The sequence below is a fragment of the Actinomadura decatromicini genome (assembly GCF_008121305.1).
Classification (GTDB): Bacteria; Actinomycetota; Actinomycetes; order Streptosporangiales; family Streptosporangiaceae; genus Spirillospora; species Spirillospora syzygii.
Genome location: NZ_VSRQ01000004.1, coordinates 507,809 through 623,151 on the forward strand (window position 1 = coordinate 507,809; position 115,343 = coordinate 623,151).

Here is a 115,343-nt window from a genome sequence, read left to right on the forward strand (position 1 = left end):
AGCCCGGCGCCGGCGGCCGCGCCGACCACCAGGCTCGCGCCGGAGAACCCGAGCATCCGCCGCCGGGACAGCCCCGGACGCGCCTCTGTCATGTCGCCACCACCGTCATGTCGCCACCGCCGTCATGTCGCCACCGTCCTTCGGTCCGTGCGTCGCGCGGTCGCGCGCCGCTCCGCGACGTGCCACTCAGCGCCCTACTTGGCGACGGCCGCGGCGAGCTTGGAGAGCGGCTCGCCCAGCGCGTTCACCGCGTCGGCGAGCTCCTTGCGGTCCTCCTTGCCCACCGTGTCGTAGGAGACGTAGCCGTCGCCCTTCTCGTGCTTCTTCAGCAGCGCCTCGACCTTGCCGAAGCCTCCGTCGAGGTCCGCCGCGAGCTGCCCGTCCCGCTCCTGGACGACGGGCTTGAGCAGGTCGTAGATCTTCTTCGCGCCGTCCACGTTGGCCTTGAAGTCGACGAGGTCGGTGTGGCTGAACGCCTCCTCCTCGCCGGTGACCTTGCCGGTCGCGACCTCGTCCAGGAGCTCCTTCGCGCCGCCCGCCATGTCGTTCACCGGGTCGAGGGTGAGGCCGGGCAGCCGCGACTTCAGCGTCTCCAGGTCGGCGAGGAGCCGGTCGCCGTACTCGCCCTTGCCCTTGACCGAGCCGTCCTTCCAGAGGGCCTTCTCCAGCAGGTGCCAGCCGGACCAGTCCTTCTTCTCCTCCGGCTTCAGGTCGGCCTCGCGGGCGTCGACCTTCGGGTCGATGTCGCCGAACTTCTCCGCGACGGGCTCGATCGTCTCCCAGCCGACCCGCGACGGCGCGTACAGCTCCTTCGCCTTCGCGACGTCGTTCGCCTTGACCGCGTCGACGAACGCCTTCGTCTTCGTGATCGTCTCGTCCAGCCGGACGATCACGAACGCCTTGTAGTCGGCGGCGGCCTTGGCGAGGCGCTGGTCGCCGCCCTCCCCCGCGGTGCCGGTGACGGTCACGTCCTTGGACGGCCCCTTGCCGGTCTGGCCCGCGCTGCACAGCAGCTTGAACGTCCCGGCGGGGAGATTCACCACGAAGTCGACGCTGGTGCCCGGGCCGATGTTCTCCCGCTCGGCGAGGATCTTGCCGTCCGGCTTCAGGACCTCGAACTCGTTGACCTTCGAGCCCTTGTTGGTGACCTTGAACGTGGTCTTGCCGGCGGTCAGCTCGGTCTTGCCGACCTCGCAGGAGTCGTCGGTCGCGGTGACGGGGATCGCGCCCGCGGCTCCCGCGTCGTCGTCCCCTCCGCACGCCGAGAGCAGGGACATCGACACGGCGGCGACGCCGGCGACGGCGAGCGCGGACACAGGACGCATGGGGGACTCCAGAAGCGTACAAATTGGTTAGGCTCACCTAAATTAGCTAAGCCTCACCTGAACGCGTCAAGTGGCCCCCACGTGAGTGGGCGGTCGAGCGGACCGACCAGGGACCGGCCAGGGGTCAGCGCGGCCTGTCCTGGAGGCCCATCGTGAGGTTGCGGGCGACCATCGGCGGCCCGCCGGGCTGCGGCTCGCCGTACGGCGGCATCTGCTGCGGATGCGGCTGCTGCTGGGCGGCCTGCTGGTGCTGCGCGGGCGCCCGCTCGACCCAGACCGCCGTCCCGTAGGCGCAGACCTCGATGCCGCCGCCCACGGCGGCGGTGTCGAAGCGCATGCCGACCACCGTGTTCGCGCCCCGGCGGCTCGCCTCCTCGCCGAGCCGGTCGACCGCCTCGCGGCGGGCGGCGGCGAGGCCCGCCACCGGCCGCTCCCCCGTCACCCGGAACGTCGCGCTGCTCCCGCCGTGCCCCGGCTGCGGCGCGGCACCCTGCTCGGCCTGCACGGCCGAGCCGAGGACCTCACCGAGCACGCTCTTGATCTCGTACCCCGCCACGCCGTCAGTCGTCACGATCAGCATGGTCACCACGGTAGATGACGGCCCGGACGGAACGCGACGCATCGGCGCGGAGCGGACATCGTCCCGACGGGACGCCCGGCCCGTGAGACGCCCGGCCCGTGAGACGCCCGGCCCGTGAGACGCCCGGCCCGTGAGACACGACCGTCCTCCCGAGGGTGCGTCCGGGAGGACGGTCGTGCCGGACGTCGTCCGCGCCGCTCTCGTCAGTCCAGGTATTCGCGCAGCATCTGCGCGCGGGACGGGTGGCGCAGCTTCGCGAGCGTCTTCGACTCGATCTGGCGGATCCGCTCCCTCGTCACGCCGAACTCCCGGCCCACCTCCTCCAGGGTGCGCGGATGCCCGTCGGTCAGGCCGAAGCGCAACTGGATGATGCGCTGCTCCCGCTCCGACAGCGTGCCGAGGATGTCCTCCAGTTGGTCCTGGAGAAGGATGAACGCCGCCGCCTCGATCGGGACGACGGCGTCGGCGTCCTCGATGAAGTCGCCGAGGTCGGAGTCCTCCTCGCCGATCGGCGACTGGAGCGAGACCGGCTCCTGCGCGATCCGCTGGATCTCCACGACCCGGACGGGCGACAGGCCCATCTCCAGGCCGATCTCGTCGGGGCTCGGCTCCCTGCCGAGGTCCTGGTGCATCTGCCGCTGCACGCGGACGAGCTTGTTGATCGTCTCGACCATGTGCACCGGGATCCGGATCGTGCGCGCCTGGTCGGCGATCGCCCGGGTGATCGCCTGCCGGATCCACCAGGTGGCGTAGGTGGAGAACTTGAACCCCTTCGTGTAGTCGAATTTCTCGACCGCGCGGATCAGTCCGAGATTTCCCTCCTGAATGAGGTCGAGGAAGAGCATTCCCCGGCCCACGTAGCGTTTCGCGATCGAGACCACCAGCCGGAGATTGGCCTCGATCAGGCGTTGCTTCGCCCGCGTGCCCTCGCGGGAGAGCTGTTCGAGGTCGAGCAGTTCGCCACGGGCGAGGACGGCGGTCTGCGCCATCTTCTCCTCGGCGAACAGTCCCGCCTCGATCGATTTGGCGAGTTCTACTTCATCTTCTGCCGTTAGAAGCGGTACGCGACCGATCTCTCTCAGGTAGATCCGAACCAGGTCGCTCGTCGGCGCCCGCTTGCCGAGGTCTCCCTCGTCCGCTCGCGCGACGTCCTCGGTCTCCTGCTGAGACTCGAGGACGTCCACCCCCTGCTCTGCGAGCATCCGGACGACCCGCTCCAGCGAGTCGTCCGGCAAGTCCGAGCGATCGAGCGCGGCAGCGACGTCCTCGACGGTCACGCCGCCGCGTTCTCTGCCGCGTGCGACGAGGTCCGCCACCTGATCAACCGATGGCGCCTCGCTTGGCAGCACCGAAGGGCCCACGAGGACAGTCTGCGTCAAATGGGGTCTAGATCACAGGACCCATTTTGCGGTCTCTTGACTTACTGTGACCCAAGCCCTCGCTCCCGCAACACCCGTCTCTGCTGCTCAAGCGCGACAAGATCGCCGAAGAGGCGGTTGTACTCCTCGGGGGCCTCGACCGGATTCAGCCGCCCGAGTTTAGATTTCGCGTCGGCGATCATGCGAGTGAGCTGGCGTTCCTGTATTCGGGCGAGCAGTTCTACGGCATAGCGGTCGTCCGAATCCTGGGCGGCTCGGGCCGGTTCCACGCCGAGTTTCGTGATCAGGTCCCTCACCTGGTCGTTCGGCGCCCGCTCCAGCAGGTGCGACACCCACTCCTGGACCGCGCCCGCCGCCGTCACCCCGCCCGCCGCCGCGATCACGGCGCGCACCGCGGCGTGCGGCGGCGCGATGAACGCGTCGGCCGGCACGTCGTCGAAGGCCGGGCCGAGCAGCGCGGGCCGCTGGACGGCGAGTTTCAGCAGCTCGCGCTCCCGCTGGACCTCCGGGTCGTGCGGGTCGAAGGCGGGCCGCGGCGACGCGTCCGGGGCGCCGCGCCCGTTCTCCGCGCGCGCGTCGCCGAGGTCGCGGCCGCCGCCGGGACGGCCGTTTCCGGCCCGCCCGTTTCCCGGCCTTTCGCCCCCCTGCCCCGGACGGCCCTGCCGCCGGTTCGCGAGCTCCCGGACGCGCCGCAGCACGAACTGCTCGTCCATGATCCCGAGCCAGCGGTCGAGGTTGACCGCGTACATGTGGCGGCGCGAGCGGTCCTTGATCGCGGCGACGACGGGGGCCGCGGCGTCGAGCGCGCCGAGCCGCCCCTCGACCGTGTCGAGGTCGTGCTGCTCGATCGCGCTGCGCACGGCGAACTCGAACAGCGGCAGCCGGGACGCGACGAGGTCGCGCACGGCCGCGTCGCCGTGCCGGACGCGCAGGTCGCACGGGTCGAGCCCGTCCGGCTGGACGGCCACGAACGTCTGCGAGACGAACTTCTGCTCGTCGTCGAACGCGCGCAGCGCGGCCTTGCGCCCGGCCGAGTCGCCGTCGAAGGTGAAGATCACCTCGCCGCGGAACTCGTCCTGGTCCATCAGGAGGCGGCGCAGCACCTTGATGTGGTCGTCGCCGAAGGCCGTCCCGCAGGTGGCGACGGCGGTCGGGACGCCCGCGAGGTGGCAGGCCATCACGTCGGTGTAGCCCTCGACCACGACGGCCTGGCGGCGGCGCGCGATCTCCTTCTTCGCGAGGTCGGCGCCGTACAGCACCGAGCCCTTGTGGAAGAGCGGCGACTCGGGGGTGTTCAGGTACTTGGGGCCGTCGTCGTCCTCGTAGAGGCGGCGCGCGCCGAACCCGATGACGTCGCCGGACAGGTCGCGGATCGGCCACATCAGCCGCCCGCGGAACCGGTCCATCGGGCCGCGCCTGCCCTCCTTGGCGAGGCCGCCGGAGACGATGTCGCGGTCGGCGAAGCCGCGCCCGCGCAGGTGCCGGACGAGGCCCTCCCACTCGCGGGGCGCGAAGCCCACGCCGAAACGCTCGGCGTCGGCGGCCTCGAAGCCGCGCGCGGACAGGAACTCGCGGCCGATCGCGCCGTCCGGCGAGCGCAGCCTCTCGGCGTAGTACTCGGCGGCGGCCTTGTGCGCCTCGATCAGCCGGGCGCGCTGCCCGCCGTCCTGCCGGGGGCCGCGGCCGGGCCCGCCGTCCTCGTAGCGGAGCTGGACGCCCGCCTGCGCCGCGAGCCGCTCCACCGCCTCGGCGAACGTCAGGTGCTCGATCTCCTGGACGAACTTGATGACGTCGCCGCCCGCCTCGCAGCCGAAGCAGAAGTACAGCCCGCGCGCGGGGGTCACGTTGAACGAGGGGGACTTCTCGTCGTGGAACGGGCAGAGGCCCTTGAGATTGCCGCCGCCCGCGCTGCGGAGCTGCAGGTACTCGCCGATCACGGCGTCGATGGACGCGCGCTCGCGGACGAGCGCGATGTCCTCGTTGCGAATCCTGCCTGCCACGACGTAGGAGTCTACGGCGGGCCCACGACATCCGCCGCCGCGCACCGGAACCCGCGCACCGCCCGCCCCGCCCCGCCGCGCATGGTCCATGTTCCGCCGGGTCCCCGAGGGCGGGGCTTAGGGCCAGCAGTCTGGATCATCCTGACATGACCGGAATTCCGGTTTTCATGGCCGGACTCGGCCGGATTGACGGCGGTCCGGGCCGGATCGACTATGGACAAACGGCCCGTCGCGCGATGTGATGACGAGCCGAGATTTTGCTCACACGCAGGCGGAGCCGATGACGGATGTAGTGCTCGACGGCGTCGACAAGGTGTACCCGGGAGGTTTCGAAGCCGTCCGGAACGTACGCCTGCGGATCAACGACGGCGAGTTGTTCGTCCTCCTCGGGCCGTCCGGGTGCGGCAAATCCACCATTCTGCGGATGATCGCCGGGCTGGAGGAGATCACCGGCGGCGACATCTGGCTCAACGGCTCCGTCGCGAACGACCTGTCGCCCCGGGATCGGAACGTGGCAATGGTGTTCCAGGAGGGCGCGCTCTACCCGCACCGCACGGTCAAAGGGAACATGATGTTCCCCCTGGAGGTGTCCGGGGACGACCGCGCCGAGGCGCACGCGAAGGTCCTCGAACTGGCCCGCGCGCTCGGCATCAACACGATGATCGACCGGCTGCCGCGCACGCTGTCCGGCGGCCAGCGGCAGCGCGCCGCGATCGGCCGGGCGCTGATCCGCGAGCCGTCGGTGTTCCTCATGGACGAGCCGCTGTCCAGCCTCGACGCGGGCCTGCGCACCGAGCTGCGGGTCGAGATCGCCGGGCTGGTGCGCTCCAGCGGCACCACCACCGTCTACGTCACGCACGACCAGGTCGAGGCCATGACCATGGCCGACCGGATGGCGGTGCTGCGCGACGGCGTCCTGGAGGACGTCGGCACCCCCGAGCAGATCTACGCCGACCCGGCGACGGTGTTCGTCGCCGCGTTCCTCAGCTCCCCGCCGATCAACCTGCTGCAGGCCACGCTGTGGGCGGTCGAGGGCGAGGGGCTGCTGCTCGACTTCGGGCCGCAGCGGCTGACCGTCCCCTGGGAGGACCCGCGCGCCTCCTCGCTGATCAGCCACCACGGCCAGTCGGTCATCGTGGGCATCCGCCCGGACACGCTCGTGCCCATCGCGCCGGGGACGCCCGCCGCCCCGGGAACGGTCCTGTCGGGGCAGGTTCGCGCGCTGGAGTTCCACGGGCACGAGTGGCTCGCCTACGCCGAGGCGGGCATCCCAACCGTGGACGCGGCCGAGATCGGGCGCCCGCGCCGGCCCGCGCCCGCGGCGCCGGAGCGCCCGGGGCTGCGCGACCGGGTGCGCGAGCTGCTCGGCCGCCCGGCCCAAGGCGTGGAGGCGGTCGAGGAGGAGCACGCCGGCCACCACCGGCGGTCCGACCTCGTGTTCCGCATCGCCCCCGGCAACCGGCCGAACCGCGGCGACCACGTCGCGCTGACCGTCGACCTCGACCGCGTGCTGTTCTTCGGCGCGAACGGGCGGCGCGTCAACCCCGTCCTGCGGTAGCGGCCCCGGTCGTGGTGAGGTCGCCCTCGTCGCGCTGCGCCGCGCAGGCCCCGGTGAGCGCGTCGCCGTAGATGCCGATCTTCCACTTGATCCGCGACTGCTGCTCGCGCAGCAGGGCGATCTGCTCCTCGACGCGGCGGTCGTGCGCCTGCAGCAGTTCGAGCCGCTCCGCCACCGTGCCGGGGACCCGGGCCAGCTCGGAGTACCTGAGCATCTCGGCGATCGGCATGCCCGTCCCGCGCAGGCAGCGGAGCATTTCCAGCCAGGACAGGTCGTCGTCGCTGAACACCCGGCGGCCGGACGCGTTCCGCGCGATGCCCGAGAGCAGGCCGATCTTCTCGTAGTAACGCAGCGTGTCGATGCTGAAACCGCTCTTCTCGGCGGTCTCGGCCGGAGAGTAGGAACCCACGCCCTCCAGACTCCCACCTGGAGTGCACTCCAGGTCAAACGTGGGCACGTCCTCTACTTGACCTGGAGCGCGCTCCAGGACGCACAGTGAGGTTCGGCACGGCCGCGAAACGAAGAGCCATGAGACGAAAGGCGTGCGCCAATGCGCGTTGGACTTCAGATTCCCAGTTTCACCTTTCCCGGCGGGCCCGAGCAGATCGCGCCGGTCTTCGGGCGGATGGCCCGCGAGGCGGACCAGGCGGGACTGCACTCGCTCTGGGTGATGGACCACTTCTTCCAGATCCAGGGGGTGGGCGCGTCCGAGGAGCCGATGCTGGAGGGCTACTCGGCGCTCGCCTACGCCGCCGCGCTCACCGAGCGGATCACGCTCGGGACGATGGTCACCGGCGTCACCTACCGCCACCCCGGCATCCTGGTCAAGACCGTGACCACGCTGGACGTCCTGTCCGGCGGGCGCGCCTGGCTCGGCATCGGCGCGGCGTGGAACGAGGAGGAGTCGCGGGGGCTCGGCGTCCGGTTCCCGCCGACCGCGGAGCGGTTCGAGCGGCTCGAGGAGACGCTGCGGCTCGCCCGCCAGATGTGGGACGGCGACGAGTCCGCGTTCGAGGGCGCCCACTACGCGCTGGAGCGCCCGCTGAACTCGCCGCCGCCGGTGCGCCGCCCGCACCCGCCGATCCTGGTCGGCGGCGGCGGGGAGAAGAAGACGCTGCGGTTCGTCGCCAAGTACGCCGACGCCTGCAACCTCTTCGACTCCGACGAGCTCCCGCGCAAGCTGGACGTCCTGCGCGGGCACTGCGAGCGCGAGGGACGCGACTACGCCGAGATCGAGAAGACGTCGCTGTCCCTCATCACCGGCCCGGTCTCCCTGGACGAGGTCGTCGACACCATCGGACGGCTCGCCGACGCGGGCATCGACCAGGCGATCTTCTCGCAGGGCACCGGGCAGGACCTCGCGGGCGTCCTCGGCGAGGCGCTGGCGCGGACGGAGAAGATCGTCCCGGCCGGGCGCTGAGCCCGAGGGGCCACGCGCGGCCGAGGGGCTACGCGAGCCCGAGGGGCTACGCGGCGGCGGGAGTGAACACCCACTTCTTGTACGACCAGTAGCGGAACGCCGCGCCGAACGCGACGCCCGCGAGCAGCCCGCCGTTGTAGGCGACACCGCCGTGCAGGCCGAGGGTGTAGTACGTGAAGCCGGTGCAGAGCACCGAGATGAGCAGCCCGACGCCGTTCAGCGCGAAGAAGATCGCGACCTCCCGGCCGGAGCCGTCGCTGTCCCGGTGGCGGAACACCCAGTAGCGGTTGAGCAGGTAGGACGCGAACGTGGACACCACGGTCGGCACGGCGACGCTGGTGACCGGGCTGCCGCCGAGCCAGGCGCGCATCAGGTTGGCGCCGAAGATCATGATCAGGGTGCCGACGACCCCCACGAAACCGAAACTGAGCAGTTCGCCGAGGAAGGTGCGGTACGCCGGGGCGGTCGCGGCCGTTTCGGCCGGTCTCGACCGCTGTATGGTGCTCACTCGCCCAGACCTTACCTGAGTAGGACATTTACCAATGTCACAACCCGGCCAAAAAGGGTAAGACGCTTTACCGTTCCGGGGCGGCGGCGTCCGCGGCGGCCGTCGCGGGGGCGCTCGCCGAGGCCGCCGTCCCGGCCGCGGGGGCCAGCAGGACGATCAGCCCGACCAGCCCGACCGGCACCGCCAGCGCCCACGTGAGCCCGACGCCCTGCGCGACGAACCCGATGACCGGCGGCCCGCCGAGCAGTCCCAGGTAGCCGACCCCGGTGACGCGGGAGATCCCGGTCGCCGCGGGCACGCCGGGAACGTTCCCCGCCGCGCTGAACGTCACCGGCGCGACCACCGCGACGCCGAGGCCGAACACCGTGAACCCGCACACGGCCGCGGCCGGGTGCCCGGCGGCGAGCCCGAGGCCGAGGCCGAGCGCGGCGAGCAGCGACCCGGCGCGCAGCACCGGGACGGGCCCGAACCGCGCGACGACCCGGTCCCCGGCGAGCCGTCCGAGGGTCATCGCGACCGCGCAGCCGGCGAAGCCGAGCCCGGCGGCCCCCGGCCCGGTGCCGAGGTCCTCGCGCAGGTAGACGGCGCTCCAGTCGGCCATCGCGCCCTCGCCGACGAACGAGCACAGGCCGATGACGCCGAGCATGAGCAGCGGCCACCGGGACGCCCGCACCGCGGCGGCCGTCCCGGACGGGCGGTCGTCCGGCACGGGGACGGCGTCCAGGGTGTCGTGGGACGGGTCGAGCAGGTCGCGGCAGCCGACCGCGATCAGCACCGCCAGCACGGCGGCCGCCCCGGCGAGGTGCATCGGGACGGGCGCCCCCGCCTGCGCCATCCCGGAGCCGACCAGCGCGGCGACGAGCGTCCCGATGCTGAACGCGCCGTGCAGGCCGGACATCAGCGGGCGCCCGTAGCCGCGCTCGACGGCCACGCCCTGGGCGTTCATCGCCACGTCCATCAGGCCGAGGGACGCGCCCATCAGCAGCAGCGCGACGATCAGCGCGGGAAGGTCCCAGGCCAGGCCGAGCGGGACCAGCGACGCCGCCCCGGCGAGCCCGCCGCCGATCGTGGTCGCGCGGCTGCCCCAGCGGGCGACGATCCGCCCGGCGAACCGGACGGCGATCACGACGCCGACCGGCGCGCCGAGCAGCGCGACGCCCATCATGCCCGCGCTCAGCCCGAGGTGCTCCTTGATCTGCGGGATGCGGGCGACCCAGGCGGTGCCGAACGTCCCGTGCGCCGCGAACGCCAGCGTGACGGCGACCCGGGCGCGGCGGAACGTCGCGATCTCCGTAACCACCCACCCGACTGTACGTGGCTTACCAGGGTGAGATCATCCCGGTCTGCCGGAGATTCAGCCGAGTTCGGCGAGCGGGACGGCGGGGTCGGCGAGCCGGTCCGCGTCCACCTGCGCGCCGGAGCGGATGAGCGCCTGGATGTCGCCCGTGACGTCCCACACGTTGACGTTCATCCCGCCCACGACCCGGCCGCCGGACAGCCAGAACGCGATGAACTCCCGGCCGGGGACGTCCCCCCGGTACACGACCCGGTCGTACTCCCCCGGCGACGCGACGCCCGACATCTCCATGCCGAGGTCGTACTGGTCGCTGAAGAAGTACGGGACGCGGTCGTACACCACGTCCTGGCCGAGCATGGCGCGGGCGGCGGCGGGACCGCCGTTCAGCGCGTTCGCCCAGTGCTCCACCCGGATCCGGCGGCCGAGCAGCGGGTTGAAGGCGTTGGCGACGTCCCCGGCCGCGTAGATGTCCGGGTCGGACGTGCGCAGCGACTGGTCGACGAGGACACCGTCCGACACGTCGAGCCCGGCCTCCTCGGCGAGCCGGGTGTTCGGCCGGACGCCGATCCCGACGACGACGACGTCCGCCGGCACCTCGGCGCCGCCGGAGGTGACCACCGCCGACACCTGCCCGGCGCCCCAGAAACCCGCGACGCCCTGGTCGAGCCGCAGGTCGACGCCGTGCTCGCGGTGCAGGTCGGCGAAGACGCCGCCGAGCTCCGGGCCGAGCGCGGCGTGCAGCGGGGCGGGCTCCGGCTCGATGACCGTCACCTCGTTGCCGTGGGAGCGGGCGGCGGCGGCCGTCTCCAGGCCGATCCAGCCCGCCCCGGCGACGACGACGCGCCGCCCGCCGGGCGCGAACGCCTGCTTCAACTCCGCCGAGTCGGCCATGGTGCGCAGATAGTGGATGCCCTGGAGCTTGGCTCCCGGGACGTCCAGCCGTCTCGGGGACGCGCCCGTCGCCAGCAGCAGCTTGGTGTAGCGGATCGGCTCCTCGGTCGACAGCCGGATCTCGTGCGCCTCCCGGTTCACGGCCTCGACGGTGACGCCGAGCCGCAGCTCCACGTCGTGCTTGTCGTACCAGTCGGCCTCGTGGACGTGCGCCTTGTCGCGGGGCTCCTTGTCCAGCAGGAAGCCCTTGGACAGCGGCGGCCGCTCGTACGGCCGCTCGATCTCCTCCCCGATCAACAGCAACCGGCCGGTGAAGCCCTCCTGGCGGAGCGTCTCCGCCGCCTTGGCCCCGGCCAGGCTGGCGCCGGCGATCACGAACGTCTCCTCGGGCATGACGACCTCCTGTAGTTGACCTGTTGCTATCCCTACAGCGGCCTCCGTAACGAGACAAGGGTCAGCGTCGGGAGCGTCCCGGCGTGTTCGGCGTCCCGGCGGGTTCGGCGTCGGCCGGATCGGTGCGGCCGTCAGGCCCGGTCGTCAGGCGGTGCCGTCAGGCGGTGCCGTCAGGCGGTGCCGCCGAGCAGGCGGTGCCGCGCCATCGCCGACAGGTCGGTCAGCGAGGCGATCTGGTCGACGACGGCGCGCAGCCGCCCGGCGTCGTCGGACGCCTCCTCGAACGCGGCGCGGAAGCCGGGTTCGAGGGTCCCCGGCGCGCCCGCGAGCGTCAGCTCGGCCAGCTCGGTGATCAGCGTCCGCTGGCGGGCCCTGACCTCCTCGTGGCTGATCCACACGTAGTGCGCGGTGATGCCCTTGAGCAGGGCGTTCTCCAACCGCTGTACGCGCGGGACGATCAGCTCCGCCGCGTACCTGGTGAGCGGGCGGTCGCCGTAGGCGGCGCGGGTGGCGGTCTCGGCGGCCATGCAGAACCGCCCGATCAGCGTGCTGGTGAGGTTCTTCAGCGCGGCGAGGCTGCGCGGCGTCCCCTCGTAGCGGTCCGGCCAGTACGGCTCGGCGAGCAGCGCGGCGAACCGCTCCTCCAGCTCGGCGAGGTCGGCGTCCGGGCAGTACAGCTTGGCCGCCGTGGTCGCGACGAGCCGCCGCTCGGCCGGGTCGGCGAGCCGGGCGAAGTCGATGTGCCCGGCGACGAGCGCGTCCTCCAGGTCGTGGACGGAGTAGGCGACGTCGTCGCTCCAGTCCATGACCTGGGCCTCGAAGCACGTCCGGCCGGGTTCGACGCCCTCCCGGACCCAGGCCGCCACCGGCATGTCGTCGTCGTAGATGCCGAACTTGCCGTTCACCGCCTCGGCCAGCGGCCACGGGTACTTCATCGCGGCGTCCAGCGCGGCGCGGGTCAGGTTCAGGCCGACGCTGCGGCCGTACAGGGGCGGGCCGTCCGGCGCGAACGACTTCGGCTCAAGCCGGGTCAGGACGCGGAGGCTCTGCGCGTTCCCCTCGAACCCGCCGCAGGGACGGGCGACGACGTCCAGCGCCGCCTCCCCGTTGTGCCCGAACGGCGGGTGCCCGATGTCGTGGGACAGGCACGCCGCCTCCACGAGGTCGGGGTCGCACCCGAGCGACTTGCCCAGCTCGCGGCCCACCTGGGCGCATTCGAGCGAGTGGGTGAGCCGGGTGCGCAGGCTTTGCACGGTGTCGGGGGCGGTGTCCGCGCCCGGCGAGGCGACCTGGGTCTTCGCGGCGAGCCTGCGGAGCGCCGCGCTGTGCAGGACGCGGGCCCGGTCGCGCTCGAAGGCCGTCCGGTCGCGCCGCTTGGCGGGCTCGCGGGCCCATCGCTCCCGGTCGCGGCGCGCGTAGCCGCCGGTGCTCGGCTCGGTGGAGGTGCTCGTCATGGCCCTTTCCAGGGTAAGCGGGCGCGTCCCGGGACCGGCGGCATCGCGATCAGGGGCCGGACGGCGTCGCGGTCGCGGACGGGTCGATGTGGATGCGCTTGATCGTCTCACTCGGCGTCTTCACGCTCTTGCCCAGCAGCACGTACGACAGGTAGCCGCCGGTCTCGCGGACGATGTAGTGGAACTGGGTGTCGCGGGTCTGCACGCTCGGCCCGCTGCGGGTCGGGGACGCCGCCGCCTTGATCCCGCTGTCCTCGGCCATCTTCTTGGACCGCAGCCCGTGCCACGGGTCCGTGACGATCACCGCGGACGACCAGTGCCGCCGGTCGAACTCCTTGCCGACGGCCTTCATGCTCTCCAGCGTGTCGCGCCCGACGGGCACCGCGACGACCTTGGCGGCGGGCACCCCGCCCTTCGCGATCAGCCAGTCGCGGCCGGAGCCCGCCTCGGTGAAGTTGTCGCCGGGCGCCTTGCCGCCCACGGTGACGATCGCGGGCGCGACGCCCCGCCGGTAGAGGTCGAGCGCGTGCTGGAGCCGCCATTTCAGCGTCGGGGACGGCACCCCGTTGTACTGGGCGGCGCCGAGCACGACGATCGCGTCGGAGCGGGGACGCTCGTCCTGCCTGGCCTGGTACCAGATCCGCAGCCCCACGGTGAGCGGGGTGAGGACGGCGATGGCGAGCAGCCCGGCGAAGACGGTCACCGGGATCGTGATCCACGGCGACCGCCTGCGCCGCCGCCCGCGGCGGCGCAGGCGGCGGCGCGGCTCGTCGTCGTGCTCGGCTGGGTCTGGCCCGTCGGCGTCGGCGGGCTCGGCTTCGGGCAGGCTCTCCGGCAATTCCACTTCCAACGTCATCGCATCGGACACACTAATTAGATGGTCCGGCACGCGCGTCGGGTTCGGTGATTCAGCGTGTCAGCTGCCTTTTCCGGATATGGTCACCTGCTGTCCCCGTCTCCGGCGCCGCCTCCCGTCCCCGATCCGGACGCGGCCTCCGCCGCCTCGATCGCCGCGCGCCCGGCCTCCAGCCGCGCGACGGGGATGCGGAACGGCGAGCAGGACACGTAGTCCAGCCCGGCCTCGTGGCAGAAGTGCACCGAGTCGGGGTCGCCGCCGTGCTCGCCGCAGATGCCGAGGTGCAGGTCGGGGCGGGCGCGCCGGCCCTCCTCGACGGCGATGCGGATCAGCCGTCCGACGCCCTCCCGGTCGAGCGTCTCGAACGGCGACACCCCGAAGATGCCGAGCTCCAGGTACTGGGAGAAGAACGCGGCCTCGACGTCGTCGCGGGAGAAGCCCCAGGTCGTCTGGGTGAGGTCGTTGGTGCCGAAGGAGAAGAACTCGGCGGCCTCGGCGATCTGCCCGGCGGTCAGCGCGGCCCTCGGCAGCTCGATCATCGTGCCGATCAGCGCGGGGACGTCGACGCCGGACGCCTCCGCGACCTCGGCGAGGATGCCGCGGGCCTCGTCCCGGACGGCCTCCAGCTCCTGCACCGCGCCGACCAGCGGGATCATGATCTCCGGGCGCGGGTCGCCGCCCGCCCGGCGGCGCGCCGCCGCGGCCTCGGCGATGGCCCGGACCTGCATGCCGAAGAGCCCGGGGATGACCAGCCCGAGCCGGACGCCGCGCAGGCCGAGCATGGGGTTCTGCTCGTGCAGGCGGGTGACCGCTTCGAGCAGCTTGCGGTCCTTGGCGTCCGCGGCGTCCCCGGCGAGCGCGACCTTGACCGACAGCTCGGTGATGTCGGGGAGGAACTCGTGCAGGGGCGGGTCGATCAGCCGGATGGTGACCGGGAGGCCGTCCATCGCCTCGAAGATGCCCTCGAAGTCCTGCTTCTGGAGGGGTTCGAGGGCGTCCAGCGCGGCCTTCCGGCCCTCGTCGTCCTCGGCGAGGATGAGCTGCTCGACGAGCTGCCGCCGGTCGCCGAGGAACATGTGCTCGGTGCGGCACAGCCCGATCCCGGCGGCGCCGAACCGGCGGGCGCGGGCGGCGTCCTCGGGGGTGTCGCAGTTCGCGCGGACGTGCAGCCTGGCCCGCGCGTCGGCGTGCTCCATCACGCGGTGGACGGCGCTGACGAGGTCGTCGCCGTCCCCCTCGGACCGCTCGCCCTCGAAGTACCGGACGACGGGCGAGTCCTCGACGGGCACCTCGCCCAGGTAGACGTCGCCGGACGACCCGTCGATGGAGATCACGTCGCCCTCCCGGACGGTGACCCCGCCGGGCGCGGTGAAGTACCCGTCCTTGACGTCGACGTCGAGCTCCTCGGCGCCGCACACGCAGGTCTTGCCCATGCCCCGGGCGACGACGGCGGCGTGCGAGGTCTTCCCGCCCCGGGAGGTCAGCACGCCCTTCGCGGCCACCATCCCGGCGAGGTCGTCGGGGTTGGTCTCGCGGCGGACGAGGATCACGTCCTCCCCCCGCTCGGCCAGCTCGACGGCGCGGGGCGAGGTGAACACGGCCTTGCCGACGGCCGCGCCCGGCGACGCGTTCATGCCCTTGGTGAGCTTCGTCACCCCGTCGACCTTGCTCGCGAAGCGCGGGAACATGAGCTGGGCGAGCTGGTCGCCGGTGACGCGGCGGGCGGCCTCGTCCATGTCGATGAGGCCCTGGTCGAAGAGCTGGCAGGCGATGCGGAAGGCCGCCGCCGCCGTCCGCTTGCCGACCCGGGTCTGGAGCATCCACAGCTTGCCGCGCTCGATCGTGAACTCGATGTCGCACATGTCGCGGTAGTGGTTCTCCAGCGTCTCCATGATCTCGAGGAGCCGGTCGTAGGACGCCTTGTCGATCCGCTCCAACTCGGTCAGGGGGACGGTGTTGCGGATGCCCGCGACCACGTCCTCGCCCTGCGCGTTCTGCAGGTAGTCGCCGTAGATGCCCTGCTGGCCGGACGCCGGGTCGCGGGTGAAGGCGACGCCCGTCCCGGAGTCGAGGCCCATGTTGCCGAAGACCATCGAGCAGATGTTCACGGCGGTGCCGAGGTCGACCGGGATGCGCTCCTGCCGCCGGTACAGGATCGCGCGGGGGGCGTTCCAGGAGTTGAACACCGCCTCGACGGCGAGGTCCATCTGCTCGCGCGGGTCGGTGGGGAACGACCGCCCGGCCTGCTCCTTGACGATCGCCTTGAACCGTCCGACGAGCTCCTTGAAGTCGTCGGCGGTGAGGTCGCCGTCGCTGTCGGTGCCCCGGGCGCGCTTGACGTCCTCGATCGCGTCCTCGAACAGGTCGCCGTCGACGTCCAGGACGGTCTTGCCGAACATCTGGATCAGGCGGCGGTAGGAGTCCCACGCGAAGCGCTCGTCCCCCGCCTGCGCGGCGAGGCCGTGCACGGACTCGTCGTTCAGCCCCACGTTGAGGACGGTCTCCATCATCCCCGGCATGCTGAACTTGGCCCCGGACCGGACGCTGACCAGGAGCGGGTCGTCGCTCTGGCCGAGCCTCTTGCCCATCGCCGACTCCAGCGCGGCGAGGTGGGTGTTCACCTCGTCGGCGAGCCCGGCGGGCAGGGTCCCGTGGGCGAGGTAGTGTCGGCACGCCTCCGCGGTGATCGTGAACCCGGGGGGGACGGGCAGCCCGAGGTTGGTCATCTCGGCCAGGTTGGCGCCTTTGCCGCCCAGCAGGTCCTTGAGGTCCTTGTTTCCCTCAGTGAAGTCGTACACGAACTTCGGCACGGAGAGCTCCTTCCGCCCTGTTTGCGGGGACTGTACCCGCGAAGTCGCGCATTGTTCGGCGCCCGGTCGCCGGGACGGCGTTTTACCAGGTCAGACCGGGCATAGTGGTCTATTCCAATTCGGACCAACAGGGATCAACCCGGACACGGAGGCGTACCCACTCGGCGCGAGCGGGAATGATGGATCACGGAGGTGAGGCTGTGAGGCCGAAGGTCGCCGGCGGCCGGGCGGGAGACCCGTTCGCCCCGATCGCCGATTTCGGATTCCTGTCGGACTGCGAGACGACCGCGCTGGTCGCGCCGAGCGGCAACATCGAGTGGATGTGCCTGCCGAAGATGGACTCGCCCAGCGTCTTCGGGTCGATCCTGGACCGCGACGCCGGGTACTTCCGGGTCGGCCCGGCGGGCGTGGAGGTGCCCGCCGCGCAGCGGTACGTCCCCGGCACCATGGTCATGGAGACCACCTGGTGGGTGCACGGCGGCTGGCTCGTGGTGACCGACGCCCTGCTGATGGGCCCGTGGCACCACGAAACGGAACGTTCCCATACGCACCGCAGGGCCCCGACCGACTACGACGCCGACCACGTCCTGCTGCGGATGGTGGAATGCGTGAACGGCCAGGTCCAGGTCAGGCTCGACTGCATGCCGGTGTTCGACTACGGGCGGATCCCGGCCCGCTGGGAGCATGCCGGGGCGGGCTACCACGAGGCCGTGGCGCGCGGCGACGGCCTCGGGCTGCGCCTCACCACCGACATGAACGTCGGGTTCGAGGGGTCGCTCGCCACGGCCCGGACGCTGCTGAAGCAGGGCGAGTCCCGGTTCGTGGCGCTGTCGTGGAGCGAGCACGCGGCGCCGTCGTCCTGGGAGGACGCGCGCGAACGGCTGACCTGGACCGTCCACCACTGGCAGCACTGGCTCGACCGTGGCCGGTTCCCCGACCACCCATGGCGCAGCCACCTGCAGCGCAGCGCGCTGACGCTGAAGGGGCTGACGTTCGGGCCGTCCGGTGCGGTGGCCGCGGCGGCGACGACGTCCCTGCCCGAGTCGCCCGGCGGCGACCGCAACTGGGACTACCGCTACACCTGGATCCGCGACTCGACCATGGCGCTCTGGGCCTTCTACACCCTCGGCTACGACTGGGAGGCCAACGACTTCTTCTACTTCATCACCGACGTCGCCGAGGCCGCCGAGGGGCGGCTCCAGATCATGTACGGGCTGGACGGCCGCGAAGAGCTCCCCGAGTCGACGCTCGACCACCTCGCCGGGTACGACGACGCCCGTCCGGTCCGGATCGGCAACGAGGCGTACAAGCAGGCCCAGCACGACGTGTGGGGCGCGATCATCGGCTCGATCTACCTGTTCGTGCGCAAGCGCGACCGGCTGGACGACCGGCTCTGGAAGATCATCATCAAGCAGGTGGAGGACGCGCTCGCCAACTGGCGCGCCCCCGACCGCGGCATGTGGGAGGTGCGCGGGGAGCCGCGGCACTTCACCTCGTCCAAGGTGTTCTGCTGGGTGGCGGCCGAGCGCGGCGCCCGGCTCGCCCGCATCCGCGGCGACCGCGACCGGGCCCGCCGCTGGCAGGCCGCCGCCGACGAGATCCACGCCGACGTGCTCGCGCACGCGCTGGACGAGCGCGGCGTCTTCACCGCCCACTACGGCGCCTCGGCGCTGGACGCGTCCGCGCTGCTGATCCCGCTGCTCGGCTTCCTCCCGGCGGACGACAAGCGGGTGCGGGAGACCGTCCTCGCCATCGCCGACGAACTGTCGGAGGACGACCTCGTCCTGCGCTACCGCGCCGCCGAGACCGACGACGGCTTCGACTCCGACGAGGGCACCTTCACGATCTGCTCGTTCTGGCTGGTCAGCGCACTGGTCATGATCGGCGAGCTGGAGCGGGCGCGGGCGCTGTGCGAGAAGCTGCTGTCCTACGCGAGCCCCCTCCAGCTCTACGCCGAGGAGATCGACCCGCACACCGGACGGCACCTCGGCAACTTCCCGCAGGCGTTCACCCACCTGGCCCTGATCAACGCGGTCATGCAGGTGATCAGGGCCGAGAACGACGAGCCCCACTCCCCGCTGGCCTGACGGCGGCCGGCGGTCCGGATGATCACAACCTGACAACTGCTGTCAGAACACCCGTTCCGACCGGTTCGTCCCGGCTACCGTTCCGGCCGTGATCACACCACCCGCCGCGGGCGACGACGGACCGGACGCACACGGATGGCCGCCGCCCAACCCGCCCGCGGCCACGCCGGGCCCTCACCGCCCTCCGGCGGCCCCCGCCCTCGGGAGGCCGCCGGACGGGTCGCACCACCGCGCCGGGGCCGTTCACCGGGCGCCGCGCCAGACGACGGGACGGCCCGCGCCGCGGAGGTGATGTGGTTCACTCTAAAGTACAGGAGTATCCACCTATGATTTCTAATCGATCACGAGTTGGCGACGGGCCATCGGAAACGGATCTTCCGCCGGGTGCGCTGGCTAGCTTTCTGCCGTGACGACGCCACCGCCCATTGACGACGACGCCGACGAGCCCGTGCCCGGTCCGGCCTGGGCCATGCCCGGCGAGCCGCCGGTGGAGTCCGCCCTCCCGCCAGGCGGCCCGGCGCTTCCGGGCGCGGCGCCCCACGGCCCCGGGCCGCTGCCCGGCGGTCCGCCGCTTCCGGGGGCCGGGCCCCGGCGGCGGACGAACCCGTTCGCGATCGTGGCGCTGTTCTGCGGGCTGTTCGGGCTCGTGCTGTTCGCGATCGGGTTCGCCGTCGCCGCGTTCGTCCAGACCGGGCGCCGCGGCGAGCGGGGCAGGGGGCTCGCCGTGGTGGGCCTCGTCGCGGCCGCCGCCTGGGTCGCGGTCATCGCGGTCGTGGTCGTCGCGACGTCGCTGCTCACCGCGGACCGCGACGAGGCCGGGCACGTCACGGGCAAGGACAGGCTCCTGCCCGGGATGCTCCGCGTCGGCGACTGCTTCACCGGGCTGGAGGGCGTCTCCAGCAGGTCCCCCATCACGGCCCTGCCCTGCTCGCGGCCGCACGAGGGCGAGGCCGTCGCCGAGCTGCGGCTCCCCCGCGACCCGTGGCCCGGCGACGGGGAGGTCCTGGAGCGGGCGAGCGACGCGTGCGACTACAAGACCGCCCGGTTGAGGAAGAGCCGGTACGCCGAGCACCTGGAGGCGTATGCCATCCCGCCGAACAAGCCGGGCTGGGACGCCGGGGACCGCCGGACGCTCTGCATCCTGCGCTACATCGGCCCGGTGAAGCTCACCGTGCCGCTCGCCGAGACCATCGATCCGCACAAGAGGCTCTGGCGGGAGCTGCGCCGCGGCGACTGCCTCGCCGCCTGGTCGGAGGGTTCCATCGTCCAGAGCGTCCTGCCCTGCGACGAGGCGCACTGGTCGCAGGTGTACGCCGTCTACAAGCTGCCCTCCGGCCCGTACGCCGGGGAGAAGGCGCTCCAGCGGAAGGTCAAGGCGGGCTGCACCGCGCGCTGGTGGGACGGCTTCGACGTCCGCGAGCATCCGCAGCTGGTGCGCTTCGCGTACCCGGTCGCGAACGAGTGGGAGGCCGGGGTCCGCACCGCGGTCTGCCTCGGAGAGGCCGACAAGAAGCCCCTGAAGAAGTCGCTCCTGCGGCACTGACCGGTGGCCCCCGGCACCCGCCGGGGGCCACCGGCCGAGGTCAGACGACCGCGCCGGAGTCGTTCGCCGAGCGCCGCGCCGGACGCCGCGACGGCCCGCCCTTGCGCTGCGGCGGCGGCGCCTTCGCGTACCGCTCCAGGGCGACCGCGATCGGCGTCGCGGTGAACACGCTGGAGTACGTCCCGACGACGATGCCGATCAGCAGGGCGATCGCGAAGTCGCGCAGCGAGTCCCCGCCGAGGACGGCGAGCGCCGCGAGGATGAACAGCGCGCCCATCCCGGTGTTGATCGTCCGCGGGACGGTCTGCAGCACGCCCCGGTTCGCGATCGCCGCGAACCGTCCCTTCGGCTCGGCGCCCCACAGCTCCCGGACGCGGTCGAACACGACGACCGAGTCGTTCACCGAGTACCCGATGATCGTGAGGAGCGCGGCGAGGAAGACGCCGTCGATCGGTTTCCCGAGCCAGGCGAACACGCCGGTGACGATCGCGATGTCGTGGAACATGGCGAGGACCGAGCCGGTCGCGAACGTCCAGCGGAACCTGATCGTCAGGTAGGCGAGCTGGACGAGCAGCGCGACGCCTAGCGCGATGAGCGCTTTCTTGCGCAGCTCATCGCCGAGGCTCGGCCCGATCAGCTCGTCGCGCTGCTTGGCCGCCCCGCCGCCCTCCTTCGCCAGCGCGTCCTGGATGCGCTTCTCCTGCTCGTTGGTCAGGTCGGACGTCCGGACGGAGATGTCGTCCTTCCCGGACGTCTGGACGACGGCGCGCGGGAACCCGGCGTCGGACACGGCGGCGCGGGCGGCGTCGATGTCCACGTGGCGGCTGGTGGAGTACTCCACGAGCCGTCCGCCGGTGAACTCGACGCCGAAGTTCAGCCCGCGGCTGAAGATCCCGGTCACGGCGATGACGACGGCGAGCCCGGAGATCCCGAGCCAGAGGCGGCCGCGCTTCATCAGGTCGGGGCCGCTCTCCTCCAGCCACCGCCGGATCCGCCCCGCCCCGGCGAGGCCGCCCGCCCGGCCCCTGGTCAGCTTGGGGAAGCGCGCGGCGGCGGCGTCGGTGAGCACGCGGCTGAGCAGCATCGCGGACACGAGGGACGCCAGCACGCCGATCGTCAGCGTGACGCCGAACCCCTTCACCGGCCCGGACGCGAGGAAGAACAGCAGGCCGCCCGCCAGCAGCGTGGTGACGGCGCTGTCGGCGATCGCCGACCACGCCTTGTCGAACCCGACGGCGAGCGCCGCGCGCGCCCCGCGTCCCGGGGCCGCCGCCCGTTCCTCTCTCGCGCGTTCGAAGGCGAGGACGTTCGCGTCGATGGCCATGCCGATCGCGAGGACGAACCCGGCGAGTCCCGGCAGGGTGAGCGTCGCGCCGACGGCGACGAGCGCGGCGTAGGAGATCAGCGCGTACCCGGCGAGCGCGACGGTGGCGAGCAGGCCGACGATCCGGTAGACGGCCACGATGAACAGGCCGGTCAGGATGATGCCGATGACGGCGGCGCGGGCGCTGGCGTCGATCGCCTCGTCGCCGAGCGTCGGGCCGATCACCCGCTGCTCGATGACCTTCACCGGGACGGGCAGCGAGCCGCCCTCGATCAGCGCCGCGAGGTCCTTCGCCTCGTCCGCGCCGAAGCTCCCGGTGATCTGGGTGGAGCCGCCGGTGATCCCGACGCCGCACGGCACGCTCCCGGTGACCTGCGGGGACGAGATGACCTTGCCGTCCAGGACGATCGCGATGCGCCGCTCGTCACCGGCCGCGCACGCCGCCTTGGCCGTGAGCCTCTCCCAGGTCTTGCCGCCGCCGCCCTTGAAGTCGACGTTGACGGCCCAGCCGCCGATGTTCTGCGGGTCGTAGACGGCGCTCGCCGAGCCGACGCCCGCCCCGGTCAGCGCGGCGGGGCCGATGAGGATCTGCTGCCCGGACTCGTCCGGGATGAGCCGCTGCCCCTGCGCGGGCTTGCCCGTGTTGGGCAGCACGGGATGCGCGGTGAGCTGCGCGATCCTGCCGAGCGTCGCGGCGGCCTGGGCCGGGTCCTGGACGTCGGGCAGCTCGACGATCAGCCGCCGGTCGCCGGACCGGGTGATCGACGACTCGGCGACGCCGAGCGCGTCGACCCGCCGCTGGAGCACCTCCCGGGCGCGGTCGGTGGACTTGCGGTCGGCCTTCACGGTCGGCGAGTCCTGGGTTTCGAGGACGATCTGCGTCCCGCCGCGGAGGTCGAGGCCAAGGCGGGCGGGTTTGGACCAAGCGAAGTAGAACGATGTGGCGAGCACGGCGAACGCCAGTACCGCCCGCACCACGTTGGCGCGAGTCAAGGGAACCTCCACACGGGACTTCGGCGGCGCACCCCTGAACGGTGCGGCGCCGCTGACTAGGTCTCAGATCCGTGGGAGGGAGGGGGGTGCGCGGCCGCGCGGGGCGCCCGCCGGGCGGACGTCCGGCGAGCTGGGGACCGCGTCGGCCCGGGACACGCGCCCGGACGGCGGCCGGACGTCGACGCCCACCGCGGGCAGCGCCGCGTGGACGGAATGCGCGGCGAAGACGAGCTGCCCGGCCTGCGCCGCCTGGACGAGCCGCGCCGCTGGGACGGGCTGCGTCCCATGGACGAGCCGCCCCGCGTGCGCGGACGCGCGGTGGGAGGGCCGGTGCTTGGTAGAGGTCCGCGTCCGGGCCGGGGCCTGCTGCGCCGTCCCGGCCCGGACGGCGCTGACGAGCCCGGTGGAGGCGTTCCCGCCGTGGGTCGCGGCCCCGGCGGGACCGGCCACGACGCCGACGAGGCCCAGCGCCAGGATCAGCAGCCGGGCGAGGGCCGAGGCAGGACGACGCGGCTCGCGCATCCCCGCCCTCCCAGGTCCCTCGTCGTGCGGTGGCGCCGTCACCGGACGGCGGCGGACGGCTCCGTTTCCGGCCGGTCCGCTCCAGCCAACCTAGCCCAGGTTCCGCCCCGGCGGAGGCCGCCGCGCCCGCGCGCGAGCAGCGCCCCGTGCCGGCATCGGACGCGCGGACGGGCCGTCCCCGAGCGGGGACGGCCCGTCACGGCACGTCGGCGGGTCAGCAGCCGAGGAGCTGCGCGGCGAGGAACGCCTCGACCTGGGCGATCGAGATGCGCTCCTGCGTCATCGAGTCGCGCTCCCGGACGGTGACCGCGTCGTCCTCCAGCGTGTCGAAGTCGACGGTGACGCAGAACGGGGTGCCGATCTCGTCCTGGCGGCGGTAGCGGCGGCCGATCGCGCCCGCGTCGTCGAAGTCGACGTTCCAGCTCTTGCGGAGCTGCGCGGCGAGGTCGCGGGCCTTCGGCGACAGGTCGGCGTTGCGCGACAGCGGCAGCACCGCGACCTTGACCGGGGCGAGCCGCCGGTCGAGCCGCATGACGATGCGCTTCTCCATCTTGCCCTTGGCGTTCGGCGCCTCGTCCTCGGCGTAGGCGTCCATCATGAACGTGAGCGTGCAGCGGTCGACGCCCGCCGCGGGCTCGATCACGTACGGGACGAACCGCTCCCCCGCCTCCTGGTCGAAGAACGACAGGTCGGCGCCGGACGCCTTGGAGTGCGTCGACAGGTCGTAGTCGGTGCGGTTGGCGATGCCCTCCAGCTCGCCCCACTCGCCGCCGACGAAGTCGAACCTGTACTCCACGTCGACGGTGCGCTTGGAGTAGTGCGACAGCTTCTCGGCCGGGTGCTCGTAGAGCCGCAGGTTCTCCTTGCGGATGCCGAGGTCGACGTACCACTGCATGCGCTCGTCGATCCAGTACTGGTGCCATTCCTCGTCGGTGCCGGGCTTGACGAAGAACTCCATCTCCATCTGCTCGAACTCGCGGGTCCGGAAGATGAAGTTGCCGGGCGTGATCTCGTTGCGGAACGACTTGCCGATCTGGCCGATGCCGAACGGCACCTTGCGCCGCGCGGACTGCTCGACGTTCTTGTAGTTGATGAAGATGCCCTGCGCCGTCTCGGGACGCAGGTAGGCGAGGCCGGACTCGTCCTCGACGGGGCCGAGGTAGGTCTTCAGCAGCCCGTTGAACATCTTCGGCTCGGTGAACGAGCCCTTGACGCCGCAGTTCGGGCAGGAGATGTCGGCGAGGCCGTTCGCGGGCGGGCGGCCGTGCTTCTCCTCGTACGCCTCCTCCAGGTGGTCGGCCCGGAAGCGCTTGTGGCAGGACTGGCACTCGGTGAGCGGGTCGACGAACGCCTGGACGTGGCCGCTGGCCTCCCAGACCTCGCGCGCCAGGATGACGCACGAGTCGAGGCCGACGACGTCGTCGCGGCCCTGCACCATGGACTTCCACCACTGGCGCTTGACGTTGTTCTTCAGCTCGACGCCGAGCGGCCCGTAGTCCCAGGAGGCGCGGAGCCCGCCGTAGATCTCGCTCGACGGGTAGACCAGGCCCCGCCGCTTGGCGAGGTTGACGATCGTGTCCAGCACATCGGAACGGCGTGCCATGAGTATTCTCCATCCGGCTGGCGGTCGGCGGGACATTGAGTGCGCCCCGGTCCCGCGGCGGCGGCGGGCGGCGGCGAGTGCGATCCCAGTGATCCCCCGGCGCGGTCTTCCACCTGCGGCCGCGGGCATCCCCAGCTTAGAGCACGCGCGAGTCTGGTGGCCCCGCTAGTGGACGCGGCCGTCGACCATGTCGCTGTCGATGTTCAGGCTCACCCCGCCGTGCCTCTCCCGGTGGCCGCCCCGGTACTGCTTGACGCGGCGGTGCGGGCGCCACAGATCGCCCGGCATGAACGGGTCGCCGTACACGCTGGGGTTGCCGTCCCAGTTCGCGAACCAGACGGCGGCCGGGCGGCGGATCCCGGTCGCGCGGCTCACGTCCCGGATCGCCGACTTGACGCTGCCGTACAGGCACGGCACGTAGCCCTCGGCCCGCAGCCGCCGGACCCAGTTGTCCACGAAGCGGAGGACGGCCGCCCGGCAGGCGGGCCGCCCGTGCTTGTACGCCTCCATGTCGTAGTAGATCGGCGCGCCCTCGGGGATGCCGAGGTCCCGCGCCCTGCGGGCGGCGTCCACGGCGGCACTCCGCCCCTCGACGGCGGCGTTCCTCGCGGTGAAGCGCTGCGGACGGGTGCCGCACGGCGCCTGGAGCCCGACGTAGGTGGGGGTCACGCGGTAGCCCATCGAGCGGACCGCGCTCAGCCACGAGCTCGTGAGGTTGGGCTGCGCGCAACCGCGCGCCGCTCCGCCGATGTAGATGTTGGTGACCTTGAACGCCCGCCGCCACGCCTTCATGGCCGGGAGGGACGGGGCCGAGCACGTGTCGAAGCCCTTGCCCTTCGTCCAGGGGCGGTCGAGCGTCGGTGCGCTTCCGGCTCCGGGCGTGCGCTCGCGGCGGACGTCGGGCGGCGGCGCCGGGGACGGACCGGCGGGACGGTCGCTCCCCGTCACCCGGGTGCCGCGCAGGAGCCGCTGGAGCGCGGCGGGGTCCGTCCCGTACACGCCGGTGATCGTGACCCCGGCCTCGGGCAGGGCGAGCCGCGCCTCGTGGTCGACCGACCGCGCGAGCGTCAGCGTGGCGAGCTGGCGGGCGTGGACGACCGTGCCGGTCAGGCGGCCGTCCCCGGCGGCGCGGTCGGCGGGCTGGATGTGCACGGCCTCGGTCCGGCCGACGATCCGCGCCGGGCAGTCCGGCTGCGGCCCCGGCAGGCCGAGGTAGAGGGCGTGCCGGTCGTAGCGGACGCACCGGGCCGGGTCGCGGTCGAGGTCATGGACCTGCCAGCCGGCCGGAACGGGCACGCGCAGCCCCCGGTACCGGACGACACGCGGCGCGGCGGCCGTCCGCCCGGACGCGGAGCGGGCGTCGCTCAGCGCGGCGGCCCGGTCGGGCGCGGTCCGCGCGGCGGGCGCGCCGAGGACGGCGAGGACGAGAGGGACGGCCGCGGCCCCGCTGAGCAGCACGGCCCCGGACAGGAGGCCCCCGGACGGAACGGCATGGCGCATCACATCTCCCCCCGACGAGACGCGGGCCCCTCGGCGGGCGGCTTCCCCGGCGGGCCTCGGCATGATCGTGATGCGGCAGAGATGACCTTGGTCCGGGGCCGCGAAACCGGCCGGGGCGCTTCTTGCCCCGCCGTTTCCCCTAACCGGCGGAGGAGATGACCTCGTAGGCGCCCGGCTCGTCCACGGCCATGACCGCGAGCGGCATGAACCGCATCCGGACCTGGTGGTCGCCGAGGGCGCGGCGGTAGTGGCCCGCGCCGTCCCACTCGGTGACGAGGGCCCACAGGCCGGGGTCGTCGACGGTCCGGGCGAGCCGTCCGGCGCGGAAGCCGGGCGCGGCGGACAGCGCGGTCAGCACCGCGGTCATCCGCTCGGCGAAGCCGTCCGCGTCCTCGCCTGGCACCCGGTACCGGGTTATCGCGATCATCTGTCCATCCTGGCAGTACGTTTGGGCGTGTGGAGACGGGAGACGGGCGGCGGGGCGAGCGGGCCACCGGGCTGCGGGCGGCGGTCGAGCGGGTGAGCGCGACTCCGGTGGTGTTCCTGCACCGGTTGCCGCGATGGGTGCTGCTCGTCGCCGTGTTCGTCCTGCTGGTGGTGGGGATGGCCGGAACCGGCTGGGTGGCCGCGGCCGGGGTGCTGGTCCTCGCGGCGGCGCTGGCCTGGTTCGCCTACCTGAACTGGCCCGCGCTGGACGGCTCCGGGCGGGCGCTGCGGGCCGTCGCGCTGGTCGTCCTCGTGGGGTTCGCGCTGGGCCGCGGCCTCGGACGATTTTGACAATCATTTTCATTCTCGGACATAATCGGCGCGTGCCTCGCATTTCCGTCCAAAGCCGTGCCCGCGCGTCCCGCGCCGGAGCGGCGGCCCTGGCCCTCGCCGGGCTCGCCGCCGGGACGGCGGCGTGCGCCGACGCGGGCGCGGGCGTCCCGCCCGGCACGACCGTCGTGGTCGCCTCGTTCTACCCGGTCGCGTGGCTGGCGGAGCGGGTCGGCGGCGGCGACGTCGCCGTCCGGACGCTCACCGAGCCCGGCGCCGAGCCGCACGACCTGGAGCTGACCGCGCGCCAGGTCGCGAGCGTCGAGGACGCCGACCAGACCGTCTACGTGAAGGGCGTCCAGCCCGCCGTGGACGACGCCGTGAAGGGCCACGCGAAGGGCCGGTCGCTGGACGCCGCGAGCCTGGTGGAGACCCTTCCGCCGCCCGGCGAGACCGACGACGCGGAGGCGCACGACGGCGTCCGCCACGCGGAGTCGCCCTACGACCCGCACATCTGGCTCGACCCGAGCCGGATGGCGACCGTCGCGACCGCCCTCGGCGAGCGGCTCGCCGCCGCCGATCCCGCGCACGCGGCCGGGTACCGCCGGCGCGCCGGGGACACCGCCGCCGCGCTCGGCGCGCTCGACCGCGCGTTCCGGGACGGCCTGCGCACCTGCGCCCGCCGCGACGTCGTCACCGCGCACGCCGCGTTCGGCTACCTCGCCGACCGCTACGGGCTCCGCCAGCTCCCGGTCGCCGGGGTCGACCCGTCGAGCGAGCCGTCGCCCCGCCGGATGGCGGCGCTCACCCGCCGGGTCGCCGCCTCCGGCGCCACGACGATCTTCACCGAGACGCTGGTCAGCCCCAAGGTCGCGCGGTCGCTGGCGCGCGAGGCCGGGGTGCGGACGGCCGTCCTCGACCCGGCGGAGGGCGTCGCGGACGGCGCGGCCGCCGACTACCTCACGATCATGCAGGGCAATCTGCGGGCGCTGCGTCCCGCGCTGGAGTGCACATGAGCGACACCTCCCCCAGTCAGCCCCCCTTCGCGGTGACCGGCGGGCGCGTCCGGCGGGACGGCCGCGACGTGCTGTCCGGCGTCGACCTGCGGGTCGAGTCCGGCGACGTGCTCACCGTCGTCGGACCGAACGGGGCGGGCAAGTCGACGCTGGTCAAGGCGCTGCTCGGGCTCGTCCCGCTGGCGGCCGGCCGGGTCGAGGTCTACGGCGTGCCGCCCGCGCGGTTCCGCGGCTGGCGGCGGATCGGGTACGTCCCGCAGCGGCTGCCGATGGGCGGCGGGGTGCCCGCGACCGTCCGGGAGGTCGTGGCGTCCGGGCGGGTGGGCCGGACGTCCCGCTGGCTGCCGTCGCTGTTCGCCGACCGCGCCGCCGACCGCGCCGCGGTGGACCGCGCGCTGGAGACGGTCGGCCTCGCCGGGCGCGCCCGCGAGTCGGCGCACCTGCTGTCCGGCGGGCAGCAGCAGCGGGTGCTGATCGCCCGCGCGCTCGCCGGGGAGCCCGACGTCCTCGTGATGGACGAGCCGACGGCGGGCGTGGACGCGCACAGCCAGGCGGCGCTCGCGTCCGCCCTGCGCGGCCTCGCCGGCGCCGGAAAGACGATCGTGCTCGTCACGCACGAGTTCGGCCCGATGGAGCCGCTGATCACGCGCACGGTCGAGCTGCGGGACGGCCGCGTCGTCCGCGACGACCGCGTGCGGCGGACGGCGGGGAGCGCGGCGTGACCACGATGCTCCACTACGAGTTCATGCGGATCGCGCTGGTCATGGCGGTGCTGATCGGGCTGACCGCGCCCGCCGTGGGGACGTTCATCGTCCAGCGCAGGCTGTCGCTGCTCGGCGACGGCATCGGCCACATCGCGCTGACGGGGATCGGGCTCGGGCTGCTCACCGGCACGTCCCCGGTGCTCGGCGCGCTGGTCGTGTCGGTGCTCGGCGCGGTCGCGATCGAGGTGCTGCGCGCCCGCAGCCGCAGCGGCGCGGACGTCGTCCTCGCCCTGCTGTTCTACGGCGGGCTCGCCGGCGGCGTGATCCTCACCGGTGCGAACGGCGGCGGCGGGACGAGCCTCCAGTCCTACCTGTTCGGCTCGATCACCAGCGTGACCATGACCGACCTGTACGTCGTCGCGGGGCTCGCGGCGGCCGTCCTCGGGATCGTCGCGGTGTTCGGCCGCGAGCTGTTCCTGCTCTGCCAGGACGAGGAGGTCGCGCGGGCGGCGGGCCTGCCCGTCCGGTTCCTCGGCGTGCTGATCGCCGCGACCGCCGCGGTGACCGTCGTGATCTCGATGCGGGCGATCGGGCTGCTGCTGGTCAGCGCGCTGATGATCGTCCCGGTGGCGGCGGCGCAGCAGGTGGCGCGCGGGTTCCGCGGCACGATGCTGGCCGCGATGGGCCTCGGCGTGCTGTCCGCCGTCTCCGGTCTGGCGGGCTCCTTCAAGTACGATTTGCCTCCGGGCCCCACGATCGTCCTGCTGGCGCTTGCGCTGTTCGTCGCCGCGGTCGCCGGGGGCTCGGTGGCGCGTCGCAGGCGCGCGCGGGCCGGTACGGCCGGGGACGGCGTCCCCGCCGCCGGACCCGGCGCGCAGACGCGGGTGGACGCCGAGGCGGAGGTACTTGGAGGATGACGACGGCCCGCCGGGACGCGGTGCGGCAGGTGCTCACGGGCTGCGAGGGGTTCCGCAGCGCCCAGGACATCTACGCCGACCTGCGCGCGGACGGCTCCAAGATCGGCCTCACCACCGTGTACCGGGCGCTCCAGGCGCTCAGCGACGCGGGCGAGGTCGACGTGCTGCGCACCGACGACGGCGAGGCCGTCTACCGTGCCTGCCGCACCGAGGAGCACCACCACCACCTCGTCTGCCGCGGCTGCGGCAGGACGGTCGAGGTCGAGGGCCCGGCCGTGGAGCGCTGGGCGGACGCGATCGCCCGCGAGCACGGCTTCAGCGAGATCACCCACACCGTCGAGGTGTTCGGGACCTGCGGCGACTGCGCCGCGAAGCCCCGCTGAGCGGCCGCCCCGCGACATCGCGACGGGGTCGTGTTGACCTTCCGCGACCGGCGGATGACACGCCGTCCCCGCCGGCAAGGCTCGTAGTTGACACGCTCTGTACGCCATCCTTGGCAATTTGCTACATCTACGTGTGAGTACGCCTATGTCATAAATGTCGTGTCGCCACGGCAGGCCCGACGGCGGGCTCTCCGGGGGTGCGTGGCGCCCGCACGAGAGGGCGTTCATGACAAGACGGGCGTTCACCGGCCGACGAACCGTGCTCCTCACCTCGGCGACCCTGCTCGCGACCGGCGCCCTCGCGGCTCCTGCGGCCGCGCGCCGGGCGCCGTCCCCGCCCGACCCCGCGAAGGCGGCGGCGCGCGCGCTCGGCGCCGTCGCCGCGCGCGGCGCGGAGCTGCGCGGCGGGGACGGGCAGGCGTTCAAGGTCGTCCGGGTCCTGCTGGACCGGGACGGCGCGTCCCACACCCGCATGACGCGGACCTACGACGGCCTGCCGGTCCTCGGCGGGGACGTCGTCGTCCACCAGTCGGCGTCCGGCGGATGGCGCGGCAGCAGCGGCACGCTCGCCGCCGCCCCGGCCGATTCCACCCCGGAGGTCTCCGCGAAGGCCGCCGCGAAGAAGGCCGCCACCGAGCGGCGGAGGGCGCAGGGCTCGCCCGAGCTGGTCGTCGAGGCCCGCACCGCCGACCACCGGCCCCGGCTCGCCTGGCGCGTCCAGACCACCGGCAGGCGGGCCGACGGCACGCCGAGCCGCGTCCTCACCTCCGTGGACGCCGCCACCGGCAAGGTCCTGCTCAGCGAGGAGACGATCCGCACCGAGGCCGGGGACGGCAAGTCGCTCTACACCGGGACCGTCCCGCTGGAGACGACGAAGTCCGGGAGCGTCTACCAGCTCAAGGACCCGACCCGTGGCAACACCTACACCGGCGACGCCGGAGGCCAGACCGACCTCTGCATCCTCGTCTGGTGCGTCCGGCGCGCCCCCGCGACGATCTTCACCGACGCCGACAACCACTGGGGCAGCGGGACGACCGCCGACCGCGCCACCGTCGCCGTCGACGCCCAGTTCGGCACGAGCGTGACGTGGGACTTCTACAAGACCGTCTTCGGCCGCACCGGCATCCGCGGCGACGCCAAGGGGTCGTACAACCGCGTCCACTACGGCGACAAGTACGCCAACGCCTTCTGGGACGACTCCTGCTTCTGCATGACCTACGGCGACGGCGACGGCACGCAGCTCGGCCCCCTCACGTCCCTGGACGTCGCCGCGCACGAGATGAGCCACGGCGTCACCAGCGCCACCGCGAACCTCACCTACAGCGGCGAGTCCGGCGGGCTGAACGAGGCGACGTCCGACATCATGGCCGCCGCCGTCGAGTTCTACGCGAACAACCCGGCCGACGTCGGCGACTACCTCGTCGGCGAGGAGGTCGTCCTGCCCGGCTTCGGCAAGCCCGCGCTGCGCTTCATGGACAGGCCCAGCAAGGACGGCAGCTCGCCCGACTCCTGGTCGACCGGCACGAAGAACCTCGACGTGCACTACTCGTCGGGCGTCGCGAACCACTTCTTCTACCTGCTGTCCGAGGGCAGCGGCGCGAAGACGGTCAACGGGGTGTCCTACGACAGCCCGACGTCCAACGGCTCGGCGGTCGCCGGGATCGGGCGGGACGCCGCCACGAGGATCTGGTACCGGGCGCTGACCACGTACATGACGTCCTCGACCGACTACAAGGCCGCGCGCACCGCGACCCTCAACGCGGCCAGGGACCTGTACGGCGCGGGCAGCCCGCAGTACAACGCCGTCGGCGCCGCCTGGTCCGCGGTGAACGTCGCCTAGAGACCCCGCCTAGGAAGCCCGCCTAGGGACCCCGCCTGGGAACCCCGCCTGGGGAACCCGTCCCGGGGGCCGGGACGCCCCGCGCCCGGCCTCCCGGGCGCGGGGCGCCGTATGGGGCGGTTCGGTGAATCGGCGCGGAGGCCATGCGACAGAATCGGGGCATGGCAACGACACGTACCGCAAACGCGCACTGGGAAGGTTCACTCCTCGAAGGCCAGGGCAAGGTCTCGCTCGACTCGTCGAAGCTCGGCACCTACGAGGTGACCTGGGCATCGCGGTCCGCGGAGCCGGCCGGCCGGACGAGCCCCGAGGAGCTCATCGCAGCCGCGCACTCCACCTGCTACTCGATGGCGCTCTCGCACGGGCTCGCCGGTGCCGGCACGCCCCCGGAGAAGGTCGACACCAAGGCCGAGGTCACCTTCCAGCCGGGCGAGGGCATCACCGGCATCCACCTGACCGTCCGCGCGAGCGTGCCCGGCCTGTCCGCCGCCGACTTCGAGAAGGCCGCCCAGGACGCCAAGGCCAACTGCCCCGTGAGCAAGGCCCTCACGGGCACGACGATCACTCTGGACGCCGCCCTGGTCTAGTCGGGGTCAGCCGGTGGCGGCGGCGGGTTCCGTGCTGTTGGGGATCGCGCCGCCGTACCGGCGGTCCCGCGACGCGTACAGCTCGCAGGCGTGCCACAGGTGGCGCCGGTCGAAGTCGGGCCACAGGGTGTCGAGGAAGACCATCTCCGCGTACGCCGACTGCCAGAGCAGGAAGTTGGACGTGCGCTGCTCCCCCGACGAGCGCAGGAACAGGTCGACGTCCGGGATGCCGGGCTCGTCGAGGTAGCGGGCGAACACCCGCTCGTTGATCTTGTCGGGGTTGAGCCGGCCGTCCCGGACGTCCCGGGCGATCGCGGCGGCCGCGTCCGCGATCTCCGCGCGGCCCCCGTAGTTCACGCAGAACTGCAGCGTGAGGACGTCGTTGTCGCGCGTCATCTCCTCGGCCGTCTCCAGCTCCTTGATCACGCTGCGCCACAGCCGGGGGCGGCGCCCCGCCCAGCGGACCCGGACGCCCATCGAGTGGAGCTGGTCGCGGCGGCGGCGGATCACGTCCCGGTTGAAGCCCATGAGGAAGCGGACCTCGTCCGGGGAGCGCTTCCAGTTCTCGGTGGAGAAGGCGTAGGCCGACAGGTACGGGACGCCGAGCTCGATCGCCCCCATGATCACGTCGAAGAGGGAGTCCTCGCCGCGCTTGTGCCCCTCGGTGCGGGGCAGCCCGCGCTCCTTGGCCCAGCGGCCGTTGCCGTCCATGACGATGGCGACGTGCCTCGGGACGAGCCCCGCGGGGATCGGGGGCGGGGTGGCGCCGTCCCGGTGCGGCTCCGGGGGCGAAACGGCCCTTCTCAAACTCTCTCCTCGGTGGTGTCGGCGGACCCGGCGTCATGGCCGGGCCCGGGCTCGCGCTCGACGTGGCGCAGCGAGCGGATCCCGTGCTCCAGGTGCCATTGCAGGTAGGCGGCGACGAGGCCGCTGGCCTCCGCCCGGTGCCGCTGCTCGCTGCCGTCGGCGTACTCCCAGTCGCCGCGCAGCAGGGCCAGCATCAGCGCGAACGTCGGCGGCGCCGGGGTCGCGGCGCCCGGCTGGCGGCAGTTCGCGCAGACCGCGCCGCCCGCCGCGACGGCGAACCCGCGCAGCCCGCCGCGGACGCCGCAGCGGCAGCACTCGTCCAGCGCGGGCGCCCACCCGGCGACCGACAGCGAGCGCAGCAGGAACGCGTCCAGGACGAGCCGCGGCTCGTGGCCGCGCTCGGCGAGCGTCCGCAACCCGCCGACGAGCAGCAGGAACTGCCGCAGCGCGGGCTCGCCCTCCTCGCTCGTCAGCTTCTCCGCGGTCTCCAGCATCGCCGTCCCCGCCGTGTAGCGGGGATAGTCGGCGACGATGGCCTCCCCGTACGGCCGCAGCGTCTCGGCCTGGGTGATCAGGTCGAGCGAGCGCCGCTCGTACAGCTGCAGGTCGACGTGGGTGAACGGCTCCAGCCGCGCCCCGAACCGCGACCTGGTCTTGCGCACCCCCTTCGCCGCGGCGCGGATCCGGCCGGTGCGCCGGGTCAGGACCGTCACGATGCGGTCGGCCTCGCCCAGCTTCTGGGTGCGCAGGACGATGCCTTCGTCGCGGTAGAGGGTCACCCGTTCATTCTGACGCACGGCGTCCCATGCCCCGGCGTCCCACCAGGCATCTCCCCATGTTCTTCACATGTCCCCCGGACGGCTCCTCCCCGTCGGTTGACAATTACGTACCGTGACCGGATTCGGCCGTAGCGTCATCCCGAAAGTTGTGGCCCGAGCCCGGACGGGCTGGCAGCGTTGTGGCATGAGATGCCACATCGTGCCGCCGCACATGCTGGAACGCATCGCCCGAGACGCCGACGACCCGGCCCTGCGCAGCCGCGCCCGCCGGACGCTGGCCCTCACGTCCGCCTACGCCGCCGAACGCCGGACGGCCCCGGCCGAGGCCCCCTCCCCCTCCGAGGACTTCGTCCCGAACCGCACGATCCACGACGCCCAGCACCGCGAGGACCTGCCCGGCCGGTCCGTCCGCGCCGAGGGCGCGCCCGCCACCGGCGACAAGGTCGTCGACCAGGCCTACGACTGGCTCGGCGCGACGTTCGACTTCTACGAGGCCGCGTACCGGCGCAACTCGATCGACGGCGCCGGGCTGGCCATGGTGTCGACCGTCCACTACGGCGACGACTACGACAACGCCTTCTGGAACGGCGAGCAGATGGTGTACGGGGACGGCGACGGCGTCCTGTTCACCGAGTTCACCGGGCCGCTCGACGTCACCGGCCACGAGCTCACCCACGGCGTCACGCAGTACACCGCGAACCTGGAGTACTACGGCCAGTCCGGGGCGCTCAACGAGTCGGTGTCCGACGTGTTCGGCTCGCTCATCAAGCAGTGGCATCTCAACCAGACCGCCGACCAGGCCGACTGGCTCATCGGGCAGGGGCTGCTCGCGCCCGGCGTCCACGGCGTCGCGCTCCGCTCCATGAAGGAGCCCGGCACCGCCTACGACGACCCGCGCCTCGGCAAGGACCCGCAGCCCGGGCACATGGACCACTACGTCAGGACCCACCGCGACAACGGCGGCGTCCACATCAACTCGGGCATCCCGAACCGCGCCTTCCACCTCGCCGCGACCGCCATCGGCGGGAAAGCATGGGAAAAGGCCGGACGAGTCTGGTACGAAACGCTCACCGGCGGGACACTGGCCACGGACGTCGACTTCGCCGGGTTCGCGGCGGAGACCGTCCGCACGGCCACTCGTCTGTACGGCGCCGACGCCGACGAGACGAAGGCGGTGAACCGGGCCTGGACGGGGGTAGGCGTCCCCACGGAGGCGAACGGATAGCGCAGTGAGAGTGACAGTCGTCCGGAGCGGGGGGTTCGCCGGGATCGAACGGCGCGCCGAGTCCGACAGCGCCAGCGATCCCATGCTGACGCGGCTCGTCGGGCGCGTCGACCTGAAATCCATCCCCCCGCCCGGCCGAATCCCCGACCAGTTCCTCTACGAGATCGACATCGACGGCGACCGCGCGACCGTCGGGGAGGCCCAGCTCAACGGCCCCCTCCGGGAACTGGTCCACCACGTGCTCGGTGGCGTGTAGGAGCCGGCGGCTCGGGGGGCGTCCCGCGCCCCCCGAAGCCCGTCCCCGTCCCCGTCCCTGTGCCTGTCCGGGTCACCGCTCGCTGTCGCGGGCCACCCGGTTCACGGCCGACAGGATCGCCTTCAGCGACGCGGTGACGATGTTGCCGTCGATGCCGACGCCCCAGACCGTCGCGCCGCCGCCCTCCGCCGTCTGGATCTCGCACTCGACGTAGGCGGCGGCCCGGGCGTCGCCGCCCGCGCTCATCGCGTGCTCGGCGTAGTCCAGGACGCGGACGTCGATCCCGACCGTGGCGAGCGCGTCCTCGAAGGCCGAGACGGGGCCGTTGCCGACGCCCTCGATCTCGCGGATCTCGCCGTCCAGCCGGATGTCGCAGCTCAGCGCGTCCTTCTCGTCCACCCGGGACGTGGCGCGGTGCGCCAGCAGGCCCGCGCGCGGCCCGCCGGTGAGGAACTCGCGCTGGAAGATCTCCCACATGAGCTCGGCGGTGACCTCGCCGCCCTCGCTGTCGGTGTGCCGCTGCACGACCCGCGAGAACTCGATCTGCAGCCGGCGCGGCAGCTCCAGCGAGTGCTCGGTCTTCATGACATAGGCGACGCCGCCCTTGCCGGACTGGCTGTTCACCCTGATCACGGCCTCGTACGTCCGGCCGACGTCGTGCGGGTCGATCGGCAGGTACGGGACCTCCCAGCGGTGCTCCTCCACCGGGACCCCGGCGGCGTCGGCGTCGCGCCGCAGGTGGTCGAAGCCCTTGTTGATGGCGTCCTGGTGGGAGCCGGAGAACGCGGTGTACACCAGGTCGCCGCCGTAGGGGTGCCGTTCGTGGACGGGCAGCTGGTTGCAGTACTCGACGGTGCGCCGGACCTCGTCGATGTCGGAGAAGTCGATCTGCGGGTCGACGCCCTGCGTGAACAGGTTCAGGCCCAGCGTGACCAGGCACACGTTGCCGGTGCGCTCGCCGTTGCCGAACAGGCAGCCCTCGATGCGGTCGGCGCCCGCCATGTAGCCGAGCTCGGCGGCGGCGACGGCGGTGCCCCGGTCGTTGTGCGGGTGCAGGGACAGGACGACCGAGTCGCGGCGGGCGAGGTTGCGGCTCATCCACTCGATCTGGTCGGCGTACACGTTCGGCGTGGCCATCTCGACCGTCGCCGGCAGGTTGACGATGACCTTCTTCTCGGGCGTCGGCTTCCACACGTCGGTGACGGCGTTGCAGACCTCGACCGCGTACTCCAGCTCCGTGCCGGTGAACGACTCGGGCGAGTACTGGAAGAAGATCTCGGTGTCGCCCATGTCCTCGGCGAGCTTGGCGCACAGCTTAGCGCCCTCGACCGCGATCGCGGTGATGCCGTCGCGGTCCTGCTCGAACACCACGCGGCGCTGGAGCGTGCTCGTCGAGTTGTACAGGTGGACGATGGCCTGCTTCGCGCCGCGCACCGCCTCGAAGGTCCGCTCGATCAGCTCGGGACGGGCCTGTGTCAGCACCTGGATCACGACGTCGTCCGGGACCCGGCCCTCGTCGATGATCTGCCGGACGAAGTCGAAGTCGGTCTGGCTCGCCGCCGGGAAGCCGACCTCGATCTCCTTGTAGCCCATGCGTACCAGCAGCTCGAACATGCGGAGCTTGCGGCCGGCGTCCATGGGGTCGATCAGGGCCTGGTTGCCGTCCCGCAGGTCGACCGCGCACCAGCGCGGCGCCTCGGCGATCACGGCGTCCGGCCAGGTGCGGTCGGTCAGCTTGATCGGGGCGAACGGCCGGTAGCGCTGGAAGGGCATGCCGGAGGACTGCTGTTGCGGATACATGCGATGGGATCTCTCTGCTCGAACCTCGCGGCCGGACGTCACGCCGAAGCCCCGCAGCGAGGGAGCCGACCCGTTACAGGCCCCCGCTGCGGCCGCTAAGGAGGAGCAGCTCACGCGTCACGCCCGCCAAGTTAACAGATGGAATCCGGGTTCCGGAAACCGGCGTCCGGATGCTGAGACGCCGGTGTGTCAAGGCACGAGCACGGACAGGCAGGTCACGCAGCCGTCGAGCGCCTCGAACTCGCTGATGTCCACGCTGGTGACGCGCAGGCCGTCCGCCGCGAGGCTCGCCGCCGTGCGCGGCGCGGACGCCGCCATCAGGACGTGGTCGGGCCCGAGCACCACCACGTGCGCTCCCGCCGGCTCCCGGACGACCCGCATGCACGGCAGCACCGAGGTGTCGACGTGCTCGGGCAGGCCGATCAGCCCGCCGTCCGGCAGCGCGGTCATCGCCGACTTGAGGTGCAGGCAGCCGCGCACGTCCACCGGGACGACCCGCCGCCCGCCGAGCAGCCGGGCGAGCTGGCAAATGCCCTCCTCGTTCGTCCGGTCGCCGCGCCCCACGTAGACGGTGTCGCCGACGGCGAGGACGTCGCCGCCGTCCAGGGTGCCGGGCGCCTCGATCCGCTCGATCCGCAGGCCGAGGTCGCGCGCGGCCCGCTCCGCGCCGGGCAGCTCGCCGCGCCGGACCTCCGCCCCGGACCGGCCGAGGACGGCGAGGTCGCCGCAGACGATCAGCGCGTCCTCGATGAACACGGCGTCGGGCTGGTCGTCGGCGGCGGCGACGGAGCTGACCCGCCAGCCCGCCGACCGCAGCGCGGCGGTGTAGGCGGCGTGCTGGCGCGCGGCGAGCGCGACGTCCACCGGACGCCGGTCGGCGTGTGTGACGAGGCCCTCCGCGAGGCGCGGTCCGGGCGCGCGGACGAGGGCGCGCCCCATGCCGGGCGTCGGCTCAGCGGACCTGGTGCTGGGAGCGGTCCACATCTAGCGCGCAGCTCCCTCGGTGGTCACGATCACGCCGAGCGCGTAGGCGGGCGACATGCCGAGCAGGTCCGCGATGCCGTGCAGCTCGCGCCGCTGCGCCTCGCCGAGCGGCCCGCCGGCCAGCCCGATCCGGACGACCTGCGCGAGGAACCACTCCTTGGCCTCCACGGCGAGCTGGGCCCCGGCGCCGACGACCTCGCGCTCCAGGAACGTGCGGCGCAGCGCGAGGTCGGCGTCGATCGCCTCGCCGTCGTACTCGGGCTCGCCGTAGCCGGTCACGGTCTCGACGGCGCGGGCGCGGGCCGCCGCGTTCCCGGGGTCGCCCGCGCGGAGCACCAGCGCGGCCGCGGCCCGCATGCCCGCCGCGAGGGTCTCCGCCATCCGCTGCGCGGTCGGCGTCCGCAGGGCCGAGACGGGGAAGCGGGCCCGGCACGTCCGGCACTCCACGGACTGGCCGAGCCGCCACAGCGGCACCAGCGGGACGAAGAACACCGAGAGCCAGCGCCGCCCGGCGCGCCTCCGGTAGGCGCGGTCGCCCCCGCACTGCGGGCAGTGGAACGTCCCCTCGCTGACCGTACGGAACACCGCCGTCAGGCCGAAAACGAGCAACACCGGCGCTCTCCTCCCATAACGGACTCCTTACAAACTACCGATCGGCGGGCCCCGACGTGGCCGTCCCGGACAACGGCATCCCTGCGTTTACGCTGGGTTCATGACCGGTGACCTGGGTTCCGAGGCGGGCCGCGCGCGGTCGCGCCCGTCCTTCCTGCCGCCCGTCGACGGCTATCCGCCGCCCTTGGCGGAGGCGCAGGCAGAGCCCGCTCCGGCGGCGGAGCGGCCCGCGCGCTACGGCGGCGCCGCCTGGACGCTCGCGCTGATCGCCGCCGCCGCGGCCCTGGTGGTGTCGGCGTTCCTGCCGTGGGCGCACGCGTCGATCGTCGTCGAGCTGTTCGGGCAGCCGGTCGGCCGCGACATCGGCAGCGTCGCCGGGATCGACGCCGACGACCTCGTGCTCGCCGTCCCGGTGCTGGCGGTGATCGCGATCGCGCTCGCGTTCGGCGACCTGCTCGGCCGGGACCCCCGGATCGGCGGCCTCGCCGCCATCCCCGGGACGCTCGCCCTGCTGATGTGCGGGGTGTTCGTGCTGCGGCTCGGCGACGTCCGCGACAACCTGCCGCAGAGCGGGCTGGACGTCGGGTACCAGATCACCGTCCGCTACGGCTGGTACACGGCGGTGATCACGTCGCTGCTGGTGGTGGGGTTCAGCCTGGCCCGCCCGATCGGCGAGCGGGTGTCGAAGCCGCGGCGGCGGTCGGGTGCGGAGCAGTACCCGCAGTACGACCAGTACCCGCAGTATGACGAGAACCAGCAGTACTACACGGACCCGCGGTATCAGGCCGACCCCTCCGCGGTCTGGCCCCAGGAGGACCAGGCGTGGGGCCGCCACGAGGAGCCTGACGCCCACGGCGAACCGGAGGCGCGGGAAACGCCGGACGCCCCCGAGGAGCCGAAGAAGGATCAGTCGTAGAAGCCGAGGCGGCGGAGCTGCTTCGGGTCGCGCTGCCAGTCCTTCAGGACGCTGACCCGCAGGTCGAGGAACACCTTCGTGCCGAGCAGCGCCTCGATCTGGCGGCGCGCCGCCGCGCCGACCTCGCGGAGCCGGGCGCCCTTGTGCCCGATGATGATGCCCTTCTGGCTGGAGCGCTCGACGAACAGGTGCGCGTAGACGTCGACGAGGTCGGCGCGCCCCTCGCGGGCGTTCATCTCGTCGACGACGACGGCGATCGAGTGGGGCAGCTCGTCCCGGACGCCCTCCAGCGCCGCCTCCCTGATCAGCTCCGCGACGAGGACCTGCTCGGGCTCGTCGGTGAGGTCGCCCTCCGGGTAGAGGGGCATGCCGTCCGGGAGGTGGGAGATCAGCAGGTCGCCGACCAGGTCGACCTGGAAGCCGCGCTCCGCCGAGCACGGCACGATGTCGGCGAACTCGCCGAGCCCGCCGACCGCGGCGAGCCGCTCGGCCACCTGGTCGGGCGAGGCGAGGTCGGTCTTGGTCACGATCGCGACGACCGGGGTCTTCTTCACGCCCGCGAGCTCGCGGGCGATGTACTTGTCGCCGGGGCCGACGGGCTGGTCGGCGGGGACGCAGAAGCCGATCACGTCCACCTCGGTCAGCGTGGACCGGACGAGGCTGTCGAGCCGCTCCCCGAGCAGGGTCCGCGGCTTGTGCAGGCCGGGGGTGTCGACGACGACGAGCTGCGCGTCCGGCCGGTGGACGATCCCGCGGATCGCCCGGCGGGTCGTCTGCGGACGGCTGCTGGTGATCGCGACCTTGGTGCCGACCAGGGCGTTCATCAGCGTCGACTTGCCGACGTTGGGCCGTCCGATGAAGCAGGCGAACCCCGCCCGGAACCCCTCGGGCGTCCCGTCTCCCAGTCTCGTCACCTTCCAATTGTCGCCCACCCGGACCAGGGCTTCCGCCATTCCGTCAGGCGGCTCCGGTCAGGCGGCGGGGACGCCGAGGCGGGCGAGGGCGGCCGCGGCGTCCTCGGCCCAGTAGGGCGAGCCCAGCCGGTCGGCGGCCTCGGCGGCCTCCCGGTAGTGCCCGGTCGCGACTTCGGCCGGCCGTTCCAGGAACAGCGCGAGATCGCCGAGGACCCGGCCGACCGGGCCGAACGTGGCGACGGCGGTGGCCCCGCCCGTGAAGTGCCCGGCGTACGGGAGCAGCTCGGCGTACGCCTCCTCGGCCAGCGCGCGGTCGCCGAGGGCGATGGCGCGCAGCGCCCGCACCGGCATGGTCAGGTCGAAGAAGTAGTCGCGCCGGACGGGCCCCGCCTCGGCGACGACGCTCCGGGCCTCGCAGACACGCCCGGCGGCGGCGAGCGCGAGGGCGTGGATGTCGGCGGTGGCGTCGGCGTGCTCCCACTGGCGGTGCAGCCAGGCGGTGCCGTCCACCATCTCCCCGACCCGGCCCTGGACGAGCCGCAGGGCGAACGTCCCGAGGAACGCCATGCCCTGCTCGCTGGCCCAGATCCTGGTCCGGCCGATCGTGTCGTTGACCTGCGCGTAGGCGCGTTCGGCCTCGTCGGGCGGGGCGCCGAAGGCGCGCATGAGCCCGCCCTCCCAGACGGCGATCTTCGCCAGCAGCGGCAGGCCGTACTGCTCGGCGAGCCGGTGCCCCTCGTCCAGGTGGCGGCGCACGGCGTCCCGGTCGAGCGCGGCGACGGCCGCGTGCTGGAGCTGCAGGTGCGCGAGGACGAGGTAGGACCCGAGGTCGTGCTCGGTGGCGAGCTCCAGGAGCTCGGTGGCGAACCGGCGGCGCTCGGCGAGGCCGTCCGCGGACCGGTAGGCGTTGATGTAGGCGCCGTTGAGCGCGACGGCGACCAGCTCGGGGACGCCGAGGTCGCGGGCCGTGCGGAGCGCCTCCGCGGACGCGGTGACGCCCCGGTCGCGCTGCTCGCCCTCCAGCTCGATCGCGAGCGTGGTCAGCAGCCGGACGCGCAGCTCGCGCTCGTCCGCCGGGAGCCGGTCGAGCGCCTCCTCGGCGGCGTCGACGACGTCGCGGTCGAGGGTGCCGTACTCGCGGCTCGTCCACAGCGTCGGGACGTCGAAGCTCACGATGACGCGGGCGAGCAGGCGGACGTCGCCGAACGCGCGGGCGTCGGCGATGGCGGCGGCCCGCCGCTCCCGCGCCTGGACGACGTTCCCGGCGAGCGCGGTCGCGCGGATCGCGGACACCTCCGCCGCCAGCCGCTCACCGGTCGCGTCCGGCCCCTGGGCGCGGAGCGTGTCGACGACGCGGGTCCAGAGCGCGGCGGCGGCGCCGTGCGCGAACCGGGCCTCGGCCGCGGCGGCGGCGCGCCGCGCGTACTGGACGGCCTTCGCCGGGTCCGCGCCCGACTCCAGGTAGTGGTGGGCGATCGCGGCGGCCTCGCCGGGGCCGTGCCGTTCCAGCGCGGCGGCGACGCGGCCGTGCAGCCGGGTGCGGCGGGCCCGGGAGATCCCGTCGTAGAGGGTGTCGCGGACGAGCGCGTGCGCGAACCGCATCCGGCCCGGCTCCGGCTCGGTGACGAGGCCGCCCGCGAGGCCCGCCTCGACGGCGTCGAGCACGGCGTCCTCGTCCCCGGCGAGGTCGGCGAGGACGCGCAGGTCGGCGTCCCGGCCGACGACGGCGGCGTCGCGCAGCACGGACCGCACGGACGGCGGCAGCCGCCCGATCCGGCGGCGCAGCACGTCCCCGACTCCGGCGGGCACCCGGCGGACGGCGGCGGGCAGCCCCTCCGCGTCGAGCAGCCGGGCCGTCTCGCGGGTGAAGAACGGGTTCCCGCCGGTCCGCTCGGCGATCGCGGACAGCTCGGCGTCGTCCAGGCCGGTCGCGCAGGTCTCCCGGACCAGCGCGGCGACCTCGGGCGCGGACAGGCCGCGCAGGTCGATGCGCGCGGGCTCGTGCCGGGCGAGGGCGGCGAGCGCGGCGGCGAGGCCGTCGCCGACCTCCGTCTGCCGGAACGTCGTCACGAGGAGGACGGGACGGTCCCGCAGCCGTCCCGCGAGCCGGGCGAGCAGCGCGAGCGTCTCCTCGTCGGCCCAGTGCAGGTCGTCCAGGACGAGCAGGAGCGGCGCGCCGTCCGCGAGCCCGGCGAGGTAGTCGCCCACGGCGAGGTGGAGGCGGAACCGGCCGGTGCTGACGTCGGCCTCCGGGCCGGCGGCGGCCCGGACCGCGTCGTCCAGGAGGGGGGCGAGGCGTCCGGCGAGGTCGGCGGGCGGCGGCGCGGCGGCGGCCAGCTCGCGCAGCAGCTCGGCCCACGGCCAGGCGGCGGGCGCGCCGCCGGTCTCGGGGGCGCGGCCCCAGGCGCACGTCCAGCCGCGTCCGGCGAGGGTCCGCGCGAACCGCTCGGCGAGCGCGGTCTTGCCCATGCCCGCGTCGCCGCCGACGAGGACGAGCCCGCCGCGCCCGGCGGCGGCGTCGCGGGCGGCGGCGTCCAGGCGGGCGAGTTCGGCGGCGCGTCCGACGAAGGCGGGGCCGGGCTCGGGTTCGTCCGCGGGCTCCGGCACGGCCCGCAGCACGGGACGCGGCACGACGGGTTCGGCCAGCGCGGGCGCCTGCGCCAGGATGTCGGCCTCCAGGCGGCGCAGCGCGGGCCCGGGGTCGACGCCGAGCTCCTCGGTCAGCGCCGCGCGGGCGCGGCGGAGCGCGGCGAGCGCGTCGCCCTGGCGTCCGGCGCGGTAGAGGGCGAGGGCGAGCAGCCGCCACGCCTCCTCGCGCAGCGGGTGCGCGGCGGCGTGCGCCTCCAGGTCGGGCACGGCCTCGGCGGCGGACGCGAGCCGCAGCATCGCCTCCGCGCGGCGCTCCACGGCGAGGCGGCGGCGCTCGTCCAGCCGGGCCGCCTCGTTCGCCGCCCAGGGCAGCGCGGCGAACTCGGCGTAGGCGGGGCCGCGCCAGGCGGCGAGCGCGGCCTCGGCGCGGCGGCGGGCCGCCGCCGGGTCGGCCTCCAGCAGGTCGGCGGCCTCGCCGACCAGCGCGTCGAACCGCCAGGCGTCGACGTTCGCGTCGGGGAGGCGGAGCGCGTAGCCGGGCGGCTCGGTGACGAGGACCCTCGCGGGCGTGCGGGGCGGGCGGTCCGGCTCCAGCGCGCGGCGCAGGTGCGACACGAACGACTGGAGCCCGGCGGCGGCGCGCGCGGGCGGGACCGTCCCCGCCCAGAGGTCCTCGACGAGCAGGTCGGCGGGCACCATCCGGCCGCGCGCGACGGCGAGCCGGGCGAGCACCGAGCGCTGCCGCGGGCCGCCGAGGTCGGCGGGCGCGCCCGCCACCTCGACCCCGAACGCTCCGAGCACCCGTACGACGGTCGACATGACCCGATCAGACTAACCGTGACATGTCGTCCCCGCCCTTCTAGGCCATCCCTCGGTCCGCCCTCGGTCCGCCGGGGCGAGGCGCCATGACCCCGCGCTCCGGCGTCGCGGTCATGGCGCCTCTCACCCCGGCTCAGGCGCGGCTGGGCTCGGGCTCCCGCGCGGGCGCCGCGTCGGGCACCGACCCGCCGTGCAGGTCGATCTCCGGCAGGACGCGGGCGAGCGGGCCGGGCAGCCACCAGTTCGCCCGTCCGAGCAGCGACATCGTCGCGGGCACCAGCACCAGCCGGACGACGGTCGCGTCCAGCGCCACCGCGACCGCGAGCCCCACTCCCATCTGCTTGATCACGAGGCCCGGGTCGGCGGCGAAGCCGAGGAACACCGCGACCATGATCAGCGCGGCGCTGGAGATGACGCGGCCGGTGGCGGCGAGGCCGGTGGACACCGAGCCGCGCGCGTCGCCGTGCCGGAGCCATTCCTCCTTCACCCGCGACAGGAGGAAGACCTCGTAGTCCATCGACACTCCGAACAGGACCGCGAACATCAGCAGCAGGATGAAGCTCGACACCGGGACGCTGTGCGGCAGCCCGAGCAGCCCCGCGCCCCATCCCCACTGGAACACGGCGGTGAGCACCCCGTACGCGGCGCCGATCGAGAGCAGGTTCATCACGGCCGCCTTCAGGGGCACCAGCAGCGACCTGAACACGATCATCAGCATGACGAACGAGGTGGCGACGACCGCGCCGATCACCGGCCAGAGCCGGTCCGCCAGGACGCGGGACAGGTCCACGTACACGGCGGTCAGCCCGGTGATCTCCGTGCCGGACGGCAGCGCGTCCGCGCGGATCCGGTCGACGAGGCCGGTCACCCGCTCGTCCTGGGGGCCGTAGTCGGGCGTGACCGCGATCACGGCGGCGTCGCGGCCCGGGGAGACCCGCGGCGGCGCGACGGAGGCGACGCCGTCGGTCCGGGCGAGCCTGTCGGCCAGGCCGGGCAGAGCGCTCTGGTTCACCTTCTCCAGGTCGACGGCGACGAGCAGCGGGCCGTTCGCGCCGGGGCCGTAGCCGTCCGCGACCAGGTCGTACGCCTGCCGGACGGTGTTGGACGTCGGCTCGCTGCTGGCGTCGCTCGGCCACGTCCGCATGCCGAGCGCGGGCGCGGCGAGCGCGACCATCAGCGCGAACCCGGCGAGCAGCCACGGCCACGGGTGCCGTCCGACGTGCCGCGCCCACCCCCTGACCCGCGGCGACTCCACGCTGATCACCGCGCCGGCGGCGCGGTCGCGGCGGCGCAGCACCCGGCGCCCGGCGAGGCCGAGCACCGCGGGCAGCAGCGTCACGGCGCTGAGCACGGTCGTCGCGACGACGAGCCCGGTGGTGAAGCCCATGGTCATGAACACCGGCGTCCCGGACAGCACGAGCCCGGACAGCGCCAGCAGCACCGTGAACCCGGCGAAGATCACCGACTGCCCGGCGGTGGCGTTGGCGCGGCCCGCCGCCTCCGGGACGTCGAGCCCGCCCGCGAGCCCCTCCCGGTGCCTGGTCAGGATGAACAGCGCGTAGTCGATCCCGACGCCGAGCCCGGTCATGGTCGCGAGCGTCGGCGCGGTCGTCGCGACGTCGGTGACGGCGGCGAGCAGCGTGATCCCGGTGACGCCGACGCCGAGCCCGGCGAGGGCCACCGCGAGCGGCAGCCCGGCCGCGACCACCGACCCGAACGCCAGCAGCAGGATCAGCAGCGCCGCGACGATCCCGACCGCCTCGGCGAGGCCGCCCGGCGCGGTCACGTTCTCCGGCACCTGGCCGCCGAACTCCACCTGGTATCCGGCGGCGTCCAGGTTCCGCGTCGCCGTCTCAAGCCGGTCGAGCGTCTCCTTCGGCTTCAGGTCGGTGACGGGCACCGAGTACCGGACGGTCAGCAGCGCCGTCGCGCCGTCGCGGCCCGGCGGCGCCGGGTCGACCCCGCTGACGTGCGGCAGCTTGCGCAGCTCCGCCGACGCCTTCGCCAGCGCCGCCTCGTCGACCTTGCCGGTCCCGGCGTGCACGACGACCCTCGCGTCCGCGCCCGACAGCGCGGGGAACCGCTCCTTCAGCAGGTCGGTGGCGCGCTGCGAGCCCGTCCCGGACAGCGTGTAGTCGTCGTGCAGCGCGCCGCCCGCGACGCCCGCCAGGCCGGCCATCGCGCCGATGAGCACCAGCCACACGGCGACGAACCGCCACGGGCGCAGCGCCGCCGCCTTCCCCAGGCGGTAGAGCAGACGGGACATGTCCTTCTCCCCCAGAAACCTCGATCGGATCGTCCGAGGATCACGCGCGGCGGTTGCCGTCCACTTGCAGGTGACTTGCGACGGCCGGTGCCCCCGCCGGACGCCGCTTGCGAGGCGCCGTATGCGAAGCCCGTACGCTTGGGGACGTGAGCGAGCTGAACCCCGAGGACGCGAAGATCATCACCCTGGCCAGGGCGGCGCGGGCCCGCGCCGGCGCCGCGGAGGGCGCCGCCGTCCGCGACGGGACGGGCCGCACCTACGCCGCCGCGGGCGTCGACCTTCCGTCGCTGAAGCTGTCGGCGCTGAAGACGGCCGTCGCGATGGCCGCGTCCAGCGGCGCCGACGACCTGGAGGCCGCCGCGCTCGTCACCGCCGCCGACGGGCCGGACCCGTCCGACGTGTCCGCCGTCCGCGACCTCGGGCCGAAGGCCGCCGTCCTGGTCGCCGGGCCCGACGGAACCCTGCGCCGGACCCTCGCCGACTAGTCACCCGAGGGCGGCGCGGTCCTAGTCGCCGGAGGGCGCCTGTTCTAGTCGCCGGAGGGCGCCGGGGCGCCGACGGACCGCACGAGGACGGTCCCGACGCGGTTGCGGCGGCCCGCGATCGTCTCCGCCTTGAGCGACAGGACGGGCCCGCCGTCGCCGGAGCCGACCCGCGCCGTGGCCCCCTCGATCGGGACGCGGCCGAGCGCGTGCGCCAGCAGCCCCCCGACCGTCTCGACGTCCTCGGCGTCGATCTCGACGTCGAACAGCTCGGCGAGGTCCTCGACGGGGAGCCGGGCGGTGACCCGGGCGGCGCCGTCCGGCAGCCACGTCACCGGCGGGATCTCCACGTCGTACTCGTCGGTGATCTCACCGACGATCTCCTCCAGGATGTCCTCGATGGTGACGAGCCCGGCGGTGCCGCCGTACTCGTCGATCACGATCGCGAGGTGGATCCGGCGGGCCTGCATCTCGCGGAGCAGCTCGTCGATCGGCTTGCTGTCGGGGACGTAGGTCGCGGGACGCATCACCGAGTCGACCGTCTCCACCGACTCGCCCTCGCGGTGCTCCTGGCTACGCCGGACGACGTCCTTCAGATAGGCGATGCCGACGACGTCGTCCTCGTTCTCGCCGACGACCGGGATGCGCGAGAACCCGCTGCGCAGCGCCAGCGACATCGCCTGCCGCAGCGTCTTCGTCCGCTCGACGAACACGATGTCGGTGCGCGGCACCATCACCTCGCGGACGAGCGTGTCGCCCAGCTCGAACACCGAGTGGATCATCTCGCGCTCGTCCGGCTCGATCAGGCTGCGCTGCTCGGCGAGGTCGACCAGGTCGCGCAGCTCCGCCTCGGACGCGAACGGCCCCTCCCGGAACCCCTTGCCGGGCGTGAGCGCGTTGCCGAGCAGGATCAGCAGCCGGGGCAGCGGCCCGAACACCCGGGTCACCGGGTGGATCACCGCGGCGCCCGCGAGCGCGATCCGGTCGGCGTGCTGGATGCCGAGCGTGCGCGGCCCGACCCCGATCACCACGTAGCTGACCACGATCATGACGGCGGCGGCGGTGACGTAGGCGCGCCACGTCTCGTCCAGCCAGGTGATGCACAGGTCGGCGACGATCACGGTCGCGACCAGCTCGCAGCCGATCCGCAGAAGAAGGACCATGTTCACGTAGCGGGCCGGGTCGGCGACGACCTCGGCCAGCCGCTTCGCGCCGCGCCGCCCCTCGCGCAGCGCGTCCTCGACGGTGACGCGCGACACGCGGGCGAGCGCCGTCTCGATGCCGGCCAGCAGGCCCGCCGTGAGGACGAGGCCCACCGCGAGGGCGGACAGCCACGCCTGCGTCGTGCTCATCAGCCGCCGCGCTTCTCCCGCCAGGACGTCAGCAGCTCCGCCTGCAGCCCGAACATCTCCTTGTGCTCGTCGGGCTCGGCGTGGTCGAAGCCGAGCAGGTGCAGGATGCCGTGCGTGCACAGCAGCTCCAGCTCGTCGCCGGTGCTGTGGCCCGCGTCCCTCGCCTGCCGCTCCGCCACCGCCGGGCACAGCACGACGTCGCCGAGCAGCGCGGGATCGGCGTCCTCGTCCTCGTCGGAGCCGCCGGACAGGTGGCCGGGGCGCAGCTCGTCCATCGGGAACGACAGGACGTCGGTGGGGCCGGGCTCGTCCATCCACTTCTCGTGCAGTTCGGTCATCGCGGCCTCGTCGACCAGCAGGATCGACAGCTCCGCCAGCGGATGGACGCGCATCCCGTCGAGGACGTGCCGGGACAGCCCGGCCAGCGCGGTCTCATCGACCGGGGCGCCCGACTCGTTCACGACCTCGACGGTCACCGCCGCCTCCGCTTGCCGGCCCCGCCGCCGCCCGGCTTGATCTGCGGCACCCGCCGCTCGTCGTACCGGTTGTAGGCGTCGACGATGTCGGTGACGAGCCGGTGCCGGACGACGTCGCGGCTGTCGAGCCGGGAGAAGTGGATGTCCTCGACGCCGTCCAGGATGTCCTGGACGACGCGCAGCCCGCTGAGCTGCCCGTTCGGCAGGTCGACCTGCGTGACGTCGCCGGTCACGACGACCTTCGACCCGAACCCGAGCCGGGTGAGGAACATCTTCATCTGCTCGGGCGAGGTGTTCTGCGCCTCGTCCAGGATGATGAACGAGTCGTTGAGCGTCCGGCCGCGCATGTAGGCGAGCGGGGCGACCTCGATCGTCCCGGCGGCCATCAGCCGGGGGATGGAGTCGGGGTCGACCATGTCGTGCAGCGCGTCGTACAGCGGGCGCAGGTACGGGTCGATCTTCTCGTAGAGCGTTCCGGGCAGGAACCCGAGCCGCTCCCCCGCCTCCACCGCCGGGCGCGTCAGGATGATCCGGTTGACCTTCTTGTCCTGGAGGGCGCGGACGGCCTTGGCCATCGCCAGGTAGGTCTTGCCGGTGCCCGCCGGGCCGATGCCGAACACGATCGTGTGCTTGTCGATCGCGTCGACGTAGTGGCGCTGGTTCAGCGTCTTCGGCCGGATCGTGCGGCCCCGGCTGGACAGGACGTCCAGGGTGAGGACCTCGGCCGGGCGCGCGCCGCTCTCGCCGCGCAGCATCGCGAGGCTCCGCTCGACGGCGTCGGGGGTGAGCTGGGTGCCGCCCTTCAGCAGTTCGAGCATCTCGGTGAAGAGCCGGGAGACGAGGTCGGTCTCGGTCTCCGGGCCGGTCACGGTGATCTCGTTGCCGCGGACGTGGATGTCGATGTCGGCGCCGACGGCGCGCTCGATCGCGTGGAGCGACTCGTCCCGGGAGCCGAGCAGGCTGACCATCGAATGGTCGTCCGGCACCACGATCTTGATCTGGGAGCGCTCCGCGCCGCCGTCGCGCGCGGCGCCGGCCGCCGCGGGAGTTGACCTCGTGTGAGTTGATTCGACCATCAGCCGGGCCTTGCGGCCTCTCCGACCTGCCTTCTGTCTGCTCCGGGTGCCAGGGTGTGTCGGTTCCATCGTACTGGGGACGTCCGACACGACGCCGTCCGTTTTCCGGCGCGGCGGCGGGCCCGCGAAGCGGGCGATGGGCCGGGCGGCGGGCGAGGTCAGCCGGGCGGCCAGTTGAGGCCACGGCCGCCGAGCACGTGGGCGTGCACGTGGAACACGGTCTGGCCGGCCTGTGAACCGGTGTTGAACACGACCCGGTAGCCGGTCTCGGCGATGCCCTCGTCGACGGCGACCTGGTGCGCCTCCCGCACCACCTCGGCGAGCAGCCCGGCGTCGGAGGCGGCCAGCTCGGCGGCCGTCGGGTGGTGGTCGCGCGGGATGACCAGCACGTGCGTCGGCGCCTGAGGGTTGATGTCGCGGAACGCGAGCGCGCCCGCCGACTCCCGGACGATCTCGGCGGGCACGTCCCCGGAAACGATCTTGCAGAACAGGCAGTCGGTCATCGGTCTCCCCATCGGCGGCGGTGCGCGACCCGCCGAATCCTATCGAGCGGCCCCGGCGGAACCCGCCGGGGCGCGCGTCCGGAAAAAGGTCCGCGCGGCCGACCTCCCGTTGCGGTCGGCATTCCGTGCGTCGAATGGCTAAGGTGGTCAGCTCAAGGCGTACCCCCCGGTCCGCAAGGCTTTTGGGCATTCCCGGCCGGGCTGGGAGCGCCCGATCCACGCCGCTCCGAAGGACTATCCGAATGGACGGCCGGGGGACGGCAAAGGCGGCGGATAGGTGACCGAGGCAGAGCAGGACATGCCCTTTCGTAAACCGGGCGAGGAGGGCGCGCGTCCAACTGACGTGACCGAGACCCTCGTGGCCAGGGGCACGGCGGGCGCGGTGGCCGTCGCCTGGGACGCCGATCAGGCGGTGACCGCGCTCTACAGCGCCAACTACCGTTCCCTGGTCCGGCTGGCGGCCATGCTCGTCCGGGACGCGGGGACGGCCGAGGAGGTCGTCCAGGACGCGTTCGTCGCGATGCACGGCGGCTGGCGCCGCCTGCGCGACCCGGACAAGGCGCTGTCCTACCTGCGGCAGTCGGTGGTCAACCGGTCGCGGTCGGTGCTGCGGCATCGCGCCGTCGTCGAGAAGTACGCCCCGAAAGGCCTGCCGGACGCGCCGAGCGCCGAGGCCGGGGCCATCGGGGAGCTGGAGCGGTCGGCCGTGGTCGACGCGCTGTCCCGGCTCCCCGCACGTCAGCGCGAGGCACTCGTCCTGCGTTACTACGCCGACCTGTCCGAAGCCGAGATCGCCAGCACGATGGGCATCTCCCGCGGCGCCGTGAAGAGCCACACGGCGCGCGGAATGACCGCGCTACGCAACGTCCTGGAGCAGTTCTCATGACCACCGACCCCGACGACGAGCACGGCGAGATCCTCCGCCGCGCCCTGCACGCGGAGGCGGAGACGGTCAACCCCGCGGGCGACGGCCTGGAGCGGATACGGGCCCGCGTCGCCGAAGGCGACGGCCGCCGGCTCGGGCGTTTCGGCCTCGCGCGGTACGGGCTCGGGTTCGACCGGTTCACCGTCAACTGGGCGCGGCCCATCCTCGCGGTGGCCGCCGCCGTGGCCATCGCGGGGCTCGGCGTGACCGCCCCGCAGACCATCGACCTCATCCAGCAGTCGGTCGGCGCGAACGGGCCGTCCGGCGGCGGGCACGACAAGTCGGGCGGCGACCGCGACAACGCGGACGGCGGCCCCGAGTTCCCCGCCCCCGCGTCGCCGGGCGGCGACCCGTCCGGCACGTCGGCGGCGACGTCGACGACGAGGCCGAGCACCTCGCCCGGCCTGTCGTCCTGCACGATCCCCCGGTCCGGGACGCCGACGGCGGCCGCCTCGCCCGGCGCCGAGCCGGCCACCCCGGCGCCCGCCTCCTCGTGCCCGGGCCAGAGCCCGTCGCAGACGCCGTCGGCCACCCCGACGCCGCCCGCGACCGGGACGCCCGGGCCGGGCGAGCCCACCGACCAGCCCACGCCGCCCCCGTCCAGCGAGCCCGCGAAGACGACCAACGGCGAAGGCGCCGCAACGGGCGGCTCCTAGCCGTTCGGCTCCAGCCGCTCGGCTCCCGGAACGGAGCGCCAGCGGAGTGGAGGGAGCCGAACGGCCACTTCGGGGGGTGTGGGGGGTCGTCCCCCACAATGAAACGCAGTTACCAGCGGCCGGTCGCTGCCAGTAGGAGGGCCACTGCCGCGACCCCCGCTGTCGAGGTGCGCAGGATGGTCGGGCCGAGGCGGGTGGGGCGTCCGCCCGCGGCGGCCAGCGCGTCCAGTTCCGCGTCCGTGATCCCGCCCTCCGGGCCCACCACGACGACGATCTCGCCCGTCGCGGGCGGTTCGGCGGCGCTGAGCGGCGCGTCGGCCTCCTCGTGCAGGACGAGCGCCAGGGACGCGGCGGCGATCCGTCCGGCCACGTCGTCCGTCGAGGCGAGGCCGGCGACGTCCGGGAGGCGGCTGCGCCGGGCCTGCTTGCCCGCCTCGCGGGCCGCGTTGCGCCAGCGGGCGAGGGCCTTCTCGCGGCGCTCCGGGCGCCACTGCGTGACGCAGCGGGACGCCGCCCACGGGACGATCCCGTCCACGCCCGCCTCGGTCATCGCCTCGACCGCCAGCTCGCCCCGGTCGCCCTTCGGGAGGGCCTGCACGACCGTGATCCGCGGCGCGGGCTCCGGCTCGCGGCGGCGGGCCAGCACGTCCAGCGTGAGGGACGCGCGGTCGGCCGCGGCGACGACGCACTCGGCGAGCAGCCCGGCGCCGTCGGTGAGGTCGACGCGCTCGCCGGGGCGCAGCCGCCGCACGGTCGCGGCGTGCCGCCCCTCGGGGCCGTCCAGGACGACGCGGTCGCGCGCGAGCGCGTCCGTCCCGGCGAGGAACACCGGCGGGCTCACGCGCCCTCCCGTTCAGTCGTCCGGATCGCCGCGGCGGCCTTCGCGGTAGGCCGCCGCCGTGGCTCTTCAGTGCTGGTTGAAGACGTCCTTGATGCGGGAGAACACGCCGCTCCGCTGGCCCGGCGCGAACTTGCCGGGCGGGCGCTCCTCGTCGCGCAGCGCGGCGAGCCGGCGGAGCAGCTCCTCCTGCTCCTCGTCGAGCCGGTTCGGCGTCTCGACGTTCACGTGGATCATCAGGTCGCCGCGGCCGCTCTCGTTGAGGTGCCGGACGCCCCGGTTGTACAGCGTGATGACCTGCCCGGACTGCGTGCCGGGCTTGATGTCGACGCTCTCGGCCGCGTCCAGCGTCTCGATCGTGACGCTGGTGCCGAGCGCCGCCGCCGTCATCGGGATCTCGACCGTGCAGTGCAGGTCGTCGCCCTCCCGCTCGAAGATCGCGTGCGGCTTCTCGACGATCTCCAGGAACAGGTCGCCGGGCGGGCCGCCGCCGGGGCCGACCTCGCCCTCCCCGGCGAGCTGGATGTGGATGCCGTTCTCCACCCCGGCGGGGATCTTGACCTTGACGGTCCGGCGGGTGCGGACCCGGCCGTCGCCCGAGCACTCGGTGCACGGGTTGCGGATCACCGAGCCGAACCCGCCGCAGGCCGGGCACGGCCGGGCCGTCATGACCTGGCCGAGGAACGAGCGCTGCACCTGCTGCACCTCGCCGCGCCCGTGGCACGTCTCGCAGGTGTCCGGGTGGGTGCCGGGCGCGCAGCCCGACCCCTCGCAGGTCGTGCAGGCGACCGCGGTGTCGATGGACAGCTCGCGGGTCGTGCCGAACGCCGTCTCGGCGAGGTCGAGCTCCACCCGCAGCGTCGCGTTCCGGCCGCGGCGCGCGCGCGACCGGGGGCCGCGCGAGGTCGCGGTGCCGAAGAAGGCGTCCATGATGTCGCTGAACGGGAACCCGGCGCCGCCGAAGCCGCCCGCGCCCGCACCGGCGCCGGACGCGAACGGGTCCGCGCCGAGGTCGTACATCTCGCGCTTCTTCGGGTCGGAGAGCACCTCGTACGCCTGGGTGATCTCCTTGAACTTGTCCTGGGTCTCCGGATCCGGGTTGACGTCCGGGTGGAGTTCCCGCGCGAGCCGGCGATAGGCCTTCTTGACCTCGTCGGCGCTGGCGTCCCGCCGGACGCCCAGGGTCGCGTAGTAGTCGTTGGCCACTTACGACCCCGCCAGGATCTGTCCCACGTAGCGTGCCACTGCCCGTACCGCTCCCATCGTGCTGGGGTAATCCATGCGTGTCGGCCCGAGCACTCCTAGCCGGGCCAGGGTGAGGTCGCCCACCCCGTAGTCGGCGGCGACGACCGAGGTCGACCGGAGCCCCAGGTCGGGGTTCTCGGTGCCGATCCGCACCGTAACTTTAGAGGAGTCGCCGGTCTCGCCGAGCAGTCGCATGAGGACCACCTGCTCCTCCAGCGCCACGAGCACCTCCCGCAGCCCCTGCGAGAAGTCGACCGAGGCGAGGTTCGCCGCCCCGGCGAAGACGATCTTCTCCTCGTGCTTCTCGACGAGCGTCTCCAGCAGCACCGACAGCACCGCCGCCGCGAGCGGACGGTCGTCCGGGCCGACCTTGTCCGGCAGGTCGGCCACCGCGGTCGGGACGTCGCCGAGGCCCAGCCCGTCGAGGCACGTGTTGAGCAACGCCCGGAGGTGCCCGATGGATTCCTCGCTGACCGGGCCCGCGGACTCGATCACCCGCTGCTCGACCCGCCCGGTGTTGGTGATCAGGACGAGCAGCAGCCGTCCCTCGGCGACCGGGACGAGTTCCACGTGCCGCACCGACGAGCGCGTCAGCGACGGGTACTGCACGACGGCGACCTGCCGGGTGAGCTGCGCGAGCAGCCGGACCGTCCGGCCGACGACGTCGTCGAGGTCGTAGGCGCCGGACAGGAACGTCTCGATCGCGCGGCGCTCGGCGACCGACAGCGGCTTGATCGTGGACAGCCGGTCGACGAACAGCCGGTAGCCCTTGTCCGTGGGGACGCGTCCGGCGCTCGTGTGCGGCTGGGTGATGTAGCCCTGCTCCTCCAGCACCGCCATGTCGTTGCGGATGGTGGCCGGAGACACGCCGAGATTGTGCCGGTCTGTCAGGGCCTTGGAACCGACCGGCTCGTTCGTGGAGACGTAGTCCTCGACGATGGCGCGCAGGACCGAGAGCTTGCGGTCGTCCAGCACCCGGGTCACCTCCTTCGTCCCGCCGGGGCCCGTGCCGCCGGCGCCCCCGCGCCGCTGGCACTCATTCCTCCCGAGTGCCAATTGTACGGCCCGGAGAGCCACTCTGGAGTGCCCCGCGCGCACCGGCACGGCTGCGCGATCTTATCCGTTTCGGACGCCGCCGCCCATCCACCCAGGAACCACCCTTTTACGACGCGGGGCGTCGGGGCGGCGGGGGGCCGGGACGCCACGCCGAAGGACGACGGGCGACGCCGCGCGGGCGTCCCGCCGGGTTAATGTGCGGACCCGTGCGGAGTAAGGACTATGGAAACGACGTGCTCGGCGGCGACTGGCGGCGTCCCCGCAAGGGACAGATCCCGGAGGTGCCCGCCGAGCCGGGCCTCGTCGCCGAAGACCCCGACAGCGGCTTCTGCGGCGCCGTGGTCGCCTGCGACAAGCTCGGCGTCACCCTGGAGGACCGGTTCGGCAAGCGGCGGGTGTTCCCGCTCACCAAGTCCGGGTTCCTGATCGACGGCAAGCCGGTCACGCTCGTCCGGCCGACCGCGGCGCCCGGCGGCGGACGGCCCGCGCGCTCGGCGTCAGGGTCCATCGCCGTCCAGGGGCTGCGCGCCCAGGTCGCCAAGGAGAGCCGCATCTACGTGGAGGGCGTCCACGACGCGGAGCTGGTCGAGAAGATCTGGGGCCACGACCTGCGGGTCGAGGGCGTCGTCGTCGAGTACCTCGAAGGCGTGGACGACCTGCCCGCCATCGTCGAGGAGTTCGGCCCGGACGAGGACCGCCGCCTCGGCGTCCTCGTCGACCACCTCGTCGAAGGCTCCAAGGAGTCGCGGATCGCGGCGCGGGTGTCGTCGCCGCACGTCCTCGTCACCGGGCACCCGTTCATCGACATCTGGGAGGCCGTGAAGCCGTCGTCGGTCGGCATCCCGGAGTGGCCCCGCGTCCCGCGCGGCATCCCCTGGAAGGAGGGCGTCCTCGCCCGGCTCGGCTGGGACGACGACACCGGCGCCGCCTGGAAGCGCATCCTGAGCCGCGTGAACTCCTACACCGACCTGGAACCCGCCCTCCTAGGGCGAGTGGAAGAACTCATCGACTTCGTCACCGCCGTCAGGTGAGGTCGCGGACTACGGCGTCGGCTAGGAGGCGGCCCTTGCGGGTCAGGACGGCCCGGCCCCGTTCGTAGGGGGACGGTTCGATCAAGCCATCGTCGATCGCCTTCCGGACGGCCTTGTCGTCCAGCAGCGTGGACGGGCAGCCCTGCGCGAGGCGCAGTTCGAGCATGACGCGCTCTATGCGGCGGTCGTCGTCGTCCAGGATCTCCCTGGCGTGCGCGGGCGTCGTGCCCTCGGCCAGACGGGAGGCGTAGGCGGCGGGGTGCTTGACGTTCCACCAGCGGGTCCCGCCGACGTGGCTGTGCGCGCCCGGACCGACGCCCCACCAGTCGGCGCCCGTCCAGTAGAGCATGTTGTGGCGGCAGGCGGCGGCGGGCGTCGCGGCCCAGTTGGAGATCTCGTACCAGCGCAGGCCGTGCGCGGACAGGGTCTCGTCCGCGATCAGGTACCGGTCGGCCATGGCGTCGTCGTCGGGAGCGGTCAGTTCGCCGCGCCGGACCTGTGCCGCTAGGCGCGTGCCGTCCTCGACGATGAGCGCGTACGCCGACACGTGGTCGGGCTCCGCTTCGAGGGCGGCCCGCAAGGACCCCCTCCAGTCGTCGTCGGTCTCGCCTGGCGTGCCGTAGATCAGGTCGAGGTTGATGTGCTCGAAGCCTGCCTTGCGCGTCCATTCCACTACCTGCGGGACACGTCCCGGCGTGTGCGTCCGCTCCAGGACGGCGAGGACGTGCTCGCGCGCGCTCTGCATCCCGTAGGAGACGCGGGTGAACCCGACCTCGCGCAGCCTGGCGACGTAGGTCTCGTCCACCGACTCGGGGTTGGCCTCGGTGGTGACCTCCGCGCCCGGCGCGAGCCCGAACTCCGCGTCGATGGCGGCCAGGACACGTCCGAGATCGTCGGCGGGGAGCAGGGTCGGCGTGCCGCCGCCGACGAAGACCGTCTCGACGGGCAGGTCGACGTCGCCCAGCACGCGCCGGGCCATGCGGACCTCCGCGATGGCGGTGTCGGCGTAGGAGTCGCGGCTCGCGCCCGGACCGAGCTCCGACGCCGTGTAGGTGTTGAAATCGCAGTATCCGCAGCGGGTCACGCAGAAGGGGACGTGCACGTAGAACGCGAACGGACGCTTTCCCAGGCCGTCGAGGGCGCTGCCGGGGAGCGAGCCGTCCGCGGGTACGGGATCACCGTCGGGAAGGGTCGAGGGCACGCCTCCAGTCTGCCCTGCCCCGAGCCCTGCTCCGTCGCTCCGGTGCTCCGTCGCTCCGGTGCTCCGTCGCTCCGGTGCTCCGTCGCTCCGGTGCTCCGTCGCTCCGGCTCTCTGGTCAGGCTTCGCCGAGCTTGGCGCGGAGCCAGTCGGGGATGTGCTCGTCGGTGCGCGGGAAGCGGTCGAGGTCCATCGCGTAGGCGGACGAGGTGAGCGGCGGCGTGAAGTCGGGCTCGCCGTCGTAGTCGAACTCGGCGCTGAACCGTCCCGACCGCTCGACCTTCAGGCGGGCGGTGAACCAGGCGCCCTGGCCGCTGCGGTACATGGCGCGGCGCAGCTCGTCCATCATCCCGACGGCCTGGCCCGGCGGCAGGGCGGTGCGGCGTCCGCCGTCCGCGCCCTCCACCTCCAGGGACGCGCTGTCGATCCCGACCGTCGCGCGGAACTCGAAGTCGAGCCGCTCCCAGCCGGACGGCGCGGCCGACCGCAGCGCGCGGACGGCGTCGTTCACCGTCTCCCGCTCCTTCGCGGAACGCAGAACCTGGTCGGGGTCGGTCACGCTGCCCTACCTTTCAGGGGGACGACCCTCAGACCCCCGAGGGGACGCCTTAGCTCGATCGACACGTTGCTTGATCGGCACCGTACCTTCCGACCGTACCGGGGTCCACGAAGAGATCATCGCATTTCCGTCTCCGGACGGGCCCCGCTCGCATTCGGCGAGGTGGCACGAAACGGACACGTGACGGGTGTCAGCGGGAACCCGAGCGAACTCCGGAGGCGTCCAAGGAGTCATACACTTCAGCCCATAGCTCGCTCAGCGAACTAGGAGAGGACTCCGCCATGGCCTACGGGCCTCCCCCGTCGCCCGGCCAGGGACAGCAGCCCGGATGGCAGCAGCAGACGCCCTGGCAGCAGCCGGGCAACCTCTGGCAGCAACAACCCCAGCAGCCCCAGCAGCCGCAGCCCGGCGGCTCCTGGCAGCAGCCGCAACAGCCTCAGCAGCCGCAGTTCCAGCAGGGCGGGGGCACGGCCCAGATGCCGGGCCATTTCGGTCCGGTCTCCGATGACGAGAAGACCTGGTCGCTCATGGCGTACGTGGGTCAGTTCCTCGTCGGCGTGATCGCGCCCGCGGTCGTCCTCGTCGGGAAGGGCGGCGGGTCGCCGTTCGTCCGCCGGCACGCCGCGCAGGGCCTCAACATGGGCCTCGCCGCCGTCGCCGTCTGGTTCGTGTTCGGGCTGCTCTCGCTGGTCATGGAAGCGCTCATCTGGGTGCCGCTGCTGTTCACGGCCGTCGTGATGTTCTTCCTGGTCTACGCGGGACGCGCCGCCAACCGGGGCGAGTTCCGGCGGGTCCCGGCCGCGGTCGCCTGGCCGCTGCTCAAGAAGTAGCGCGGACCACCTACAGGGGCTACTTGCGGCCCTTGTCGGTGGACTCGCCGCCGCCCGTGGAGAGCGCCGCGACGAAGGCCTCCTGCGGGACGTCCACCCGCCCGATGGTCTTCATCCGCTTCTTGCCCTCCTTCTGCTTCTCCAGCAGCTTGCGCTTACGGGAGATGTCGCCGCCGTAGCACTTGGCGAGGACGTCCTTGCGGATGGCGCGGATGTTCTCCCGGGCGATGATGCGCGCGCCGATCGCAGCCTGGATCGGCACCTCGTACTGCTGCCGCGGGATCAGCTCCTTGAGCTTGGACGTCATCATCAGCCCGTACTCGCGCGACTTGTCCTTGTGGACGATCTGGCTGAACGCGTCCACCGACTCGCCCTGCAGCAGGATGTCGACCTTCACGAGGTCGGCCTCCTGCTCGCCGCTCGGCTCGTAGTCCAGCGAGGCGTACCCGCGGGTCTTCGACTTCAGCTGGTCGAAGAAGTCGAAGATGATCTCGGCGAGGGGCAGCGTGTAGCGGATCTCGACGCGGTCCTCGGAGAGGTAGTCCATGCCGAGCAGCACGCCGCGGCGGCCCTGGCACAGCTCCATGATCGCGCCGATGTGGTCGGACGGGCTGAGCAGCGTCGCCTTCACCACCGGCTCGTACACGGTGCCGATCTTGCCCTCGGGGAACTCGCTGGGGTTCGTGACGGTGTGCTCCGTCCCGTCCTCCATGACCACGCGGTACACGACGTTCGGCGCGGTCGAGATCAGCGACAGGTCGAACTCGCGCTCCAGCCGCTCCCGGACGATCTCCATGTGCAGCAGCCCGAGGAACCCGCAGCGGAACCCGAACCCGAGCGCCGCCGACGTCTCCGGCTCGTAGACGAGCGCGGCGTCGTTCAAGCGGAGCTTGTCGAGCGCGTCGCGCAGCTCGGGGTACTGGTCGCCGTCCACCGGGTACAGGCCGGAGAACACCATGGGACGGGGGTCGCGGTAGCCGCCGAGCGCGTCCGGCGCCGGGCGCGACTGGCCGGTCACCGTGTCGCCGACGCGCGCCTGCCGGACGTCCTTCACCCCGGTGATCAGGTAGCCGACCTCGCCGACGCCGAGGCCCTGCACGGGCTTCGGCTCCGGGGAGATCACGCCGACCTCCAGGGTCTCGTGCGCGGCCCCGGTCGACATCATGAGGCTCTTCTCGCGGCGCGACAGGTGCCCGTCCATGATCCGGACGTAGGTGACCACCCCGCGGTAGGTGTCGTACACCGAGTCGAAGATCAGCGCGCGGGCGGGGCCGTCCGGGTCGCCGACCGGCGCGGGCACCTCCGCGACGATCTTGTCGAGCAGCTCGCGGACGCCCTCGCCGGTCTTGCCGGACACCCGGAGCACGTCGGCGGGCTCGCAGCCGATGATCCCGGCGAGCTCCTCGGCGTACTTGTCGGGCTGCGCGGCGGGCAGGTCGATCTTGTTGAGGACGGGGATCAGGTGCAGGTCGGCCTCGAGCGCCAGGTACAGGTTGGCGAGCGTCTGCGCCTCGATGCCCTGCGCCGCGTCCACCAGCAGGACCGCGCCCTCGCACGCGGCGAGCGACCGCGACACCTCGTAGGAGAAGTCGACGTGCCCCGGGGTGTCGATCAGGTTGAGGACGTGGTCGACGCCGCCGGACGTCCACGGCAGCCGCACGGCCTGGCTCTTGATCGTGATGCCGCGCTCGCGCTCGATGTCCATGCGGTCGAGGTACTGGGCGCGCATCTGGCGCTCCTCGACGACACCCGTCAACTGGAGCATCCGGTCCGCGAGGGTCGACTTGCCATGGTCGATGTGCGCGATGATGCAGAAGTTGCGGATGATCGCGGGATCGGTCTTGTCAGGCACAGGCGCTGGCACCGGGGTCCGTTCGCACTACTCACAGGTGGACAAGGAAAGGGTCTTCGTCCCATAGTCCCATGCCGGGTCCGATGCTCCGTGCACCGTGCTGGTTTGGGGCGGGGCCCGGTGATTGGTAGGCTGTGCGACTGCGTGTGGCGTAGCGTCGTGCCCCGGGGGCACCGTCCCGCCCCCGTTCAGACATTCGTCAGGGCCTGCGCGTGAGCAGGCGAGTATCGCGACCAAGCTGAGGCACTCCGACGTGGCTAACATCAAGTCCCAGATCAAGCGCAACAAGCAGAACGAGAAGGCCCGCCTGCGCAACAAGGCCGTCAAGTCCGAGCTGAAGACGGCGATCCGCAAGTTCCGCGAGGCCGCCGAGGCCGGCGAGGTGGACGCGGCCGTCGCCGCGCAGCGCCACGCCGCCCGCAAGCTGGACAAGGCCGTCAGCAAGGGCGTCATCCACAAGAACCAGGCCGCGAACCGCAAGTCGGCGATCGCCAAGCGCGCCGCCGAGCTGCAGGCCGCCAAGTAGCAGCCGCACGCCCCGGGGCCGGCTCGCGTGCCGGCCCCGACGCATGTCCTGGAGCTTCTCTGGTGGACGAGCGCCGCGCGGTGAAGATCTCCAAGTATCTCGCCAAGCACCTGCGGCACCGCCCCGAGCGGATCGGGCTCACGCTCGACGCCGAGGGCTGGGCCGACGTCGCCGATCTGCTCGCGGCCGCCGCCCGCCACTCGTTCCCGATCACCCGGGCCGAGCTCGAGTTCGTCGTCGACGCCAATGACAAGAAGCGCTACGAGCTCGACGGCGACCGGATCCGGGCCGTCCAGGGCCATTCGATCCCGGTCGACCTGAAACTGCCTCCGGCGGCGCCGCCGCAATTCCTTTTCCACGGGACGGTGCGCCGTTCCGTCCCCTCCATTCTGCGGGACGGGCTGCGGCCGATGGGGCGGCACGCCGTCCACCTGTCCCCCGACCGGGAGACGGCCCGGCGGGTCGGCGCCCGGCGCGGCGAGCCCGTCGTCCTGGTCGTCGACGCCGGGCGGATGGCCGCCGCCGGGCACGAGTTCCGCGTCAGCGTCAACGGGGTGTGGCTGGCCGAGTCCGTCCCGCCGGAATATCTCTCCGAATGACGTCGGCGGACGCCCAGTCGGGAATGCGCCGCACCCCTTCCTCCAGCGCTTTCGCGGGCCCGAACAGATACCGGTACGGGACGATCTCCCGAATGGCGCGATGTACGTCCGGCCGGTCGTCAATCATGTGGGTGATCCCGAGTTCCGCGCAGTGCAGCGCCTTCTCCGGACGCTTCGCGCAGAACCGGACGTTCTCCCTGGGCAGGCCCGTCCGCGCGTAGAAGTCGTGGTGGTCGAGCCAGGCGAGCGTCCGCCGCCGCACCCGGTCGCCGCACTTGGAGATGATCCAGGCCCGTCCGCCGAACGCCTCGACCAGGCCGGGCAGCACGTCGTACACGCCCTCCGTCGCGGGCGAGGCGAGCGCCTCCGCGAAGCTCCCGCCCAGGAACGCCGTGTCGTCGTCGCCGGGGGCGAGCAGGCCGCCGTGGATGACCCGGCCGAAGTCGACGCCGAGCCGGGGTTCGATGTCCATGCCCTCCACTCTCGGACCCAGGAGGCTAAAGGAGAACTATTAAGATCATTTCAGCTATAGTCTGCGGCTATGGACCTGGGCCGCCTCTCCACGGACGCGCTCGCCTCGTTCGCCGTCTTCGCCGACCACCTCAACTTCACGCGCGCGGCCGGGGAACTCCGCATCTCCCAGCCCGCCCTGCACGTCAAGGTCCGCAAGCTCGCCGAGACCGTCGGACGCCCCCTCTACACCCGGCACGGCCGCCGCCTCGCCCTCACCCCCGCCGGCGAGCAGGTCGCCCGCTTCGCCCGCGACCTCGACGCCCGGATGACCGCGTTCCTCGCCGACGTGCACGGCGCCGCGTCCACCCGCGCGCCGGTGCTCGCCGCCGGGGAGGGCGCCTTCCTTTACCTGCTCGGCGACGTCGTCCGGCCCGGCATCCAGCTGATCAACGGCGACCGCGTCCGGACGCTCACCGCCGTCCGCACCGGCCGCGCCGACGTCGGGGTCGCCGTGCTGGACGTCCTGCCCACCGACATGCGGACCGTCCCGCTCGCCTCGTACCCGCAGGTCCTGGTCATGCCGGACGATCACCCGCTGGCCGCGAAGCCCACGCTCACCCTCGCCGACCTGGCGGGGGCGGCGCTGATCGTCCCCCCGCCCGCGGGCCCGCACCGGGTCGCCCTCGAACGCGCCCTGCGCGCCGCCGCCGTCCCCTGTACCGTCGCCGTCGAGGCCGCGGGCTGGCCGCTCATGCTGCACTTCGTGTCCCTGCGCGTCGGCCTCGCCGTCGTGAACGGCTGCGTCTCCCCGCCTCCCGGCCTGGTCGGACGCGAGATCGTCGACCTGCCGGCCGTCCCGTACCACGCCCTCCATCTCCCGAACCGCGCCGACGACCCCCTGGTCACCGGCCTCCTGTCAGCCATCCACGACGCAGTGAGGAGCACACCGTGCATTTCGAGATCTCCGTCGACATCGACGCCGCCCCCGAGACCGTCTGGAACCTCCTGAAGGACGTGGAACGCTGGCCCGAGATGACGGAATCCATCACCAGCGTCGAAATCCTGGACAGGCCCTTCGCCCTTTCCAGCCGGGCCCGCGTCTCCCAGCCGAAACTCCCGGCCGCCGTCTGGACGGTCACCGCGTTCGAGGAGAACAAGAGCTTCACCTGGGAGTCACGCTCCCCCGGAGTCACGACGGTAGGCGCGCACTACATCCTCCCAAAGCCAGACGGCACGGTGACCGCCCGCCTGACCTTGGACCAAAAGGGCCCCCTGGCCCCCGTGATCTCCCTCCTGACAGGCCGCCTCTCCCGCCGCTACGTGACAATGGAAGCAAACGGCCTAAAAACCAAATCCGAATCCCAAAACTAAGCCCATTCACTCACCCTGACGACCAAACCCCAGACCCTCAACCTGCCCCACATCCCTCCCTGAACAGCCCTCAAAGAAAACGCGGTGTTGGCACAGACGGGCTTAGAAAGCCCGCCCTGGACACGGACGGGTTCAGAAGACCGAGGGTCGACCGCGGACGGGTTCAGAAGTCCTAGGGTTGAGCGCGAGCGAGCTCAGAGGCACGCCGTCGAGCGCGGGCGAGCGCAGAAGGCCCAGCGCCGAGCGCGGGCGAGCCTAGGAGGCGCGGCGTTGGGCGCGGGCGGAGACTATTTCGGCGACCGCCTTTTCCAATGCGTACGCAGGGTCGGCGGCACCGCCCTTCACCTGTTCGTCGGCCTCGGCCACCGCGGCCAGTGCGCGTGCCACGCCGTCCCCTGACCAGGCGCGCAGTTGCCGCTGGACGCGCTCGATCTTCCACGGCGGCATCCCGAGTTCCTTCGCGAGGGCGGCGCCTCGCGCGCCTCGGGGCGCGCCGCCGACCTTCGCCAGCCCTCGGACGCCCTGCGCGAGCGCGCTGACGATCAGCACCGGCGCCACCCCGGTCGCGAGCGCCCAGCGGAGCTGCTCCAGGGCCTCCGCCAGCTGACCCTCGATGGCCTTGTCCGCGACCGTGAAGCCGCTGACCTCGGCGCGTCCCCGGTAGTAGCGCGCGACGGCCGCGTCGTCGATCTTCCCGCCGGTGTCGGCGACGAGCTGACTGCAGGCCGCCGCCAGTTCCCGCAGATCGTTCCCGACGGCGTCGATCAGCCCGCGCGCCGCGTCCGCCGAGATCTTCCCTCCCGCCGTGCGGATCTCCGTCCGGACGAAGTCGACGCGCTCCCCCGCCTTGGTGACCTTCGGACACGAGATCTTGCGTGCCTTGAGCTTGGTCAGCCCGTCCACCAGCGCCTTCCCCTTGGCCCCGCCGTGGTGGACGACCACGAGCACCACGTCCTCGGCGGGCGCCTTGGCGTACTTGAGCACCTCGGCGACCAAGTCCTTGCCAAGGTCCTGCCCCGACCTCAGGACGAGCACCTTCCCGCCCCCGAACAGCGAGGGCGAGGTCAACTCCGCGATCCGTCCGGGCTCCAGCCCGCCCGGCGCGAGGTCGATCACCTCGTTCTCCGGATCCGCCGCCCGCACGGACGCGACGACCTCACCGATCGCACGATCCACAAGCAGTTCTTCGTCACCGACGACCAGGACGATGGGCTCAATCGACACCCCTGCAGCATGCCACGCCAGCCCCGCCCCCACGCCACCAGCCGACAACCCCACAACAAAAGCCCCCGCACCCGGACCGCCCACACACCCGCCCCGCACCCGGACCGCGAGCCGGACTGAGGACCAACCGGACTGGGGGCTTGCGGCGTGTGGGCTAGCGGTGCGGAATGGTCGTCAAGCCGGTGGCCGTTCGGGCGATGGCTATGTCTCCCTCCTGATCGGTGCGATGGACTTGGGTGTTGAGACGTCTCAGGAGGCTCACCGTCACTGGAGACGGATGGCCGTAGTCGTTGTCTTCCCCTACTGAGATAAGTGAGATGGAGGCGTGTGCGGCGGCCAGAAATCCGAGGTCTTGGCTGGGTGAGCCGTGATGGGGAACCTTTAGGACTTGCACCTGCGGAACGGTGTTTTCCAAAGCGCGCTGCGCTTCGATTTCGACGTCACCGGCCAGGAGTGCGCTGAATCCCGGCTTGCGGGCAACCAGGACCAGGCTCGCGTTGTTGATCGTTGTGCCGTCGTCGTTAGAGGTGAGTGCTGGGCCGGCGGCCACCGGGGCGAGAACGGACAGTGTCAGGTCGCCGATGCGCCATTGCTGCCCCGCCTGGGCCGGACGTGCGGAAACGCCACGCGTCAAGCGGGCTTCGCGTCCGGACGTCCGAGGCGTTGTCAGAACCCCGTGGACGGTGCGGCCGTGCATGACGCCGGACGTCCCGTTGATGTGGTCAGCATGCGGGTGGGTCAGGACGAGTAACGGTACGTCCCGGATGTGGAGTCGCCGCAGGCAGCGGTCGACCGGCGCGGGCTCGGGGCCCGTGTCCACGACGACGGCCTGCCCCGGTGCGGTGGCAAGGACGATGGCGTCCCCTTGTCCTACGTCACAGGTGACCATCTGCCAGCCGGGCGGCGGCCATCCCCGGGCCGTCACCCGCATGGCGACGACAGCGACCAGCACGCCGGTCAGGGCGGCGGCCACGACCAGGCGCAGACGGCGGCTGCGTAGGACCAGGACGGCGGCTCCCGCTGCCATTAGCAGGGTAAGCGCGCCCAAACCGCCGTTCGTCCAGGGGATCGTCGCGTAGGGCAGCGCGGCGGCGGTGCGGGCCACCCAGATGATCCAGCCTGCGGCAAGGCCCGCAGGCCAGGCGATCACTCTGGCGAGCGGAAGGCACACGGACGCGGTGACGGCGGCGAGCGCCCCGAGGAGAGTGGCCGGAGCGACGGCCGGGGCGGCGAGCAGGTTGGCGAACACGGAGACGACGCCCACCTCGCCGGACAGCATGACCAGGACCGGCGCCACCGCGACCTCGGCGGCGACCGCGACCGCCAGGGCGTCGGCGACGGGGCCGGGGAGGTGGCGCGCGAGGCTCTCCCGCCATGGCGGGCCCAGGACGAGCAGCCCCGCCGTGGCCAGCACGGACAGCGCGAACCCGTACGAGCGCGCGAGTTCCGGATCGGCCAGGACCAGCAGAAGGATGGCGGCGGCCAAGGCGGGCAGCCCCTGGCGGCTCCGCCCGGTGAACATGGCCAGCAGACCGATGAGACCCATGACGGCAGCGCGGAGGACGCTCGGTTCAGGCCGCACGATCACCACGAACACGACCACTGCGAGGACCGCGACGGGCGGGGCGCGCCGCCGTCCAAGACCCGCGAGGCGGCACAGCCCGAGGACGGCTCCGGTGACGATCGCCAGGTTCGCGCCCGACACGACCAGGAGGTGGGTGAGCCCGGCCGTCTGGAAGTCCTCGGCGAGGGTCGGATCGAGGCCGGAGGTGTCGCCGACGATCATGCCTGGTAGGACACCGCGCTGGTCGGGCGGCAGCCGAGCGACCGCCGCCCGCAACCTCGCCCGCACTCGCTCGGCACCCCGTTGCATCAGCGAAGGCGGTCCCAGAACGGCGGGCGGCCCGCGCACGATCACAACGGCGGCGAGCAGATCAGCGCCCCTGGGCGTCGTGAACCGGCCGCGCAACCGGACCCGCTGGCTCGGCAGAAGGCGAAGCCAGCCGGGGTCCACCGCGATCAGCAGAACGGGAACCCGCACCTTCGCCCGCGTCACCGTCTCCATCCGGGCCCGCACGATGATCATCGGGCGTCCGTTGCCGGGCCGCGACTGTGGGTCCGCCGTCACCACGGCCTCAGCAACCGCGAAGCGCCCGTGACGGGCGAGATCACGGACCGGCCCGGTGTCGACGGCGGCCGTCCGCAGCGCCACGACCGCCGCCGAGGCCGCCGCGCACACCAGAACGACGCCCACCAACCGCCGCCGCCCCGCACTACCCCCCGCCGCCCGCCCGACGCCACCCCCAGACTGCCCGGCCGCAGCAGCGGGAGCGGCGGAGCTCGGCCCTGCGAGGGCTCCTGTGGTCGAGGCGAGGGCGGTTGTGCCCGGGCCAGAGCTTCGGCCCGTTATCGAGGGGCGGCGGGGGGCTAGGAGGTACAAGGCTGCGAGGCTCGCCAGGCCGCATGTGATGGCCGGGGGGAGGCCGATGGTTGTGGCGGCGGTGATCCAGGTGGCGAGGGCCGGGGCGAGCAGGCGCAGGTCGTGGGTCATACGCGGACCATGGATTTCAGGTCATCGAAGCGGCGCGAGCCTATGCCGCTCACTTCCTGGAGTTCGTCGACGGAGCGGAAACCGCCGTGTTCGGTGCGGTACGCGACGATGCGCTGGGCGAGGACGGGGCCGACGCCGGGGAGGTCGTCCAACTGGTCGGCGGTGGCGGCGTTGAGGTCGATCGGCGTCGCGGGCGCGCCCGGGGCGTTGGGCCCGGAAGGGGCGGCGGCGACGGGGGCGGCGGGAGCGGAGCCGCGGACGCCCACCGGGATCTGCTCGCCGTCCACGAGCTTGCGGGCGAGGTTGAGGGTGCCGGTCTTTGTACCGGGACGCAGCCCGCCCGCGGCCTTGATCGCCTCGGCGACGCGCGACCCGGCCGGGAGCGTGACCACTCCGGGACGCCTGACCTTCCCGATGACGTGTACGACCACCGATGACCCCGCCGCGACCGGGCTCGCGGACGGGGCCGGGCCGGCGCGCGTCTCGGCGAGGGTGGCGCTCGGCAGTGGCGCCGCGGCGGGCTGCGGCCGTGGACGCGCCAGCCAGAAGTACCCGGCGGCCACCACGGCGGCGATCACGCCGAGGAGCACGAGGACGCGGACGTTCGACCGCTCCGGGCTCGCGCGTAAGCGGGCCGAGGGCGGCGTCTCTGGAAGGCGGAGGCGCCCCATCAGGGACTGCAGCCGTGCCTGCGTGTCAGCTCTCATGGCGTCCGACGCTAGGCGCGGCAGGCGACCCGCCGTAAGCGCTCCGCCAATTGTGGATAACTCTGTGTCAGCCCTCGTCCTCCAGGCTGCGTCCGCCCCCGGCTGTGCCCGCCCCAGGGCTGGGCCCTTGGCCGATGCGGTGGATTTGCGCGGCAGGGGTCAGCGCTCCTGATCCCCCACTGCCAGGCGAGGTGTTCCGCCCGTCCAATGGCCATGCGGTGGCGAGCCCCGCACCATCAGAGGTGTGGGGCCACCACCACGGCGAGCATTCCGGGGCCTACGTGGGCGCCGATCACCGGGCCCACCTCGCCCACGTGCACGTCGGCAACGTGGGGGATTCGCTCGCACAGTCGGGTCGCAAGCGAGTCGGCACGTGCCGATGCGGCGAGGTGCTGCACGCCCAGATCAACGTGCAGATCGCCCGCCTCCGCTACCGCGAGTTCCTCCAACCGGGCCAGAGCGCGCGCGGACGTCCGGACCTTCTCCAGTGGCGCGATGCGCCCGTCCGCGATGTCGAGGAGGGGCTTCACCATGAGGGCCGACCCCAGCAGGTTGGCGGCGGCTCCGATTCGTCCACCGCGCCGCAGGTGCTCCAGGGTGTCGACGTAGAGGAGTGACCGGGTGAGCCTGGCCCGGCCTAGGGCGGCGTCCGCGGCGTCCTCCACGGTGCCGCCGGAGAGGGCGACGGACGCGGCGGTGAGCGCGGCGAAGCCGAGGCCCATCCCGATCGTCCCGCTGTCGACGACCCTTACCGGAACGGGCGCGTCGGCGGCCGCGAGCCGTGCCGCCTCCACCGTCCCGGACATGGCGGCGGACAGGTGCACCGAGACCACCTCCCGCGCGCCCGCGTCCACCACCGACCTGTACGCGGCGGCGAAGCGGGCGGGCGACGGGCGCGACGTCGTCACGGCATGCCGTTCCCTCAGCGCCCGCACCGTCTCGGCGGTGCCGATGTCGCCTTCGTCGCGGGTGGCGCCGCCGATGGCGATCTGCAGCGGGACGACGGTCAGCCCGTGCCGTTCGGCCAGCCCGGACGGCAGGTAGGCGGTCGAGTCCGTCACGACCGCGACGGCGTTTCCCATGGCAGGACGTTACCCGCCGCCGGAACGGCGGCGGTCAGGGCTGGACGGGCACGCCGCCGCGCCAGATCCGCAGTGCGCGCAGGCCGAACGCCCACGCGAACGCGCCCTCGTGGTCGGCGTCCCAGAGGACGATGTCGGCGAGCATGCCGGGCGCGAGCGAGCCGCGGTCGCCGACGCGCAGGGCGGCGGCTCCGCCAAGCGTGGCGGCGCGCAGCGCCTCGGTGACGCTCAGCCCGAACATCGCGACGGACAGCCCGATGACCAGCGGCATGGACGTGATGCCGCACTGGCCCGGGTTGTGGTCGGTGCCGAGCGCGACGGTGACGCCGCGGTCGAGCATCTGCCGGACGGGCGCGGGCGCGCGGCTGCTGTTGAGCGAGCTGCCGGGGCACACGGTGGCGGTGACGCCCGCGTGCGCGAGGGCCTTGATGTCGTCGTCGTTGGCCTGGGTGAGCAGGTCGGCGGACGCGCAGCCGACCTCGGCGGCGACCTGCGCGGCGCCGACGCGCTCGTTGGCGCAGGCGTGCATGCGGGCCTTCAGCCCGGCGCGCTTGCCGGTGAGCAGCAAGGCGCGGGCCTCCTCGGCGGTGAAGTGGCCCTCGTCGCAGTAGACGTCGATCGAGTCGGCGCCGGCCACGGCGGCGTCGCCCGCCCACAGCCGGACGGCCTCGATGTAGTCGCGGCGGCGTCCGAAGAACTCCGGCGGCAGGATGTGCGCGGCGAGGAACGTCGCGTGGATGCGCGGCATGGACGGCTCGCCCTCCAGCGACCGCAGCATCCGGATGTCGGCGAGCTCGCCGTCGCGGGTGAGGTGGTAGCCGGTCTTGGCCTCGACGGTGGTCGTACCGGCGAGGATCCACTGGCGGAGCCGTTCGCGGACGCCGTTGCAGAGCGTCCACGGGTCGGTCCCTCGGGTGACGGTCACGGTCGAGTTCACGCCGCCGCCCGCCGCGGTGATGGCGGAGTGGGACGACCCGCTCGTGCGCATCGCGAGTTCCGCCCAGCGGTTGCCCGCGTAGACCGGGTGGGAGTGCGCGTCGATGAGCCCTGGCGTGACGAGTCCGCCGCCGAGGTTCTCGACGTGGTCGACGTCGACGATGTCGTCGATGATGCCGGGGACGCGCTGCGGGAGGTCGGAGGCGGGCCCGGCCCAGACGATCCGGTCGTCGTGGATGAGGACGGCGGCGTTGCTGCAGACGTCGGTGCCCGTCCAGAGCCTGCCGATGTTCGTCAACAGCCGTACCGTCATAGGGTCACCGACCTGAGTGGGACGATGTGCGCTTCAGCGCGGTCAGGGGCGACGCGCGGCGACGGCGCGTCGGTGCGGTGCTCGGACGTGGCGTGAGGACGTGGCCGGCCGCCTGCTCTCGGTCTGGCGCCTGGATCTTTCATGGAGTGGGCCACCTGCTCTCGATCCGAAACGCCGACTGGATGCCGGCGACTCACCATTGGTGGGTCGGGTGATCGGACGACCACCACTGGGCAACGAGACCGGAGATATCGGTTTCGTCACGGTAGTGCACCGAAGGCCCGTCCGACAACCTCTGGTAGCAGCGCTTCGACAGCCATCTCCCCGCCCCTTAGCTCTACGACCGTACGGATTTCAACCGCACCGTCAAGCCGAATCGTGAAGCTGTCACCGTTCAGCGACGAGGATCGGCTGGGCCGCGGATTCTGGACGGGTCCGAATCTAACGGAGAGTCGTCCGGAACCTCGGAGACCCGCCGGGCCGCTCAGGACCCGGCGGGCCGCCGGTCGGTTCGGACGGACGGTTCCTACGAACCATCCGGACAGTCTGTTCAGACGATCGGTTCCGCCGCCCGGTTCGCACGAACCGGCCACACGCCGCTTCGTTCCGCCAGACGGTCGACCCGTTCCGCCAAACGGTCACCCGATCCCGCCGGACGGTCGGGTCGTCCTGTCAGGCGGTCGGGGTGACGGCCTCGTAGCGGGCCAGTTCGCCGGCGAGGTCCGCAGGGACGCGGGCGTGCAGCAGGGTGCCGTCCGCGACGTGCTCCTGCTTGAGCACGTCGCCGCGCTCGTGCGCCTGCGCGACGAGGTCGCCCCGGTCGTAGGGCACGAGCACCCGCAGTTCGCTCTCCAGCCCCGGCAGGTCGGCCTCGATGGCGGCGCGCAGCTCGTCGATGCCGAACCCGGTGCGGGCGGACACGACGACGCTGTGCGGCTCGCGGCGCTGGAGCCGGGCGATCGCGAGGTCGTCGGCGGCGTCGGCCTTGTTGATCACGACGATCTCGGGGATCTCCGCGGCGCCGATCTCGCGCAGCACCTCTCGGACGGCGTCGAGCTGGTCCTCGGGCGCCGGGTCGGAGCCGTCCACGACGTGCAGGATCAGCCCCGCGTCGGTGACCTCCTCCAGCGTCGAGCGGAACGCCTCGACGAGCTGGTGCGGCAGGTGCCGGACGAACCCGACCGTGTCGGCGAGCGTGTAGGCGCGCCCGCCGGGCGTCTCGGCCCGCCGGACGGTCGGGTCGAGGGTGGCGAACAGGGCGTCCTCCACCAGGACCCCCGCGCCGGTGAGCCGGTTCAGCAGGGACGACTTGCCCGCGTTGGTGTAGCCCGCGATGGCGACGGCGGGCACCGCGTGCCGGCGGCGCTCGCCGCGCTTGGTGTCGCGCGCCTTGGACATCTCGGCGATCTGCCGGCGCAGCTTGGCCATCCGGGTGCGGATCCGCCGCCGGTCCAGCTCGATCTTGGTCTCGCCGGGGCCGCGGCCGCCGATCCCGACGCCGCCCGCGGCGCGCCCGCCGACCTGCCGGGACAGGTTGCCGCCCCAGCCGCGCAGCCGCGGCAGCAGGTAGTCGAGCTGCGCGAGCTCGACCTGCGCCTTGCCCTCGCGGCTCTTGGCGTGCTGGGCGAAGATGTCGAGGATCAGCGCGGTCCGGTCGATGACCTTGACCTGGACGGTCTCCTCCAGGTGCCGGAGCTGGCTCGGGGCCAGCTCGCCGTCGCAGATGACGGTGTCGGCGCCGGTGGCGATGACGATGTCGCGCAGCTCGGCGGCCTTGCCGGAGCCGATGTAGGTGGCCGGGTCGGGCCGGGAGCGGCGCTGGACGAGTCCCTCCAGCACCTCCGAGCCCGCGGTCTCGGCGAGGAGCGCCAGCTCGCGCAGGGAGTTCTCGGCGGCCTCGGCGGTGCCGTCCGTCCAGACGCCGACGAGGACGACCCGCTCCAGGCGGAGCGAGCGGTACTCGACCTCGGTGACGTCCTCCAGCTCGGTGGACAGCCCCGCGACGCGGCGCAGTGCCCGGCGGTCTTCAAGGTCGAGTTCGCCGGTCATCGGCTCGTACTCGAACTCTTCGGAGGTCTGGGTCTGGTCTGCAGAAAAAGGTTGAGTCATATGTCCTCGGTAGAACGCCGCGGCACGGCCGTGTCTTCCCGGTCTTCCCGCCGTTTCTTCCCGCCGATCGTCTCACGGCCCTCTTCGGTGGTCACGCGGTTATCTCCCTGGGTTGACGCAAGCGCGCGCGGGGACGTGTCCCGGTGAACGCGGGGGTGCGCAGACGCCACCTGGCGCGTCCGGCCACCGCACCACCCCGCTTTGACCGCCTTCGACCACGCCAAGTACCGTTCTCCACATACCAGAACCCAAATTTCACTATACGAAAGGGATGGCGCAGATGGCTGGACTTGACGGCATCGAGGTCACCGGACCCCTCGGCGATCGGTACGAGGAGATCCTGACCCCGGAGGCGCTCGGCCTGCTCGCCTCCCTGCAGCGCGAGCTGGGCGCCCGGCGCAGGGAGCTGCTGGGCGCCCGCGCCGACCGGCAGCGCGCCCTGTCCGAGGGCGGGACGCTCGACTTCCTCCCCGAGACCGCGGACGTCCGCGCGGACGACGCCTGGCGGGTCGCCGATCCCGCGCCCGGCCTGGAGGACCGCCGCGTCGAGATCACCGGCCCGACCGACCGGAAGATGACGATCAACGCGCTGAACTCGGGCGCGAAGGTGTGGCTGGCCGACTTCGAGGACGCCAACACGCCCCTGTGGACGAACATGATCGAAGGGCAGCTCAACCTCCGCGACGCCCTCGACCGCTCCATCGACTTCACCGACGACAAGAGCGGGAAGTCCTACGCGCTCAAGGACGACGCGGAGCTCGCGACCATCGTCGTCCGGCCGCGCGGCTGGCACCTGGACGAGAAGCACCTCCTCGTCGACGGCGAGCCCATGTCAGGATCGCTCTTCGACTTCGGCCTGTACTTCTTCCACTGCGCGCGCCGTCAGCTGGCCAAGGGCAAGGGCCCCTACTACTACCTGCCGAAGATGGAGTCGCACCTGGAGGCGCGGCTCTGGAACGACGCCTTCAACATCGCGCAGGACGCGCTGGGCGTCCCGCGCGGCACGATCCGCGCGACCGTCCTCATCGAGACGATCCCGGCGGCGTTCGAGATGGAGGAGATCCTCTACGAGCTGCGCGACCACTCCGCGGGCCTGAACGCCGGGCGCTGGGACTACCTCTTCTCCGTGATCAAGAAGTTCCGGGACCGGGGCGCCGACTTCGTGCTGCCCGAGCGGAACGCGATCACGATGACCGCGCCGTTCATGCGGGCCTACACCGAGCTGCTCGTCCGGACGTGCCACAAGCGCGGCGCGCACGCGATCGGCGGGATGGCGGCGTTCATCCCGTCCCGCCGCGACGAGCGGGTCAACAAGATGGCGCTGGAGAAGGTCCGGGCGGACAAGGCCCGCGAGTCGGGCGACGGGTTCGACGGCTCCTGGGTGGCGCACCCCGACCTCGTCCCGGTCTGCCGGGAGGTGTTCGACGGCGTCCTCGGCGACCGGCCGAACCAGCGCGAGCGGCTCCGCGAGGACGTGCGCGTCACCGCCGCCGACCTGCTCGACATCAAGGCCACCCCGGGCGAGATCACCGAGGCGGGCCTGCGCAACAACATCGACGTGGCGCTGCGCTACCTCGCCACCTGGCTGGACGGCGCGGGCGCGGTCGCCATCCACAACCTGATGGAGGACGCCGCGACCGCGGAGATCTCCCGCTCGCAGGTCTGGCAGTGGATCCGCAACGGCGTGTCCACCGCCGAGGGCCGCAAGATCACCAGGGAGTGGGTCGAGGAGCTGCTGGACGAGGAGCTGGCCAAGATCAAGGACGAGCTGGGCCAGGCGTACAACGAGCCCCGCTACGACCAGGCCGTGACCCTGTTCAAGGAGGTCACCCTGGCGGACGAGTACTCCGAGTTCCTCACGATCCCGGCCTACCAGAGCTTCCCGTAGACCCCGCGGGCACGAACCCTTTGGAACCCGCGTCCGCCGAGGAACATGGGTTCCAAAGGGTTCGCCCCTGAGCCGATATCGGGGATCGTGGAAAAGGTGGAACCGTTGTCCAACGAGCCGTTGGTGAACGAGCCGTCGCTCGACGAGCCGTCGCTCGACGAGCCGCTGCCCGGCGGGCTCGGACGCCGGCTGGCGGAGCTGCTCGGGGCCGACCGGGTGATCACCGACCCGGTCCGGCTGCGCACGTACGAGTGCGACGGGCTGACCAACCACCGGTCGACGCCGGGGATCGTCGTGCTGCCCGACACCGCCGAGCAGATCGCCGCGATCGTGCGCGAGTGCGCGGCGGCCGGGGTCCCCTACGTGGCGCGCGGCTCCGGGACGGGACTGTCCGGCGGGGCGCTCCCCCGCGCGGACGGCGTGCTGATCGTCACGTCCCGGATGCGGCGGATCCTGGAGGTCGACATCCCGGGGCAGCGCGCCGTGGTCGAGCCCGGCGTGATCAACCTGGACGTGACGCGGGCCGTCCGGCAGTACGGGTACTACTTCGCGCCCGACCCGTCCAGCCAGCAGATCTGCTCGGTCGGCGGGAACGTGGCGGAGAACTCCGGCGGCGCGCACTGCCTGAAGTACGGGTTCACCGCGCACCACGTGCTGTCCTGCGAGGTCGTGACGCCGGACGGGGAGATCGTCGAGCTGTCCGCGGACGGCCCCGGCTACGACCTGCTCGGCGTGTTCGTCGGGGCGGAGGGCACGCTCGGCATCACCACGAAGATCACCGTGCGGCTGACGCGGCTGCCGGAGACCGTGCAGACGCTGCTCGCGGCGTTCGGCTCGATCGAGGCGGGCGGCGCGGCGGTGTCGGCGATCATCGGCGCGGGCGTCGTCCCGGCGGCGATCGAGATGATGGACGCCCTGTCGATCGAGGCGGCGGAGGCGGTGGTGCGCTGCGAGTACCCGCCTGGCGCGGGCGCGGTGCTGATCGTGGAGCTGGACGGCCCCGAACCCGAGGTCGCGGCCCAGTTCGCCCAGGTCGAGCGGCTGTGCCGGGACGCGGGCGCGTTCGAGATCCGGATCGCCGCCGACGACGCGGAGCGGGCGCTGATCTGGAAGGGGCGCAAGTCGGCGTTCGCGGCGGTCGGCCGGATCAGCCCGGCCTACATCGTCCAGGACGGCGTGATCCCCCGGACGGTGCTGCCGCGGGTCCTGGCGAGCATCGACGCGCTGTCCGCCGAGTCTGGCGTGCGGGTGGCGAACGTGTTCCACGCGGGTGACGGGAACCTGCACCCGCTGGTGCTGTTCGACGACGCCGAGCCGGGCGCGGAGCAGCGCGCGGAGGAGGTTTCGGGGGCGATCCTCGACCTGTGCATCGAGCACGGCGGCTCCATCACGGGCGAGCACGGCGTGGGAGTGGACAAGTCCCGCTACATGCCGCGGATGTTCACCGAAGCCGACCTGGACACGATGCAGATGGTCCGCTGCGGATTCGACCCGGCGGGACTGTGCAACCCAGGCAAGGTGTTCCCCACGCCGCGTCTGTGCGGCGAGGTTCCCGGTGTGCGCAAGGGCCCCCACCCGTACGAGGGAAAGGCTGACCTCTTCTGATGCAGCCCATCGACGCCTTGGCCAAGGTCTGCGGTGATGTAAGGCCGGGTGAGCCTGCGGAGGGCGTCCTCGGGGTGGAGCCCGCTCTGGTCGCCGCACCGAAAGACGCTTCCGAGGCCGCCGATGTCATGCGCGTCGCCGCTGAGAAGGGTCTGGCGGTCGTCCCGCGTGGGGCCGAGACCCGCCTCGACTGGGGCACACCTCCAGAACGGTGCGATCTGCTGGTCGACACCCACCGGATGGACGGGCTGATCGAACACGCCGCAGGGGACCTCGTCGCGAAGGCGGAGGCGGGTCTGCCGATGGAACGGCTCGCCGCGCTTCTCGCGGAGCGCGGTCAGCGGCTCGCGCTCGACGTCCCCCTGCCGGGCTCGACCGTGGGCGGGACGATCGCCACGGGCGCGTCCGGTCCGCTGCGCACGCTGTACGGGACGCCGCGGAACCTGGTCATCGGGCTGACGATCGTCCGGGCGGACGGTCAGATCGCGCGATCCGGCGGGAAGGTCGTCAAGAACGTCGCCGGATACGACCTCGGACGTCTCTTCTCCGGTTCGTTCGGAACCCTCGGGCTCATCGTGGACGCCACGTTCCGCTTGCATCCGGTGCCGTCGGCTACAGCGTTCGTGTCCTGTCGGGTGACTGGCCCCGAGGACGCTTTCGACGCCGTCCAGACCGTCCTGCATTCCGCGGTGGCGCCCAGTGCGCTCGAATACATCGGCCCTGCGACGGTCGCCGTTCTTCTAGAGGGCGTCCCAGAGGGCGTTGACGTACGCGCACGGCAAATCGCCGAACTGCTAGGCGAGAACGCCGAAATCGCGGAATCGGCACCAGACGGCTGGGGACGCTACCCGGACGGCACCACCCTCATAGACGTCACCGCTCCACCACCCGCGCTCCGTGACGTCCTCACTACGCTCGGGCCGGAAACCGCCGTAACCTGGAGTGGAAGCGGACACGGTCACGTCGGCGTTCCCACGGGTTCGACCCCGGAGAAGGTGGCGACCGTGCTGGGCGAGTTGAGGGACGCGCTGAGCCGCCACCGCGGCGGCGCCGTCGTCCGCTACGCGCCTGAGGAAGTACGCGGTGAGATAGATGTGTGGGGCCCGGTTCCAGGGCTGGCGCTCATGCGGCGCGTGAAAGACCAGTTCGACCCGGACCACCGGTTGTCCCCCGGACGATTCGTGGGAGGGATTTGATGAGCGCCCAGGACGACCTCCCGAAACTGCTCGGCGACTGCGTCCACTGCGGTTTCTGCCTGCCGACCTGTCCGACGTACACGCTGTGGGGCGAGGAGATGGACTCGCCCCGGGGCCGCATCCATCTCATGCAGCAGCACGTGGACGGGGAGCCGTTCAGCGACGCGATGGTGCAGCATTTCGACGCCTGCCTCGGCTGCATGGCGTGCGTGACGTCCTGCCCGTCCGGGGTGCAGTACGACCGGCTCATCGAGATGACCCGCGCGGACGTCGAACGCGAGCACCCCCGTTCGCTGAAGGAGCGCGCCATACGGGAAATGGTCTTCCAGTTGTTCCCGTACAGGCGGAGGCTCCGTGCTCTGCGCGGCCCTCTGCGCGCGTACCAGAAATCGGGTCTGGAACGGCTCGTGCGACGCAGCGGCGTGCTGGAGCGCATTTCGCCGTCGATCGCCGCGATGGAGCGTCTCGCGCCGCCACTCGGCAGGACGCCGCGCCTACCGGAACAAGTCGCGGCCCGGGGCGAACGCCGCGCGACGGTGGGAATGCTGTCCGGCTGCGTGCAGGGCGAGTTCTTCCCCGGCGTCAACGCCGCCACGGCCCGCGTCCTCGCCCTCGAAGGCTGTGACGTCGTCATCCCGAAGGGACAGGGGTGCTGCGGGGCGCTGTCCCTGCACTCCGGCCGCGAGGACGAGGCCCGCGCCTTCGCCCGCCGGACGATCGAGACGTTCGAATCCGTGGACGTCGTCGTCGTGAACTCGGCGGGCTGCGGCTCGGCCATGAAGGACTACCGGGCACTCCTCGCCGACGATCCGGCCTGGTCGCGGCGGGCGGACGCGCTGACGGCCAAGACCCGCGACTTCGCCGAGTTCCTCGCCGAGCTCGGCCCCCGCGCGGAGCGTGCGCCGCTGCCGGTCACCGTCGCCTACCACGACGCCTGCCACCTCGCGCACGCGCAGGGCGTGCGGAGCCAGCCGCGCGCGCTGCTCGCCGCGATCCCGGAGCTGGACGTCCGGGAGATCGCCGATCCGGAGATCTGCTGCGGGTCCGCCGGGACCTACAACCTGTTCCAGCCGGAGGCCGCCGCCGAGCTCGGCGACCGCAAGGCGGTGAACGTGGACGCCACCGGCGCCGAGCTGCTCGTCGCCGCCAACCCCGGCTGCTCCATGCAGATCGCCACCGCGCTGCGCCGCCGCGGCGCCCCCATCGCCGTCGCGCACACCGCCCAGGTGCTGGACGCCTCGCTGCGCGGCCTTTCTCCCGACACCCTCCTCACGCGCGTTTCGTAACCCCCTGACCTGGACGACGACCGATTCACACGGTCGGGTATCGTGTCCACCTCCTTGAGATGGGACGCGCTTACCGTGCCTGGAGCGGGCCAGAGGGAGCACGCAGAGACCATGTCCAACAGCCACCAGCCCCGCCGGTCGCACCGCCGGAGGAAGAAGAGCAACGCCGGGCGGATCGGCCTCGCCGGGGCCCTCACGGGCGCCGTCGGGATCGCCGCCGTCGCCGCCGCGATCGCGGTCCTCCGGCCCGGCGGCGACGCCGGTACCGGCCCGGCCCGTCCGGCCTCCGCCGGGCAGGCCGACACCGGCGCTCCCGGCCCCTCGGCGGCCGCGCCGAAGACCGGCGCGCCGGTCGACTTCGTGACGCCGGAGGGCTACGGGTACAGCCTCGCCGCCGTCAAGGCCGGGACCGACGGGCAGCCGCTCGGCGCCACGAAGGCTCCCCCGTCCGGGACGACGTACGCGTACGCCGACTACGTCCTGACCAACAGCCAGCGGCGGCCCGTCCTGCTGGACTACCCCGCCGACCTGTTCCTGCCCAAGGCGCGGGTGCCGGAGGACGCGCGGGAGCGGTGCATGCCGCAGCCCGGCATCCCGGACGACATGTGCACGCTCCCCAACCACAGCGAGATCACCGCCAGGATCGACGGGGCGAGGCCGCCCGTCGACGAGAACGGCAGCACGATGATCCCGGCGGGCGCGTCGTACGTGGTGCGGATCGCCACCGACCTCCCGGTCGACGCCGGCCTGTCGGCCGACGACGTGCGGCTCTACGTGTGGAACGCCCGGTTCACTAGCGACCGCAAGGGCATACGGCTCAGCTTCCCTTAGTGGTGAAACCGATGTCCTGGTAGGCGGGCTCGAAGAAGCCGCCAGCACCCAGGTTCGCGAGATCCGCTCGGACGGCGACGAGTTGGGGACGCTGATACAGCGGCAACACCGACGCCTGGCTCCAGACAAGCCGGTCGGTCTCGTTCACAAGAACGCGAACCTTCACGGGGTCGACCTCCGCGACCGCACGGTCGATGGCTCTGTCGATGGCCTCAGTGCCGGTGCGGGAGTAGTTCTGCTGGACGCTTTGGCCGCGCGGCCGTGCGAAGACAGACTTCAACGGCGAGACGGGGAAAGCCGAACCCAGCCAAGAGAACGGGACGATGTCGAAGTTCCCGGGTGCGACGTAGCGGTCGAAGGCGTCGTCGGCGGGGACGGGTTCGATGTCCAGCCTGATGCCGATTCGTTCGAGCAGCGCGCGGGTCAGTTCCGCTTCGCGTTCGCTGATCGGGACTCCGGACGGGAAGACGAAACGGAGCGCGAGCGTCCGTCCGGCCTTGGCGCGGTACTTCCCGTGGGGTCTCCAGCCCGCGTCGTCCAGGAGACGTCGGGCGCGGGCGGGGTCGTACGTTCCGTACTCCGCTGAATTGTCGCGGTAGCCGTTCTGGGTGTTGACGTAGAAATGGTTGCCGAGCGTCTGCACCGGGACGCCGAGCCCGGACAGGTCGGCTCTCGCCAGGATCCGCCGGTCGATGCCGAGCATGACAGCGCGCCGCACGCGGACGTCGGACAGGACGGGCCCGGCGGCGTTCAACGTGAACTGCCTCCAGTCCGGCCCTCCCGCTCGGCGAACTTCCGCTTTAGGGGTTTTCTCAGCGCGTTCCAGGGCGTCGGCGTCGAGACCGACGTCCATCAGGTCGATCTCGTGGTTGGCGAACGCGCCGGGCATCGCGGCGGTGTCCATCGTTCTGTAGACGATGCGGTCGAGTTTCGCGGGCGCGCCCCACCAGGCGGGGTCGCGGACGAGGGTGACGGTTTTGGCCGTCTGGTCGATCGCGTTGATTTTGAAAGGGCCCGCGGTCGCGGGGAGACGGTTCGTCCAGGCGGTGTTGAACGCGCGGGGCGTCTCGTAGGCCGTGGACGGGTAGAGCGGGCTGAACAGGCTGCGCCAGTCGGAATAGGTGCTGTGGAAGGTCACCTTGACGACGTTTTCGGCGGCGACCTTGTCGACTGACTTGATCTGGCGGTAGCCGGTCGTCGTGGAGACCTCGTAGCGCGGATCGCGTCCGGATAAGGCGCGGGCTTGAGCCGCGAAATCGTCGTATCCGATGGGACGGCCGTCCGACCATCTGGCGCGCGGGTTGAGCCGGTAGGTGACCGTCTGGCCGTGGGCGCTCCGCGACAGCGTCGCCGACCTGAGGTAGTCGGGGACGGCATGCGGCACGCCCTTCTCATCCGCGCGCATCAGATAGGGCAGCACACCTTGGATGACGTGGTTCACGACGCCCTTCGTGCCGTTGACGTGATGGAAATTCCATTGGGACGGGAACTCCGGCAGGGGCCAGCGCAACGTGCCTCCATTCGCGACTCGGGCTCGCGGCACCGGGTTCACGTCGGAGGCGGGGAGGCTCGCGGGCGCGGTCGAGGTATTGCCCGCGCTGCAGCCCGTCCCGGCAAGGAGCAGAATCGCGCCGAGTATGCGTTTCACCTCCCGGCCTCCACGCCGACGAGTGGGTGATGGCAGGCGACCATTCGGTCGGTGCCCGGCAACATGGCGGGGTCGTGTTCTTCGCACAAGCTTCTTTCGGTGGCGGTGAGCATCGCGTATCGGGGGCAGCGGGAACGGAAGCGGCATTCGATGGGAGGCTCCATCAGATCGGGTGGTTCTCCTCGCAGGACGACGCGGTCACGACGCCTCGCAAGAACCGGATCGGGAATCGGGACGGCGTCGAGAAGCGCGCGCGTGTAGGGGTGGGCTGGCCTGCCATACACGTCGTCCACTGGGCCGATCTCGACGATGCGTCCCATGTGCATGACCGCGACCCGGTAAGCGAGGCGGTGGACGACCGCCAGGTCGTGCGCGACGAACATGCATGCCATGTCGAGCCGTTCTTCGAGAAGGTTCATGACCTCGTCGCGTGATGACGCATCAAGGGCGGCGACGGGTTCGTCCAGCAGCAGGAGGCGCGGCTCCAGAGCGAGCGCCCTGGCGATGCCGACGCGCTGTCTCTCCCCACCCGAAAGGCTGTGCGGATAACGGCGTCCGTGGCCGGGCTGCAACCCCACCGATATCAGTAATTCGCTGACGCGCTCCCGCGCCCGCGCCGCCGGAGTCCCATGCGTGACCAGTGGCTCGACGAGGATGTCGGCTACGCGCATGCGCGGGTTCAAAGACGAACGCGAGTCTTGGAAGACGATCTGCACAGCGCGGCGCAGCGCTCGCCGCCGTGCACCGTTCAACCGGGCGGTGTCCTGGCCGAGAACGGAGATCCGCCCTTTCCCCGGGCGCGACAAACGCATGATCTCCATCAGCGCCGTGGTCTTTCCGCACCCCGACTCCCCCACCAGCGCGAGCGTCTCGCCTTCCCGGACGTCGAATCCGATGCCGTCTACAGCGCGGACCGTCCCGCCACGGCGCCGAATTCGGTGATGCTTGACGAGGCCGTCCACTTCCAGCACGAGAGGGCCGTCCCGCGGTTCCCGCACTGACGCCTCATCCAGACGTGGAATCGACCGCACCAATTTGACCGTGTACGAAGCGGTCGGGGCGCGGTAGATCTGTTCCACCGCGCCCGACTCCACCACCCGTCCGGCGCGCATGACCATGACGCGGTCGGCGAGCCCGGCCACGACGCCCAGGTCGTGGCTGATCAGCACGATCGCGGCTCCCGAAGCCTCCTTCACGGCCCGCAACACGTCCATGACCTGCGCCTGGACGGTCACGTCCAAGGATGCGGTCGGCTCGTCCGCGATGACGACTGAAGGCTCGTTGGCGATCGCCATCGCGATCAGCACGCGCTGCCGCATTCCGCCGGAAAGCTCGTGCGGATAGGCATCCGCCCTACGCGCGGCGACGCCGACGAGCCCGAGCAGTTCGGCGGCCCGCGCACGCGCCGCCGCCCGGCCGACCCGCGAATGGATGCGGACGGCCTCCGCTATCTGATTCCCCACCGTGCGGACGGGAGTGAGCGCCGACATCGCGTCCTGGAACACCATCGACATTTCCCTGCCGCGTATCCGGGAGAGCTGGGCGTCCGATCGTCCGAGAAGCTCCCGCCCGCCCAGCCGCACGGATCCGTCCACGTGCGCCTTTTCCGGCAGCAGCCCCATCAAAGCGAGCGCGAGCGTGCTCTTACCGGAGCCCGACTCACCGACGATTCCGAGCACTTCGTTCGCCCCAACCGCGAGATTCACGCCCTGCACGGCGGCAATGTCCCGCGCATACCGGACGGTCAGATCCGTCACCCGTAACACCGTCACCGCGACTCCGGATCGAAGACGTCGCGCAATCCATCTCCCATCAGATTCACCGCCAGGACGATGAGAACGAGCAGAACGGCCGCGAAGCCGAACGGCCAGGGAAAGGCTCCTCCAACACCGCCGCCGTCCGCGATCAGGACGCCCAGCGAAACGTCCGGCGGGCGAACACCCAACCCCAGGTACGACAGGCCGCTCTCCGCGACGATCGCGATTCCGACGTTCAGGCTCGCGTCCACGGCCAGCAGCGACGCGAGCTGCGGCAGCACATGCCGGACGAGCACTCGCGGCGCCCGCACACCGAGAAACCGCGCGGCGAGCACATGTTCACGCCCGCGCAGCGAAACCGTTTCGGCGCGCACCGCCCGCGCCGTGACCATCCACATGAACGCGGCCAGCGATGGCACGAGAACCGCCATTCCGCCTCCCGGCCGCACAACGGCGACGACGAGCAGCGGCGGCAGGATCAGCAGCACGTCGGTCCCCCACATCAGTCCGCGGTCGAGCGCACCGCCCGCGTATCCGGCGACGGCCCCAACGACGGCGGCCAGCCCGGTCGAGATCGCGGCGGCGGCCAAGCCGACGATCAGCGATGTCCGCGCGCCCCGCAAAGTGAGGGCGAACACGTCCCGCCCGCTCCGCGTAGTGCCGAGCCAATGGGCGGCGGACGGCCCCTCACGAAAGGCGGAGAAGTCGATCTCGTCCCAATTCCAAGGCGAAACGAGCGGCCCGGCGACCACGAACGCCACCAACACGACCAGCAGAACCGCCCCGGCGACCACCCGCCGACCGCCTGCGATCACGCCGCCGCCCGGACGCGCGGATCCAGAACGCCCTGCAGCACATCGGAGGCGAGCCCGGCCGACGAAATCCCGCACGCCGCGAGGCATCCGATCGCCGCGACGACGTTGACGTCCCCGCGGCCGATCGAGTCGACGAGCCATTCGCCGATCCCGTGCCAGCCGAAGACCTTCTCGGTGAAGACGCCACCAAGGAGCAGCAGTCCGGAGGCGTAGGCGAAATAGGCCGCCATCGGCGCCACGGCGGTGCGCAGGCCGTGCCTCCGCAGAGCACTCCGCCGCCGCAGCCCTTTGGCCCGCGCCGTCCGGACGAAATCAGCGTGCAGAACGTCCAGCATCAGACCCCGCTGATACCGGCAGTACAAAGCGAACTGCGTCAGCCCAATGGTGATGGTCGGCAAGACCAAATGCTGAACCCGGTCGAGGAACCCGGACTCCCCCGGCGTCGTCTCGCCGACCCACTGAAACACCCGCACGCCCATGGCGTCATTCGCCGCCCCCGCCGCCACCTGCAACAACACCGCGAGAACGAAGACCGGAACAGCAACCAGCAGATAGGACCCGGAACTGATGAGCCGATCGGCCGCCCGCCCACGTCGCATCGCCGCATAGGCACCCACGAAAACGCCGACCACGCTCCCCAGCACGGCCCCGACGGTCAGCAGCCGCAGGCTCACCCCGAGCCGCCGCCGCAGTTCGCCGCCCACCGCCCGGCCGTCCGACGTCCGGCCGAAGTCGCCGTGCAGGACGCCCGCCGCCCACCTCCTATACCGGTCGGCCAGCGGGGTCCGGTCGTTGAGGTTGAGGGCGGTGAGCCGAGCCTCGACGACCGCGTCCGGCGGACGCGGGACGCGGCCCTCGTACCCGGCGCGCGGGTCGAGGGCCGCGGCGGCGAGCAGGTAGCCGAGGCTCATGGCCAGCACGCCCAGCGCCAGCCGGTTCGCCACCCGGCGCAGCAGGAACGCCGCCATCTCTCCCTCTCGGACGTCCGACAGAATCACAGAATGCTACTGATTGATCACATTCCGCGCTGGAGAAACGTCCGGAGTAGCGGGAGAAAGCGTCAGATGAGGGCGGGCTCCCGGTCGCGCGCGGTCTCGTCCCGGGCGCGCCCGCGCAGCCCGCCGACGGTCAGCAGCACGAGCCCCGCGACCGCCCACGTGGCCAGGACGGCGAGCGGCCGCCACGCGCCCGCGCCGTCGAAGAACGCCGCCGACCGCAGCAGCGTCACCGCCGCCCCGGGCGGCAGGAACTGGCCGATCTCGCCCCATGGCCGCGGCAGCAGCTCGGGCGCCGACGTGGCGCCGGACAGCGGGTTGCCGAGCAGCAGGAACATCAGCCCGCCGAGGCCGATCCCGGCGCGCCCGACGACGGCGGCGAGACCGGCCACCGTGCCCGTCACGGCCAGGATCGCCAGCGACATCACCCCGGCCAGCTCGACGTACGGGCCGGGCAGGAGCGACAGCCAGCCCTGCGCGATGCCCGCCGCGCCGAATCCGCCGAGCAGGGCGAACAGCACCGCGCCCGGCGCGCGCCACCCCGCCGCCGGGACCGCGAAGGTGAGCAGGACCGCGGCGGCGAGCCCGGACATGATCAGCGGCAGCGCGAGCGCGCCGAGCCCGGCCCCGCGCGGGTCGTCCGGGTCGGCGGCGACCACGTCCTGGACGGCCGGCGCCGCCGCGTCCGCCGCCCCGCCGCCGAGCCCCCGCGCCAGCGCGTCGAGCTGCTGCGCGACGAGCGGCGAGGCGGCCGACGCGGTGAGCACCTTCGGGCCGGACGGCGTCGTGACGATCGCGCCGTAGGCGTCGCGGCCGGTGAGCGCGGCGCGGGCGGCGGCCTCGTCCCGGACGGCGGCGACGTCGAACGCGCCGGGACGTTCCCGCTCCAGCCGCTGCGCGACGGCGGCGGACCCGGGCCCGGTCACGACGATCGGCACGTCGCGGGGCGCCGTCCGCGCCGCGGGCCAGCAGAAGGCGGTGATCATGAGGAGTTGCAGCAGCGCGGCGCCGACGGCCACGCCGAGGGTGCGCCGGGCGAGGGAGGACCGCATCACGGCTCCTAATAAATCGGATGTCCGTTCTCTTTAACGCCGTCAGCGTGGCACCGGCGCTTCCGGCTTGTCAAGAAACGAACGTTCGTTTTATATTGTCCGCATGCCGCGAGTCAGCGAGGAGCACCTCGAACGCCGCCGCCGCCAGATCCTCGACGCGGCGCGCGCCTGCTTCGTCCGCAAGGGCATCCACGACACGTCCATGCAGGACATCTTCGCCGAGGCCGGGCTCTCCGCGGGCGCCGTCTACCGGTATTTCAAGAGCAAGAACGAGATCATCGAGGCCAACATCGCGTCGGTCGTCGGCGAGCTGCAGGCGTTCTTCCACGAGCTGGTGCACACCGACCCGCCGCTGCCGATCGACGAGCTGGTCGAGCGGCTCGCGGTCAGGCTCACCGAGCTGTCCGACGAGGGCGGCCCGCTCCGGCTGGCCCCCGAGGCATGGGCGCTCGCCGTGCACGAGCCGGAGATCGCCCGGTACGTCGCCGAGAACCTCACCCGCATCCGCGACACGTGGACGCACTACCTCGGCCGCCTGGTCGACGCCGGGCTGCTCCCCCCGGGCACCGACGTCGCGGCCGCCGGGAAGGCGCTGTTCGCGATCATGCCCGGGTTCCTGCTGCAGCGGCTCATCGTCAAGGACATCTCGCCGGAGGAACTCCGGCGCGGCATCGCGGCCCTCACCCGCGACAGCATGCTGGCCCCGCTCACCTGAGGCTCGCCTGAGGCCCGTCCGAGGCCCGTCTGAAAGCCCACCCGGACTCCGGCCGCGCCGCGGAATCCGGTCGCGGACGCCTCGGATGGCATGAACCCGCCCTTTTGATCGGCGCATGGCGCAGACACGCCTCCCGCCCCGCGGAGTCCGGCGACCTGACTCAACTGGCCTGACCCGGACGTCCTGACAACCGACCGGCCCGCTCCCGCGTCCGAAAAGTGCCGGTCGCGACGTCCGGATTCGTTCCGCGCCGTCCTCCGGGCCGGCGCCGGCGACGATCCGAACCCGCCCCTGTGAGGTTCAGCGGCGCCGCCCGCGCCGCGCTGCCCCGCCCGGCGGCGACGCGGGAGGGACATGTCCAGAACGTCCGATCGGACGAGCTTGACCTGCGCCTTCCGTTCTCACCGCCGGAATCCGCGGTTACCATCACGGCACGCACCGATGTGCCGTGACGGGCCCAGTCTCGGCCGCACCCCATCCCGGTGTCCTGAGGCGGACGCCCTTAGGGCTGCAGGACAAGGAGCCAGACGCTTTAACATTCCATTACTTTCGGTCCAGGGGAGTGCATGTGGAGACGGCAGAACGCGGTCGCGGCGCGGGCCGCGTCGGGTTCCTGCTCGCGCTGGGCGCCGTGCTGCTCGTCGCGACGTCCCTCGCCATCGGCACGGAACTGCCCGCCGACCTGCGGATGGTCTGGTGGCACCCGGAGATCCTCGTGGCCCTCGCCTGGACCCCGGCGGCCGCCGTCCTGCTCCGGCACCGGCCCCGGCTCTCGGTCGGCTGGCTCATGCTCGGGGCCGGTTTCAGCGCCTCGGTCTACATCCTCTCGCTCAACCTCGGCCCCTGGTTCGAGCTGCACGACAAGCCCGCCGCCGGGTTCGTGAAATGGCTCGCGACCTGGCTCTGGGCCATTGACACCTACGCCCTGACCCTCGTCCTGCCGCTGATCTTCCCGGACGGACGGCTGGTGTCGCGCTGGTTCCGGCCGGTGCTCGTGCTCGCCTGCCTCGTCCCGGTGATCGTCTGCGTGCACGTGACGCTCGACCCCGGTGTGCGGCGCTGGCACAACGGCGTCTCGGTGTATCCGTTCGGTGAGATCCCCGTGGCCATCAGCGCGATCATCATCGGCACGCTCGCGGCGGGCCTGCTGTCGATGCTGATCCGGTTCGTCGTGGCGCCGCCGGACGTCCGGCGGCAGATCGGCTGGGTGGTCTATCCCGGCCTGCTCGCCGAGGGCATCATCTACGTGGGCGAGAACGGCCCGATCGGCGACCCGGTCCGCAACATCACGATCGTCGCCGTGCCGATCTGCATCGCCATCGCCATCACCCGGTACCGGCTCTACGATATCGATCTCGTGGTCAGCCGGACGCTGGTGTACGCGGGCCTCGTCGTCGTGATCACAGGGGTGTACTTCGCGCTGGTCGGCGCCGCCGGACTGATGGCGCACGGCCGGGGCACCCTCGCCGGGCTCGCCGGGGCGATCGTCGCGGGCGCGGTGTTCGAGCCCGTCCGGCGCCGCCTCCAGCGCACCGTGGACGGCTTCATCCACGGCGAGCGCGACCCGTACCGGATCGCCGACCGGCTGAACCGGCGGCTGCAGACCGCCGCCGACCCGGGCGCGGCGCTCGCCGTCGCCGCCGAGGTCGCCCGCTCCGCGCTGCACGCCACCGGCGTCCTGATCGAGGTGCTCGACCGCGACGGCCGGACGATCTCCGCCGAGGACGGCATGCTCGGCGACCGTCCGCAGCTCATCCCGCTGGTGTGGCACGGCGAGCCGGTCGGGCGGCTGCTGTTCGGCGTCACCCGCACCCCGGACGCGCGGCTGTCCGGCATCCTCGCCCGCAACCTCGCCGAGCTGGCGAACGCGGCGCGGCTCGCCGCCGACGTCCAGCGGTCCCGCGAGCACATCCTGCGCACCCGCGAGGAGGAGCGCCGCCGGCTCCGCCGCGACCTGCACGACGGGCTCGGCCCGACGCTCGCCAGCCTCGCGATGACCGTCGACGCCGCCCGCATCACGCTGAAGACCGACCCCGAGGCCGTCGACGCGCTGCTGGAGAGCCTGCGCGCCACCATGGGACGCACCATCGGCGACATCCGCGAACTGGTGTACGGGCTCCGTCCGCCCGCGCTGGACGACCTCGGCCTAGAGGGAGCCATCCAGGCCCTCGGCGGTGTGGTCGCCACCGGGGACGGTCCCAAGGTCGACGTCCATGTGGACGGCGATCTGAAGGGCCTGCCCGCCGCCGCCGAGGTCGCCGCCTACCGGATCGTCCAGGAGGCGCTGACCAACGTGCACCGGCACGCCAGGGCGGGATGCGCGGTGGTGCGGCTCCATCTGAACGGCGACCTCGACGTCACGGTCGGGGACGACGGAGTCGGGTTGCCGTCGCACGTGCGTTCCGGGATCGGCATGTCGTCCATGCGAGAACGCGCGGCCGAACTGGGCGGAACCTGCACCGTGGGGCCCGGACCCGAGGGCGGGACGCTGGTGCGCGCCCGGCTCCCGGTCAACGGGGTCCATCCGTAGCGGCTCGGCAGAGCGCGCCGGCACCTGAGCGGTGGCGTCATCTTGGCGGTTCGCCGGGTCTCGTCCCGGCCCACCCGGTGGGAGGGCCGGTGACCGCCCCCCGCCAAGAAGGTCGCCACCGGCCCTCAGGCTCCGTACGGCACCGAGGCTCCCATCCCGGTCCATACGGGCCATTCACCAGAGGGTGTGCAAGAAAGAAGTTATGCGGCGGAAGGTCCCGTTGGTGAGGGACAATTGTCCCGTTCGAGCCGGGACCTCGTTGGACGGCCCCGATTCCCGCCGCGGAACCGCGCCTAGAGCCATCCCGGCCACGTCTCCCCCTCGGCCACCAGAACCGCCGGGCCTGTCAGGCGGGCCGTCGCCTCGCCGAGCGCGACCGTGACCCGCCCGCCGAGGACGTCCACCGTCCATTCCGAGGGGCCGTCCCCGGCCTGCGCGGCGGCGGTGGCGGCGACCGCGACGGTGCCCGTCCCGCACGAGCGGGTCTCGCCGGAGCCGCGCTCGTAGACGCGCATCTCCAGGTGCCGGTCCCCGACCGTGCGGAAGAACTCGACGTTCACCCCGTCCGGGAACACGGCGGGGTCGAAGCCCGGGGCGCGCGACAGGTCGAGCGCGGCGACCGGGCCGTCCACGCGGCACGCCAGGTGCGGGTTGCCCACGGACACGCGCTCGCCCTGGAACACCGTCCCCGCGAGGGACGCCTCCCCGGCGCCGAGGATCGACGCCGGGCCCATGTCGACGCACACGTCCCCCGACGGCCCGAGCGTGACGCGGCGGAGCCCGGCGCGGGTCGCGACGTCCCACTCGCCGGGCGCGGCGAGGCCCGTCTCGACCAGGTAGCGGGCGAAGACGCGCAGCCCGTTGCCGCACATCTCGGCGATGCCGCCGTCGGCGTTGCGGTAGTCCATGAACCACTCGGCGTCGCCCGCGTCCAGGCCGGCCTCCAGGCCCGCCGCCTTCGACCGGACGACCCGCAGGACGCCGTCCGCGCCGATCCCCGCCCGCCGGTCGCACAGCCGCGCCACGGCGTCCGCCGTGAGGTCGAGCGCGCCGTCCGGATCGGGCAGGATCACGAAGTCGTTCTCGGTGCCATGCCCCTTGACGAACCGCATGCCTTCGATACTAGGGCCTCGTCCGGGAGCCTCGACTGGACGCCTCGACGACCAGGGCGAGCGCGCGTTCGACCAGGTCAGAGGCGTCGTAGGGGAGCCACTGGACGCGCGGGTCGCGGCGGAACCAGGACTCCTGGCGGCGGGCGAAGCGCCGGGTCGCTCGGATGGTCTCGTCCTTGGCCCGGTCCTCGGTCCACTCCCCCGCGAGGAAGCGGAGCACCTGCGCGTAGCCGAGGGCGCGCCCGGCGGTCAGGCCGTCCCGGAGGCCGCGCTTCTCCAGCTCGCGGACCTCGTCGACGAGGCCCGCGTCCCACATCCGCTCCACCCGCAGGGCGATGCGCTCGTCCAGCACGTCCCGGGGGACGCTCAGCCCGACCTGCGCCACCGAGCCGTGCCGGTACACGTGCTCGGGCAGGGTCGCGGTGAACGGGCGTCCGGTGATCTCCATGACCTCCAGGGCCCGGACGATCCGCCGCCCGTTGCTCGGCAGGATCGCGTCCGCCGCCGCCGGGTCGAGCCCGCGCAGCCGCTCGTGCAGCTCACCGGAACCGACCCGGGCGAGTTCGTCCTCCAAGCGCGCGCGGACGGACGGGTCCGTCCCGGGGAACTCCATCCGGTCGAGCGCGGCCCGCACGTACAGGCCGGAGCCGCCGACGAGGATCGGGACCCGTCCCCGCGACTGGATGTCCGCGATCGTGTCGGCGCTGAGCCGCTGGTATTCGGCGACGCTGGCCGTCCGCGTCACGTCCCAGATGTCGAGCAGATGGTGCGGGACGCCGCGCATCTCGGCACGGGTGAGTTTGGCGGTGCCGATGTCCATGCCGCGGTAGAGCTGCATCGAGTCGGCGTTGACGGCCTCCCCGTCCAGCCGCAGCGCCAGCTCCACGGCGAGGTCGGACTTGCCCGCGGCGGTCGCGCCGACCACCGCCGCCACCGGGGACGCGTTCAGTGAGGTCACGGGATTGATTGTGGCAACAGAACGGGTATAGCCGGGTTGTACGGGTGTCGCGCGGTTTCGCGCGCCGCCGCCGACGACGAGGGATCCGGGGGGATTTGGGAATGTCCATCGTCGACAAGGTCAAGCAGATGCTCGGGCAGCACTCCGACAAGGCCAAGCACGGCGTTGACAAGGCCGGAGACAAGATCGACGAGCACACCGGCGGCAAGTACGCCGACAAGATCGACAAGGCCCAGGACAAGGCCGGCGACTACATCGACCGCGGCTCCGAGGGCGGCCACGGCGGACCCGGGGGCGGCGACCAGCCCGGCCCGGGGCGGCCCGGTCAGCCCTGACCCCGTAGCGACCCGGCCTCGGCCGGCCCGGCCGTAGCCGACTCGGCCGTCGCCGACTCGGCCGTCGCCGACCAGGACGCCACGAGGTAGCCGACGCCGTACGGCGCCTCCTCGGCGAGCACGGCGCCCCTGAAGGCCCCCTCGCCGGCCGCGCCCGCGAGCACCTGCCACGCCGCGCGCCCGGCCGCCCGCACCTCCCGGGAAAGCCCCGGGTCGAGGGCGGCCAGGGCGGCGGCGTCGGCCTCTTCCAGGGCACGCGCCACCGCCGCGTCGTAGGGGGCGGCGCGCTGGTCCAGATATCCCGGCGCCTTCTCCGAGCGGCACGCCGAGCCGTCGCCCATGACCAGGAGCGAGACGCGGTCGGACGAGGCGGCCAGATCGCGTCCTAGCGGCAGGCAGTCCGCGGTGGGCGCGTCGGACGCGACCGCCTGGTATCGGGCCTCCGTCGCCGCGTCGCGGCCTTCCAGGAGCCGGCCCTCCAGGAGCCAGCGGCCGATCGTGAGGGACAGCGGCAGCGGCTCGCCCGGCGGCGCGCCGCGCGGATGCTCCGGGCTCGTCCAGTCGAGGCCGTACGGGCGGAGCGTCGCGTAGGCGCCGGGCCCGTAGCGGCGCGTGTCCGGGCCCCCGCCCACCACGATCAGCGTCCCGCCCGCGGCGAGACCGCCCAGGACGGCCCGGACGGCCTCCGCGCAGGCGGCGCGCACCGCGTCGAGCTCCCCCGCCGCCTCCCCCGCCATCGCGGGGACGAGCAGGGGCGGATGCGGGCACACCGCCGCAGAAACGAGCACACTGCCTCCCAGCCGGGCCGTCCATCTGGACCACCTCGATCATGCCGGAGGTCACGGCGGGGTGGCGCACCCCGCGGCGGGCGCGTCGGACACGGCCGGGCGTCCGATCGACGGCATTCCGAGCGAAACCCCCCGCGGACGGCCACCGCCGCCCTGGCGCGCCTCCCAGGCGTCGCTGGCGCGCGTCCGGCGCACGGCGAGCACCGGCTTGTCGGCGACGAGGTGGTGCGGCGCGGCGTAGGTGACCTCGACGGTCGCCATGTCGCCCGGCCGGACGGGCTCGTCCGGCACCACGAAGTGCACGAGCCGGTTGTCGCGCGCGCGGCCCGACAGGCGGCGCGTCGCCTCGTCCTTGCGGCCCTCGCCCTCGGCGACCAGGACCTCCAGCGTGCGGCCGAGCTGCTTCTTGTTCTCCTCCCAGGAGACCTCCTCCTGGAGGGCGACGAGCCGCTCGTACCGCTCCTGGACGACCTCCTTCGGCAGTTGCCCGTCCATGGTCGCGGCCGGGGTGCCGGGACGCTTGGAGTACTGGAACGTGAACGCCGACGAGAACCGCGCCTCCCGCACCACGTGCAGCGTCTGCTCGAAGTCGGCCTCGGTCTCGCCGGGGAAGCCCACGATGATGTCGGTGGTGATCGCCGCGTCCGGGATCGCGTCCCGGACCTTCTCGATGATCCCGAGGTAGCGCTCCTGCCGGTACGACCGGCGCATCGCGCGCAGCACCGCGTCCGACCCGGACTGGAGCGGCATGTGCAGCGACGGCATCACGTTCGGGGTCTCGGCCATGGCGGCGATGACGTCGTCGGTGAAGTCCTTCGGGTGCGGGGACGTGAACCGCACCCGCTCCAGACCCTCGACCCCGCCGCACGCCCGCAGCAGCCCCGCGAACGCCGACTGCCCGCCGGACGTCATCGACCGGACCTCGTCGGGCGCGTCCGACAGGGCGCCGAACCCCGAGCCGTAGGCGTTGACGTTCTGGCCCAGCAGCGTGACCTCAAGGACGCCTTCGGCGACGAGCGCCTCGACCTCCGCGAGGACCTCGCCAGGACGGCGGTCGCGTTCCTTCCCGCGCAGCGACGGGACGATGCAGAACGTGCACGTGTTGTTGCACCCGACGGAGATCGACACCCACGCCGCGTAAGGGGACTCCCGGCGCGTGGGCAGCGTCGACGGGAAGGTCACCAGCGACTCTTCTATCTCGACCTGCGCCTCGTCCTGGACGCGGGCGCGCTCCAGCAGCGCTGGCAGCGACCCGATGTTGTGGGTGCCGAACACCACGTCCACCCAGGGGGCGCGCTTGACGATGGTGTCGCGGTCCTTCTGCGCGAGGCAGCCGCCCACGGCGATCTGCATGCCGGGATGGGAGTCCTTGACGGGACGGAGATGCCCCAGGTTCCCGTACAGCCGGTTGTCGGCGTTCTCCCGCACCGCGCAGGTGTTGAACACCACCACGTCGGGTTCGGCCTCCCCGGCGCGCACATACCCTGCCGACTCCAGCAGACCGGACAGCCGCTCGGAATCGTGGACGTTCATCTGGCACCCGTAGGTACGAATCTCGTACGTGCGCGGGGCCGTCTCCATTGGCGCATTCATGACGGTTACCAAGGGTACGGGCCCGGCGCGATATCGCCGAATGGGTCGACCCGCGTCACCTGGGCCGTCACAGCGCCGCTCGCCCTTCCGGCGGCGGCCCTGATGATCACTCTCCGCCACGGCGGAACCCCGTCCGACATGGGTATTCGTGATCGTATCGGTACCGCGCGGCGACTTTCCCGGCCGCGCCGATGACGTAAAGTCCGAGCGCATGACGGACAGCGAAGGCGGGCCCGACCTGACCAAGGACGGGCCGGAGGACACCGTGCCTGCGCCGGCCTCGGACGCCGGACGGCCCCTCGTCGTGGTCGAGCACGTCGACAAGCACTTCGGCGAGCTGCACGTCCTCAAGGACATCAACCTCACTGTCAACTCGGGCGAGGTCGTCGTCGTCATCGGCCCGTCCGGAGGCGGGAAGTCGACCCTGTGCAGGTCGATCAACAGGCTGGAGCCCATCGACGGGGGGAAGATCCTCGTCGACGGCAGGGAGCTGCCGCAGGAGGGCAAGGAACTGGCGAAGCTCCGCGCCGACGTGGGCATGGTGTTCCAGTCGTTCAACCTGTTCGCCCACAAGACGATCCTGGAGAACGTCACGCTCGGGCCGATCAAGGTCCGCAAGCAGGGCAGGCAGGAGTCCGAGAAGCACGCGATGGAGCTGCTCGACCGGGTCGGGATCGCCAACCAGGCCCACAAGTACCCCGCCCAGCTGTCGGGCGGGCAGCAGCAGCGGGCCGCGATCGCGCGGTCCCTCGCGATGCGGCCGAAGGTGATGCTCTTCGACGAGCCGACCTCCGCGCTCGACCCGGAGATGGTCAACGAGGTGCTCGACGTCATGACGGGCCTCGCCCGCGAGGGCATGACGATGATCGTCGTCACGCACGAGATGGGCTTCGCGCGCAGGGCGGCGCAGAAGGTCGTCTTCATGGCGGACGGCCAGATCGTGGAGGAGAACACTCCCGACGAGTTCTTCACCAACGCGCGCACCGATCGCGCCAAGGACTTCCTTTCGAAGATCCTCACGCACTGAACCAGTTTCGCCCGACGTCTCCGCGGCGACCTGGACCATTCAGCCGGCAGCGGACGAAATGGTTCGCGCAGCGGGGGCCCCGGCAGAGAGCAGAGGTAGAGGAGAAATGCGAGTACGTCGTTTCGGCGCCCTCATCGGGGCGGGGATGGCGCTGTCACTGGCGCTCAGTGCGTGTGGCAGCGACACGGAGAAGACCGAGGCAAAGACGGTCGTCCAGAAGGCCAAGGACAACAAGAAGCTGACGATCGGCATCAAGTTCGACCAGCCCGCGCTCGGGCTGAAGAAGCCCGACGGCTCCTACGACGGCTTCGACGTCGACGTCGCCAAGTACGTCGCGAAGGAGCTCGGCGTCCCGGAGAGCGGCATCACGTTCAAGGAGACCACCTCCGCGAACCGCGAGTCGTTCCTCGGCGGCGGCCAAGTCGACCTCGTGTTCGCCACCTACTCGATCACCGAGGCGCGCAAGGCGCAGGTGACCTTCGGCGGCCCCTACTACGTCGCCCACCAGGACACGATGGTCCAGGCCGGCAATACCGACATCAAGAAGGCCGCCGACCTCAAGGGCAAGAAGCTCTGCAAGGCGGCCGGGTCCAACTCGTTCCGCCGCGTCACCGAGGGCCCGCCGGACGGCAAGCTCAACATCAAGGGCGTCACGCTCGTCGACGCGAGCAGCTACTCCGACTGCGCGGCGAAGCTCCAGTCGGGCGCGCTGGACGCGGTCAGCACCGACGACCTGATCCTGGCCGGCTTCGCCGCCCAGCAGAAGGGCAAGTTCAAGGTCATCAACGACCCCTTCACCGACGAGAAGTACGGCGTCGGCATCAAGAAGGGCGACAAGGAGACCTGCGAGGCCGTCAACCAGGCCGTCACCAAGATGTACTCGGACGGCACCGCGAAGACCCTGCTGGAGAAGCACTTCTCGGGCACCGGGCTGAAGCTCGTCACGACCGTCCCGCAGATGGAAGGCTGCAGCTGATCCGAGACGCCCCGGCCGGGCGTCCGATCGCGGCGCCCGCCCCGAGGACGAGACGTCACGCGGCGCACTCGCCGGGACCGCGCGGTCCCCGGCGGGGCGCCCGCGTGGCCCGACCCGCTGGAACGCCATGGAACTGCTGAGCAATGTTTGACTTCGGCCCGTTCTTCGACAACATCGACGAGATCCTCAACGGGTTCTGGGGCACCGTGAAGCTGGCCGCCGTCTCGGCGGTGCTCTCCCTCCTGATCGGCACGGTCCTCGCGAGCTTCCGGGTCGCCCCGGTCCCGCTGCTGCGCGTGCTCGGCACCGCGTACGTCAACGTCGTCCGCAACACTCCGCTCACGCTCGTGCTGCTGATGTGCAGCCTCGGGCTCAACGACGTCCTGGCGCTGACCTTCTCCGACAACCCCGGCACCACCTACTACTGGTGGGCGGTGCTCGGCCTGTCCGGGTACACCGGGGCGTTCGTCTGCGAGTCGCTGCGGGCGGGCATCAACACGGTGCCGCTAGGCCAGGCGGAGGCGGCCCGCTCGATCGGGCTGACCTTCACCCAGTCGCTGCGGATCATCATCCTCCCGCAGGCGTTCCGCGCCGTCATCGCGCCGCTCGGCAGCGTCTTCATCGCGATGATCAAGAACACGACGGTGGCGTCCGCGGCGAGCTACGCCGAGGCCGCGGCGGCCATGAAGAGTCTGCTCGACCTGCCGTCCTTCACCAGCGGGGCGCTCCCGCTGTTCATCGGCGTCGCCATCGGCTTCATGATCCTCACACTGCCGACCGGCTTCTTCTTCGGCTGGCTCCACAAGCGGATGGCGGTGGCCCGATGACCGGAGCGGAGCGAGGATCATCGAGCCACCGGCTCGGGGGTCTGGGGGACGCCCCCCAGAAAGGCAGGGCTCGGTGAGCAAAGAAGCGACCGTCCTGTTTGACGTTCCGGGGCCGCGTGCGCGGGTGCGGAACAGGATCGTGGCCGTCGTCACGACGGCGGTGCTGCTGGCGCTGTTCGCCGCGCTCGTCTGGCGCTTCAACGAGAAGGGCCAGTTCGCGGGCGAGCTGTGGAGCCCGTTCACCAAGTGGACGGTCTGGGACAAGCTGATCCTGCCCGGCCTGTGGAACACGCTGAAGGCCGCGGCCGTGGCCGCCGTGCTGGCGCTGGTGTTCGGCGTGGTCTTCGGCCTGGCCCGGCTCTCCGACCACTGGTGGATCCGGGTCCCGGCCGGGGTCGTCGTGGAGTTCTTCCGCGCGATCCCGCTGCTGATCCTGATCTTCCTGGCCTTCTTCATCCCGAACAAGATCAGCCCGACGATCGCCGAGTCGTCGTTCGGAACGCTGCAGCGCGTCCTGGTCGACAACTTCTTCTCGCTCTTCGGCGTGCAGATCAACGCCGGGACGATCACCGTGCCGGCGTTCGCCGCGGTCGTGTTCGGCCTGGTGATGTACAACGGCTCGGTGCTCGCCGAGGTGGTCCGCGCGGGCGTGCAGTCGATCCCGAAGGGGCAGTCGGAGGCCGCCTACTCCATCGGCCTGCGCAAGAACGGCGTGCTGCGGCTGGTGCTGCTGCCCCAGGCCGTGACGGTGATGATGCCGGCGATCGTGAGCCAGCTCGTCGTCCTGCTGAAGGACACCGCGCTCGGGTTCATCATCGCCTACTCCGAACTGCTGTCCGCCGGGTTCCGGGAGGTGCCCGCCAACTTCCACAACAACAAGATCCAGGCGGGCATCGTCGTCGCCGTGATCTACATCGCGCTGAACATGTCGGTGAGCAGGCTCGCCACCTGGCTGGAGGCGCGCAGCCGCCGCAGCCGCAAGACGGAGGCGAAGACCATGGGCGGCGACGTGGGCGCGCCGCCCGCCCCTGGCATGTCGGCGGGCGGGGGCGCCCCGATCGTGCCCGGCGCCGGCTACTCGGGCGCCCAGGGCGCCATCTGAGCCCTTCGCGCCGCACCGGACGGCGCCGACCGGTCTCCACCGGTCGGCGCCGTCTTCGCGTCACGCCGTCTTCGCGTCCGCGCCGTCTTCGCGTCACCGCCCTCTTAACGTCCGCGCCGTCTTCGCCACAGTGCCGCTTCGCGGAGGGCAGGCGGTGGACGGAAGGGCCGCCGCGTGCCGGGATTGCGGCTCAGCGTGAGAGTTCCCAAGTCGTCGGCGTGTATCTTTCCGAGTTCAAACCGCCCGTCATGGCCCCAACCCGTCCCCGTATGCGGGACGATTCCTGGTATGACCGCTCGTGCGACCCTCCCCTACGGCTCCTGGCCCTCCCCCATCTCCGCAGCCGACGTCGCCCGCGCCCGGCTGCGCCTCAGTTTCCCCACCGTGGCGGGCAGCGACGTGTGGTGGCAGGAGACGCGACCCGAGGAGGGCGGTCGAACGACGGTCGTCCATCTGAAGGGCGGTCACCGCACCGAACTCCTCCATGCGCCCTGGGACGCCCGTACGCGCGTCCACGAGTACGGCGGGCGGTCGTACCTGCCCGTCCGCACCGAGTCCGGGCTGTCGATCGTGTTCTCCAACTACGAGGACCAGCGCCTCCACCGGTTGGACGAGGGCGACCCGAAGCCGTACCCGCTTACCCCTGAGCCCGCCGTCCCGGCCGGGCTGCGCTTCGCCGACTACGTCCTGTCCCCCGACGGGACGGAGATCTGGTGCGTCTGCGAGGGCCACATCGCCGAGCAGCGGGAGCAGCCGGAGGGGGCCGGGGCTCCCGCGGACGACAAGCCCGCGGGCACCGGGATCCGCCGCGCCATCGTCGCCGTCCCGCTGGACGGCAGCGCCGCCGAGGACGCGGGCGCCATCCGCGAGCTGGTCACCGGCGCCGGTTTCTACGCCTCGCCCGCGCCGTCGCCGGGCGGCGGCCACCTGGCGTGGGTGCAGTGGAACCACCCGCGCATGCCGTGGGACGGCACCGAGCTGCGCGTCGCGGCCCTGGAGGACGGAGCGGCGGTCGCGCCCCGCACCGTCAAGGGCGGCCTCACCGAGTCGGCGCTGGCGCCGCTGTGGCGGGACGACGAGTCCCTGTACGTCATCTCCGACTGGCCGGGCTGGTGGAACATCTACCAGGTCGGCCTGCACGGCGAGTCGCCGCAGGCGCTGTACCCGGCGGAGGAGGAGTTCGCCGGGCCGCTGTGGCACCTCGGCGGCATGCCGTACGCGCTGCTCGGCGACGGGCGGCTCGCCGTCCTGCACGGCGAGGGCGACCTGCGGCTCGGCGTCTACGACCCGGAGACGCTCGACCTCATCGACCTGGACGTCCCGTACGAGCACTGGCAGACCGCCCTGTCCACGGACGGCGGGACGATCGTCGGCATCGCGGGCGGCCCCGACCTGCCGACCTCGGTCGTCCGGGTCGACACCACGACCGGGCGGGTCGAGGGCCTGCGCCGCGAGCTCGCCGAGGTCCCGGACGTCGCGTACCTGTCGAAGCCCCGCGCCGAGCAGGTGGACGGCCCGTTCGGACGTCCCGTCCACGCCTACGTCTTCCCGCCCGCCAACCCGGAGGCCGCCGGGCCCGAGGGCGAGCTGCCGCCGTACGTCGTGTTCGTGCACGGCGGTCCGACCGGACGCGTGTCCAAGGCGCTCGATTTGGAACGCGCCTACTTCACCAGCCGGGGCATCGGCGTCATCGACGTCAACTACGGCGGGTCGACCGGGCACGGCCGCGCCTACCGCGAGCGGCTGCGCCGCCAGTGGGGCGTCGTCGACGTCGAGGACGCGGTCGCCGCCGCGCGCTTCCTCATCGACGGCGGCATCGCCGACCCGGCCCGCCTCGCGATCCGCGGCGGCTCCGCCGGCGGCTGGACGACGCTCGCCGCGATCACCCAGACCGACGTGTTCAAGGCCGCGACGTCCTACTACGGGATCAGCGACCTGCAGAGCTTCGCCGCCGCCACCCACGACTTCGAGTCGCACTACCTGTTCGGGCTGATCGGGCCGCTGCCCGGTTTCGAGCGCGCCTACGAGGAGCGGTCGCCGCTCGGGCACGCCGACCGGACGGCATGCCCCGTCCTGCTCCTCCAGGGCCTGAACGACCCGGTCGTCCCGGCCGACCAGTCGGAGCGCTTCGCGGCCGCGCTCGCCGCGAAGAAGACCCCGTACGCCTACCTGACGTTCGAGGGCGAGTCGCACGGCTTCCGGCGCGCCGACACGGTGATCCGCTGCCTGGAGGCGGAGCTGGCGTTCTACGGCCAGACGCTCGGCTTCGAGCCGCGCGGCGTCCAGCCGATCACCCTGACCGCTTCCTGACCCGCACACCCGTCCGCCCCGACTCCAGAGCCGGGACGGACGGGGCACCCGGGGGCAGACGGGCCCTCAGCGGGCAGGCCGGGCCGGTCAGCGGGCCGAGGTCGATCAGCGGGCGAACTCGATGGCGCGGGACTCGCGGACGACGGTGACGCGGATCTGCCCCGGGTAGGTCAGCTCGTCCTCGACCTGCTTGGCGATGTCCCGCGCGATGACCTGCGCCTGGATGTCATCGACGGAGTCGGGCTTGACCATGACCCGGATCTCCCGCCCGGCCTGCATCGCGAAGACCTTCTCGACGCCCTCGTGCTTGTCGCGGGCGATCTCCTCCAGCCGCTCCAGGCGCTTGACGTACGCCTCCAGCGACTCGCGGCGCGCTCCCGGACGGCTGCCGCTGATCGCGTCCGCCGCCTGGGTGAGCACCGCCTCCACCGTCCGGACCTCGACCTCGTTGTGGTGCGCCTCGATCGCGTGGACGACGTCCTCGTGCTCGCCGTACCTGCGGGCGATCTCCGCGCCGATCAGCGCGTGGCTGCCCTCCACCTCGTGGGTGAGCGCCTTGCCGATGTCGTGCAGCAGAGTGCACCGCTTCGCGATCTCCACCGGCAGCCGCAGCTCGCTCGCCATGATCCCGGCGAGGTGCGCGGACTCGATCAGGTGCTTCAGGACGTTCTGCCCGTACGACGTCCGGTAGCGGAGCTGCCCGAGCAGCGCGATCAGCTCCGGGTGCATGTCGCCGATGCCGACCTCGACCAGCGCGTCCTCGCCGGACCGGACGCAGAGCTGCTCCACGTCGCTCTTGCTGCGCTCGTAGATCTCCTCGATGCGCTGCGGGTGGATCCGGCCGTCCAGGACGAGCTTCTCCAGCGTCAGCCGCCCGACCTCGCGGCGCACCGGGTCGAAGCAGCTCAGCAGCACCGCCTCGGGCGTGTCGTCGATGATCAGGTTGACGCCGGTCGTCGTCTCGAACGCGCGGATATTGCGGCCCTCGCGGCCGATGATCCGGCCCTTCATCTCGTCGCTCGGCAGGTGCAGCACGGACACCACGGACTCTGCGGTCTGCTCGCTCGCCACCCGCTGGATGGCCAGCGTCACGATCTTGCGGGCGCGCTTCTCGCCCTCCGCCCGCGCCGTGTTCTCGATCTCCCGGACGATCGGGATCGACTCCCGCTTCGCCTGGTTCTCGATCGCCGCGAGCAGCTCGCCCTTGGCCTGCTCGGCGGTGAGCCCGGCGGCGCCCTCCAGCACCCTGCGCCGCTCCTCCTCGACGCCGTCGAGCTCCTCCTTGCGGGCCTCCAGGGACTTCTTCGTCTCGGCGAGGCGTCCGGACCACTCCTCCAGGCGGCGGACCTCGCCGTCCAGCCGCTGCTCCCGCTCGGCGAGGCGGGCCTCCCGGCGCTCCAGGTCCTCCCGGACGGCGCGGAGGTCGTCGCGAAGCGTCCGGCCCTCGTCCTCGGCCTCAGCGCGGGCCGTCGCGGCGATCTCACGCGCGTCCCGCTCGGCCTTCTCCAGGACGGCCGCTGCCTGGCGTTCGGCCCTCGTCCGGATCTCGTCGGCCTCGCTGTGCGCCCGGGCCAGCTCCGCCGCGGCCTTGCCGGGCGTGCCCGGCCGCCGCGACACGACGATCACGAGAGCGACCAGGGTCACCAGCAGCGCTGCACCCAGCAGGACGCTCTCCATGAGGCAGATCCTTCCTCGCCGCGGGTCCGTCCGGAGTCGGGACCCTGCCTAGCGAGGATTTACTCGCGCTCAGCGGACGACCGAAGGCACGACCGAGCGGGGCCGCGCACCGCGCGCACCCGGTGATTCGGCCGCTTCCGGTCGGCGAACGTGTCCTGTATGCCTCTCAGCCGCTGGAACGTGCTCGGTCGTATGGCAATCCGCGAGACGCGGAGTAACTCCTCACTGCCGTAACGGTAAGCGGCATGGAGGTAATGAGCAAGCAAACGCAGGGCATTCCGGACTAACCGAACGTCAACGTGAGTCCTTCCTTACCGCCCTTCTTGACCGCGTTCACCCTCCTGACCTGCCCCCGAACCCCGGGTCAGACCCATGCCTCACCCCGCCGTTCCAGCCACCCCCCATGTCACCAACACGCCACATGACCCCCACCCGCCCCAACAACCCCCACGCCGACAAGCCCAACACACCACCCGCCACCCGGCGGCAGGCCGCCGGGAGCGCAGCAGGTTGACAACCGCGACATGGCACAACCGAGGCGAGGCCATGGCGACCGAACTCAACAACCGCGGTAGCAGACGCCTCCTGGCAAGAGGTGAGTGATACGGCGACCGAACTCGACAGCCGCGAAGGCAGGCGGGACCCTGGCCCGCCGAAGTAAGTGGCATGGCGGCCGAACTCGGCAGACGCCCCCGAGCGAGGGCATGGCACGGGCGAGCGAACTCGACAGTTCCGCTGACAGGCGGCCCTCCTCCTGATCCTCCTGGCGGGAGGGGCATGACGGGCGGACTCACAGTCGGGATGACAGGCGGCATTGATGAGGTGTGGGTGGCATGGCGGGCGGACTCGACAGCCGCGGTAGCAGGCACCCCTCCGTGAGGGGTGGTTCGGACTTGGTCGGTCAGGGGTGGAGGTTCGGGGGTTCGGCTTAGTCGTTCGGGGGCGGGGGTTCGGGGAGGGCTTCGGGGTCGGCGCCCTCTTCGGCCAGGGCCTCTTTGACCAGGCGGTAGGAGAGGGCGGGCGAGTAGCCCTTGCGTGCGAGCATGCCCACCAAGCGGCGCATGCGCTTGGTCGGGTCGACGCCTCTGGTGGACCGGAGCTTGCGGTCCACCAGGGCGCGGGCGGTGTGTTCCTCCTGCTCCGGGTCGAGAGCGTCGACGGCGTCGTTGACGGTCTCGTCCGCGACGCCGCGACGGCGGAGTTCAGCGGCGAGGGCCCGTTTCGCCAGCCCACGCCCGGTGTGCCTGGACTGCACCCACGCCTGAGCGAAAGCCTCATCGTCGATCAGCCCGGCGGCGGTGAGACGGTCGAGAACACGGTCGGCCACATCATCGGGGACGCTCTTGCGACGCAACGCATCCGCGAGCTGCGCCCGCGTACGAGGCGACGACGTGAGCAAACGCAAGCAGTGCTCCCGCGCAGCGGCCTCCCCACCCGCCGCGCCAGTACCGCCCGCCGCCCCGCCAGATGACTTGCGACCCGATGACCTGCCACCCGGCGACTGACCGCCCGGCAGCACGGCACCCGTTGCCCCGGCAGTACCCGTCGACTCGATGCCCGCCGACTCCACGTCCTGCGACGATGCGCCAGGCCGTTCGGGCTTCTCCGGTGCCGTGCCCCGTGGATCCGCGCACGCCGACTCCACGCCCTGCGGAAGTGCGCCCTGCGACATGTTGTCCGGCCGTTCGACCTTCTGCGGCACCATGCCCCACGGGTTAACGCCCGCAGGCTCCACACCCTGCGGCGATGCGCCCGGCTGCTCGGCGCTCTGCGGCACCGTGCCCCATGGGTTAACGCCCGCTGGCTCTACGCCCTGCGGCGGTTCGCCCGGCGGTTCGGCGTCTTGCGGTGCCGTGCCCCACGGGTTCGCGCCCGCGAACCCCGGCCCCTTCGGAAGCGCGGTCGACCGTTCGGCGCTCTGGGGCGTCGTGCCCCATGGATTCGCGTCTGCTGACTCCGCGCCCTGCGGCTTTTCGGCGTCTTGCGGTGCCGTGTTCCAGGGATTCGCGCCCGCGAACCCCGGGCTCCTCGGAAGCGCGGCCGGCCGTTCGGCGCCCTGGGGCGTCGTGCCCCATGGGTTCGTGTCCGCCGACTGCGCGTCCGGCAGCATGGTGGCCGATGACTCGGCGTCTGCCGACTCCGAATCTGGGCGCACCGTACGCGGTCGTTCGGCGCTCTGCGGCTCCGTGACCTGGGACTCTGTTCCCCATGACTCCGTGTCCGGGAGTGGTGGGTCTGGTTGGTCGGTGGTCATGGTGCCGTGGGCCCGGGTGGGGTGGGGAGCCTGGGAGCGGCGGCGCCGTCGGGGAAGGTCCGCGCACCGGTCGTGTGGTGTCGGGTAAGGCGCCGCCGCCCTGCATACGCGATCATCGCTTACTCATCGTCAAGAGTCACCCTTATCGGGGCATTCTCCGTCAGGAATCACCCGGCTTGGCCTTCGCGGCCTTCCGGCTCACGGGCTTGGCGGCGGGCGTGATGGCCGGGGCGGCGGGCGGCGCGGGGACTCCGTCCGGGGTGGACGGCTCGGCCTCCTTGTCGACCTTCGGGCCGATGCCGAGCTTCTCCTTGATCTTCTTCTCGATGCCGTCCGCGAGGTCGGGGTTGGCCTTGAGGAAGTTGCGGGCGTTCTCCTTGCCCTGGCCGAGCTGGTCGCCGTCGTAGGTGTACCAGGCGCCCGACTTGCGGACGAAGCCGTGCTCCACGCCGAGGTCGATCAGGCCGCCCTCGCGGCTGATGCCCTGGCCGTACAGCAGGTCGAAGTCGGCGACGCGGAACGGCGGGGCCATCTTGTTCTTGACGACCTTGACGCGGACGCGGTTGCCCACGGCCTCGGTGCCGTCCTTGAGGGTCTCGATGCGGCGCACGTCCAGCCGGACGGAGGCGTAGAACTTCAGCGCCCGGCCGCCGGTGGTGGTCTCCGGGGAGCCGAACATGACGCCGACCTTCTCGCGGAGCTGGTTGATGAAGATGGCGGTGGTCTTGGTCTGGTTGATCGCGCCGGTGAGCTTGCGCAGCGCCTGCGACATGAGGCGGGCCTGGAGGCCGACGTGGCTGTCGCCCATCTCGCCCTCGATCTCGGCGCGCGGGACGAGCGCGGCGACCGAGTCGATGACGATGACGTCGATCGCGCCGGAGCGGATCAGCATGTCGGTGATCTCCAGCGCCTGCTCGCCGGTGTCGGGCTGGGAGACCAGCAGCGCGTCGATGTCGACGCCGAGCTTGGACGCGTACTCGGGGTCGAGCGCGTGCTCCGCGTCGACGAACGCGGCGATGCCGCCCTTCTTCTGCACGCTCGCCACCGCGTGCAGCGCGAGCGACGACTTGCCGGAGCCCTCGGGGCCGTACACCTCGACGACCCGGCCGCGCGGCAGGCCGCCGATGCCGAGCGCGATGTCGAGGGAGATGGCGCCGGTGGGGATGATCTCGACGGGCGCGCGCGCCTCCTCGCCCATCCGCATGACCGATCCCTTGCCGAACTGCCGCTCGATCTGGGCGAGTGCGGTTTCGAGAGCCTTCTCCCGGTCGTTCGCTGCCATTGAGATGTCCTTCTCGTCGTGACTGTCGGCTCTCGGCCGCTGCTTGCGATGTCGAGGGCGACGTTACGGCGGGCCTCCGACACTTTCGAGTCGCGGGCGCGATTGTGGATAACGCCGCGTGCCGCACCAGCGTACCGAACATCCGTTCGATCATCGTCCGATACGTCGATTCGCGTGGATTCTCCGTGCGTTCCGTGCTCTGGACCCCGTACGCTGGCGCCGTCCACGGAGGGTTCCAATCATGACGCTGACCGTTCTCTTCTGCGTCGATCCGCTCCACCCTCGGCGCGTTGACCCCCATTTCTCCCGCGAGGCCGCGGCCGTGCGGGACCACTACGGCGAGATAGCCCTGATCGACCACGACGCGGTCCGCCGCGGCGACGTGGACGACGCGGTCCGTGCGGTGCCCCCCGATCTGGGTCCCGTCTGGTACCGCGGCTGGATGGTAACCGCGGCGGAGTACGCCGCGATGTCCGCGGCCTTGAAACAACGCGGGACGGTCCTGCTCACACATCCTGACGACTACAGGCGCGCCCACGAACTGCCCGGCTGGCATGACACGTTCGCCGGACTGACCCCGCACAGTGTGTGGCGTCCCCTCCGTCCGGGCCAGGACCCAGGCGACCTGAGCGAACTCGGTGAACTCGTCCGGTCGCTGCAGAACGGGCCGGGCATCGTCAAGGACTACGTGAAGTCGTGCAAGCACGAATGGGAGGAGGCGTGCTTCGTCCCGGACGTGAGAAATCTCGCTCAGCTACACCACATCGCCTCCAAGATGGTCGCTCTGCGGGACGAGCATCTGACCGGGGGCCTCGTCGTGCGCGAGTTCGAGCACTACGACGGCGACGGTGAGGCGCGCGTGTGGTGGGTGGACGGCGAGCCCGCCCTGGTGGGGCCGCACCCCGACAGCCCCGGCGTGGAGCCCGATCCCGACCTGGACATCGTGGCCCCGGCCGTGCGCGCGCTCGGCTGCCGGTTCATCACGACCGATCTCGCCCGCCGGACGGACGGCGCGTGGCGCGTGGTGGAGGTCGGCGACGGTCAGGTCAGCGATCTGCCCACGTCCGTGGACGCGATGGACCTCTACGCGCACCTGCCCGTTCCGGACTGACCCTCGTCGAAGGCCCACACGGCGCACGACCGGACAGGCCCGCCCTCGCTATCGGAGTGTGGAGGGGACGTCGAACGTGGCGACGACAGCCTGCCAGACCTTCTTGGCGGATTCGCCGTCGGCGAGGGCCTGCTCGATGGTGCGGCCGTCCAGTTCGGCCATGACGTAGTCCTTGGCCACGCTCTCGGCGTAGGACTCGCCGAACTGCTGCCTCATCCGATCCCAGAAGACTGTGAGCCGCACCTGTCCACGCTATCCGACGGACCGGTCCCCCAAGGACCGCACGATCTCGCCGGGCACCCCGGTATCGGTCCCCTGGCGGTGCAGACCGGTCAGGTAGCGCTCGACCGCTTCGATGACGCGGGCCGTCCGGTAGGAGGGGAAGACGTCGAACGCGTGCTGGGCGCCCTTCATCTCGGCGTAGATGACGGGTGCCGCTGAGACGTCCCGTAGCCGTTCGACGAATCGGTGTGCCTCAACCACGGGGATCAGTGAGTCGCGGCTGCCGTGGACGACGAAGAAGGGCGGCGCGTCCTCGCGGATGTACGTGACGGGGGAAGCCTTGGCGTACACCTCCGGGTTGGCGGCGAAAGGCTGCTTGATGACCATCCGTTCCAGGAGGTGTGTGGAGCCCATGGGACGTGGCCATGGCCCGGCCTCGAAGAAGTTGTAGACGCCGTAGAACGGGACGGCACCGCGCACGCTCGTGTCGACGTCCTCGAAGCCCGGTTGGAATTCCGGCAGGTTCGCGGTCAGCGCGACCATCGCGGTGAGGTGCCCGCCAGCCGAACCGCCCGTCACGCAGAGGAAATCGGGGTCGGCCCCGTATTCCTCGGCGTGCTGCCTGTACCAGGCGATGAAGTGCTTGAGGTCGATCAGGTGCTCGGGCCAGGTGGCGCGGGGGCTCAGCCGGTAGTTGACGTTGAAGCCGACCCAGCCTTGGACGGCCATGTGGTTGAGGAGCGGTAGCCCTTGCTCACGCTTGTCCCCGATCACCCACGCGCCGCCGTGAATCTGCATGAGTCCGGGACGCACCCGGCCCTCACCATCGGGACGGTAGACGTCCGCTTTCAGGCGCAGCCGTCCGTCCTGCCGGTACACGATGTTGCGTTCGACGCGCACGCCCCTGCGCGGGATCAGGCACAGCGGCGGCACGACCAGGTGCGCGAGCGGATAACGGGGCGCGTCCTCCGGATCCAGGTCGAGGGGCGCGCCGCAGTCCCGCAGGGTGACGACCGTACGGCGGGTGGCGACGATCGTGGCCGCGAGACCCGCCATGCCAGCGACGGCAAGGACGAGCCCAAGCCAGCCTGCCCAGCCGTCCAGTCCGCCGAACACGGCAGTGAGCGCGGTCGCCACGGCCCAGAAGGCGAGGACATGCGGTGCCATCTCGATGGTCAGCCAACCGCAGAAGAAGCTGGGCACGAGCAGGACGATGTCGCGCCGGGGAGAGTGCGCGTTGGCCGCGGCCAGAGCGAACAGGATCCCGAGAGCGAGGAGGAGGTAGGGCATCGCGGCTCCCTGAAGGGTCCCTGAGGGCGGGTGTCCTACCCGTAGACCTTGCCCGGACAAGCGCTTGCTTACAATGTGACGCGCGCCACTCGGCGGCGGAATGTCAGACCCGCGAGGCACTATGGCGCCATGGCCGGTGACGTGCTCGAACGCTTCTCTCCCGCGACCCGCGAGTGGTTCGCGGGGGCGTTCGCCGCGCCCACCCCCGCCCAGGCCGGGGCGTGGGAGTCGATTTCGAGCGGCGACGACACGCTCGTCGTGGCGCCGACCGGCTCCGGAAAGACCCTCGCCGCGTTCCTGTGGTCGCTCGACCGGCTCGCGGCCGGCGACGACCCGGCCGAGCCGCTGCGCCGCTGCCGCGTCCTGTACGTGTCGCCGCTGAAGGCCCTCGCCGTCGACGTCGAGCGCAACCTGCGCGCCCCGCTGACCGGCATTCGGCACGCGGCGCGGCGCCTCGGCCTGCCCGAGCCGGACGTCCGCGTCGGGATGCGGTCGGGCGACACCCCGGCCGACGAGCGCCGCCGGCTGGCCGTGAAACCGCCCGACATCCTGATCACGACGCCGGAGTCGCTGTTCCTGATCCTCACCTCGCAGGCGCGCGAGTCGCTGCGCGGGGTCGAGACCGTCATCGTCGACGAGGTGCACGCGGTGGCGGGCACCAAGCGCGGCGCGCACCTGGCGCTGTCCCTCGAACGCCTGGACGCACTGCTCGAACGTCCGGCCCAGCGCATCGGGCTGTCGGCGACCGTCCGTCCGACCGACGAGGTGGCGGCCTTCCTGGGCGGGACGAAGCCGGCCGCCGTCGTCCAGCCGCCCTCGGACAAGGTGTTCGACCTCGACATCGTCGTCCCCGTGGAGGACATGGGCGAGGTCGGCCAGTTCGTCGACGACTCCGGTACGGCCGACGCCCGCCAGCGCAGCATCTGGCCCCATGTCGAAGACCGCCTGCTCGACCTCATCCAGGCGCACCGCTCCACGCTGGTGTTCGCCAACTCCCGGCGGTTGGCGGAGAGGCTCTGCGGACGCCTGAACGAACTCGCCTATGAGCGCGCGACCGGTGTGCCCATCCCCGAGAACCATTCCCCTGCCGAATTGATGGCCGAGGCGGGGTCGGCCAAGGGGGCGCCTTCAGAAATCGCCCGTGCGCACCACGGTTCCGTGTCCAAGGAGGAGCGGGCGGGCATCGAGAACGCGTTGAAGGAGGGCCGCCTACCGGCGGTCGTGGCGACGTCCAGCCTGGAGTTGGGCATCGACATGGGAGCCGTCGACCTGGTCGTCCAGGTGGAGTCGCCGCCGTCGGTGGCCAACGGGCTCCAGCGGGTCGGGCGCGCGGGCCACCAGGTGGGCGCCGTGTCCAAGGGGGTCATCTTCCCCAAGTACCGGGGCGACCTCGTCCAGACGGCGGTGGTGGCCGAACGCATGCGCGGCGGCGAGATCGAGGAACTGCGCTACCCGCGCAACCCGCTGGACGTCCTCGCACAGCAGATCGTCGCCATGGTCGCCATGGACGAGTGGACCGTCGACGACCTGGAGTCGCTGGTCAAGCGGGCCGCCCCCTACGCGACGCTCCCGCGCTCGGCGCTTGAGGCCACCCTGGACATGCTCGCCGGCCGCTATCCCAGCGACGAGTTCGGCGAACTCCGTCCCCGCCTCGTGTGGGACCGCGTGACCGGCATCCTGCGCGAACGTCCAGGAGCACAGCGTCTCGCGGTGACCAGCGGGGGGACGATCCCAGACCGCGGCCTGTTCGGCGTGTTCCTCGTCGGTGAGAAGGCGTCCCGGGTGGGCGAACTCGATGAGGAAATGGTCTACGAGTCACGCGTCGGAGACGTGTTCGTCCTCGGCGCGAGTTCTTGGCGCATCGAGGACATCACCCCCGACCGCGTCCTCGTCTCTCCCGCGCCCGGCCAGCCGGGCAAGCTCCCGTTCTGGCACGGTGACACGCTCGGACGTCCCGCCGAGCTGGGCAGGGCGCTCGGATCGTTCACCCGCGAGCTGTCCGCTCTGCCCGGGGACGACGCCCGCGCACGCGTCTCCGCCGCCGGGCTGGACGACTGGGCGTCCGCCAACCTCGTCTCCTACGTCACCGAGCAGCGGGAGGCCACGGGCCACGTCCCCGACGACCGGACGATGGTCGTCGAACGGTTCCGCGACGAACTCGGCGACTGGCGTATGGTCGTCCACTCGCCGCTGGGCGCCCGGGTGCACGCGCCCTGGGCCCTCGCCATAGCGGGCCGCCTGCGCGAACGGTACGGGGTCGACGGGCAGGCCATGCACGCCGACGACGGCATCGTCATCCGCATCCCCGACATGGACGAGCCACCCGGCCTCGATCTCGCCGTCTTCGACGCCGACGACATCGAGCGCATCGTGGTGGACGAGTTGGGCGGCTCCGCCTTGTTCGCCGCCCGGTTCCGTGAATGCGCGGCGCGTTCGCTGCTGCTGCCGCGCCGCCGTCCTGACAAGCGGATGCCGCTCTGGCAGCAACGCCAACGGGCCGCGCAACTACTGGCCGTCGCCAGCAAGTACCCGTCGTTCCCCATCGTTCTGGAGACGATGCGGGAGTGCTTGCAGGACGTTTTCGACGTCCCGGGCCTGGTGCAGCTCATGCGCGACATGTCCGGGCGCAAGGTCCGCATGGTCGAGGTGGAGACGCCCGAGCCGTCGCCCTACGCGCGCTCGCTGCTGTTCCGGTACATCGGCGCGTTCATGTACGAGGGCGACTCGCCCCTCGCCGAACGCCGCGCCCAGGCACTCGCGCTCGACTCCGCGCTGCTCGCCGAACTGCTCGGCCAGGCCGACCTGCGCGAACTCCTCGACCCGGACGCCGTGGCCGAGATCGAACGCGAACTCCAACGCCTCACCGCCGACCGCCGCGCCCGCGACATGGAGGGCGTCGCCGACCTCCTCCGCACCCTCGGCCCGCTCACCACGGCAGAGGTCGCCGAACGCGCCAACACGGCTGAACGCGCCGATGTCGTCGAGCACGCCGAAGACGCCGGTACTACCGCACCCGCCAGTGCCACCGAAATCGCTGGGGCTGCCGAACCTGCCGGGGCTGCCGAACCTGCCGGGGTCACCGAACGTGCTGGTATCGGCGAAGGCGGCGGGGGCGTCGAGCCCGGGGCCCTGGTTCAGGCGTCGCGGTGGTTGGCTGAGTTGGAGGGGACGCGGCGGGCGATCCGGGTCCGGGTCGCGGGCGAGGAGCGGTGGGCCGCGATCGAGGACGCCGGGCGGCTCCGCGACGCGCTCGGCGCGCCGCTGCCGGTGGGCATCCCGGAGGCGTTCCTCGAACCGGTCGACGACCCGCTCGGCGACCTGGTCTCCCGGTACGCGCGCACCCACGGCCCGTTCCGGGCGGGCGAGGCCGCCGCGCGCTTCGGCCTCGGCGTGGCCGTCGTCGTCGAGACGCTGCGCAGGCTGGCCGGAGCCGGGCGCGTGGCCGAGGGCGAGTTCCTCCCCGTCGAGACCGTGTCGGGCCCGCTGACCGGCGAATGGTGCGACACCGGCGTGCTGCGGACGCTCCGCCGCCGCTCGCTGGCCCGGCTCCGCGCCGAGGTCGAGCCGTCCCCGCCCGAGGCGCTCGGCCGGTTCCTGCCGGTCTGGCATGGAATCACCGGCGGGTCCCGGCTGCGCGGCGTCGATGCGCTCGTCCAGGCGGTCGAGCAGTTGCAGGGCGCGGCGGTGCCCGCGTCCGCGCTGGAGTCGCTGGTGCTGCCCTCGCGCGTGCCCGGCTACTCCCCCGCCATGCTGGACGAGCTGACGTCCGCGGGCGAGGTCGTGTGGGCGGGCCAGGGCGGGCTGCCGGGCGGCGACGGCTGGGTGGCGCTCTACCTGGCCGACACCGCACCGCTGCTGATGCCGGAACCCGCGGAGATCACCCTCACGCCCGTCCACCAGGCCGTCCTGGACACGCTCGGCGACGGTGGCGCGCTCTTCTTCCGGACGCTCTCCGACCGGGTCAACCAGCACGTCACCGCCAACGACCCCGACCTCGTGACCGCCGTCTGGGACCTCGTCTGGTCTGGGCACCTCACCAACGACACCCTGACCCCGCTGCGCGCAGCGCTCGGTTCGGGGCGTCCGACGCACCGGTCGCGGTCGACCCGTCGCGGACGTCCCGTCATGCCGTCCCGGACGGGTCCGCCCACGGTCGGTGGACGCTGGTGGCCGCTCCCCCAGCGGGAATCCACGGCCACATTGCGTTCGCATGCTCTCGCGGAGGCGCTGCTTGAGCGGTACGGCATCGTCATCCGCGGAGCGGTCGCGGCCGAGCGCACGCCCGGCGGGTTCTCCGCCGTCTACCCGGTGCTGCGGGCGTTCGAGGAGACCGGCCGGTGCCGCCGCGGCTACTTCGTCGAGGGCCTCGGCGCCGCGCAGTTCGCGCTGCCCGGCGCCGTCGACCGGCTGCGGGCGCTCCGGCCGGGCCCGGTCGCGCCGGACGACATCTCCGCACTCTGGGAGACGCCGCCCAAGCCCGCCGACCGGGCGCTCATCCTGGCCGCCGCCGACCCCGCCAACCCGTACGGCGCGGCCCTCCCCTGGCCCGAACGCGACGACGAGGTCGCCAGCGGCCACAAGCCCGGACGCAAGGCGGGCGCCCTCGTCGCGCTGGTCGAGGGCCGCCTCGTCCTCTACGTCGAACGCGGCGGCCGGACGCTCCTGACCTGGGACGACGACCCCGCCGTCCTGCAACCGGCGGTCGACGCGCTGGCCCTCGCGGTCCGCGAGGGCGCACTCGGCAAGCTGACCGTCGAACGCGCCGACGGCACAGCGATCACCGACTCCCCGCTGGCCGCCGCCCTGGAATCAGCAGGCTTCCACCCGACCCCCCGCGGCCTCCGCCTCCGCACCTGACCCCACCGCACGCACATGCCCACCGGGTTGTGAGGGGTTGGGCGTGGGGGTTTGGTGGGGTTAGTGGCGGCGGGATTTGAACATGTTGATCAGGCCGCGGAGGGCTCGTTCGTCGAGGGAGCCGAACGGGTTGTCGTGGACCAGGTACGTCCAGGTCGCGGACGGGCGTTTCAGGTCGGCGGAGGAGAGGTCGACGCCGTCCTCGGAGGCGGTCAGCTCCTCGAACGCGGTGACTGAGCGTCGGCGCGCGTCGCCGAGGAGGCGTTTGCCCGCCGGGACGGCCTCGCGGTTGAACTCGATCAGCGGGTCGAGGCCCCGGCCGAGGGAGCGCAGGTGGATGCCCTCGCGCAGGTCGGCGAGGAAGGCGAGGTGCTCGGCCCAGCAGCGGTCCAGGTGGTACAGGACGATCTGCCGCGCCGCCGACGCCACCGCCCCGGCCCCCGCGGTCTTCACCAGCTCGGCGTGCTTGGCGGGGGCGTCGGCGGACAGGGCCCGGTCGGCGGCGTCGCCGGTCAGGACGGCGGCGCGTTCGGCGAGCACCTCGCGGCGCTGGAGCCCGATCAGCTGGTTGTAGCGCCAGGTGTTGCGGTGCAGTTCGAGGTCGACGCCCTCGGCGACGCGCTGGGCGTGCCCGACGATCCAGTGCGCGCCCTTGTCGGTGATGAGCCCGTCGTCGCCGGCGCCGGCCCGGGTCTTCTCGTCGGGGGCGTAGCGGGTGACGAGGTCGTCCTGGAGGCTCGTGAAGAAGACCGAGCCGCCGGGGTCGCCCTGCCGTCCGGCGCGGCCTCTGAGCTGGTCGTCCAGGCGGCTGCTGTGGTAGCGGCCGGTCCCGATGACGAGCAGGCCGCCCGCCTCGGCGACCCGGTCGTGGTCGGTGCCCGGCGCCTCCGCCGGGGCCGTGCCGGGCGGCGCGGACGGGCTGCCGCCGAGCCGGATGTCGGTCCCCCGCCCGGCCATCTGCGTGGAGACGGTGATCGCGCCGTAGGCGCCCGCCTCGGCGATGATCGCGGCCTCCTCGGCGTCGTTCTTGGCGTTGAGGACGACCCGGTCGAGCCCGGCGCGGGCGAGCCGCCGGGCGAGCCGCTCGGACTCGGCGACGTCCCCGGTGCCGACCAGTACCGGACGCCCGGCGGCGTGCGCGGCGGAGATCGCCTCGACGATCGCGACCTCCTTGTCGGCGGTGGTCGCGTAGAGCCGGTCGGGCTCGTCGTCGCGGACGCACGGCCGGTTCGGCGGCACGACCGCGATCTCCAGCGAGTAGAACTCGGTGAGCTGGCCGGAGACGGCCATCGCCGTCCCGGTCATGCCGCACCGGACGGGATACCGCCCGACCAGTTCCTGGACGGTGATCGAGTCGAGGATCTCGCCGCTCGGCGACGCCTCGAGCGCCTCCTTCGCCTCGACGGCCGCCTGGAGGCCGTCCGGCCAGCGCTGCAGCAGCGCGACCCGGCCGCGCGACTCGCTGATCAGCTTGACCTCGCCGTTCCGGACGATGTAGTCGACGTCGCGGCTGAGCAGCACCTCGGCGTGCAGGGCGACGTTGACGGCGGTCAGGACGGCGAGGTTCTCCTGCGCGTAGAGGTCGAGGTCGAGGACGCGCTCCACCTCCCGCGCCCCCGCCGGGGTGAGCTGGACGTTCCGCGACTCGTCGTCGGCGGCGTAGTGCAGGCCGGGCCGCAGCCGCCGGACGAGGTCGGCGTACCGGGGGTCGGCGGCGTCGAGGTCGGCGGCGCCCGCGAGGACGAGCGGGACCATGGCCTCGTCCACCAGCACCGAGTCGGCCTCGTCGATCAGCGCGACGGACGGCTCGGGCAGCACGACGTCGCCGGCGTCGGTGGCGAGCCGGTCGCGGAGGAGGTCGAAGCCGATCTCGCTGACCGGGGCGTAGGTGACGTCCGCGCGGTAGGCGGCGCGCCGCTCGTCCGGCGTGGACGACTGCCCGACCCACCCGACGGTGACGCCGAGCATCGCGTACAGCGGGCCCATCCACTCGGCGTCACGCCGCGCCAGATAATCGTTGACCGACATCACGTGAACCTGGCGTCCGCGCAAGGCGTATCCGGCGGCGGCGAGGGCGCCGGAGAGCGTCTTGCCCTCGCCGGTCGCCATCTCGGCGACGTGCCCGGACAGCAGCGCGAGCGTCCCGACGAGCTGGACGTCGAACGGCCGCTCGCCGAGCGTCCGCCGGGCGGCCTCGCGGCCGAGCGCGCACAGCTCGGCGAGGTCCTCCTCGCGGCGGAGGGCGGACGCGGCGGCGGTGAGTTCGTCGTCGGACAGCGCCCGGGCGCTCTCCTCGCGCTCGGCGGCCGCCGCGACCAGGGCGCGGAAGGGCGCGAGGTCGACGCTTCCGGGCTTCTGCACGAGCCGCCGCAGCCGCTCACGCAGCGCCATGGCGTACCCTCGGTCGATCGGTCACGGTTCCCCCAACGGGCCGGTGCGTGACTGCGTTCCCACCATGATCCCAGGGCGCGACCCGCCTGTGGACCGAGGCCCTTCTCCCCACTTGGTCTGACACCGATTTCATTCCTCGGACGGATCCCCGACGAGCCTCTCGTTTGAGAACATGGGTTCATCACGGGGTTGCGGTGGCGGGGGGAACGCCGCCGCGGAACGGGGTTTCACCATGACACCTACGGCACGCAAGGCCGCCGCGCTCCGGCGCAGGCGCCAGATCATCAGTCAGACCGTCATCGACAGGGCGCTGAACGACCCGCGGCGCCTCCCGGAGCCGGCCGAGGCGACCTCCGCCAAGTAGGCAGGCCCGGACATCGGGGAGAATCCAGCGAGCGCCTCCGCCTTGGGCGGGGGCGCTTTCGCGTTCCGGGGGCTCGGCGGCCTCCCGCAGGGGCTAGGACGCGCCCGCCGTCGAGAACACGTCGTCACGGGCCTGCACCAGCGCCGCGTACAGCGCTCCGCGCAGGACGGGGTTGCCCTCGACCTCGGTGACCGAGACGGTCGGGCTGGTCGGGCTGATCCGCCCGACGATCTCCTCGATGCGGAGGGCGAGGGGCCGCCCGCCCGCGCGGCCGAGGCTGCCGGACAGCACCACGAGCCCCGGGTCGAGGACGATGTTCACCGAGGTCACGCCGTACGAGATGCGGCGGGCGAGATCGTCCAGGAACGCGCCGCCCCGGCTCTCGT

The 115,343-nt window shown here is 72.3% G+C and carries 97 protein-coding genes (2 of these 97 running past the window's edge); 39 read left to right on the forward strand and 58 right to left on the reverse strand.

What is annotated here, in order from left to right; translation table 11 throughout:
* The 5 genes from efeB to dnaG all read right to left on the reverse strand — a co-directional run.
* Positions 1–92: the 5' portion of an iron uptake transporter deferrochelatase/peroxidase subunit gene (gene efeB / locus FXF68_RS20845; RefSeq protein WP_148761703.1), read on the reverse strand. Its footprint begins 1,144 nt before the window's first position; only the first 92 of its 1,236 coding nucleotides appear in the window; its start codon is at positions 90–92; the stop codon falls past the left edge of the window.
* Between the two features lie 102 nt (positions 93–194).
* Positions 195–1,325, reverse strand: a complete 1,131-nt coding sequence (gene efeO, locus FXF68_RS20850; protein ID WP_148761705.1) for an iron uptake system protein EfeO — start codon at positions 1,323–1,325, stop codon at positions 195–197.
* A gap of 124 nt (positions 1,326–1,449) precedes the next feature.
* On the reverse strand, positions 1,450–1,905 hold the full coding sequence (locus FXF68_RS20855) for a YbjQ family protein (RefSeq protein ID WP_148761707.1): 456 nt from the start codon (positions 1,903–1,905) through the stop codon (positions 1,450–1,452).
* Positions 1,906–2,108: 203 nt separating this feature from the next.
* Positions 2,109–3,254, reverse strand: a complete 1,146-nt coding sequence (rpoD, locus tag FXF68_RS20860; RefSeq protein ID WP_148352988.1) for an RNA polymerase sigma factor RpoD — start codon at positions 3,252–3,254, stop codon at positions 2,109–2,111.
* 71 nt (positions 3,255–3,325) lie between these two features.
* Complete coding sequence (gene dnaG / locus FXF68_RS20865) at positions 3,326–5,284, reverse strand: DNA primase (protein ID WP_148761709.1); 1,959 nt, start codon at positions 5,282–5,284, stop codon at positions 3,326–3,328.
* 280 nt (positions 5,285–5,564) lie between these two features.
* Here dnaG and FXF68_RS20870 point away from each other — a divergent pair, with 280 nt between their 5' ends.
* Positions 5,565–6,842, forward strand: coding sequence for an ABC transporter ATP-binding protein (locus FXF68_RS20870; RefSeq protein WP_148761711.1), 1,278 nt, complete (start codon positions 5,565–5,567; stop codon positions 6,840–6,842).
* On the opposite strand, the gene FXF68_RS20875 is transcribed toward FXF68_RS20870, so the two are convergent.
* Positions 6,823–7,251, reverse strand: coding sequence for a MerR family transcriptional regulator (locus tag FXF68_RS20875; RefSeq protein ID WP_148761713.1), 429 nt, complete (start codon positions 7,249–7,251; stop codon positions 6,823–6,825). The genes FXF68_RS20870 and FXF68_RS20875 overlap by 20 nt on opposite strands.
* A 141-nt stretch (positions 7,252–7,392) precedes the next feature.
* On the opposite strand from FXF68_RS20875, the gene FXF68_RS20880 reads away from it, so the two are divergent.
* A complete protein-coding gene (locus FXF68_RS20880) occupies positions 7,393–8,262 on the forward strand; it encodes an LLM class F420-dependent oxidoreductase (protein ID WP_148761715.1) in 870 nt (289 codons plus the stop codon).
* 46 nt (positions 8,263–8,308) lie between these two features.
* On the opposite strand, the gene FXF68_RS20885 is transcribed toward FXF68_RS20880, so the two are convergent.
* From FXF68_RS20885 to ppdK, 6 genes are all read right to left on the reverse strand, one after another.
* Positions 8,309–8,770 (reverse strand): GtrA family protein, encoded by a 462-nt coding sequence (locus FXF68_RS20885; RefSeq protein ID WP_148761717.1) that lies wholly within the window; start codon positions 8,768–8,770, stop codon positions 8,309–8,311.
* A 67-nt stretch (positions 8,771–8,837) separates the two neighbouring features.
* A complete protein-coding gene (locus tag FXF68_RS20890; RefSeq protein WP_148761719.1) occupies positions 8,838–10,070 on the reverse strand; it encodes an MFS transporter in 1,233 nt (410 codons plus the stop codon).
* 54 nt (positions 10,071–10,124) lie between these two features.
* The gene (locus FXF68_RS20895) at positions 10,125–11,351 is read right to left on the reverse strand and encodes an NAD(P)/FAD-dependent oxidoreductase (RefSeq protein WP_148761721.1); all 1,227 of its coding nucleotides are present in this window, start codon (positions 11,349–11,351) and stop codon (positions 10,125–10,127) included.
* A 170-nt stretch (positions 11,352–11,521) separates the two neighbouring features.
* Positions 11,522–12,805, reverse strand: coding sequence for a deoxyguanosinetriphosphate triphosphohydrolase (locus FXF68_RS20900; RefSeq protein ID WP_148761723.1), 1,284 nt, complete (start codon positions 12,803–12,805; stop codon positions 11,522–11,524).
* 49 nt (positions 12,806–12,854) lie between these two features.
* Positions 12,855–13,661 carry a YdcF family protein gene (locus FXF68_RS20905; RefSeq protein WP_148761725.1) on the reverse strand — a complete coding sequence of 269 codons (807 nt, stop codon included), beginning with the start codon at positions 13,659–13,661 and terminating at the stop codon, positions 12,855–12,857.
* Positions 13,662–13,744: 83 nt separating this feature from the next.
* Positions 13,745–16,471, reverse strand: coding sequence for a pyruvate, phosphate dikinase (ppdK, locus tag FXF68_RS20910; RefSeq protein ID WP_148761727.1), 2,727 nt, complete (start codon positions 16,469–16,471; stop codon positions 13,745–13,747).
* Positions 16,472–16,671: 200 nt separating this feature from the next.
* On the opposite strand from ppdK, the gene FXF68_RS20915 reads away from it, so the two are divergent.
* Together FXF68_RS20915 and FXF68_RS20920 are read left to right on the forward strand one after the other, a co-directional pair.
* Positions 16,672–18,558 (forward strand): glycoside hydrolase family 15 protein, encoded by a 1,887-nt coding sequence (locus FXF68_RS20915; protein ID WP_246178831.1) that lies wholly within the window; start codon positions 16,672–16,674, stop codon positions 18,556–18,558.
* Between the two features lie 406 nt (positions 18,559–18,964).
* Complete coding sequence (locus tag FXF68_RS20920; RefSeq protein ID WP_148761729.1) at positions 18,965–20,101, forward strand: septum formation family protein; 1,137 nt, start codon at positions 18,965–18,967, stop codon at positions 20,099–20,101.
* 40 nt (positions 20,102–20,141) lie between these two features.
* Here the strand turns inward: FXF68_RS20920 and secD are convergent, their stop codons facing one another.
* The 5 genes from secD to FXF68_RS20945 all read right to left on the reverse strand — a co-directional run bounded on the left by secD (position 20,142) and on the right by FXF68_RS20945 (position 26,470).
* The gene (gene secD / locus FXF68_RS20925; RefSeq protein ID WP_148761731.1) at positions 20,142–22,418 is read right to left on the reverse strand and encodes a protein translocase subunit SecD; all 2,277 of its coding nucleotides are present in this window, start codon (positions 22,416–22,418) and stop codon (positions 20,142–20,144) included.
* Between the two features lie 63 nt (positions 22,419–22,481).
* Positions 22,482–22,940, reverse strand: a complete 459-nt coding sequence (locus FXF68_RS20930; RefSeq protein ID WP_148761733.1) for a hypothetical protein — start codon at positions 22,938–22,940, stop codon at positions 22,482–22,484.
* Positions 22,941–23,154: 214 nt separating this feature from the next.
* Positions 23,155–24,543: a glycine--tRNA ligase gene (locus tag FXF68_RS20935; RefSeq protein ID WP_148761735.1), complete on the reverse strand. Its 1,389-nt coding sequence runs from the start codon at positions 24,541–24,543 to the stop codon at positions 23,155–23,157.
* 165 nt (positions 24,544–24,708) lie between these two features.
* A complete protein-coding gene (locus FXF68_RS20940; protein ID WP_148761737.1) occupies positions 24,709–26,043 on the reverse strand; it encodes a glycoside hydrolase domain-containing protein in 1,335 nt (444 codons plus the stop codon).
* Positions 26,044–26,182: 139 nt separating this feature from the next.
* Positions 26,183–26,470, reverse strand: a complete 288-nt coding sequence (locus FXF68_RS20945; protein WP_148761739.1) for an antibiotic biosynthesis monooxygenase family protein — start codon at positions 26,468–26,470, stop codon at positions 26,183–26,185.
* Positions 26,471–26,499: 29 nt separating this feature from the next.
* Here FXF68_RS20945 and FXF68_RS43960 point away from each other — a divergent pair, with 29 nt between their 5' ends.
* The 7 genes from FXF68_RS43960 to FXF68_RS20980 all read left to right on the forward strand — a co-directional run bounded on the left by FXF68_RS43960 (position 26,500) and on the right by FXF68_RS20980 (position 32,246).
* Positions 26,500–26,820 carry a DUF6703 family protein gene (locus tag FXF68_RS43960; RefSeq protein WP_148761741.1) on the forward strand — a complete coding sequence of 107 codons (321 nt, stop codon included), beginning with the start codon at positions 26,500–26,502 and terminating at the stop codon, positions 26,818–26,820.
* 32 nt (positions 26,821–26,852) lie between these two features.
* Positions 26,853–27,815, forward strand: a complete 963-nt coding sequence (locus FXF68_RS20955; protein WP_246178832.1) for a metal ABC transporter substrate-binding protein — start codon at positions 26,853–26,855, stop codon at positions 27,813–27,815.
* Positions 27,812–28,537, forward strand: coding sequence for a metal ABC transporter ATP-binding protein (locus FXF68_RS20960; RefSeq protein WP_148761743.1), 726 nt, complete (start codon positions 27,812–27,814; stop codon positions 28,535–28,537). Before FXF68_RS20955 ends, FXF68_RS20960 begins: the two co-directional genes overlap by 4 nt.
* Positions 28,534–29,436: a metal ABC transporter permease gene (locus FXF68_RS20965; RefSeq protein WP_148761745.1), complete on the forward strand. Its 903-nt coding sequence runs from the start codon at positions 28,534–28,536 to the stop codon at positions 29,434–29,436. Before FXF68_RS20960 ends, FXF68_RS20965 begins: the two co-directional genes overlap by 4 nt.
* On the forward strand, positions 29,433–29,819 hold the full coding sequence (locus FXF68_RS20970) for a Fur family transcriptional regulator (RefSeq protein ID WP_148761747.1): 387 nt from the start codon (positions 29,433–29,435) through the stop codon (positions 29,817–29,819). Before FXF68_RS20965 ends, FXF68_RS20970 begins: the two co-directional genes overlap by 4 nt.
* Positions 29,820–30,045: 226 nt before the next feature.
* Complete coding sequence (locus tag FXF68_RS20975) at positions 30,046–31,659, forward strand: M4 family metallopeptidase (protein WP_148761749.1); 1,614 nt, start codon at positions 30,046–30,048, stop codon at positions 31,657–31,659.
* A 161-nt stretch (positions 31,660–31,820) separates the two neighbouring features.
* Positions 31,821–32,246 carry an OsmC family protein gene (locus FXF68_RS20980; protein WP_148761751.1) on the forward strand — a complete coding sequence of 142 codons (426 nt, stop codon included), beginning with the start codon at positions 31,821–31,823 and terminating at the stop codon, positions 32,244–32,246.
* Between the two features lie 6 nt (positions 32,247–32,252).
* On the opposite strand, the gene FXF68_RS20985 is transcribed toward FXF68_RS20980, so the two are convergent.
* Together FXF68_RS20985 and recO are read right to left on the reverse strand one after the other, a co-directional pair.
* Positions 32,253–33,053, reverse strand: a complete 801-nt coding sequence (locus FXF68_RS20985; protein ID WP_148761753.1) for an isoprenyl transferase — start codon at positions 33,051–33,053, stop codon at positions 32,253–32,255.
* Positions 33,050–33,832, reverse strand: a complete 783-nt coding sequence (gene recO, locus FXF68_RS20990) for a DNA repair protein RecO (protein WP_148761755.1) — start codon at positions 33,830–33,832, stop codon at positions 33,050–33,052. Before recO ends, FXF68_RS20985 begins: the two co-directional genes overlap by 4 nt.
* A 184-nt stretch (positions 33,833–34,016) precedes the next feature.
* On the opposite strand from recO, the gene FXF68_RS20995 reads away from it, so the two are divergent.
* A complete protein-coding gene (locus FXF68_RS20995; protein WP_148761758.1) occupies positions 34,017–35,057 on the forward strand; it encodes a M4 family metallopeptidase in 1,041 nt (346 codons plus the stop codon).
* Positions 35,058–35,061: 4 nt separating this feature from the next.
* Positions 35,062–35,313, forward strand: a complete 252-nt coding sequence (locus FXF68_RS21000) for a protealysin inhibitor emfourin (RefSeq protein ID WP_246178833.1) — start codon at positions 35,062–35,064, stop codon at positions 35,311–35,313.
* 72 nt (positions 35,314–35,385) lie between these two features.
* Here the strand turns inward: FXF68_RS21000 and leuA are convergent, their stop codons facing one another.
* The 3 genes from leuA to FXF68_RS21015 all read right to left on the reverse strand — a co-directional run bounded on the left by leuA (position 35,386) and on the right by FXF68_RS21015 (position 38,709).
* Positions 35,386–37,113 carry a 2-isopropylmalate synthase gene (gene leuA, locus FXF68_RS21005; protein ID WP_148761760.1) on the reverse strand — a complete coding sequence of 576 codons (1,728 nt, stop codon included), beginning with the start codon at positions 37,111–37,113 and terminating at the stop codon, positions 35,386–35,388.
* 189 nt (positions 37,114–37,302) lie between these two features.
* Positions 37,303–38,097 carry a dimethylargininase gene (gene ddaH / locus FXF68_RS21010; protein WP_246178834.1) on the reverse strand — a complete coding sequence of 265 codons (795 nt, stop codon included), beginning with the start codon at positions 38,095–38,097 and terminating at the stop codon, positions 37,303–37,305.
* Positions 38,098–38,709: a hypothetical protein gene (locus FXF68_RS21015; RefSeq protein WP_148761762.1), complete on the reverse strand. Its 612-nt coding sequence runs from the start codon at positions 38,707–38,709 to the stop codon at positions 38,098–38,100. It abuts the gene before it with no gap.
* Between the two features lie 100 nt (positions 38,710–38,809).
* Between FXF68_RS21015 and FXF68_RS21020 the strand changes: the two genes are divergently transcribed.
* Complete coding sequence (locus tag FXF68_RS21020; protein ID WP_148761765.1) at positions 38,810–39,625, forward strand: hypothetical protein; 816 nt, start codon at positions 38,810–38,812, stop codon at positions 39,623–39,625.
* On the opposite strand, the gene era is transcribed toward FXF68_RS21020, so the two are convergent.
* The 3 genes from era to FXF68_RS21035 form a co-directional block, all read right to left on the reverse strand.
* Entirely contained in the window at positions 39,616–40,539 is a 924-nt protein-coding gene (gene era, locus FXF68_RS21025; RefSeq protein WP_246178835.1) for a GTPase Era, read from the reverse strand. The two genes, FXF68_RS21020 and era, sit on opposite strands and share 10 nt — an antisense overlap.
* A 57-nt stretch (positions 40,540–40,596) precedes the next feature.
* Entirely contained in the window at positions 40,597–43,947 is a 3,351-nt protein-coding gene (locus FXF68_RS21030; protein ID WP_148761768.1) for an ATP-binding protein, read from the reverse strand.
* 133 nt (positions 43,948–44,080) lie between these two features.
* Positions 44,081–46,213 carry an MMPL family transporter gene (locus tag FXF68_RS21035; RefSeq protein ID WP_148761770.1) on the reverse strand — a complete coding sequence of 711 codons (2,133 nt, stop codon included), beginning with the start codon at positions 46,211–46,213 and terminating at the stop codon, positions 44,081–44,083.
* A 146-nt stretch (positions 46,214–46,359) separates the two neighbouring features.
* Between FXF68_RS21035 and FXF68_RS21040 the strand changes: the two genes are divergently transcribed.
* Complete coding sequence (locus tag FXF68_RS21040; RefSeq protein ID WP_148761772.1) at positions 46,360–46,698, forward strand: cytidine deaminase; 339 nt, start codon at positions 46,360–46,362, stop codon at positions 46,696–46,698.
* 44 nt (positions 46,699–46,742) lie between these two features.
* Here FXF68_RS21040 and FXF68_RS21045 read toward each other — a convergent pair whose 3' ends face one another.
* The 4 genes from FXF68_RS21045 to FXF68_RS21060 form a co-directional block, all read right to left on the reverse strand.
* Complete coding sequence (locus FXF68_RS21045; protein ID WP_148761774.1) at positions 46,743–48,047, reverse strand: hemolysin family protein; 1,305 nt, start codon at positions 48,045–48,047, stop codon at positions 46,743–46,745.
* Positions 48,047–48,523, reverse strand: a complete 477-nt coding sequence (gene ybeY / locus FXF68_RS21050) for an rRNA maturation RNase YbeY (protein WP_148761776.1) — start codon at positions 48,521–48,523, stop codon at positions 48,047–48,049. The genes FXF68_RS21045 and ybeY overlap by 1 nt, the downstream gene beginning before the upstream one ends.
* Positions 48,520–49,599 carry a PhoH family protein gene (locus tag FXF68_RS21055; protein ID WP_148761778.1) on the reverse strand — a complete coding sequence of 360 codons (1,080 nt, stop codon included), beginning with the start codon at positions 49,597–49,599 and terminating at the stop codon, positions 48,520–48,522. The genes ybeY and FXF68_RS21055 overlap by 4 nt, the downstream gene beginning before the upstream one ends.
* Positions 49,600–49,757: 158 nt before the next feature.
* Entirely contained in the window at positions 49,758–50,102 is a 345-nt protein-coding gene (locus FXF68_RS21060) for a histidine triad nucleotide-binding protein (protein WP_425458607.1), read from the reverse strand.
* 298 nt (positions 50,103–50,400) lie between these two features.
* Here FXF68_RS21060 and FXF68_RS21065 point away from each other — a divergent pair, with 298 nt between their 5' ends.
* Both FXF68_RS21065 and FXF68_RS21070 read left to right on the forward strand, forming a co-directional pair.
* Positions 50,401–50,988: a SigE family RNA polymerase sigma factor gene (locus FXF68_RS21065; RefSeq protein ID WP_067884542.1), complete on the forward strand. Its 588-nt coding sequence runs from the start codon at positions 50,401–50,403 to the stop codon at positions 50,986–50,988.
* Entirely contained in the window at positions 50,985–51,683 is a 699-nt protein-coding gene (locus tag FXF68_RS21070) for a hypothetical protein (protein ID WP_148761782.1), read from the forward strand. The genes FXF68_RS21065 and FXF68_RS21070 overlap by 4 nt, the downstream gene beginning before the upstream one ends.
* Positions 51,684–51,792: 109 nt before the next feature.
* Here FXF68_RS21070 and FXF68_RS21075 read toward each other — a convergent pair whose 3' ends face one another.
* The 3 genes from FXF68_RS21075 to hrcA form a co-directional block, all read right to left on the reverse strand.
* On the reverse strand, positions 51,793–52,524 hold the full coding sequence (locus FXF68_RS21075; protein WP_148761784.1) for a 16S rRNA (uracil(1498)-N(3))-methyltransferase: 732 nt from the start codon (positions 52,522–52,524) through the stop codon (positions 51,793–51,795).
* 66 nt (positions 52,525–52,590) lie between these two features.
* A complete protein-coding gene (gene dnaJ, locus FXF68_RS21080) occupies positions 52,591–53,727 on the reverse strand; it encodes a molecular chaperone DnaJ (protein ID WP_148761786.1) in 1,137 nt (378 codons plus the stop codon).
* Entirely contained in the window at positions 53,728–54,741 is a 1,014-nt protein-coding gene (gene hrcA, locus FXF68_RS21085; protein ID WP_148762386.1) for a heat-inducible transcriptional repressor HrcA, read from the reverse strand.
* 287 nt (positions 54,742–55,028) lie between these two features.
* Between hrcA and FXF68_RS21090 the strand changes: the two genes are divergently transcribed.
* Complete coding sequence (locus FXF68_RS21090) at positions 55,029–55,853, forward strand: DUF3097 domain-containing protein (RefSeq protein ID WP_246178836.1); 825 nt, start codon at positions 55,029–55,031, stop codon at positions 55,851–55,853.
* Here the strand turns inward: FXF68_RS21090 and hemW are convergent.
* The gene (gene hemW, locus FXF68_RS21095; protein WP_148761790.1) at positions 55,846–57,054 is read right to left on the reverse strand and encodes a radical SAM family heme chaperone HemW; all 1,209 of its coding nucleotides are present in this window, start codon (positions 57,052–57,054) and stop codon (positions 55,846–55,848) included. The two genes, FXF68_RS21090 and hemW, sit on opposite strands and share 8 nt — an antisense overlap.
* A 115-nt stretch (positions 57,055–57,169) precedes the next feature.
* Entirely contained in the window at positions 57,170–57,610 is a 441-nt protein-coding gene (locus tag FXF68_RS21100) for an antitoxin YezG family protein (protein ID WP_148761792.1), read from the reverse strand.
* A 281-nt stretch (positions 57,611–57,891) separates the two neighbouring features.
* Between FXF68_RS21100 and FXF68_RS21105 the strand changes: the two genes are divergently transcribed.
* On the forward strand, positions 57,892–58,440 hold the full coding sequence (locus FXF68_RS21105) for a DUF4870 domain-containing protein (RefSeq protein WP_148761794.1): 549 nt from the start codon (positions 57,892–57,894) through the stop codon (positions 58,438–58,440).
* 19 nt (positions 58,441–58,459) lie between these two features.
* On the opposite strand, the gene lepA is transcribed toward FXF68_RS21105, so the two are convergent.
* Complete coding sequence (gene lepA, locus FXF68_RS21110) at positions 58,460–60,304, reverse strand: translation elongation factor 4 (protein WP_148761796.1); 1,845 nt, start codon at positions 60,302–60,304, stop codon at positions 58,460–58,462.
* Positions 60,305–60,545: 241 nt separating this feature from the next.
* Between lepA and rpsT the strand changes: the two genes are divergently transcribed.
* Together rpsT and FXF68_RS21120 are read left to right on the forward strand one after the other, a co-directional pair.
* Positions 60,546–60,818, forward strand: a complete 273-nt coding sequence (gene rpsT / locus FXF68_RS21115; protein WP_067884438.1) for a 30S ribosomal protein S20 — start codon at positions 60,546–60,548, stop codon at positions 60,816–60,818.
* Positions 60,819–60,880: 62 nt separating this feature from the next.
* Complete coding sequence (locus FXF68_RS21120; RefSeq protein ID WP_148761798.1) at positions 60,881–61,417, forward strand: RNA 2'-phosphotransferase; 537 nt, start codon at positions 60,881–60,883, stop codon at positions 61,415–61,417.
* Here FXF68_RS21120 and FXF68_RS21125 read toward each other — a convergent pair.
* Positions 61,365–61,889 carry a hypothetical protein gene (locus FXF68_RS21125; RefSeq protein ID WP_148761800.1) on the reverse strand — a complete coding sequence of 175 codons (525 nt, stop codon included), beginning with the start codon at positions 61,887–61,889 and terminating at the stop codon, positions 61,365–61,367. The two genes, FXF68_RS21120 and FXF68_RS21125, sit on opposite strands and share 53 nt — an antisense overlap.
* A 69-nt stretch (positions 61,890–61,958) precedes the next feature.
* Here FXF68_RS21125 and FXF68_RS21130 point away from each other — a divergent pair, with 69 nt between their 5' ends.
* Positions 61,959–62,879 carry a LysR family transcriptional regulator gene (locus FXF68_RS21130; RefSeq protein WP_148761802.1) on the forward strand — a complete coding sequence of 307 codons (921 nt, stop codon included), beginning with the start codon at positions 61,959–61,961 and terminating at the stop codon, positions 62,877–62,879.
* Complete coding sequence (locus tag FXF68_RS21135; RefSeq protein WP_148761804.1) at positions 62,819–63,241, forward strand: SRPBCC family protein; 423 nt, start codon at positions 62,819–62,821, stop codon at positions 63,239–63,241. Before FXF68_RS21130 ends, FXF68_RS21135 begins: the two co-directional genes overlap by 61 nt.
* 255 nt (positions 63,242–63,496) lie before the next feature.
* Here FXF68_RS21135 and holA read toward each other — a convergent pair whose 3' ends face one another.
* The 6 genes from holA to hflX form a co-directional block, all read right to left on the reverse strand.
* Positions 63,497–64,465, reverse strand: coding sequence for a DNA polymerase III subunit delta (gene holA, locus FXF68_RS21140; RefSeq protein ID WP_148761806.1), 969 nt, complete (start codon positions 64,463–64,465; stop codon positions 63,497–63,499).
* Between the two features lie 154 nt (positions 64,466–64,619).
* The gene (locus tag FXF68_RS21145) at positions 64,620–66,719 is read right to left on the reverse strand and encodes a DNA internalization-related competence protein ComEC/Rec2 (protein ID WP_246178837.1); all 2,100 of its coding nucleotides are present in this window, start codon (positions 66,717–66,719) and stop codon (positions 64,620–64,622) included.
* A 293-nt stretch (positions 66,720–67,012) separates the two neighbouring features.
* Positions 67,013–67,723, reverse strand: coding sequence for a ComEA family DNA-binding protein (locus tag FXF68_RS21150; RefSeq protein WP_148761810.1), 711 nt, complete (start codon positions 67,721–67,723; stop codon positions 67,013–67,015).
* Positions 67,724–67,959: 236 nt separating this feature from the next.
* Positions 67,960–68,805, reverse strand: a complete 846-nt coding sequence (locus FXF68_RS21155) for a DegV family protein (RefSeq protein WP_148761812.1) — start codon at positions 68,803–68,805, stop codon at positions 67,960–67,962.
* Positions 68,806–68,839: 34 nt separating this feature from the next.
* The gene (gene hutI, locus FXF68_RS21160; protein ID WP_067884426.1) at positions 68,840–70,054 is read right to left on the reverse strand and encodes an imidazolonepropionase; all 1,215 of its coding nucleotides are present in this window, start codon (positions 70,052–70,054) and stop codon (positions 68,840–68,842) included.
* A 672-nt stretch (positions 70,055–70,726) separates the two neighbouring features.
* Complete coding sequence (gene hflX, locus FXF68_RS21165) at positions 70,727–72,163, reverse strand: GTPase HflX (protein WP_425458608.1); 1,437 nt, start codon at positions 72,161–72,163, stop codon at positions 70,727–70,729.
* 280 nt (positions 72,164–72,443) lie between these two features.
* Here hflX and aceB point away from each other — a divergent pair, with 280 nt between their 5' ends.
* From aceB to FXF68_RS21190, 5 genes are all read left to right on the forward strand, one after another.
* Positions 72,444–74,051, forward strand: a complete 1,608-nt coding sequence (aceB, locus tag FXF68_RS21170; RefSeq protein WP_148761814.1) for a malate synthase A — start codon at positions 72,444–72,446, stop codon at positions 74,049–74,051.
* A gap of 165 nt (positions 74,052–74,216) precedes the next feature.
* Entirely contained in the window at positions 74,217–75,656 is a 1,440-nt protein-coding gene (locus tag FXF68_RS21175; protein ID WP_246178881.1) for an FAD-linked oxidase C-terminal domain-containing protein, read from the forward strand.
* Positions 75,656–76,852 (forward strand): FAD-binding oxidoreductase, encoded by a 1,197-nt coding sequence (locus tag FXF68_RS21180; protein ID WP_148761817.1) that lies wholly within the window; start codon positions 75,656–75,658, stop codon positions 76,850–76,852. Before FXF68_RS21175 ends, FXF68_RS21180 begins: the two co-directional genes overlap by 1 nt.
* Positions 76,852–78,138 carry a (Fe-S)-binding protein gene (locus tag FXF68_RS21185; protein WP_148761819.1) on the forward strand — a complete coding sequence of 429 codons (1,287 nt, stop codon included), beginning with the start codon at positions 76,852–76,854 and terminating at the stop codon, positions 78,136–78,138. The genes FXF68_RS21180 and FXF68_RS21185 overlap by 1 nt, the downstream gene beginning before the upstream one ends.
* A gap of 111 nt (positions 78,139–78,249) precedes the next feature.
* Entirely contained in the window at positions 78,250–78,969 is a 720-nt protein-coding gene (locus tag FXF68_RS21190; RefSeq protein WP_148761821.1) for a hypothetical protein, read from the forward strand.
* Here the strand turns inward: FXF68_RS21190 and FXF68_RS21195 are convergent.
* From FXF68_RS21195 to FXF68_RS21215, 5 genes are all read right to left on the reverse strand, one after another.
* The gene (locus FXF68_RS21195) at positions 78,956–80,617 is read right to left on the reverse strand and encodes an ABC transporter family substrate-binding protein (protein WP_187438051.1); all 1,662 of its coding nucleotides are present in this window, start codon (positions 80,615–80,617) and stop codon (positions 78,956–78,958) included. The genes FXF68_RS21190 and FXF68_RS21195 overlap by 14 nt on opposite strands.
* On the reverse strand, positions 80,614–82,374 hold the full coding sequence (locus FXF68_RS21200; protein WP_342787154.1) for a dipeptide ABC transporter ATP-binding protein: 1,761 nt from the start codon (positions 82,372–82,374) through the stop codon (positions 80,614–80,616). Before FXF68_RS21200 ends, FXF68_RS21195 begins: the two co-directional genes overlap by 4 nt.
* Before the next feature lie 11 nt (positions 82,375–82,385).
* Complete coding sequence (locus FXF68_RS21205; RefSeq protein WP_246178838.1) at positions 82,386–83,126, reverse strand: ABC transporter permease; 741 nt, start codon at positions 83,124–83,126, stop codon at positions 82,386–82,388.
* A 59-nt stretch (positions 83,127–83,185) separates the two neighbouring features.
* Complete coding sequence (locus FXF68_RS21210) at positions 83,186–84,157, reverse strand: ABC transporter permease (protein ID WP_148761829.1); 972 nt, start codon at positions 84,155–84,157, stop codon at positions 83,186–83,188.
* A 92-nt stretch (positions 84,158–84,249) separates the two neighbouring features.
* Positions 84,250–85,236 (reverse strand): hypothetical protein, encoded by a 987-nt coding sequence (locus FXF68_RS21215; RefSeq protein ID WP_148761831.1) that lies wholly within the window; start codon positions 85,234–85,236, stop codon positions 84,250–84,252.
* 103 nt (positions 85,237–85,339) lie between these two features.
* On the opposite strand from FXF68_RS21215, the gene FXF68_RS21220 reads away from it, so the two are divergent.
* Both FXF68_RS21220 and FXF68_RS21225 read left to right on the forward strand, forming a co-directional pair.
* Positions 85,340–85,951, forward strand: a complete 612-nt coding sequence (locus tag FXF68_RS21220; RefSeq protein WP_148761833.1) for a TetR/AcrR family transcriptional regulator — start codon at positions 85,340–85,342, stop codon at positions 85,949–85,951.
* 568 nt (positions 85,952–86,519) lie between these two features.
* Positions 86,520–88,481: a sensor histidine kinase gene (locus FXF68_RS21225; protein ID WP_246178839.1), complete on the forward strand. Its 1,962-nt coding sequence runs from the start codon at positions 86,520–86,522 to the stop codon at positions 88,479–88,481.
* Positions 88,482–88,774: 293 nt separating this feature from the next.
* On the opposite strand, the gene dapF is transcribed toward FXF68_RS21225, so the two are convergent.
* Positions 88,775–89,593 carry a diaminopimelate epimerase gene (gene dapF / locus FXF68_RS21230; protein WP_148761835.1) on the reverse strand — a complete coding sequence of 273 codons (819 nt, stop codon included), beginning with the start codon at positions 89,591–89,593 and terminating at the stop codon, positions 88,775–88,777.
* A gap of 10 nt (positions 89,594–89,603) precedes the next feature.
* Positions 89,604–90,527, reverse strand: coding sequence for a tRNA (adenosine(37)-N6)-dimethylallyltransferase MiaA (gene miaA / locus FXF68_RS21235; protein ID WP_148762392.1), 924 nt, complete (start codon positions 90,525–90,527; stop codon positions 89,604–89,606).
* Between the two features lie 125 nt (positions 90,528–90,652).
* On the opposite strand from miaA, the gene FXF68_RS21240 reads away from it, so the two are divergent.
* Positions 90,653–90,886 (forward strand): antitoxin, encoded by a 234-nt coding sequence (locus tag FXF68_RS21240; protein WP_148761837.1) that lies wholly within the window; start codon positions 90,653–90,655, stop codon positions 90,884–90,886.
* Here FXF68_RS21240 and FXF68_RS21245 read toward each other — a convergent pair.
* Together FXF68_RS21245 and miaB are read right to left on the reverse strand one after the other, a co-directional pair.
* Entirely contained in the window at positions 90,877–91,674 is a 798-nt protein-coding gene (locus FXF68_RS21245) for a class III extradiol ring-cleavage dioxygenase family protein (RefSeq protein ID WP_246178840.1), read from the reverse strand. The genes FXF68_RS21240 and FXF68_RS21245 overlap by 10 nt on opposite strands.
* Before the next feature lie 51 nt (positions 91,675–91,725).
* Complete coding sequence (gene miaB / locus FXF68_RS21250; RefSeq protein WP_148761839.1) at positions 91,726–93,267, reverse strand: tRNA (N6-isopentenyl adenosine(37)-C2)-methylthiotransferase MiaB; 1,542 nt, start codon at positions 93,265–93,267, stop codon at positions 91,726–91,728.
* A gap of 304 nt (positions 93,268–93,571) precedes the next feature.
* On the opposite strand from miaB, the gene FXF68_RS21255 reads away from it, so the two are divergent.
* The 5 genes from FXF68_RS21255 (at position 93,572) to FXF68_RS21275 (ending at position 99,509) form a co-directional block, all read left to right on the forward strand.
* Entirely contained in the window at positions 93,572–94,294 is a 723-nt protein-coding gene (locus tag FXF68_RS21255; RefSeq protein WP_246178883.1) for an amino acid ABC transporter ATP-binding protein, read from the forward strand.
* A gap of 106 nt (positions 94,295–94,400) precedes the next feature.
* Positions 94,401–95,270: a glutamate ABC transporter substrate-binding protein gene (locus FXF68_RS21260; RefSeq protein WP_148761843.1), complete on the forward strand. Its 870-nt coding sequence runs from the start codon at positions 94,401–94,403 to the stop codon at positions 95,268–95,270.
* A 143-nt stretch (positions 95,271–95,413) separates the two neighbouring features.
* Positions 95,414–96,097, forward strand: coding sequence for an amino acid ABC transporter permease (locus tag FXF68_RS21265; protein ID WP_148761845.1), 684 nt, complete (start codon positions 95,414–95,416; stop codon positions 96,095–96,097).
* 73 nt (positions 96,098–96,170) lie between these two features.
* A complete protein-coding gene (locus FXF68_RS21270; protein WP_148761847.1) occupies positions 96,171–97,199 on the forward strand; it encodes an amino acid ABC transporter permease in 1,029 nt (342 codons plus the stop codon).
* Positions 97,200–97,487: 288 nt separating this feature from the next.
* The gene (locus FXF68_RS21275) at positions 97,488–99,509 is read left to right on the forward strand and encodes a S9 family peptidase (RefSeq protein WP_148761849.1); all 2,022 of its coding nucleotides are present in this window, start codon (positions 97,488–97,490) and stop codon (positions 99,507–99,509) included.
* 105 nt (positions 99,510–99,614) lie between these two features.
* Here FXF68_RS21275 and rny read toward each other — a convergent pair whose 3' ends face one another.
* The 3 genes from rny to recA all read right to left on the reverse strand — a co-directional run bounded on the left by rny (position 99,615) and on the right by recA (position 104,722).
* Complete coding sequence (gene rny / locus FXF68_RS21280) at positions 99,615–101,186, reverse strand: ribonuclease Y (protein ID WP_148761851.1); 1,572 nt, start codon at positions 101,184–101,186, stop codon at positions 99,615–99,617.
* A gap of 928 nt (positions 101,187–102,114) precedes the next feature.
* On the reverse strand, positions 102,115–102,702 hold the full coding sequence (locus tag FXF68_RS43965; protein ID WP_425458612.1) for a regulatory protein RecX: 588 nt from the start codon (positions 102,700–102,702) through the stop codon (positions 102,115–102,117).
* Positions 102,703–103,600: 898 nt separating this feature from the next.
* Positions 103,601–104,722: a recombinase RecA gene (gene recA, locus FXF68_RS21290; RefSeq protein ID WP_148761853.1), complete on the reverse strand. Its 1,122-nt coding sequence runs from the start codon at positions 104,720–104,722 to the stop codon at positions 103,601–103,603.
* Between the two features lie 241 nt (positions 104,723–104,963).
* Between recA and FXF68_RS21295 the strand changes: the two genes are divergently transcribed.
* Positions 104,964–105,833, forward strand: coding sequence for an ATP-grasp domain-containing protein (locus tag FXF68_RS21295; protein ID WP_148352746.1), 870 nt, complete (start codon positions 104,964–104,966; stop codon positions 105,831–105,833).
* 48 nt (positions 105,834–105,881) lie between these two features.
* On the opposite strand, the gene FXF68_RS21300 is transcribed toward FXF68_RS21295, so the two are convergent.
* Positions 105,882–106,076, reverse strand: a complete 195-nt coding sequence (locus FXF68_RS21300) for a DUF3046 domain-containing protein (protein WP_148761855.1) — start codon at positions 106,074–106,076, stop codon at positions 105,882–105,884.
* Between the two features lie 9 nt (positions 106,077–106,085).
* Positions 106,086–107,345, reverse strand: coding sequence for an alpha/beta hydrolase (locus FXF68_RS21305; protein ID WP_148761857.1), 1,260 nt, complete (start codon positions 107,343–107,345; stop codon positions 106,086–106,088).
* 129 nt (positions 107,346–107,474) lie between these two features.
* Between FXF68_RS21305 and FXF68_RS43105 the strand changes: the two genes are divergently transcribed.
* Complete coding sequence (locus FXF68_RS43105; RefSeq protein WP_222870020.1) at positions 107,475–112,202, forward strand: Lhr family helicase; 4,728 nt, start codon at positions 107,475–107,477, stop codon at positions 112,200–112,202.
* 60 nt (positions 112,203–112,262) lie between these two features.
* Here FXF68_RS43105 and secA2 read toward each other — a convergent pair whose 3' ends face one another.
* Positions 112,263–114,593, reverse strand: coding sequence for an accessory Sec system translocase SecA2 (gene secA2 / locus FXF68_RS21320; RefSeq protein ID WP_148761859.1), 2,331 nt, complete (start codon positions 114,591–114,593; stop codon positions 112,263–112,265).
* Positions 114,594–114,825: 232 nt separating this feature from the next.
* Here secA2 and FXF68_RS44520 point away from each other — a divergent pair, with 232 nt between their 5' ends.
* On the forward strand, positions 114,826–114,957 hold the full coding sequence (locus tag FXF68_RS44520; RefSeq protein WP_255220025.1) for a hypothetical protein: 132 nt from the start codon (positions 114,826–114,828) through the stop codon (positions 114,955–114,957).
* A gap of 93 nt (positions 114,958–115,050) precedes the next feature.
* Here the strand turns inward: FXF68_RS44520 and FXF68_RS21325 are convergent, their stop codons facing one another.
* Positions 115,051–115,343, reverse strand: partial view of an ROK family transcriptional regulator gene (locus tag FXF68_RS21325; RefSeq protein ID WP_148761861.1) — the end only. 934 nt of this gene lie beyond the right edge of the window; 293 of the gene's 1,227 nt are visible here — the last part of the coding sequence; its start codon lies beyond the right edge, outside the window; the stop codon is at positions 115,051–115,053.

Coding starts and splice junctions, on each gene's coding strand:
- efeO (WP_148761705.1), bottom strand. CDS start 1,325: ATGCGTCCTGTGTCCGCGCTCGCCGTCGCCGGCGTCGCCGCCGTGTCG.
- FXF68_RS20855 (WP_148761707.1), bottom strand. CDS start 1,905: ATGCTGATCGTGACGACTGACGGCGTGGCGGGGTACGAGATCAAGAGC.
- FXF68_RS20870 (WP_148761711.1), top strand. CDS start 5,565: ATGACGGATGTAGTGCTCGACGGCGTCGACAAGGTGTACCCGGGAGGT.
- FXF68_RS20880 (WP_148761715.1), top strand. CDS start 7,393: ATGCGCGTTGGACTTCAGATTCCCAGTTTCACCTTTCCCGGCGGGCCC.
- FXF68_RS20895 (WP_148761721.1), bottom strand. CDS start 11,351: ATGCCCGAGGAGACGTTCGTGATCGCCGGCGCCAGCCTGGCCGGGGCC.
- FXF68_RS20900 (WP_148761723.1), bottom strand. CDS start 12,805: ATGACGAGCACCTCCACCGAGCCGAGCACCGGCGGCTACGCGCGCCGC.
- FXF68_RS20905 (WP_148761725.1), bottom strand. CDS start 13,661: ATGACGTTGGAAGTGGAATTGCCGGAGAGCCTGCCCGAAGCCGAGCCC.
- FXF68_RS20930 (WP_148761733.1), bottom strand. CDS start 22,940: ATGCGCGAGCCGCGTCGTCCTGCCTCGGCCCTCGCCCGGCTGCTGATC.
- FXF68_RS20935 (WP_148761735.1), bottom strand. CDS start 24,543: ATGGCACGCCGTTCCGATGTGCTGGACACGATCGTCAACCTCGCCAAG.
- FXF68_RS20940 (WP_148761737.1), bottom strand. CDS start 26,043: ATGCGCCATGCCGTTCCGTCCGGGGGCCTCCTGTCCGGGGCCGTGCTG.
- FXF68_RS20945 (WP_148761739.1), bottom strand. CDS start 26,470: ATGATCGCGATAACCCGGTACCGGGTGCCAGGCGAGGACGCGGACGGC.
- FXF68_RS20960 (WP_148761743.1), top strand. CDS start 27,812: ATGAGCGACACCTCCCCCAGTCAGCCCCCCTTCGCGGTGACCGGCGGG.
- FXF68_RS20970 (WP_148761747.1), top strand. CDS start 29,433: ATGACGACGGCCCGCCGGGACGCGGTGCGGCAGGTGCTCACGGGCTGC.
- FXF68_RS20975 (WP_148761749.1), top strand. CDS start 30,046: ATGACAAGACGGGCGTTCACCGGCCGACGAACCGTGCTCCTCACCTCG.
- FXF68_RS20980 (WP_148761751.1), top strand. CDS start 31,821: ATGGCAACGACACGTACCGCAAACGCGCACTGGGAAGGTTCACTCCTC.
- FXF68_RS20995 (WP_148761758.1), top strand. CDS start 34,017: ATGAGATGCCACATCGTGCCGCCGCACATGCTGGAACGCATCGCCCGA.
- leuA (WP_148761760.1), bottom strand. CDS start 37,113: ATGTATCCGCAACAGCAGTCCTCCGGCATGCCCTTCCAGCGCTACCGG.
- ddaH (WP_246178834.1), bottom strand. CDS start 38,097: ATGTGGACCGCTCCCAGCACCAGGTCCGCTGAGCCGACGCCCGGCATG.
- FXF68_RS21020 (WP_148761765.1), top strand. CDS start 38,810: ATGACCGGTGACCTGGGTTCCGAGGCGGGCCGCGCGCGGTCGCGCCCG.
- FXF68_RS21030 (WP_148761768.1), bottom strand. CDS start 43,947: ATGTCGACCGTCGTACGGGTGCTCGGAGCGTTCGGGGTCGAGGTGGCG.
- FXF68_RS21035 (WP_148761770.1), bottom strand. CDS start 46,213: ATGTCCCGTCTGCTCTACCGCCTGGGGAAGGCGGCGGCGCTGCGCCCG.
- FXF68_RS21045 (WP_148761774.1), bottom strand. CDS start 48,047: ATGAGCACGACGCAGGCGTGGCTGTCCGCCCTCGCGGTGGGCCTCGTC.
- FXF68_RS21055 (WP_148761778.1), bottom strand. CDS start 49,599: ATGGTCGAATCAACTCACACGAGGTCAACTCCCGCGGCGGCCGGCGCC.
- FXF68_RS21060 (WP_425458607.1), bottom strand. CDS start 50,102: ATGACCGACTGCCTGTTCTGCAAGATCGTTTCCGGGGACGTGCCCGCC.
- FXF68_RS21065 (WP_067884542.1), top strand. CDS start 50,401: ATGCCCTTTCGTAAACCGGGCGAGGAGGGCGCGCGTCCAACTGACGTG.
- FXF68_RS21070 (WP_148761782.1), top strand. CDS start 50,985: ATGACCACCGACCCCGACGACGAGCACGGCGAGATCCTCCGCCGCGCC.
- FXF68_RS21105 (WP_148761794.1), top strand. CDS start 57,892: ATGGCCTACGGGCCTCCCCCGTCGCCCGGCCAGGGACAGCAGCCCGGA.
- FXF68_RS21125 (WP_148761800.1), bottom strand. CDS start 61,889: ATGGACATCGAACCCCGGCTCGGCGTCGACTTCGGCCGGGTCATCCAC.
- FXF68_RS21130 (WP_148761802.1), top strand. CDS start 61,959: ATGGACCTGGGCCGCCTCTCCACGGACGCGCTCGCCTCGTTCGCCGTC.
- FXF68_RS21150 (WP_148761810.1), bottom strand. CDS start 67,723: ATGAGAGCTGACACGCAGGCACGGCTGCAGTCCCTGATGGGGCGCCTC.
- FXF68_RS21155 (WP_148761812.1), bottom strand. CDS start 68,805: ATGGGAAACGCCGTCGCGGTCGTGACGGACTCGACCGCCTACCTGCCG.
- hutI (WP_067884426.1), bottom strand. CDS start 70,054: ATGACGGTACGGCTGTTGACGAACATCGGCAGGCTCTGGACGGGCACC.
- hflX (WP_425458608.1), bottom strand. CDS start 72,163: ATGACTCAACCTTTTTCTGCAGACCAGACCCAGACCTCCGAAGAGTTC.
- aceB (WP_148761814.1), top strand. CDS start 72,444: ATGGCTGGACTTGACGGCATCGAGGTCACCGGACCCCTCGGCGATCGG.
- FXF68_RS21180 (WP_148761817.1), top strand. CDS start 75,656: ATGCAGCCCATCGACGCCTTGGCCAAGGTCTGCGGTGATGTAAGGCCG.
- FXF68_RS21185 (WP_148761819.1), top strand. CDS start 76,852: ATGAGCGCCCAGGACGACCTCCCGAAACTGCTCGGCGACTGCGTCCAC.
- FXF68_RS21190 (WP_148761821.1), top strand. CDS start 78,250: ATGTCCAACAGCCACCAGCCCCGCCGGTCGCACCGCCGGAGGAAGAAG.
- FXF68_RS21210 (WP_148761829.1), bottom strand. CDS start 84,157: ATGGCGGCGTTCCTGCTGCGCCGGGTGGCGAACCGGCTGGCGCTGGGC.
- FXF68_RS21215 (WP_148761831.1), bottom strand. CDS start 85,236: ATGCGGTCCTCCCTCGCCCGGCGCACCCTCGGCGTGGCCGTCGGCGCC.
- FXF68_RS21220 (WP_148761833.1), top strand. CDS start 85,340: ATGCCGCGAGTCAGCGAGGAGCACCTCGAACGCCGCCGCCGCCAGATC.
- dapF (WP_148761835.1), bottom strand. CDS start 89,593: ATGCGGTTCGTCAAGGGGCATGGCACCGAGAACGACTTCGTGATCCTG.
- FXF68_RS21240 (WP_148761837.1), top strand. CDS start 90,653: ATGTCCATCGTCGACAAGGTCAAGCAGATGCTCGGGCAGCACTCCGAC.
- miaB (WP_148761839.1), bottom strand. CDS start 93,267: ATGAATGCGCCAATGGAGACGGCCCCGCGCACGTACGAGATTCGTACC.
- FXF68_RS21260 (WP_148761843.1), top strand. CDS start 94,401: ATGCGAGTACGTCGTTTCGGCGCCCTCATCGGGGCGGGGATGGCGCTG.
- FXF68_RS21265 (WP_148761845.1), top strand. CDS start 95,414: ATGTTTGACTTCGGCCCGTTCTTCGACAACATCGACGAGATCCTCAAC.
- FXF68_RS21275 (WP_148761849.1), top strand. CDS start 97,488: ATGACCGCTCGTGCGACCCTCCCCTACGGCTCCTGGCCCTCCCCCATC.
- rny (WP_148761851.1), bottom strand. CDS start 101,186: ATGGAGAGCGTCCTGCTGGGTGCAGCGCTGCTGGTGACCCTGGTCGCT.
- recA (WP_148761853.1), bottom strand. CDS start 104,722: ATGGCAGCGAACGACCGGGAGAAGGCTCTCGAAACCGCACTCGCCCAG.
- FXF68_RS21295 (WP_148352746.1), top strand. CDS start 104,964: ATGACGCTGACCGTTCTCTTCTGCGTCGATCCGCTCCACCCTCGGCGC.
- FXF68_RS21305 (WP_148761857.1), bottom strand. CDS start 107,345: ATGCCCTACCTCCTCCTCGCTCTCGGGATCCTGTTCGCTCTGGCCGCG.
- FXF68_RS43105 (WP_222870020.1), top strand. CDS start 107,475: ATGGCCGGTGACGTGCTCGAACGCTTCTCTCCCGCGACCCGCGAGTGG.
- secA2 (WP_148761859.1), bottom strand. CDS start 114,593: ATGGCGCTGCGTGAGCGGCTGCGGCGGCTCGTGCAGAAGCCCGGAAGC.
- FXF68_RS44520 (WP_255220025.1), top strand. CDS start 114,826: ATGACACCTACGGCACGCAAGGCCGCCGCGCTCCGGCGCAGGCGCCAG.